The organism is Gammaproteobacteria bacterium, from assembly GCA_015709695.1.
Taxonomy (GTDB): Bacteria; Pseudomonadota; Gammaproteobacteria; order Steroidobacterales.
This window is the reverse complement of the sequence record CP054183.1, coordinates 2,389,047-2,504,389: the sequence shown is the minus strand read 5'-3', so window position 1 is coordinate 2,504,389 and position 115,343 is coordinate 2,389,047. Positions and strand designations below refer to the sequence as shown.

General features: G+C 69.0%; 96 protein-coding genes and 1 pseudogene (2 of these 97 cut by a window edge). 46 read left to right on the top strand and 51 right to left on the bottom strand.

The window, feature by feature from the left end; translation table 11 throughout:
- The 4 genes in view from HRU81_11575 to HRU81_11560 are tightly spaced (each overlapping or abutting the next) and all read left to right on the top strand, a layout consistent with a single transcriptional unit that may run on beyond the window.
- A protein-coding gene (locus HRU81_11575; GenBank protein ID QOJ32703.1) for a hypothetical protein crosses the window boundary here: on the top strand, window positions 1-386 show its 3' portion. The gene continues 511 nt to the left of window position 1, outside the view; 386 of the gene's 897 nt are visible here — the last part of the coding sequence; its start codon lies beyond the left edge, outside the window; it ends in the stop codon at window positions 384-386.
- The gene (locus HRU81_11570) at window positions 386-1,432 is read left to right on the top strand and encodes an HlyD family efflux transporter periplasmic adaptor subunit (protein QOJ32702.1); all 1,047 of its coding nucleotides are present in this window, start codon (window positions 386-388) and stop codon (window positions 1,430-1,432) included. The genes HRU81_11575 and HRU81_11570 overlap by 1 nt, the downstream gene beginning before the upstream one ends.
- Window positions 1,425-2,387 (top strand): ABC transporter ATP-binding protein, encoded by a 963-nt coding sequence (locus tag HRU81_11565; GenBank protein QOJ32701.1) that lies wholly within the window; start codon window positions 1,425-1,427, stop codon window positions 2,385-2,387. Before HRU81_11570 ends, HRU81_11565 begins: the two co-directional genes overlap by 8 nt.
- Window positions 2,384-3,493 carry an ABC transporter permease gene (locus HRU81_11560; protein ID QOJ32700.1) on the top strand — a complete coding sequence of 370 codons (1,110 nt, stop codon included), beginning with the start codon at window positions 2,384-2,386 and terminating at the stop codon, window positions 3,491-3,493. The genes HRU81_11565 and HRU81_11560 overlap by 4 nt, the downstream gene beginning before the upstream one ends.
- Window positions 3,494-3,507: 14 nt before the next feature.
- Here HRU81_11560 and HRU81_11555 read toward each other — a convergent pair whose 3' ends face one another.
- On the bottom strand, window positions 3,508-4,266 hold the full coding sequence (locus tag HRU81_11555) for a hypothetical protein (protein ID QOJ32699.1): 759 nt from the start codon (window positions 4,264-4,266) through the stop codon (window positions 3,508-3,510).
- The gene (locus HRU81_11550; protein QOJ32698.1) at window positions 4,256-4,855 is read right to left on the bottom strand and encodes a hypothetical protein; all 600 of its coding nucleotides are present in this window, start codon (window positions 4,853-4,855) and stop codon (window positions 4,256-4,258) included. Before HRU81_11550 ends, HRU81_11555 begins: the two co-directional genes overlap by 11 nt.
- A gap of 261 nt (window positions 4,856-5,116) precedes the next feature.
- Between HRU81_11550 and HRU81_11545 the strand changes: the two genes are divergently transcribed.
- Complete coding sequence (locus HRU81_11545; protein ID QOJ33383.1) at window positions 5,117-6,154, top strand: glycoside hydrolase family 5 protein; 1,038 nt, start codon at window positions 5,117-5,119, stop codon at window positions 6,152-6,154.
- Window positions 6,155-6,176: 22 nt separating this feature from the next.
- Here the strand turns inward: HRU81_11545 and HRU81_11540 are convergent, their stop codons facing one another.
- The 4 genes from HRU81_11540 to HRU81_11525 form a co-directional block, all read right to left on the bottom strand.
- Window positions 6,177-7,883, bottom strand: coding sequence for an ABC transporter ATP-binding protein/permease (locus HRU81_11540; GenBank protein QOJ32697.1), 1,707 nt, complete (start codon window positions 7,881-7,883; stop codon window positions 6,177-6,179).
- Between the two features lie 170 nt (window positions 7,884-8,053).
- Window positions 8,054-8,671 (bottom strand): hypothetical protein, encoded by a 618-nt coding sequence (locus HRU81_11535; GenBank protein QOJ32696.1) that lies wholly within the window; start codon window positions 8,669-8,671, stop codon window positions 8,054-8,056.
- A 201-nt stretch (window positions 8,672-8,872) separates the two neighbouring features.
- Window positions 8,873-9,274 carry a hypothetical protein gene (locus tag HRU81_11530; protein ID QOJ32695.1) on the bottom strand — a complete coding sequence of 134 codons (402 nt, stop codon included), beginning with the start codon at window positions 9,272-9,274 and terminating at the stop codon, window positions 8,873-8,875.
- Entirely contained in the window at window positions 9,271-11,001 is a 1,731-nt protein-coding gene (locus tag HRU81_11525; GenBank protein ID QOJ32694.1) for a hypothetical protein, read from the bottom strand. Before HRU81_11525 ends, HRU81_11530 begins: the two co-directional genes overlap by 4 nt.
- A 183-nt stretch (window positions 11,002-11,184) precedes the next feature.
- Here HRU81_11525 and HRU81_11520 point away from each other — a divergent pair, with 183 nt between their 5' ends.
- Both HRU81_11520 and HRU81_11515 read left to right on the top strand, forming a co-directional pair.
- Window positions 11,185-12,282, top strand: coding sequence for a hypothetical protein (locus tag HRU81_11520; protein ID QOJ32693.1), 1,098 nt, complete (start codon window positions 11,185-11,187; stop codon window positions 12,280-12,282).
- Window positions 12,279-13,313: a D-alanine--D-alanine ligase gene (locus tag HRU81_11515; GenBank protein QOJ32692.1), complete on the top strand. Its 1,035-nt coding sequence runs from the start codon at window positions 12,279-12,281 to the stop codon at window positions 13,311-13,313. The genes HRU81_11520 and HRU81_11515 overlap by 4 nt, the downstream gene beginning before the upstream one ends.
- 21 nt (window positions 13,314-13,334) lie before the next feature.
- Here the strand turns inward: HRU81_11515 and HRU81_11510 are convergent, their stop codons facing one another.
- Complete coding sequence (locus HRU81_11510; GenBank protein ID QOJ32691.1) at window positions 13,335-15,290, bottom strand: non-ribosomal peptide synthetase; 1,956 nt, start codon at window positions 15,288-15,290, stop codon at window positions 13,335-13,337.
- Window positions 15,287-16,612 (bottom strand): cytochrome P450, encoded by a 1,326-nt coding sequence (locus HRU81_11505; GenBank protein ID QOJ32690.1) that lies wholly within the window; start codon window positions 16,610-16,612, stop codon window positions 15,287-15,289. The genes HRU81_11510 and HRU81_11505 overlap by 4 nt, the downstream gene beginning before the upstream one ends.
- 235 nt (window positions 16,613-16,847) lie before the next feature.
- Here HRU81_11505 and HRU81_11500 point away from each other — a divergent pair, with 235 nt between their 5' ends.
- The 3 genes from HRU81_11500 (at window position 16,848) to HRU81_11490 (ending at window position 19,521) form a co-directional block, all read left to right on the top strand.
- Complete coding sequence (locus HRU81_11500; GenBank protein QOJ32689.1) at window positions 16,848-17,531, top strand: lysophospholipid acyltransferase family protein; 684 nt, start codon at window positions 16,848-16,850, stop codon at window positions 17,529-17,531.
- The gene (locus HRU81_11495; protein QOJ32688.1) at window positions 17,528-18,511 is read left to right on the top strand and encodes a class I SAM-dependent methyltransferase; all 984 of its coding nucleotides are present in this window, start codon (window positions 17,528-17,530) and stop codon (window positions 18,509-18,511) included. Before HRU81_11500 ends, HRU81_11495 begins: the two co-directional genes overlap by 4 nt.
- Window positions 18,512-18,792: 281 nt before the next feature.
- Entirely contained in the window at window positions 18,793-19,521 is a 729-nt protein-coding gene (locus tag HRU81_11490; protein QOJ32687.1) for an alpha/beta fold hydrolase, read from the top strand.
- Here HRU81_11490 and HRU81_11485 read toward each other — a convergent pair.
- From HRU81_11485 to HRU81_11475, 3 genes are all read right to left on the bottom strand, one after another.
- The gene (locus HRU81_11485) at window positions 19,518-20,600 is read right to left on the bottom strand and encodes a PD40 domain-containing protein (protein ID QOJ32686.1); all 1,083 of its coding nucleotides are present in this window, start codon (window positions 20,598-20,600) and stop codon (window positions 19,518-19,520) included. The two genes, HRU81_11490 and HRU81_11485, sit on opposite strands and share 4 nt — an antisense overlap.
- Window positions 20,601-20,714: 114 nt before the next feature.
- Window positions 20,715-21,854, bottom strand: a complete 1,140-nt coding sequence (locus HRU81_11480; protein ID QOJ32685.1) for an aromatic ring-hydroxylating dioxygenase subunit alpha — start codon at window positions 21,852-21,854, stop codon at window positions 20,715-20,717.
- Window positions 21,855-22,029: 175 nt separating this feature from the next.
- Window positions 22,030-22,752 (bottom strand): YebC/PmpR family DNA-binding transcriptional regulator, encoded by a 723-nt coding sequence (locus HRU81_11475; protein QOJ32684.1) that lies wholly within the window; start codon window positions 22,750-22,752, stop codon window positions 22,030-22,032.
- A 95-nt stretch (window positions 22,753-22,847) separates the two neighbouring features.
- On the opposite strand from HRU81_11475, the gene HRU81_11470 reads away from it, so the two are divergent.
- Window positions 22,848-23,687 carry a 23S rRNA (adenine(2030)-N(6))-methyltransferase RlmJ gene (locus HRU81_11470; protein ID QOJ32683.1) on the top strand — a complete coding sequence of 280 codons (840 nt, stop codon included), beginning with the start codon at window positions 22,848-22,850 and terminating at the stop codon, window positions 23,685-23,687.
- A gap of 70 nt (window positions 23,688-23,757) precedes the next feature.
- Here HRU81_11470 and HRU81_11465 read toward each other — a convergent pair whose 3' ends face one another.
- The 3 genes from HRU81_11465 to HRU81_11455 are packed head-to-tail and all read right to left on the bottom strand — an operon-like array spanning window position 23,758 to window position 26,948.
- Window positions 23,758-23,994, bottom strand: coding sequence for a hypothetical protein (locus HRU81_11465; GenBank protein ID QOJ32682.1), 237 nt, complete (start codon window positions 23,992-23,994; stop codon window positions 23,758-23,760).
- Window positions 23,984-24,769 carry a nucleotidyltransferase family protein gene (locus HRU81_11460; protein ID QOJ32681.1) on the bottom strand — a complete coding sequence of 262 codons (786 nt, stop codon included), beginning with the start codon at window positions 24,767-24,769 and terminating at the stop codon, window positions 23,984-23,986. Before HRU81_11460 ends, HRU81_11465 begins: the two co-directional genes overlap by 11 nt.
- Window positions 24,672-26,948, bottom strand: a complete 2,277-nt coding sequence (locus HRU81_11455; protein ID QOJ32680.1) for a TonB-dependent receptor — start codon at window positions 26,946-26,948, stop codon at window positions 24,672-24,674. The genes HRU81_11460 and HRU81_11455 overlap by 98 nt, the downstream gene beginning before the upstream one ends.
- Before the next feature lie 178 nt (window positions 26,949-27,126).
- Here HRU81_11455 and HRU81_11450 point away from each other — a divergent pair, with 178 nt between their 5' ends.
- Window positions 27,127-28,035, top strand: a complete 909-nt coding sequence (locus HRU81_11450) for a VOC family protein (protein QOJ32679.1) — start codon at window positions 27,127-27,129, stop codon at window positions 28,033-28,035.
- A gap of 6 nt (window positions 28,036-28,041) precedes the next feature.
- Here HRU81_11450 and HRU81_11445 read toward each other — a convergent pair whose 3' ends face one another.
- Window positions 28,042-29,589 carry a multicopper oxidase domain-containing protein gene (locus tag HRU81_11445; GenBank protein QOJ32678.1) on the bottom strand — a complete coding sequence of 516 codons (1,548 nt, stop codon included), beginning with the start codon at window positions 29,587-29,589 and terminating at the stop codon, window positions 28,042-28,044.
- A 225-nt stretch (window positions 29,590-29,814) separates the two neighbouring features.
- Here HRU81_11445 and HRU81_11440 point away from each other — a divergent pair, with 225 nt between their 5' ends.
- From HRU81_11440 to HRU81_11430, 3 genes are read left to right on the top strand one after another with little or no spacing between them, the layout of a single operon-like run.
- Entirely contained in the window at window positions 29,815-30,084 is a 270-nt protein-coding gene (locus HRU81_11440) for a hypothetical protein (GenBank protein QOJ32677.1), read from the top strand.
- 42 nt (window positions 30,085-30,126) lie between these two features.
- Entirely contained in the window at window positions 30,127-31,170 is a 1,044-nt protein-coding gene (locus HRU81_11435; protein QOJ32676.1) for an LLM class flavin-dependent oxidoreductase, read from the top strand.
- Entirely contained in the window at window positions 31,167-31,922 is a 756-nt protein-coding gene (locus HRU81_11430; GenBank protein QOJ32675.1) for a hypothetical protein, read from the top strand. Before HRU81_11435 ends, HRU81_11430 begins: the two co-directional genes overlap by 4 nt.
- Before the next feature lie 15 nt (window positions 31,923-31,937).
- On the opposite strand, the gene HRU81_11425 is transcribed toward HRU81_11430, so the two are convergent.
- From HRU81_11425 to HRU81_11390, 8 genes are all read right to left on the bottom strand, one after another.
- Window positions 31,938-32,804 (bottom strand): MerR family transcriptional regulator, encoded by an 867-nt coding sequence (locus HRU81_11425; protein QOJ32674.1) that lies wholly within the window; start codon window positions 32,802-32,804, stop codon window positions 31,938-31,940.
- Window positions 32,805-32,882: 78 nt separating this feature from the next.
- Entirely contained in the window at window positions 32,883-34,292 is a 1,410-nt protein-coding gene (locus HRU81_11420; GenBank protein ID QOJ32673.1) for a phenylacetate--CoA ligase family protein, read from the bottom strand.
- Window positions 34,293-34,311: 19 nt separating this feature from the next.
- On the bottom strand, window positions 34,312-35,286 hold the full coding sequence (gene fbp, locus HRU81_11415) for a class 1 fructose-bisphosphatase (GenBank protein QOJ33382.1): 975 nt from the start codon (window positions 35,284-35,286) through the stop codon (window positions 34,312-34,314).
- 100 nt (window positions 35,287-35,386) lie between these two features.
- Window positions 35,387-36,544: a hypothetical protein gene (locus HRU81_11410; protein ID QOJ32672.1), complete on the bottom strand. Its 1,158-nt coding sequence runs from the start codon at window positions 36,542-36,544 to the stop codon at window positions 35,387-35,389.
- Window positions 36,545-36,598: 54 nt separating this feature from the next.
- Window positions 36,599-37,261: a hypothetical protein gene (locus HRU81_11405; GenBank protein QOJ32671.1), complete on the bottom strand. Its 663-nt coding sequence runs from the start codon at window positions 37,259-37,261 to the stop codon at window positions 36,599-36,601.
- 4 nt (window positions 37,262-37,265) lie between these two features.
- Window positions 37,266-37,580, bottom strand: coding sequence for a YciI family protein (locus tag HRU81_11400; protein ID QOJ32670.1), 315 nt, complete (start codon window positions 37,578-37,580; stop codon window positions 37,266-37,268).
- Between the two features lie 6 nt (window positions 37,581-37,586).
- Window positions 37,587-38,018 (bottom strand): peptide-methionine (R)-S-oxide reductase MsrB, encoded by a 432-nt coding sequence (gene msrB / locus HRU81_11395; GenBank protein QOJ32669.1) that lies wholly within the window; start codon window positions 38,016-38,018, stop codon window positions 37,587-37,589.
- Window positions 38,019-38,038: 20 nt separating this feature from the next.
- Entirely contained in the window at window positions 38,039-38,692 is a 654-nt protein-coding gene (locus HRU81_11390; protein ID QOJ32668.1) for a DsbA family oxidoreductase, read from the bottom strand.
- 94 nt (window positions 38,693-38,786) lie between these two features.
- On the opposite strand from HRU81_11390, the gene HRU81_11385 reads away from it, so the two are divergent.
- From HRU81_11385 to HRU81_11375, 3 genes are all read left to right on the top strand, one after another.
- Window positions 38,787-39,548, top strand: a complete 762-nt coding sequence (locus HRU81_11385) for a rhomboid family intramembrane serine protease (GenBank protein QOJ32667.1) — start codon at window positions 38,787-38,789, stop codon at window positions 39,546-39,548.
- A 57-nt stretch (window positions 39,549-39,605) separates the two neighbouring features.
- Window positions 39,606-40,973: an amidohydrolase family protein gene (locus tag HRU81_11380; protein QOJ32666.1), complete on the top strand. Its 1,368-nt coding sequence runs from the start codon at window positions 39,606-39,608 to the stop codon at window positions 40,971-40,973.
- A 120-nt stretch (window positions 40,974-41,093) separates the two neighbouring features.
- Window positions 41,094-41,819 carry a PEP-CTERM sorting domain-containing protein gene (locus tag HRU81_11375; GenBank protein ID QOJ32665.1) on the top strand — a complete coding sequence of 242 codons (726 nt, stop codon included), beginning with the start codon at window positions 41,094-41,096 and terminating at the stop codon, window positions 41,817-41,819.
- On the opposite strand, the gene gstA is transcribed toward HRU81_11375, so the two are convergent.
- A complete protein-coding gene (gene gstA / locus HRU81_11370) occupies window positions 41,820-42,425 on the bottom strand; it encodes a glutathione transferase GstA (protein QOJ32664.1) in 606 nt (201 codons plus the stop codon). It lies immediately after the preceding gene.
- A 91-nt stretch (window positions 42,426-42,516) separates the two neighbouring features.
- On the bottom strand, window positions 42,517-42,936 hold the full coding sequence (locus HRU81_11365; GenBank protein QOJ32663.1) for a hypothetical protein: 420 nt from the start codon (window positions 42,934-42,936) through the stop codon (window positions 42,517-42,519).
- A 306-nt stretch (window positions 42,937-43,242) separates the two neighbouring features.
- Between HRU81_11365 and HRU81_11360 the strand changes: the two genes are divergently transcribed.
- Window positions 43,243-43,650, top strand: a complete 408-nt coding sequence (locus HRU81_11360; GenBank protein ID QOJ32662.1) for a hypothetical protein — start codon at window positions 43,243-43,245, stop codon at window positions 43,648-43,650.
- On the opposite strand, the gene HRU81_11355 is transcribed toward HRU81_11360, so the two are convergent.
- The 3 genes from HRU81_11355 to HRU81_11345 all read right to left on the bottom strand — a co-directional run bounded on the left by HRU81_11355 (window position 43,647) and on the right by HRU81_11345 (window position 49,011).
- Window positions 43,647-44,588, bottom strand: coding sequence for a hypothetical protein (locus HRU81_11355; GenBank protein ID QOJ32661.1), 942 nt, complete (start codon window positions 44,586-44,588; stop codon window positions 43,647-43,649). The two genes, HRU81_11360 and HRU81_11355, sit on opposite strands and share 4 nt — an antisense overlap.
- A gap of 196 nt (window positions 44,589-44,784) precedes the next feature.
- Complete coding sequence (locus HRU81_11350) at window positions 44,785-46,416, bottom strand: hypothetical protein (protein QOJ32660.1); 1,632 nt, start codon at window positions 46,414-46,416, stop codon at window positions 44,785-44,787.
- Window positions 46,417-46,455: 39 nt separating this feature from the next.
- A complete protein-coding gene (locus HRU81_11345; GenBank protein QOJ32659.1) occupies window positions 46,456-49,011 on the bottom strand; it encodes a cation-translocating P-type ATPase in 2,556 nt (851 codons plus the stop codon).
- 324 nt (window positions 49,012-49,335) lie between these two features.
- On the opposite strand from HRU81_11345, the gene HRU81_11340 reads away from it, so the two are divergent.
- Window positions 49,336-50,469 carry a class I SAM-dependent methyltransferase gene (locus HRU81_11340; protein QOJ32658.1) on the top strand — a complete coding sequence of 378 codons (1,134 nt, stop codon included), beginning with the start codon at window positions 49,336-49,338 and terminating at the stop codon, window positions 50,467-50,469.
- Window positions 50,466-50,828, top strand: a complete 363-nt coding sequence (locus HRU81_11335) for a hypothetical protein (GenBank protein QOJ32657.1) — start codon at window positions 50,466-50,468, stop codon at window positions 50,826-50,828. The genes HRU81_11340 and HRU81_11335 overlap by 4 nt, the downstream gene beginning before the upstream one ends.
- Window positions 50,829-51,066: 238 nt before the next feature.
- On the opposite strand, the gene HRU81_11330 is transcribed toward HRU81_11335, so the two are convergent.
- Both HRU81_11330 and HRU81_11325 read right to left on the bottom strand, forming a co-directional pair.
- On the bottom strand, window positions 51,067-52,683 hold the full coding sequence (locus HRU81_11330) for an amino acid permease (protein ID QOJ32656.1): 1,617 nt from the start codon (window positions 52,681-52,683) through the stop codon (window positions 51,067-51,069).
- 86 nt (window positions 52,684-52,769) lie between these two features.
- Entirely contained in the window at window positions 52,770-53,531 is a 762-nt protein-coding gene (locus tag HRU81_11325; protein QOJ32655.1) for a MerR family transcriptional regulator, read from the bottom strand.
- A gap of 103 nt (window positions 53,532-53,634) precedes the next feature.
- On the opposite strand from HRU81_11325, the gene HRU81_11320 reads away from it, so the two are divergent.
- Together HRU81_11320 and cydC are read left to right on the top strand one after the other, a co-directional pair.
- Window positions 53,635-55,413: an ABC transporter ATP-binding protein gene (locus tag HRU81_11320; GenBank protein ID QOJ32654.1), complete on the top strand. Its 1,779-nt coding sequence runs from the start codon at window positions 53,635-53,637 to the stop codon at window positions 55,411-55,413.
- Complete coding sequence (gene cydC, locus HRU81_11315) at window positions 55,410-57,185, top strand: thiol reductant ABC exporter subunit CydC (protein ID QOJ32653.1); 1,776 nt, start codon at window positions 55,410-55,412, stop codon at window positions 57,183-57,185. Before HRU81_11320 ends, cydC begins: the two co-directional genes overlap by 4 nt.
- A gap of 9 nt (window positions 57,186-57,194) precedes the next feature.
- Here the strand turns inward: cydC and HRU81_11310 are convergent, their stop codons facing one another.
- The 4 genes from HRU81_11310 to HRU81_11295 all read right to left on the bottom strand — a co-directional run bounded on the left by HRU81_11310 (window position 57,195) and on the right by HRU81_11295 (window position 61,826).
- Window positions 57,195-58,586 carry a L,D-transpeptidase family protein gene (locus HRU81_11310; GenBank protein QOJ32652.1) on the bottom strand — a complete coding sequence of 464 codons (1,392 nt, stop codon included), beginning with the start codon at window positions 58,584-58,586 and terminating at the stop codon, window positions 57,195-57,197.
- Entirely contained in the window at window positions 58,583-59,173 is a 591-nt protein-coding gene (locus HRU81_11305; GenBank protein QOJ32651.1) for a hypothetical protein, read from the bottom strand. The genes HRU81_11310 and HRU81_11305 overlap by 4 nt, the downstream gene beginning before the upstream one ends.
- Window positions 59,174-59,184: 11 nt before the next feature.
- Complete coding sequence (locus HRU81_11300) at window positions 59,185-60,366, bottom strand: hypothetical protein (protein QOJ32650.1); 1,182 nt, start codon at window positions 60,364-60,366, stop codon at window positions 59,185-59,187.
- A gap of 161 nt (window positions 60,367-60,527) precedes the next feature.
- The gene (locus tag HRU81_11295) at window positions 60,528-61,826 is read right to left on the bottom strand and encodes a DUF560 domain-containing protein (protein QOJ32649.1); all 1,299 of its coding nucleotides are present in this window, start codon (window positions 61,824-61,826) and stop codon (window positions 60,528-60,530) included.
- A gap of 68 nt (window positions 61,827-61,894) precedes the next feature.
- Here HRU81_11295 and HRU81_11290 point away from each other — a divergent pair, with 68 nt between their 5' ends.
- The 4 genes from HRU81_11290 (at window position 61,895) to HRU81_11275 (ending at window position 68,366) form a co-directional block, all read left to right on the top strand.
- On the top strand, window positions 61,895-62,554 hold the full coding sequence (locus HRU81_11290; protein QOJ32648.1) for a transglutaminase-like cysteine peptidase: 660 nt from the start codon (window positions 61,895-61,897) through the stop codon (window positions 62,552-62,554).
- Window positions 62,518-64,608: an HD domain-containing protein gene (locus HRU81_11285; protein QOJ32647.1), complete on the top strand. Its 2,091-nt coding sequence runs from the start codon at window positions 62,518-62,520 to the stop codon at window positions 64,606-64,608. The genes HRU81_11290 and HRU81_11285 overlap by 37 nt, the downstream gene beginning before the upstream one ends.
- A 151-nt stretch (window positions 64,609-64,759) precedes the next feature.
- Entirely contained in the window at window positions 64,760-67,441 is a 2,682-nt protein-coding gene (locus tag HRU81_11280; protein QOJ32646.1) for an SLBB domain-containing protein, read from the top strand.
- Between the two features lie 76 nt (window positions 67,442-67,517).
- A complete protein-coding gene (locus HRU81_11275; GenBank protein QOJ32645.1) occupies window positions 67,518-68,366 on the top strand; it encodes a hypothetical protein in 849 nt (282 codons plus the stop codon).
- Here the strand turns inward: HRU81_11275 and HRU81_11270 are convergent.
- Window positions 68,294-69,682 (bottom strand): hypothetical protein, encoded by a 1,389-nt coding sequence (locus HRU81_11270; protein QOJ32644.1) that lies wholly within the window; start codon window positions 69,680-69,682, stop codon window positions 68,294-68,296. The genes HRU81_11275 and HRU81_11270 overlap by 73 nt on opposite strands.
- Window positions 69,683-69,819: 137 nt before the next feature.
- On the opposite strand from HRU81_11270, the gene HRU81_11265 reads away from it, so the two are divergent.
- The 6 genes and pseudogenes from HRU81_11265 (at window position 69,820) to HRU81_11240 (ending at window position 76,286) form a co-directional block, all read left to right on the top strand.
- Window positions 69,820-71,115, top strand: coding sequence for a hypothetical protein (locus HRU81_11265; protein QOJ32643.1), 1,296 nt, complete (start codon window positions 69,820-69,822; stop codon window positions 71,113-71,115).
- Entirely contained in the window at window positions 71,078-72,220 is a 1,143-nt protein-coding gene (locus HRU81_11260) for a hypothetical protein (protein ID QOJ32642.1), read from the top strand. The genes HRU81_11265 and HRU81_11260 overlap by 38 nt, the downstream gene beginning before the upstream one ends.
- Before the next feature lie 20 nt (window positions 72,221-72,240).
- Window positions 72,241-74,115: an asparagine synthase (glutamine-hydrolyzing) gene (asnB, locus tag HRU81_11255; protein ID QOJ32641.1), complete on the top strand. Its 1,875-nt coding sequence runs from the start codon at window positions 72,241-72,243 to the stop codon at window positions 74,113-74,115.
- A complete protein-coding gene (locus HRU81_11250) occupies window positions 74,112-75,215 on the top strand; it encodes a hypothetical protein (GenBank protein ID QOJ32640.1) in 1,104 nt (367 codons plus the stop codon). The genes asnB and HRU81_11250 overlap by 4 nt, the downstream gene beginning before the upstream one ends.
- Before the next feature lie 347 nt (window positions 75,216-75,562).
- Entirely contained in the window at window positions 75,563-75,865 is a 303-nt protein-coding gene (locus HRU81_11245; protein ID QOJ32639.1) for a hypothetical protein, read from the top strand.
- Window positions 75,831-76,286, top strand: a pseudogene (locus HRU81_11240) (class I SAM-dependent methyltransferase). Before HRU81_11245 ends, HRU81_11240 begins: the two are co-directional and overlap by 35 nt.
- A gap of 15 nt (window positions 76,287-76,301) precedes the next feature.
- Here the strand turns inward: HRU81_11240 and HRU81_11235 are convergent.
- Window positions 76,302-77,546, bottom strand: coding sequence for a glycosyltransferase family 4 protein (locus HRU81_11235; protein ID QOJ32638.1), 1,245 nt, complete (start codon window positions 77,544-77,546; stop codon window positions 76,302-76,304).
- Between the two features lie 150 nt (window positions 77,547-77,696).
- Between HRU81_11235 and HRU81_11230 the strand changes: the two genes are divergently transcribed.
- Complete coding sequence (locus HRU81_11230; protein ID QOJ32637.1) at window positions 77,697-79,190, top strand: capsule assembly Wzi family protein; 1,494 nt, start codon at window positions 77,697-77,699, stop codon at window positions 79,188-79,190.
- A gap of 33 nt (window positions 79,191-79,223) precedes the next feature.
- On the opposite strand, the gene HRU81_11225 is transcribed toward HRU81_11230, so the two are convergent.
- The 15 genes from HRU81_11225 to HRU81_11155 form a co-directional block, all read right to left on the bottom strand.
- A complete protein-coding gene (locus tag HRU81_11225; GenBank protein ID QOJ32636.1) occupies window positions 79,224-81,194 on the bottom strand; it encodes a polysaccharide biosynthesis protein in 1,971 nt (656 codons plus the stop codon).
- An 11-nt stretch (window positions 81,195-81,205) separates the two neighbouring features.
- Window positions 81,206-81,946, bottom strand: a complete 741-nt coding sequence (locus tag HRU81_11220) for a sugar transferase (GenBank protein ID QOJ32635.1) — start codon at window positions 81,944-81,946, stop codon at window positions 81,206-81,208.
- Window positions 81,943-82,965, bottom strand: a complete 1,023-nt coding sequence (locus HRU81_11215) for an alpha-ketoacid dehydrogenase subunit beta (GenBank protein QOJ32634.1) — start codon at window positions 82,963-82,965, stop codon at window positions 81,943-81,945. The genes HRU81_11220 and HRU81_11215 overlap by 4 nt, the downstream gene beginning before the upstream one ends.
- On the bottom strand, window positions 82,962-84,017 hold the full coding sequence (locus HRU81_11210) for a thiamine pyrophosphate-dependent dehydrogenase E1 component subunit alpha (protein ID QOJ32633.1): 1,056 nt from the start codon (window positions 84,015-84,017) through the stop codon (window positions 82,962-82,964). The genes HRU81_11215 and HRU81_11210 overlap by 4 nt, the downstream gene beginning before the upstream one ends.
- Before the next feature lie 3 nt (window positions 84,018-84,020).
- Complete coding sequence (locus HRU81_11205; protein QOJ32632.1) at window positions 84,021-85,139, bottom strand: DegT/DnrJ/EryC1/StrS family aminotransferase; 1,119 nt, start codon at window positions 85,137-85,139, stop codon at window positions 84,021-84,023.
- Window positions 85,140-85,187: 48 nt separating this feature from the next.
- Window positions 85,188-86,009: a class I SAM-dependent methyltransferase gene (locus HRU81_11200; GenBank protein QOJ32631.1), complete on the bottom strand. Its 822-nt coding sequence runs from the start codon at window positions 86,007-86,009 to the stop codon at window positions 85,188-85,190.
- A gap of 144 nt (window positions 86,010-86,153) precedes the next feature.
- The gene (locus tag HRU81_11195) at window positions 86,154-86,375 is read right to left on the bottom strand and encodes a SlyX family protein (protein QOJ32630.1); all 222 of its coding nucleotides are present in this window, start codon (window positions 86,373-86,375) and stop codon (window positions 86,154-86,156) included.
- 42 nt (window positions 86,376-86,417) lie between these two features.
- Window positions 86,418-87,632 carry an HlyD family efflux transporter periplasmic adaptor subunit gene (locus tag HRU81_11190; protein ID QOJ32629.1) on the bottom strand — a complete coding sequence of 405 codons (1,215 nt, stop codon included), beginning with the start codon at window positions 87,630-87,632 and terminating at the stop codon, window positions 86,418-86,420.
- Between the two features lie 3 nt (window positions 87,633-87,635).
- Window positions 87,636-89,993, bottom strand: coding sequence for an FtsX-like permease family protein (locus HRU81_11185; protein QOJ32628.1), 2,358 nt, complete (start codon window positions 89,991-89,993; stop codon window positions 87,636-87,638).
- A 7-nt stretch (window positions 89,994-90,000) separates the two neighbouring features.
- A complete protein-coding gene (locus HRU81_11180) occupies window positions 90,001-90,705 on the bottom strand; it encodes an ABC transporter ATP-binding protein (protein ID QOJ32627.1) in 705 nt (234 codons plus the stop codon).
- Entirely contained in the window at window positions 90,702-92,156 is a 1,455-nt protein-coding gene (locus tag HRU81_11175; GenBank protein ID QOJ32626.1) for a virulence factor family protein, read from the bottom strand. Before HRU81_11175 ends, HRU81_11180 begins: the two co-directional genes overlap by 4 nt.
- The gene (gene mprF, locus HRU81_11170; GenBank protein QOJ32625.1) at window positions 92,149-94,740 is read right to left on the bottom strand and encodes a bifunctional lysylphosphatidylglycerol flippase/synthetase MprF; all 2,592 of its coding nucleotides are present in this window, start codon (window positions 94,738-94,740) and stop codon (window positions 92,149-92,151) included. The genes HRU81_11175 and mprF overlap by 8 nt, the downstream gene beginning before the upstream one ends.
- Before the next feature lie 101 nt (window positions 94,741-94,841).
- Window positions 94,842-96,356 carry a DegQ family serine endoprotease gene (locus tag HRU81_11165; protein QOJ32624.1) on the bottom strand — a complete coding sequence of 505 codons (1,515 nt, stop codon included), beginning with the start codon at window positions 96,354-96,356 and terminating at the stop codon, window positions 94,842-94,844.
- A 242-nt stretch (window positions 96,357-96,598) separates the two neighbouring features.
- On the bottom strand, window positions 96,599-97,921 hold the full coding sequence (locus HRU81_11160; GenBank protein ID QOJ32623.1) for a sensor histidine kinase N-terminal domain-containing protein: 1,323 nt from the start codon (window positions 97,919-97,921) through the stop codon (window positions 96,599-96,601).
- Window positions 97,918-98,580 carry a response regulator transcription factor gene (locus HRU81_11155; GenBank protein QOJ32622.1) on the bottom strand — a complete coding sequence of 221 codons (663 nt, stop codon included), beginning with the start codon at window positions 98,578-98,580 and terminating at the stop codon, window positions 97,918-97,920. Before HRU81_11155 ends, HRU81_11160 begins: the two co-directional genes overlap by 4 nt.
- Window positions 98,581-98,644: 64 nt before the next feature.
- On the opposite strand from HRU81_11155, the gene HRU81_11150 reads away from it, so the two are divergent.
- The 12 genes from HRU81_11150 to HRU81_11095 form a co-directional block, all read left to right on the top strand.
- A complete protein-coding gene (locus HRU81_11150; protein QOJ32621.1) occupies window positions 98,645-101,101 on the top strand; it encodes a YgiQ family radical SAM protein in 2,457 nt (818 codons plus the stop codon).
- A gap of 158 nt (window positions 101,102-101,259) precedes the next feature.
- Entirely contained in the window at window positions 101,260-101,607 is a 348-nt protein-coding gene (locus HRU81_11145; GenBank protein QOJ32620.1) for a hypothetical protein, read from the top strand.
- 84 nt (window positions 101,608-101,691) lie between these two features.
- Window positions 101,692-102,777 (top strand): efflux RND transporter periplasmic adaptor subunit, encoded by a 1,086-nt coding sequence (locus tag HRU81_11140; GenBank protein QOJ32619.1) that lies wholly within the window; start codon window positions 101,692-101,694, stop codon window positions 102,775-102,777.
- Window positions 102,778-105,846 carry an efflux RND transporter permease subunit gene (locus tag HRU81_11135; GenBank protein ID QOJ32618.1) on the top strand — a complete coding sequence of 1,023 codons (3,069 nt, stop codon included), beginning with the start codon at window positions 102,778-102,780 and terminating at the stop codon, window positions 105,844-105,846.
- Window positions 105,843-106,148: a DUF3240 family protein gene (locus HRU81_11130; protein QOJ32617.1), complete on the top strand. Its 306-nt coding sequence runs from the start codon at window positions 105,843-105,845 to the stop codon at window positions 106,146-106,148. The genes HRU81_11135 and HRU81_11130 overlap by 4 nt, the downstream gene beginning before the upstream one ends.
- Window positions 106,145-107,401 (top strand): TolC family protein, encoded by a 1,257-nt coding sequence (locus HRU81_11125; protein QOJ32616.1) that lies wholly within the window; start codon window positions 106,145-106,147, stop codon window positions 107,399-107,401. The genes HRU81_11130 and HRU81_11125 overlap by 4 nt, the downstream gene beginning before the upstream one ends.
- Window positions 107,391-109,286 carry a TonB-dependent receptor gene (locus HRU81_11120; protein ID QOJ32615.1) on the top strand — a complete coding sequence of 632 codons (1,896 nt, stop codon included), beginning with the start codon at window positions 107,391-107,393 and terminating at the stop codon, window positions 109,284-109,286. Before HRU81_11125 ends, HRU81_11120 begins: the two co-directional genes overlap by 11 nt.
- 128 nt (window positions 109,287-109,414) lie before the next feature.
- Window positions 109,415-111,145 (top strand): VCBS repeat-containing protein, encoded by a 1,731-nt coding sequence (locus HRU81_11115; GenBank protein QOJ32614.1) that lies wholly within the window; start codon window positions 109,415-109,417, stop codon window positions 111,143-111,145.
- 3 nt (window positions 111,146-111,148) lie between these two features.
- Window positions 111,149-111,958 (top strand): glucose 1-dehydrogenase, encoded by an 810-nt coding sequence (locus tag HRU81_11110; GenBank protein QOJ32613.1) that lies wholly within the window; start codon window positions 111,149-111,151, stop codon window positions 111,956-111,958.
- A gap of 14 nt (window positions 111,959-111,972) precedes the next feature.
- The gene (locus HRU81_11105; protein QOJ32612.1) at window positions 111,973-113,118 is read left to right on the top strand and encodes a hypothetical protein; all 1,146 of its coding nucleotides are present in this window, start codon (window positions 111,973-111,975) and stop codon (window positions 113,116-113,118) included.
- Window positions 113,111-114,313, top strand: coding sequence for a hydrolase (locus HRU81_11100; protein ID QOJ32611.1), 1,203 nt, complete (start codon window positions 113,111-113,113; stop codon window positions 114,311-114,313). Before HRU81_11105 ends, HRU81_11100 begins: the two co-directional genes overlap by 8 nt.
- A 29-nt stretch (window positions 114,314-114,342) precedes the next feature.
- Window positions 114,343-115,343 carry the 5' end (the start) of a TonB-dependent receptor gene (locus HRU81_11095; protein ID QOJ32610.1) on the top strand. Its footprint extends 1,369 nt past the window's final position, so only the first 1,001 of its 2,370 coding nucleotides appear in the window; its start codon is at window positions 114,343-114,345; the stop codon falls past the right edge of the window.

Sequence of the window (115,343 nt, the reverse complement as noted above, 5' to 3'; positions counted from 1 at the left end):
AGACGGTGTACGTGACCTGGTTCTGCTACATCGTGCTGCTGATCCTCTACAACCCGGCCTTCTTCGGCACCGACAGCCCGGTCACCTTCGCGGCCTGCGGCCTGTTCGCCATCTGGGCCGTGTACCTCGGCCAGCGGCTGTGGTGGTACCAGCGCGTCGCTCCGGCCATGCGCTATGCGATTCCCACGGCGATCATCGCCTACAACGTCGTGGAAATCCTCGAGAAGTGGGGCAAGATCGACGAAATCTGGGTGCAGCCGGGCAAGTACGCGGTGCAGATCGGCCTGGCGATCGGTGCGCTGGTGATCATGATCGTGCTGGCGATCGTCAGCCCGGCCCGGCGCATCGTCAACCGGCCACCGACCGAGCACGGCAGCAAGGCCTGATGGATGCGTGGCCGGCCTGCGTCGGGCCGGCCACGGACTCCCCTGCAAGACAAGCCAGCCTGATCCGCCACAGCAGCCCAGCCCGGTACCGCTACTGCCTGATGGCTGGCCTTGCCAGCCTCGCAGCGGGCTGCGGCGGTGGCGACAGCCCGCCACTGGTCGGCACGCTGGAACGCGACCGCATCGAGATCATCGCCGAGGCCAGCGAGCCGATCGTCGCGCTCGAGGTACGCGAGGGCGACCACGTTGCCGAGGGCACGCTGCTGATGCGCCTGGAGACGGCCACCGCCACCGCCAGGGCAGCGGCGGCGGCCTCCCGCTCCGCGCAGGCGCGCCACCACCTGACGGAACTGCTGAACGGCGAACGCCCCGAGGTCATCGACGAGGCGCGCGCCCGTGTCGCCGCGGCCCAGGCCACCGCGCAGCGTGACCAGATGGAGCTCCGGCGCGCCACGGCCTTGCTGGCGCGCGGCCTCACCAGCCAGGCGAGCGTGGACCAGGCCCGCGCGGCGAACGACGCCGCGGCGGCCGCGCTGCGCGAGGCGCAGGCCGCACTGGCCCTGGCCCTGCACGGCAGCCGCATCGAGGACATCGACCAGGCACGCGCCGCGCTGGCGGAGGCCGAGGCCGGCGAGCGCCAGCTCGCGGTGGGCGATGCCCGCCTCGACGTGAGGGCCACCCGTGCCGGTACCGTCGAGGCCGTTCCCTACAAGCTCGGCGAGCGTCCGCCCGCGGGCGCCCCGGTGGTGGTGCTGCTGGCCGACAGCCCGGCCTATGCGCGCATCTACGTGCCCGAGCCACTGCGCGCCAGCCTGCGCGCCGGCCAGGCGGCCGAAATCCGCGTGGACGGCCTGGAGAAGCCGCTGCCCGGCCGCTTCCGCTACCTGTCCGCCGAGGCCGCTTTCACCCCGTACTACGCGCTGACGCAGCGCGACCGCAGCCGCCTGTCCTACCTGGCGGAGGTCGAGGTCACCGGACCGGGGGCTGCTGGCCTGCCGGCGGGTGTGCCCGTGGAGGTGACGCCGGCCGCGCAGGCCCATGACTGAACCCGCCGCCATCCAGGCGCGCGGCATCACCCGCCGCTTCGGCGCCGTGCTGGCGGTGGACCAGGTATCGCTCGATATCCCGCGGGCGCAGATCTACGGCTTCCTCGGTCCCAACGGCTCGGGCAAGTCCACCACCATCCGCATGCTCTGCGGCCTGCTGCTGCCGCAGGCGGGCACGATCCGCGTGCTGGGCCACGAGGTGCCGCGCGAGGCCGAGGTGCTGCGCCGGCAGATCGGCTACATGACGCAGAAGTTCTCGCTCTGGGATGACCTGACGGTGCTGGAGAACCTGCGCTTCATGGCACGCGCCTACACCCTGGGCGCGGAGCGCTCCGCCCGGCGCATCGCCGCGGTGATCGAGGAGTACCGCCTCGGGGAGCTCCGCGACCGGCTCGCCGCCGAAATGAGCGGCGGGCAGCGCCAGCGCCTGGCACTGGCCGCGGCCACGCTGCACGAGCCGCCGCTGCTGATGCTCGACGAGCCCACCAGTGCCGTCGACCCGCAGAGCCGTCGCGATTTCTGGGAGAGCCTGTTCGCGCTGGTCGGGCGCGGCACCACCATCCTGGTCTCGACGCACTACATGGACGAGGCCGAGCGCTGCCACCGGCTGGCGATCCTCAGCGAGGGGCGGCTGGTGGCCGAGGGCGAGCCGGCCACGCTCATGGACGGCCTGCCGCTGCACGTGGTCGAGGTGAAGACCGGCGACATCGAGGGTGCGCGCCGCGAGCTGCACCGCCTGCCCGAGCTGCGCAGCCTGGCGCAACTCGGCCTGCGGCTGCACGTGCTGCTCGACCGGGGCGTGGAGGACCCGGCTGGCCTGGTGCGCGCGGCCCTGTCCGCCGCGGCGATCGACGGGGACGTGGCACTGGCAGCGGCCAGCCTCGAGGATGTTTTCGTCGCGGCGACGCTGCCGGGCAGCCCTGCCCATTCCGGCAATGCGCGGGTGCCCGCATGAGCGCGGCCGCGGAATTCTTCCAGCGGGTCGCCGCGGTGGCGGACAAGGAGATCCGCCAGCTGCGCCGCGACCGGCTGACCGCCGGCATGATCTTCGGCGTGCCGCTGCTGCTGATCCTGATCTTCGGCTACGGCATCAACTTCGACGTGCGCCACCTGCGCGCCGCCTGGGTGGACGACGCCAACACCACCGCCTCGCGCGCGCTGGTGGCCGACCTCGCCGCCAGCCAGGTGGTGGACTTCGTCGCCCGTGCCCGCGGGCCGGACGAGCTGCGCCGGCTGATCGCCGCGGGCGAGGTTTCCGTGGGGCTGTACGTGCCGCCGGATTTCGAGCGCCGGCGCCTGGGCGGGGAGCGCGCCCTGGCGCAGCTGTTCATCGACGGCGGCGAGCCGGGCGTGGAGGCGGCGGCGCGTGCGCTCGCCGCCATCCCGGTGCGCGTGCGGGTCACCGCGCCGTTGCGTGGCACGCCGACACTCGAGGTGCTGACCGAGTACAACCCCGAGCGGCGCACGGCGGTGCAGATCGTGCCGGCACTGATCGGCGTGATCCTCACCATGACCATGGTGGTGTTCACCGCCATCGCGCTGGTGCGCGAGCGCGAGCGCGGCAACCTCGAGCTGCTGATCACCACGCCGGTGCGCCCGGTGGAGCTGATGCTCGGCAAGCTGCTGCCCTACGTGGCGGTGGGCCTGGTGCAGACCAGCATCGTGCTCGGCGCGGGGGTGCTGCTGTTCCAGGTGCCGGTCAACGGCAGCGTGGTCGATCTCTATGCCGGGGCGATCCTGTTCATCGCCGCCACGCTGGCGCTGGGCCTGCTGGTGTCCACCGTCGCTCGCACGCAGTTCCAGGCCATGCAGCTCGGCTACTTCATCCTGCTGCCGTCGATCCTGCTCTCCGGGTTCATGTTCCCGTTCGAGGGCATGCCGCTGGCCGTGCAGTGGCTGGCGCAGCTGCTGCCGCTGACGCATTTCAACGAGATCCTGCGTGGCGTGATCCTGCGGGGAGCCTCGCTGCGGGAACTGGGCGGGCCGGTGCTGAAGCTCGGCGCCTGCTTCCTGGTGGCGGTGGCCCTGGCGGCCTCGCGATTCCGCAAGCGGCTGGGCTGAGCGGCGCCGGCGGTTCAGAAGGCGAACGATGCGCCGAGAAAGGGACCGGTGAGCTGCGCGTCGAACTGCAGGCTCTCGTCCCGGTAGTCGGACTGCAGGTGGCGCCAGCCACCAACCAGCGTGCCCCAGTCGAAGGTGTAGCCCAGCGAGGCAACGGCCTCCCAGGAGGGCTCGGAGCCACCAGCGCCGACATCCGCCTGGGCAAGCACCTGCCAGCGGCCGCCGAAGCGCTGCAGGTAGCGCAGGCCGGCGACCGCATCGAACCACTGGGCGCTGCCGCCAGCCTGCCGGTCGGCGAGCGTGGCGCCCTGGAGTTCGAGATCGACGTCGATGTCGTAGTAGCGGAGGCCGGCAAACAGGTCCAGGTGGCCAGTCCCGGTGGGCAGGCTGTCCCAGCCGGCAAACACCTGCATGACGTTGCCGCGTACCTCGGCCTCGGCATGCGAGTAGAGCCTGGAGGCCCCGGTGGGACTGTCGGATTCCACCCTCGCATAGGTCCAGTCGCCGAACACCGTCCAGCGATCCCGGCGCCAGCTGGCGTTGAGCATCGCGCCGGCGAGGCTCATGTTGTCCCAGATCTTGCCGAAATCCGCTGTCGCGCCCCCGCCCGGGTCCGTGGCGCCGGCGCCGAGCGTGCCATCCAGGCTGGCTGCCCAGAGGTATGGCGTGAGGTTGAAGGCGTCGTCGGCGATCGCGGGTGCGCAGTGCAGGAAACCAGCCAGCAGCAGGAGCAGTCCGGCGCGGCAGCTGGCAGGGAGGTGCTCAGCCCGCATCCGGTGCCCCGGCGACGGCCTCGGTGGCGGAGAAGATGCCGTCGGCCTGGTGCCGGTCGCGCTCCCTTTCGGCGATGCGCAGTTCGTTCTCCGCCGAGCGCAGGATGTCCTCGCCCTTGCGGATGGAGCTGATGCGGGTGCGCTCGCGGCCGCGCACCAGGAACGGCGCCCAGGCTGCGGTGATCACCGCCCCGGCGATGGCGCCGGCCCAGCGGAAGGCCCAGAAACCGCCGCCGACCAGGATCCAGAGGATGGTGAGGATGTCGTACCAGACGCCGCGGCGCCAGGCGGAGCGGGGCGATTCATCACGGAGATCATCGAGCTTGCGGCGGGTCTCGGTGACGACGGTGCCCCAGTAGGCGACCGCGGCCGCACCCTGCTGGCGGCGCTGCTCGTGGATCTCGCGCTCGAGGGCGATGAGGCCGCGGCGCTGGCCGTCGTCGGCGATGCCGAAGTAGCGCTCCCGGCGCAGGCCCTCGGCCACCGCCGCCCCCAGGGTGGCCTGCTCCAGCGCGCGGCGCTCGGCCTCGAGTGTATCGAGGCGGGCATCGATGGCGTCGAGCTTCTTGGCTGCCTTGAACCGGCTCATGGCTCGTTGCTGGGATTCCCCCGATCCTGCCGGCTACTTTACCCCAGCGGCCGGCATTTGGCCGATGGCTGATGATTGCGCCCGGCCTGCGGCCGGAGGACAGGCGTTTGGCGCGTCGCGAAACCAGCCGCTATTCTGACGGCTGGTTTCGTGGTTACCATTGACTGAAAGGATGAGTCCGTGGCGCCAGCAGGAAACGCGCCCTGGCCTGCCCGCCTGCGTGGTGTCAACCTCGGCGGCTGGCTGGTGCTGGAAAAGTGGATGACACCCAGTCTCTTCGCGGGATTGGCCGCCACCGATGAGACCAGCTGGTGCGTGGAACTCGGCGCCGCGGCACCGGCCCGGCTCCGCGCCCACTGGGATTCCTTCATCACCCGCGAGGACTTCGCCTGGCTGGCGGCGAGCGGCATCAATGCGCTGCGCATTCCGCTCGGGCACTGGTTGTTCGGACCGCCCTATCCCTATCACCCGAAGTACGGCGCCAGCCGGCAGCCGTTCGTCAGCGGTGGCATCGAGGTGCTGGACCGGGCCATGGGCTGGGCCGGGGAGATGGGGCTGAAGGTCCTGCTGGACCTGCACGCCGCCCCGGGCTGCCAGAACGGCTTCGACAATGGCGGCATCAAGGACGTCTGCGAGTGGCACACGAAGGATGAGTACATCGCACATTCGGTCGATATCGTCGGCCGGCTGGCGGCACGCTACCGCGCGCATCCAGCGCTGCTCGGCATCGAACTGCTGAACGAGCCACGCTGGGACGTGCCCACGCAGGTGCTCAAGGACTACTACCGGCGTGCCAACGCCGCGGTGCGCAGTCATTGCGGTCCCGGTGACGTTGCCGTGGTGGTGCATGACGGCTTTCGCCCGCACCGCGAATACCTCGGCTTCTTCCAGGAGCCCGGATTCGACAACGTGATCTTCGACCTGCACCGGTACCAGTGCTTCGAGCAGGCAGACAAGGATCTGGATATCGGTGGCCATCTGCACAAGGCAGCCATCCTCTGGCGCGACGAAGCCGACCTGGTGCAGCGGGAACTGCGGGTGCCGGCGATTGCGGGCGAATGGAGCCTGGGCCTCGACCTGAAAGCCGTTTCGCTCTGGGCCGAGGGCCCCTACAACCATGCCCTGGAGGCACTCGACGGCTTCCAGGTCGATGTCGCGAACCGTGGCTACGGTGCCGCCCAGATATGCGCTTTCGAGCACTATCGCGGCTGGTTCTTCTGGAGCTACCGGACGGAGACCACGCCGTCATGGTGCTTCCGCGAGTGCGTCGAGCGCGGCTGGTTGCCCGCCTCCTTCTGAAGGACCGGCGGCCGCTCGCGCTTCAGTCCGCGTGGAACAGGTGGCGGACCGGCACCAGCCGGTTGAGCACGATCTTGCGATCATGGAGATGCTCAAGCCCGGGATGGACGCTGATGGTAAGCATCCCGGCACCGGGCACCTCGCGCCGGAGCATCTCCAGCATCAGCTGTTCGCCCTTGGGATCAAAGGCGTCGGTGGCTTCCTCCATGAGAATCCAGGCCGGCCGCTGCATCACCGCGCGGGCCAGGCCCAGCTGTTGCTGGCCGCGCAACGGCAGAACGCGTGCCCAGTTGTCCTGTTCATCCAGGCGTGGCCTGAGCCAGGCCAGGCCGGCGCACTCCAGTGCATGGCGGATGCAGCTGTCGCTGTATGCATCCGGTGCCTGTGGGTAGCAGAGCGCCTCGCGAAGCGTCCCCTCCGGGAGGAACGGCCGCTGGGGCATGAACAGCACCGGCCCGTCGGCAGGCAACAGCACACGGCCGCGCCCCCAGGCCCAGAGGCCGCCGATGACCTGGAACAGGCTGGTGGTCACCGCCGGGTCACCCATGACCAGCACGCGTTCGCCGCGGCGGATCTCGCAGCTGAAGTCCTCGATAAGGATCCGGCCCGATGGCTCGGTGATGGTCAGCGCTTCGATCTTCAGGCGCGACGGTGCGCAGCAGCCGAGCTCGATGCGATACGCAGCGGGCAGCTGCTTCTCCAGGTCGAGGCGCTGCATACCCAGGTGCAGGGCCAGGGCACGGTCGGCCGAAGCGCGGCAGCGGGCGATTTCGCCGACATTGTCCACCGGCCAGGACAGCGCGGAGGTGACCTTCTGAAACGCCTGTGCCGCCTGCATCAGGACGCCGAGCGTCATCTCGCCCATGATGTACTGCGGTGCCGCGACCAGCAGCGGGAACACGGGGAGCAAGGCGCCGTAGCCGGTGGAGAACGAGACAATGCCCATGTAGGCCAGCGACTGCCGGTCCCAGTCGCGTACGACCTCGCGGAAGCGCACCCCGGACCTGGCCCGCTCCATGGCTTCGCCGTGCATGAGCGCGATGGACTCGGACTGCTCCCGCGCCCGCGCCAGGCCGAAGCGGAAGCTGGCCTCGGCGGTCTGCAGGGCGTTGGTGGTGCGCACCAGGGGCCGGCCGAACAGCCAGCCGACGATGGTGCCGGCGCCGGCATAGAGCACGGCCAGCGGCACCATGTAGCCGGGAACCTGCAGGGCGGTGCCGGGAACGGTAACGACGCCGGACACCTCCCAGAGGATGTCCACGAAGGTACCGAGGATCATCACCGAGAAGACGAGCGTGTGCGCCAGGGCAATGGCGCTCTCGGTGGCAATTCGCACGTCCTCGGCGATACGCCCGTCCGGATTGTCATGATCGCCCGCGCTGAACGTCAGGCGGTAATGCCTGCCGTCGGCCATCCAGCGGCCAACCAGGCGGTCGGTGAGCCAGGCACGCCAGTCGAGCTGCAACCAGCGCTTGACCATCAGATGTGCCGCGGTGACGACGATGGAGCCGGCGAAGATGAGCGCGAATACGCCCACCTGCACCAGAACCTCGGGCACCGAGCGCGCCTCCAGGGCGTCGAACAGTGCGCGGTTCCAGTAATTGCCCCAGACAGTGAGGCCAACCTGGCAAACGGTCAGAAGGAAGAGCGCCAGGGTGGCGCCGCGTACCCTGGCCTTGCGCTCGCAGTTCCAGTAGGGACTGGCAAGGCGCAGCATCTGGCCCAGCATGCGGACTCGTGAAGCTGGGCGCGGGGCCAGGGTGGTGGGGTCCGGCATCGAAGCGCAGTGTAGGCGTCGGCGCAGGGGTGGCCAAGGGACATGCGCCAAAAAAAGACGCCGGCCTTGCGGCCGGCGTCCGTTTACCTACCCACCACCGGTGGCGGTGGTCGCAATGCGGCCTAGAACAGGTCGCCGAACTGGTAGCGGACATCGAGCGTGGCGGCGCCACCGACGAAGAATGCCGTCTTGTCGGCATCGGTGTAGCTGACGCCCACGGAGAGGGCCGGCGTCGCCAGGTAGCGGCCGCCAACCGTCCAGGACACGACGGTGCCGTCGCCATTGCTGACGTGATCCACGCTGTAGCGATCCCAGTTGATCATGCCGTTGAGCTCGAACTGGTCCGTCAGCATGTGGCGCAGCCCGGCGCCGAGGCCCCAGCCGTCAATGTCCTCGTTCGTGTCGTCCAGGTCCATGTCCTGATAGCGGAGGTTGAACACGGCATCGGTGCCGGCGGCGATATGGGGGTGAACACCCGCGACGATCGAATAGCCGTCGTAATCCTGATCCGGACCACCGAAAACATCGCCGATGCTGCCATTGACGTATCCGACCTGGAAGTGGAACAGGTCGGCGATGCCGAGGCTGCCGTTGAGGCCAAAGGCATCGGTGGTGTCATCGCCGGAACTCGAGGACGTGTAGCCGATCTGGCCCCAGGTCCATGCCGGGTTCTCCCCTGCGAAAGCCGAGCCGGCGGCCAGGACGGCTGCCGCGCACACGGCGGTGCTCAGATATCTCATTCGGTTTCTCCTTCGTACGCACATAACAACAACGTTGCCGCCGGCCCCCCTGCCGGTGCCCTGTGGCATGTCCAGACCACGGGGAAAACCAGACGACGGCGTGATGTTACATGAGCTGTGTGAAAAAGCTACAGCAAAATGTGCTGTAACAGGCAACAAATATCATTGTGTTGCCGCTGCGCTACATGTACTGCCGGCTTCTCAGTGACCGGCTATGGGCGTGAAGGCAACGCGGTCCAGGCGCCAGTTGTCGACTGCGGGCTCGCCGGGGACCATGTGGACATCGACGATCTCGGTCGTCCGCCCGCGGATGTCGATGTCCAGGCTCGCGTAGTGCACGGCCCCGGGGCGACTGGTGCCGGAGAGCATCAGGTGCAGTACGCCCGGACCCTCGGCGCGTTCGATGCGCCCGCGCAGCCAGAGTTCGCGTGAGTTGCTGTCGTAGCTGAGCGTTCCCAGGAGGCAGACCTGGCCCGTGGCGTCGCAGAGCAGTTCCTCGCGCGCGAGGTAATGCCGTGCGCTGGCCAGTGCCACGAGCGAAGCCAGGAGGAGGGCCGCCGCGAGGGCGGCCTGCGCGAGTTTCAAGCCCTGCGCGGATTTCAAGCCCGGTCTTGCCACGGGGAATCAGACAGCGGCTGCGGGCTGCTGACTCCCGGGCTACGGCGTCGCCGCGACCACCCGCCGGCGGCGAGCAGGAAACCGAGCAGCCAGTCCAAGGCCCCACCGCCGCCACCACTACCGGTGGCTGCGGGCGGGTCACCGGCACTGCTGCCACTGCCACCGCTACCGCCACCCGAGCCGCCGCCGCCCGAGCCCCCGCCGGGAGCGGCGGCCACGGTGACGGTGACCGACCGGGCGGCCGTGCCACCCGCGCCGCTGCAGGTCAGGCTGAAGGTCGTGGTGGTGGTGAGCGCGCCGCTGCTGCTCGAGCCGGAGCTGGCCCTGGTGCCCGTCCAGCCGCCGGAGGCGGTGCAGGCGCTGGCATCGGTGCTCGACCAGGCCAGCGTGGTGCTGCCGCCGTTGGCGATCGACGCCGGCGTGGCGCTGAAGCTGAGCGTGGGCGCGGGCGTGACCGGCGCGGCGCTGTCCTTCATCGCCAGTGCCAGCTTCCAGCCGGGGTTGCTGCCCGCGCCGCTGTAGGCGCCGCGAAACGCCTGGTCACGGGCGCGACCGTTGAAATCCAGGCTCCAGTCCGTGTAGCCGGTGAAGGCGCTGGTATCGATGGCCGTCCCTTCGAGCATGCCGGCGAGCGGGTAGAGATCGAGCTGGCCGATCGCGCCCCAGGGATTCTTCAGATACAGGTTGGTGGAACCGTAGGCAGCGGTGATGTTGGAGGCCTGGTTCGGCCCGCTGATGGCCGGTGCGGCGAACACGGCGTTGCCGATGATCCGCTGCGTGAAACCGGCCTTGCCGCCGCTGACATAGATGCCGCGGCCATCCGCCACCACGGTGTTCTGGAAGACCGTCACCGAGCGCGGCTGGTCGTTGTGGGGGACGATGTTGAGCGCATCGCCCACGGAATTGACGAACAGGTTGCCGTACAGGCCGATGTTGCCCTCGCCCTGGAACAGTGCCTCGGTCGGGTTCTCGTAGAAGAAATTGCCGTAGATCTCGTAGCTGTCGTCCTGGCCCGTGCCGGACAGCGGCAGGTGGCCCACCAGCAGGTTGGGTCTGGCGCTGTCGCCGCCGTTGGCGCCGTTGGCCTTGGAAAACACGTTGTGGCGGATGATGGTGCGGTTCACCCCGGTGGGCATGCCGATGTTCGACGGCCGCGGGTTCTGGTGCTTGATCTGCGCGTTGTAGCCGAGCGTGTCCAGCACCACGTTGTACTCGATCAGGCCGGCGACGAAGGGCGCGCTGCCGTCGGAGCTGCCGAAGTACATGCCGGTGCCGGCACCGATGATGCGGTTGCGGCGCACGATCCAGTTCCAGGCCGGGCCCTTGGTGGAGATGCCATCCATCTGCTGGTCGGCGCCGTAGCCGATGATGGTGAGGTCGGAGATGGTCACGTGGTGGGTGACGTTGCGCGAGTCGACGCCGAAGGGGCCTTCGGTGCCGGTGCCGTCCAGCGTCAGGTGCGAGACCTCGAGCCAGGAGACGTCGTCGAGCTGCACGGTGTTGCAGCAGTTGTCGGCGAGGAACACGGCGGCGGCACCCGACTGCGGGCCGGTGATGGTGATGTAGGCGCCCGGTGCGCCGTGCAGGTCACTGATCTGCAGCTGGTCGCGGTAGGTGCCGGCAGCCAGCTGCAGGGTGTCGCCCGGCTGCAGCTGGTCGAGCAGGGCCAGATAATTGCCGGGGTTGCCCTGGTAAACCGTGGCGGACGCCATGGCAGGCAACAGCAAGGCAGCCAGGAACCCCCGGCCGGGACGCGACATACCCATGGACAACACCCGTGTAACCCGCCGGCACTATGCCGCAGGGGATGGGCGCGAAGTGTGACGCAGGTCGCCGGATGCGGCCAGCCGCAGCCAGCCTGCTAGACTCGCTGCAGCATCAGCGGCAATGGCGCCATGGCACGGGGCAAGAGCCGGGACAAGCGCGGGAACAGGGGCGGGCGACGGGGCCGCGGCAGCGCGCCCGCCGCGCGTCGCAGGCCACGGCTGTGGTGGACCGGCCTCGAGGACGAGGCGCTGCTCGACCTGCGTTTCCACGACCTCGGCCTGGTGCTGGAGAAGAGCCCGCTGGCGCCAGCGCTGCGGCGGCTCGACCAGGAGCTGGGCCGCCGCGGCTTCGTGTTCCGGCCGCACTTCTGGCTCTCGGAGGAGTGGTTCTGCCCGGACGGCGTGCCCGGCGTGGCCATTCCCTTCTACCTGGCGCACCCGCGGCTCGCCCGCCTCGAGCGGCGCATGATGCACGAGGTGGAGGGCGGCAACGCGCGCTGGATGGCGCGCATCCTGCGCCACGAGACCGGGCATGCGCTCGACAACGCCTACCGGCTGCGGCGGCGCAAGCGCTGGAGGCTTGCCTTCGGCCCGGCCACGCGCCCGTATCCGCGCAGCTACACGCCGCGCATCACCAGTCGCAACTACGTCATGCACCTCGGCCACTGGTATGCGCAGAGCCATCCCACCGAGGATTTCGCCGAGACCTTCGCCGTGTGGCTGGCGCCGAACTCCACCTGGCGCAGCGACTACCTGGCCTGGCATGCGCTGCGCAAGCTGCGCTACGTGGATGAGCTGATGCAGGAGATCCGCGGCGAGCCGCCGCCGGTGCGCTCGCGCGCGGTGATCGAGCCGCTCGCCGGCAACCGGCGCAGCCTGCGCCAGCACTACCGCGACAAGCTGGCGGGCGACGACCGCAGCGATGCCCGCCGCTACGACAGCCGCCTGCTGCGCGTGTTCGGCCTGCGCTACGAGAACCCGGGCCAGCAGCCGGCCGCGACCTTCATCCGCCAGGTGCGGCCGCAGCTGCACCGGCTGCTGGTGCGACGCTCGCAGCTGCACCCGTACCTGGTCCACCACGTGCTGCGCATGGTCATCCGCCGGGCACGGGACCTGGACCTGGTGGTGGTGGGGTCCCTGCGGGTGACGCAGCGCGAGCTGTTCGCGCTGCTCGAGCGCATCCTCTTCGACTTCGTGCGGCGGGGCCGCGAGCGGTACACCCTATGAAGAAACTGCGCGTCCTGGTGCTGACCCACGAGAGCCTGGTGCCGCCGGAGAGCCTCGATGGCTACACGGAGCAGCAGATCAACGAGTGGAGGACCGAGTACGACGTCATGACGCACCTGAAGGCCGCCGGCCACGAGGTGCGCATGCTGGGCCTGTACGACAACCTCGCTGACCTGCGCGCTGCGGTCTCCGGCTGGACGCCGGATGTGGCCTTCAACCTGCTGCAGGAATTCCAGGGGATCATCACCTACGACCAGCACATCGTCGCCTACCTCGAGCTGATGCGCCAGCCGTACACCGGCTGCAACCCGCGCGGCATGATGCTGTCGCGGGACAAGGTGCTGTCCAAGCAGATCCTCTCCTGGCACCGCATCCCGACGCCGCAGTTCGCCATCTTCCGCCACGGCCATCCCTACCGGTTGTCGGCGAAGCTGAAGTTCCCGCTGTTCGTCAAGTCCGCCACCGAGGACGCCTCGCTCGGCATCGCCCAGGCCTCCATCGTCGAGGACCGGGTACGGCTGAAGGAGCGCATCGACTTCATCCACGAGAGCACGCGCACCGATGCGCTGGTGGAGGAGTACATCGAGGGACGCGAGCTCTACGTCGGCGTCTGTGGCAACGACCGGCTCAGTACCTTCCCGGTCTGGGAGATGGATTTCGGCACGCTGCCCCAGGCCATGGCCGGCATCGCCACGCGCAAGGTGAAGTGGGACCTGAAGTACCAGAAGAAGCACGGCATCCGCACCGGCCGGGCCAACGGGCTGGCGGCGGCGGACCACGAGCGCATCGGGCGCCTCGCCAAGCGCATCTACCGCGCGCTGCACATGAGCGGCTATGCGCGCATGGACTTCCGCATGCGCGAGGATGGCAGCGTCTTCGTGCTCGAGGCCAACTGCAATCCCAACCTCGCGCAGGGGGAGGACTTCGCCGAGTCCGCCGGCAGCGATGGCCTGGACTACGCCGGCCTGCTGCAGCGGCTGGTGCGCCTGGGGCTCAACTACCGCGCCGAATGGCGGCTCAACGACGCCTGATGGCGGGGATCTCCCCCGGCCTCAGCGCTGCGCCAGCCGTTCCTCGAGGAAGGCGGCGATGGCGCGGATGGAGGTCCGGTCGAACAGGTCCTCGATGGCGAGCAGTCCCGGGTATTCCTCGTCGATACGCTCGAAGATCTGCGCCAGGGCGATGGAGCTGACGCCGATCTCGAAGAAGTCGTCGTCGACGCCGACGCGGCGGTCGGTGACCACGCTGGCGCAGATGCGCCGGAGCAGCTGCACGATGTCGGACTCGGTCTCCACCGACGGATCGTGGTGATCGAGCCGCATGGCGTCGAGTTCCTTCATCACCTCGTCGAACTGCCCTTCCTCGTAGGCGCGGACCAGCAGGCCGCGCTGGATCTTGCCGCTGGTGGTCTTGGGGATGTTCTTCACCGGCAGCACGTGGCCGACCTGCAGCGCGGTCTGTTCGGTGATGCGCCGGCGGACCCGGTTGGCGAGCGGGATGAAGTCCGCGAGCGAACCGCGGTGCAGCAGGAACACCAGCAGCTCGTCCTCGTCGGCATTGTCGCGGCGCGCCCCGGCAACGACCAGCTTGCCGAGCTCGACGCCGGTGCCACCCTCGGCGATGGCCTCGATGTCATGCGGATAGCAGTTCTCGCCATTGGCGAAAATCAGCTCCTTGTGACGGCCGGTCACCACCAGCTCGCCATCGACCTGGAAGCCGAGGTCGCCGGTGCGCAGCCAGCCGTCGGCGGTGAAGGCATCGGCATGGGCCCCACCGTGGTAGCCGCCGGTGACGTTCCCGCCGCGGATCTGGATGTGGCCCACATGGCGCTCGGCGACCGCCGCGTCGGCGTCGTCGACGATGCGAATGGCGCAATGGTCCACGGCGCTGCCGAGCTGCATCAGCTCCAGCGCGTCGCGGTGGCCCGCAGCAGCCGGCCGGAAGGCCTGGCCCACGCCCAGGCTGCGGCGGTCGACGCTCACCGTTCGGTACTCGCGCCCGGGCGGCGGGAACGACACGGCGAGGCTGGCCTCGGCGAGGCCGTAGACCGGGTACATCGCCTGGCGGCGCAGGCCGAAGGGCGCCATGGCCTGCAGGAAGCGCTCGCAGAGCGGCACGGAGATCGGCTCGGCACCGTTGAAGATGAGCCGCACCTTCGACAGGTCGATGCCGGTGAGCCCGCGGGACTCGAAGACCTTGAGGAAGTGCTTGTAGCCGAAGTTGGGCGAGCTCAGCAGGGTGGCGCCGCGCGCGCTCGCTTCCTTGAGCCAGAGCAGCGGGCGTCGGCTGAACAGCCGGGTGTCCATGATGGTGTGCTCGATGCCCGCGGCCAGCATGCACAGGTGGAAGCCGATCAGCCCCATGTCATGGGTCAGCGGCATCCAGGACAGGCTGACATCCTCTTCGGTGAATGCCGCCGCACGGACGATGCCCCGCAGGTTAGCCATGATGTTGGCATGGGTGAGGACCACGCCCTTGGGCTCGCTGGTGGATCCCGAGGAGAACTGGATGAAGGCCACGTCGCCGGGCCGGGGCTCGCGCAGGCTGCCGGCGCCGGCCAGCTCGCGCAGGGCCTCGACCGGCAGCGCCCGCGCGTTCAGGGCCTCGAACTCGGCAAGGAGCCCCGCGCCCTCGGCGAACTCCCGCAGGCGGCCAAGCTGGGCCTTCTCGGTGTACACCCAGGGGTTGCGCAGCTGGCGGAAGATCTTCAGCAGCTTCAGGCGGTGGTCGTCGCTGATGCCGACGGCGACCGGCACCGGCACGATGCCGCCGTACAGGCAGGCCCAGAAGCTGTCGATGAACTGCTCGTTGCTGCCGGTGAAGATGATGAGCTCGTCGCCGGGCTTCATGCCGAAGTCCTGGAAGTGCCGCAGCACGCCGAGGGCCGTGGACTTCAGGCCGGCGAAGCTGATCCGGCTCTTCTGTTCCTCGCCGGCAATGTAGTGGATGTGCCGGCGGCTGTCGGCGCGCGCGTCCAGCGCCAGGGTCAGGGTATCGGGCAGGGTCATGGGGCGGGATTTTCCCTCGGGCGGTGGCTGATGGTCATCATGATCCCGGAACGGCTCCGCAGGTTGATGGCCGGGTCGATGTCCATGGGCGCCGGGTCGACACAGGCGAGCCGGTAGCGGGGCATCAGCAGCGCGAGATGCATGTGCATCTCGACGAAGGCGAAGTATTCCCCTGCGCAGCGGCGGGAGCCGGCCGAGAACGGGATGAAGGCTTCCTTCTCGCGCGCCTCGCCTGCCGCGCCGGCGAAGCGCTCCGGATCGAAGCGCTCCGGGTCCTCCCAGAAGCGCGGATTGCGGTGCAGCAGGTAGGGCGAGATGAAGACGTGGCTGCCGGCGGGCACATCGTAGCCGCCGATGCGGTCGGCGCCGACGGCGCGGCGGGTGAAGAGCCAGACCGGCGGGTACAGCCGCAGGGTTTCCTTGAGCACCCGCGCCATGTAGTCGAGGCCCATCAGCTGCTCGAAGCCGAAGGCCTCGCCCTGCAGCTGGCTGCGGACTTCCTCCAGCAGGCGCTGCTCGATCTCCGGGTGGTGCGACAGCAGGTACCAGCACCAGTTGAGCGTGCCGGCCGAGGTCTCGTGGCCGGCGACGATGAGCGTCTTCAGCTCGTCGAGGATCTCGCCGTCCGTCATGGCCGCGCCGGTCTTGCGGTCGCGGGCATCGAGCATCAGCGAGAGGAAATCGTGGGGCCGCTCCCCGCCGGCGCGCCGGGCAACGATGCACTCGTGGATCACGCGGCCGAGCTCGCGCACCTTGAGCACGGTGCGGATGTCGCGGGTCGGGTCCTCCGCCAGGAAGGCGAAGGGATTGGCGCCCGCCACCAGCCGTGGCAGATCGACGCTGAATATGGCCCGCAGGATCACCTCCAGGCCGTAGTGGCTCATGGCGGTGGTGATGTTGATGGCCTCGCCCCGGTCGGCCAGGCCGCGCCAGGCCTCGACCAGCTCCAGGTTGTGCTCCAGCACCCGCCCGGACAGCCGCGCCACGCTGCCGCGGGTGAAGCCCGGCTGGATCATGGTGCGCTGCCGGCGCCAGTGTTCGCCGTCGCTGGTGATGATGCCGTTGCCCATCAGCATCCGCACCCGCTCGAATCCCACGCCCTTGACGTAGTTTCCGTGGTTGCCGACGAGCACGTGGCGGATGTGGGCGGGGTCGTTGAGGAACAGGCTAGGGTGCGGGCGGTCCGCCGACCACACGCAGGCCAGGTCGCCATGCTCCGCGGCAAGGCGGGTCATCACCGCCAGGCTCGCCGGGTCGGCATTCAGCGTGTGGCGCTCCGCCGGCCCGGGTGGCAGGCGGAGATCGGTGGCGGTGGCGGTCATGCGCTGGAACGGCTTCGCTGCGGCCGGCCATGGGTGAGACGCTGCCATTCTAGTCAGCCAATCGGCCTGCGGAAACCCGGCGTGCCCCGGCGCGGGGTGTGCGACAATTCCGCAGCCGCAGGACCTTCCCCTCCGCATGCCGAGCGAGCCCGAGCAGGAACGCCGAGAATACGCCCCGAGCCAGCGTGCCCGGCGCTTTCGCCCGTCCGGCATCCCGGTGCGGTCGCAACGACGCATGTCGGCCGGCCGGCGCCTCTGGTACGGCCTGCTGGTGGCGCTGATCCGCCTGTTCCTCGGCCTGCTCTGGTCGACCTGCCGCGTCACCGCCATTCGCGGCGCCGGGCATCTGGAGAAGCTGCGCCGGGAGGGCCAGCCGGCGATCATCGTCTATTGGCACCAGATGCACGTGTTCTGTGCCTGGCTGCTGCGGCGCGAGGCGCGCGCCGGAATGCCGATCGCCATCCTCACCAGCCCCTCGGTCAGCGGCGAGGTACCCGCGGCGATGATCCGCGCCTGGGGCATGGAGCCGCTGCGGGGTTCCTCGACCCGCGCCTCGGGGGAGGCGCTGCGCGACATGTACAACGTCGTGCACGGCCAGCGCCGCTCGCTGGTGCTGACCGCCGACGGCCCCAAGGGTCCCCGCCACGAGTTCAAGCCCGGCGCCGTGCTGCTGGCGAGGATGGCGAAGGTGCCGGTGATTCCGGTTGCCTACGCTGCCCGTCCCTGCAAGCGCTGGAACAGCTGGGACGAATTCTTGCTGCCGCTGCCGTTCAGCCGGGTGGCGATCGTCATCGGCGAGCCCTGGCAGGTGCCAGCCGGCTTCGCCATGGCGGACCTGCCGCAGGCCGCGCAGCAGCTCGGAGAGCGTCTCGCGGCGCTGGGGGCGGAGGCGCAGGCGCTGCTGCAGCCCGGGACATGAGCAGCCACGAGAAAAAGACGTTCTTCGCCACCTACGACTGGGCGAAGACCTGGCAGGAATTGCCCTGGGCACACCAGGAGCCGACGCTGTTCCTGGCCGAGGTCTGCCGTCGACGCCCGCCGGGCCGGGTGCTGGACATGGGCTGCGGCGCCGGCACCGATTCGCTGTTCCTGGCGACCATGGGCTGGCAGGTCACGGCACTGGATTTCATGCCGAGGGCGCTGGAATACGCGCAGGCACGCGCCGCGCAGCAGGGCGTGACCATCCACACCGTCGAGGCCGACATCACCGACTGGCAGCCGCCGGACCGGTTCGACCTGGTGCTGGACCATGGCCTGCTGCACAACATGGACCCGGTGCGCCATGCGGCCTACCGGGCGTGCCTCATGCAGGCGCTCGCCGATGACGGCGACTTCATCCTGCTGCACTGGCATCCGCTGGTGCCCGGCCAGGCCAATGGCCGGATGGGCCCGCGTCGCGTGGACCGCGAAACGCTCGAGGCGTTCTTCGCCCCCGAACTGCAGGAACGCTGCTTCGCCTGCGAGGAGTTCGAGGACCTGCCCGACGTGGTGGGCGGCGGCATGACCCAGGCCTGCTACTGGTTCCGCCGCAATCCCGCGCAGCTCCGGCCTCGTGAACTGCTGGAGCAGGTCCGCTCGACCCTGCAGCGGCATGACTACGATTTCCCGGCTGCACTGGCACGGGCCGGTGAGCAGCCGCTCGATCCGCCGCTGGCGGCGGAGCACCTTGCGCGCCTGCTGGGGCCCGGCCGGCTCGGCATCAGCCATCGCCCGCCGACGGCGGAGGCGGCCGCCGGCCTGCTCGAGGCCTGGTCGCGCCAGGCCGGTGCCGATGTGCGCGAGACCACCGCCCTGCTGACGGCATTCGCCAGTGCATCCCACGCCGGGGTATGCCTGGCGGGCGCGCCTCGCTGCGAGCAATGCAGTGTGACGGCTTGCAAGCGCCAGCGATATCGCTAGCCTGGCGGCCCGCAGAGTGTGACGCGCGCAGCTTGCAATTTGTCGCGGCTGTCCCCAATACTCAGGTCTCGTCCAACAGCGAAAAGGAGGTGATCCAATGTCTAGTGAGATTTCGACGGTGTCGCTGCAACCCTCGCGTCTCGGCCGGACAGCGGAGCTGCCTTCGGTGGCGGTCTGAGCGCGCGGATCGAGATACCGATCCAGGGGTTGGGCACACCCGATCTCACTGAAAGGCCGCAGCAATGCGGCCTTTCTTTTTGTGCACCCGCGGGGATATCCACATGCTGCAGAAAATAGGCATTGCCATGGTCGGGCTGATGGTGCTGGCCGGCACCGTGGTGCTGGCCCTGTACCAGCTCGAAGGCCGGCCGTTGCCCGAGGCGGACGCCTACCTGAAGGGCGAGGGCTACACGGCCACCGTCGAGGATGACGGCGCGCTGGTCTTCACGCCGGCGAGGCCGAATGGCCACGGCCTGCTCATCATGCAGGGCGCCCTCGTCGAACCGCTCGCCTACGCGAAGACGGCGGCCTACTTCGCCGCCATCGGCTACACCGTGTATGCGCCGGCCGGTGCCCTGCGACTGCCCATCAACGCGATCGAGGGCGCGGCGGCCCGCATGGCCCGCTTCGGCGTGGGCGACTGGGTGGTGATCGGCCATTCCATGGGCGGGTTTGCCGCGCTGGAGCTGATGGCCCGCCACGCGCCGCCGGTCAAGGCGCTGGCGCTCTGGGCCAGCGACGTGCCAGGCGATTTTCGCAACCTGCAGGTGCCGGTGTTGTTTATCCGCGGCGAGCGCGATGGCCTGCTGACGCCGGAGCGCTTCGAGGCCGTCAAGGCGAGGCTGCCGCCCACGGTGCGCTACCTCACCCTGCCGGGCGGCAACCACCAGGGCTTCGGGCTCTATTCGCACCAGCTTTTCGACAACCCGGCCAGCACCAGCGCCGACCGGCAGATCGATTTTGCCGACGATCGCAGCGCGCGCTTCTTCGTCGCCAACCTCGATCGCTAGCGCTTGCCCTTGTAGTTCTCGGGCCCGATGTTCAGCGACGAGATGTCCATGACGTGGGTATACAGGTCGCTCATGAAGCCCTTGCCCAGCGCCCGGGCGAACAGCATCTTCGAGCCATCCGGGGAGATCGAATCGAGGCCGTCGAAGCTGTCGTTCCATGTCAGCCGCTCGGGCTCGGCGTCCGGGTTCTCCATGTCGTAGAGGAAGATCTCCCAGTTGTTGTTGCCGATGACCTGCACGGCGATGAAGTGCCGCCCGTCGGGCGCCGGGTAGCTGCTCCAGTTCATGCCGGTGCCGGGACGGGTGCGCGCCTTGAGGCCGGTGCCGTCGTGGCGGATGGTGAACACCGTCATCGGTGTCGGGCGGATCCTGCCGTAGTCCTCGTGCCGCCAGGCGCGGAACATCACCGTCTCGCTGTCCGGCAGGTACATGGGGCGGCCCTCGTCCCAGTCCCGGGTGTCGGTGATGCGCTGTTCGCCGGTGCCATCGGCATGCATGCGCCAGAGGTCCATGTCGCCGTCGATCTGGCGGCCGAAGACGATCCACCGGCCGTCGGGTGACACCGAGATTTCCGCGTCATAGTCCAGGTTGTTCGTCAGGCGCTTGACGTTGCCACCCTTCAGGTCCGAGATGTAGAGCTCGCCGCCCTGCGGGTAGTTCTTCGGATCGGACCAGTTGCCGAGCGGCAGGTCCAGGTGGTCGCGCACCGAGGTCCAGGCGACCTGCTTCATGTCGGGGAAGAAATAGGAACAGGCGTCGTTGCCGATGGCGTTGATGCGGGTCAGTTCCGTGCCCTGGTCGGTGAAGGTCCAGGTGAGTGCGCCGCCGTCGGTGGGCTTGCTGCGCACCGCGTCGGGATCCTGGACCTGGGCGATGACATGCAGGTTGTCGGTCCCGTAGTAGGCTTCCGCGGCCTTGGGGATATTCGGGATCCGGTAGACCTTCAGCCGGCGCGGCCCTTCCTCGGAGACGGTGGCCCCGGCTGGCGGCGAGAAGCTGGACTTGCCGCCGGCCGTGGCCGGCAGCGGCGACAGGCCCATGGCGGTGACGAGGACGATGGCTGGAACGACGTTGCGCATGACGGTACCCCTCCGGGACATGAGGTGCGCGCCAGTATGGATCCGGCCACCGGCCTGTCAACGCAGCCAGTCAAGTGCAGCTTTCGCCTCGCGTCAGGGGCGCGGCAGCGTCGGTCAGGCGCGGCGCTCCGCGGCCGTTGCCGGCGCGGCCGCCGGCAGCAACGGCACCGTGTCGAGCACCCAGTTGCCGGATTCGCGACGCGCCGGGCAGGGGATGGTCATGGCGACATCGCCCTGCTTCGCCCGCAGTGCCTTCATGTCGATGCGCCAGCCCATGGCATCCCATTTCTTCAGCCACTCGCGGTAGCGCACCAGCGCGTAGTCACCCGGGACCAGCACCTCCTTGGTATTGGTGTCCGGTGTGCGCACCGGATTGAGCTTTTCGAGCACGAGGATGTCCTCGTGGACGATGCGCAGGGTGACATCCTCCATGCGCTGGTCGTGCTTGTCGTCGGTGAGCCAGTTGCGCATGTTGACGAAGAAGATGCGCGTGCTGCCTTCGTCGACCGGGGCCTCGAACAGGTACTGGTGGAAGGAGTTGGTGGCGGTGAGGTCGATCCAGGTGACCAGCTGGTTCGGTCCCTGGTGCCAGGAGCCGGCGGCACCGAGGCGATCGCCGGTCTTGATGCGGGAGAGGTCGGTGTCCTTGATCAGCTTGTCGCCGAAGGGCACGTAGAACTTGCTGCCCCAGGGGATGTCCTCCACCGGCACCGGCTGGCGCTGGCGCTCGGGCGACATCATGGGCGCGCCCTGCAGCGGGTGCACGAACTCGTTGTGGATCGGATCGAGCCCGTTCTCCATGGAGCGCTCGTAGTAGGCCTTGACGTCGAGCACGTAGAGCTGGGCCTTCCAGGGCGCCTGGCCGTACTCTTCGATGTCGTAGAGCGGCGGGCGCTCGGCTTCGGGCAGGTCGCCGAGGAAGGCGAAGACGATGCCGTACTTCTCCTGGACCGGGTAGCTGTCCACCTTGGCGCGTGCCGGCAGCTTGGCATCGTCGCCCAGCGAGGGGATGCGGGTGCACTTGCCGTCACCGGAGAATTCCCAGCCGTGGTAGGGGCAGACCACGCAGCCGTCCTTGATGCGACCGGCGCCGAGCGAGCCGCCGCGGTGCACGCAGGTATCCGCCAGCACATGCGCCTTGCCGGACTGGTCGCGGTAGGTGACGAAGGGCAGCCCCAGCAGCGTCACCTTCAGCGGCTTGTCGGCCGACACCTCGGTGCTGCGGGCAATCGGATACCAGAAATTGATGTACATGGCGGCGCTCCAGCCGGAAGGGCGAGGGCGGCAATTATCGACCCAGGCGGGGCTACGGGGCCAGCGTCACCCGACAATATGTCCACCGTCAGGACGGGCGGCCGGCTCCGCCGCTTGCGGGCTGCGGCGGCTTGCCGCAGCCGCGTGGCGCAGGCCTGGGCCTCAGGCCGGGGCCTCAGGCGAGGGTGTGGTAGACCTTCTGCACGTCCTCGTCCTGCTCGAGCTTGTCGATGAGCTCGAGCACTTCCCTGGCCTGGTCCTCGGGCAGCTCCGTGGCGCTGGTGCAAACGTACTCCTGCTCGGCGGACACCGGCGTGATGCCGCGATCCTCCAGCGCCTTCTGCAGGTGGCCGAACTCCGGGAACAGGCAGCGGATGACCAGCTGCGGCTCGCCCTTCTCTCCCGTGCTCTCGCCCATCTCCTCCAGGCCGTGGTCGATGAGGTAGAGCTCGAGGTCATCCTGGTCGATGCCCTCCGGGGCCAGGCGGAACACGCCCATGCGGCGGAACATGAAACTGACGCTGCCGGTGCTGGCGAGGTTGCCGCCGTGCTTGTTGAAGATGTTGCGCACGTTGCCGACGGTGCGGGTCGGGTTGTCGGTGGCGGTTTCCACCAGGATGGCCACGCCGTGCGGGGCGTAGCCCTCGTAGATCGCCACCTCGTAGTTGGCGACGTCCTTGCCGGCGGCGCGCTTGATGGCGGCCTCGACCTTGTCCTTCGGCATGTTGATGGCGCGGGCATTCTGGATGACGCGCCTCAGCGCCGGATTGTTCGACGGATCGGTGCCGCCGGCCTTCACGGCGATGGTGATGTCCTTGTTGATGCGCGTGAACTGCTTGGCCATGCGGTTCCAGCGCGCGAACATGGTGTGCTTGCGTACTTCGAATATGCGTCCCATCGGCGTCCCCGGCGGTGCCCGGTCGTGATCTGGCGGGGCGGTATTATCCCCGAATTCCGTATTGCCGCCCGCATGCTGATAACCTGCGCAGCGCCATGCTCAGCTACCAGCACGAATACCATGCCGGCAACCACGCCGACGTGCTCAAGCACGCCGTCCTGGCGCTGGTGCTGCGCGCCCTGCTGCGCAAGGAGAAGCCACTGCGGGTGCTCGACGCCCATGCGGGATCGGGGCTCTACGACCTCGGCAGCCGCGAGGCACGCCGGAATGCGGAGTTCGAAGGCGGCATCGGCCGGGTGCTGGCGGCGGGCGATGCCCCGGCGGAGATCGCCCCCTGCCTCGAGGCCGTACGCGGCTGCAATGGCGGCAGCGCCCTGCGGCGCTATCCCGGCTCACCCTGGCTCGCCCGCTCGCTGCTGCGGCCCGCCGATCACCTGGTGCTCATGGAGCTGCACCCGCAGGCGCTGGCAGCGCTGCACCGCCTGTTTGGCCATGACCCGCAGGTGCACCTGCACGCGCGCGACTGCTTCGAGGGCCTGCCGGCACTGCTGCCGCCACCCGAGCGCCGCGGCCTGGTGCTGATCGATCCCGCCTACGAGGACAAGGACGACTACCGCCGGGTGGTGGAGCTGCTGGCGGCCTGCCATCGGCGCTGGGCGACGGGCGTCTACCTGCTCTGGTACCCGCTGTTGCGCCATCGCCCGGGCGCGCGCCTTCCCGCCCGCATTGCCGCCCTGGGGCTGCGGCGTGTCTACCAGGTCGCCGTCGAGGTGGAGGGCGAGGGACACGACGGCCTGCGCGGTTCCGGCGTGGTGGCCGTGAACCTGCCCTGGGGAGTCGATGCGGAGATCGCCGCGCTGGCACCCTGGCTGTGGCGCACGCTGTCGATCCAGGGCCGTGGCCGCTGGAGCGCGGGCTGGCTGGTGCCGGAATAGGCCGGCAAAAAAGCGCCCGGGGAGCGAACTCCGGGCGGCTGCATCGATCCCGGCACGGACTTCGGGAACGCTATCCGCTCCTCCCTCTCGCAGAGTGGTCGGCTGGATGCCGAGCCTCACCCCCGCGGATCCCTGATTCCTTGAAGCGGCCCTCGACCCTCATCTGCCGAAAATGCCGAACGACGTCCGCCATGCCCTGAACGGCTTCCAGCCTGGCGCGCAGGCTCAGCGAGCGAAAATGGCGCAGCTGCGAGATGTTGTGCTCATGCCAGGCGGTGGCGGCATCCGGCGGGTTCTCATTCGCCATGATCGGGTTCCTGCTGCAACAGTCTCAGTTGCCTGACATCTTCCAGGTCCTTGGGCCGGCCGGCCATGGCCTTCATCTGAACCAGGGTCTCCAGGCACACGAAACGCACTGGCAGACCCGGCAGAATCTCGCCGACGAGAGCGGCGTCGTACTCCGAATCGAAGTCGAAAGGTTCGGACACGAACAGGTCGATCCGCGTTTCGGGGTGCTTGTCGCTGTGCATCTGGAAGACGACCATGTTCTTGTCGCGGATCCAGGCATCGCGGCTCTCGGCATCGGCGAATTGTCGCGTCTGGACCGGCAGCGTCGGGCGATAGCCCAGCGACTCCAGCGCCTGCATGGCCCGGCGCAGGTTATCGGGTTGCAATTGCACCACCAGGTCGAGATCGAACGTGACACGGCCGTAGCCGTGTGCGGCGACCGCCAGTCCGCCGACGATCAGGTAGCGGGCCCCGGCATCGCGCAGGGCGACGGCAATCGCCTCCAGGCTCGCCAGCTTCATGGAGACTCGAGGGTCGATCGAAGCATGACGTGATGATACCGCACCACGCCATGCCGGGATGTCGCCCGGTAGCGTCAATGGTAATGACGGCACCGACGCGGGCTGGCTGGTGCCATGGTAGCCAGGTGAAAAAACGCCCGGGGATCGCTCCCCGGGCGTATCGAGGCCAATCCCGTTACATCCGGTACGTGACCTGCAGCAGCCACTCGCGCGGCGGCATGGTGATGAAGCCGCCGAGACCGCCGCCACCGGGCGGGGCGATGATGGTGCCATCGGGCAGGCGCGCCAAGGTGGTCTTGCGGCTGCCCGAGGTGATCTCGTCTGAGTCGGCGATGTTCTTGACGTCGAGGCGCACACCCCAGTGCTCGTCGATGTCCAGTGCCAGGTAGCCGTTGAGCCGGTCGTATTCGCTGGCCTGGAAATCGTTGGTGGCGCTGGTGATGTAGTCGTCGGTGTTGAACCAGTCCATGCCGACGCGGAACTTGCTGCCGGAGCGGAGGAAGTCCAGCGGCAGGCCGTAGTCGAAGCCGAGCGTGTAGGCGTAGCTCGGCACCTGCGGCACCCGCGGATGCACCTGGAACTTGTAGACCGCCTGGGATGGTGCGGCCATCGGGTCCAGCGTGCCGTAGGAGCCGTGCTGGAACACCGCGTTCCAGTACACCGTCAGGTTCTCGGTGGGCGCCATGGTGAGGTCGAGTTCCAGGCCGTGGACCTGGGCATCGCCGACATTGTCCACCGGGAACGACAGGCCGACCGTGGCATTGGCGGTCAGGTCGTCGATGTCCGCCCAGAAGTACGCCATGTTCAGGCGCACCCGCCGGTCCAGCGCATCGAGCTTGATGCCGCCCTCGTAGGTCCAGTTCTCCTCGGGACCGTAGCTCTGCTTGGCGACGTTGGCATTGAGTATGGCGATGCCGTTGTAGCCGCCGGACTTGAAGCCCCTCGCGGCGGAGACATAGGCCATGAGGCTGTCGACTTCACCGAAGGGTTCGAAGGTGTAGTCGAGCGCGAAGCGTGGCGTGAATTCCGACCACTCGTCCTTCAGGTGCGCGCCGTCCGTCAGCGGGGTGACCGGCGGCAACAGCCCCTGGAACGCCATGTCGAACTTCTTCTCGTCCCGTACCCAGCGCGCGCCCACCGTGGCCTTGAGGGCATCGGTGATCAGGTAGTCGGCCTGGCCGAACACCGAGTACGAATCGGTGTCGATGTCGAGCTGGCTGCTGGACGCCGCAGGGCCGAGGGCGGACAGGGCCCAGCCGAAGTCCTGGTCGCCCTGCTCGTTGAGGTAATACAGGCCGAGCAGGTAGTTGAGGCGGTCGCCCATGGCCTTGCCGAAGAGATGGAACTCCTGGGTCCACTGGTCCACGTCCGCCGTCGAGGCGCCGGTGATGCCGCCCCGGCCGCTGAAGTCCGTGCTGAAGAAGTCATCGGTATTCACGTAGGCGGTGATGGACCGCAGCGTGATGCCACCGAAGTCGTACGACAGGTTCAGCGAGGCGATGGTCTGCTTCGTCTCGCCCTCGGGGTCGCTCGCGATCGGCGGCGGCTTCGGCGAGGGATTGGTCGGCGTGGCAACGTTGTAGTAGCCGTAGGTCGGCACCAGGTCGTCGGAGGTGTACTGGTTGACGTCCGACACGCCGGGGGTGGTGGCGTTCACCAGCTGCAGCGAGTCGTGCTTGCTCTCGAGGAACGAGGCCGAGAGGACCACGTCGAGATTGTCGATGCCGGTGTAGCGCAGCTTGCCGCGGACGGCGTTGTTCCGCTGCTCGTCGGTCTCCTCGTGGGTGACGACGTTGTCGAACTCGCCCTTCTTGTAGCTGTGCAGGCCGGCGATGGAGCCGGCCCAGTCATCGTTCAAGGCGCCACCGGCCGAGGCCTTCAGCACGTTCTGCTCGTGATTGCCCAGTCCGATGCTGGCATCGAACCAGCTCGAGTCCTGGCCCGGCGTGCGCGTGATGAACTTGAGGGCGCCCGCCAGCGTGTTGCGGCCGTAGAGCGTGCCCTGCGGCCCGCGCAGCACCTCGATCCGCTCGACGTCGTTCAGCGCGATGTTGTTGCCGTTCAGGCGCCCGATGTAGACATCGTCGATATACATGCCGAAGGGCGATTCGGCGACGATGATCGAGGCATCCTGCTGCAGGGAGCCGCGCAGGGACGGCGACAGGTTGGTCGGCGAGGCGATGTTGTTGGTCATCTTCAGGCTGGGCACCACCGACTGCAGATCCTGGTTGTCGGTGATCTGCCGGTTCTCCAGCGCGCGGGCATCGAAGGCGCTGACCGCCACCGGCACCGCCTGCAGGTTTTCCTCGCGGCGCTGGGTGGTGACGATGATCTCGGGAATGCCCGACTGGTCCTCGGCGGCAGCCAGCGCCGGGGCCAGGCCCGCGCCGATGCCGATGGCCAGCAGGCACGCGCGGCTGGCGCGTGACGGGACGAAAGACAACACATGCATGACGAAGCCCCCCCTGTGGTGATGGAATGGCCGGTCCGCTGGCTGCTCCCGTGCCAGGGCCCGGCAAGCCGTACCCGGACGGCCAGTCGGACTGGCGCCCGTTGCGAAATATATACGCCGAAGGTGCAGCCGCCGCCAGAGTGTTTGGTTTTATGATGCGGCCAGGGGGGACAGGACCATGTTGAAGAGCATCGCGATCGTCACGCTGGTGGTGCGCAGCCTCGCCGCGGTGGAGCCGGCCTGGCAGCAGGGGCTGCACTACACCACGGCCGTGCGCGGCGAGGTCTCCGGCGAACTCGCCCAGGCCTGGGATACCGCGGCCATGCGTGGCCAGCCCTACGTGCTGATGCGTCCGGCCAGCGGCGCCAGCGTCTTCGTGCGCATCATCGAGGCCCCGGCGGGCACGGTGGTGCCCGAGCCATTGCTCACCCATGGCTGGAATGCGACCGAACTGCTGGTCATGGATCCGGATGCGCTGGCGAAGAGCATCCCGGCTGCCGGATTCCGCATGGTGGGGCCGCCGGCCAACCTCGGTGCCGGCGAGCGCGCGCCGCGTGCGATGCAAGCCGTCGGACCAGGCGATGAACTGCTCTACCTCACGCGCATCATCCCGGGCGGCACACAGTACGACCTCGGCACGGCACAGAGCCCGGTGGATCGCGTGTTCATCACCGTGGTAGGCGGTGCCAGCATGGAGGAGCTGCGCGCCTTCTACGGCGATGCGCTCGGCCTGCAGGTCGGCGAGACCATGCAGTGGGCCATCGGCGTGCTCGGCCGCGCGCACGGCCTGCCGGCAGGCACGAAGTTCCCGCTGGCGGTCGCCAGCCTGCCGAAGAACTTCCTCGTCGAGCTCGACGACTATCCCGACAGCGCCCGGCCGCGCCCCCGCGCGGCGGGCGCCCTGCCCGGAGGACTGGCCATGGTGTCGTTCACCGGTGACAGCCTGGCGGCGATCCCGGCGCGCTGGCGCCGGCGCCCGGCGGTGATCTGGGAGTTCCCCTACGACGGGCGCAGGATGGCGGCCACCATCGGCCCGGCCGGGGAATGGATCGAGGTCCTCGAGACGCCTGCGCCCCGGCAGCGGTGAGCCGGCTCAGTGCACATCGAACATCCCTTCCGCGCCGAGCATCATGTTCCTCATGTTGTGGTCCATGAAGGGATACATGCCCGGCTCGGTGAAGCGGATGTCGAAGGTGCTGCCCTGGCCGGGACCGACCGAGTAGGCCGACACGTTGGTCAGCACGTGCTGCATGTCGCCGTGCGGATAGACACGATCGAAGATGCCGCCGATGACATGGAAGGAGCTCCAGCGATTGGGACCGGCGTTGACGAGGTGGATGCGTACCGTCTCGCCCACCTTCACGGGCAGCGGGTTATCGCGGTACTGGAAGGCGATGCCGTTGAACACCACGAGGTCCGCCTGGTCGGTCACCATCTTCCTGTAGTCGGCCATCATGCTCGAGCCGCTGACATGCTGCGTGTACCACTCGCTCTGCACCAGCACGTACTCGGCGTCCACCTTGGGCAGCGGCTCGATGGGGTCGATGATGATGGCGCCGTACATGCCGTTGGCCATGTGCAGCAGCACCGGGTTGGTGCTGCAGTGGTAGAGGAAGGCACCGGGCACCTCGGCCCTGAAGGAGAACTCCACCGTCTCGCCGTATCGGGCACTGGCAAAGGCGCGGGTGGGGGAGATCCTCGCCGAGTGGAGATCGATCGAGTGCGGCATCAGGGGGTCGCGGTTGGTGAAGCGGATCTTCACCGTCTGCCCCTGTCGGACGTGGATGACGGGCCCCGGTGTCGTGTCGTTGAAGGTGTTGCCGTTGTAGCTCACCCCGCTCGCTATGCGGATCCTGCTGACCAGCGCCTCGAGGTGGATCTCCACCGTGTCGCCCTCGCCCGCCAGCGGTGGCAGCGCAACGGGCCTGGGATCGGCCACCAGCCCGTGGTCGCCGACCTGGAACGGGCTCGGGGATTCGGGGTGCCCGAGGTGCAGCGAGTTGGCGACGCCGCTGATCAGCACCGCGAAGACCGCCGCCAGCAGCCAGGTGAGTGAGCGCTGGGCGAAGCCCGGCCGCCCGACTCCGGGGGAGGCTGCCGCATCCTGCCGCGGCCCGAAGCCGCAGAACCAGCGCCAGCCGCGCCACTGCCCGAGGATCAGGTCATCGATGCCCGGCCACTGCGGGATGGCGAGCCGGTCCGCATGCATCAGCACCATGAACAGCAGGAAGTAGATCAGCACCGAGCTCAGGCCGAAGGCGCTGAACGAATGGGGCAGCAGGAACCCGTCGGCCAGCGGCCACAGCGGGATGCTCAGCACGATCGCCAGGATGTAGACGGTGCGCCGGGCGAAGCCCAGCAGCAGACAGAGCGCGACGAGCGTGGCCGCCAGCCGACCGAAACCGGCGAAGAAATCCGCCGCGATCGACATGATGCCGACCCACATGCCGAACCAGGGCATCAGCATGCCCGGCTGGCTGCTCAGGGCCACGTCATGATAGTGGTGCAGATGGGAGTCGAAGCCCGGCGACCAGAAGCGGATCGCCATCCAGCCCCACAGCAGACCGAGCGCCAGGCGCAAGGCCGTGAAGACCACCGTCTTCCATGCCACAGTGCTCGAAGACCGCGATTCATTGCTCATCGTGGCGCCTTTCTGCTGGTCGTACTGGCGGGCGTCGGGACAACGGGAGATCACGCGGGGGAGATAAAGTGAGTATACGTTGCACCTTTCCCGCGGAACAGGCACCCCTGATCGGTGCCAGGCCGGGCTTTTCGGGCTTTTCGGGCTTTTCGATTCCGCCCGCCGCGGGCAAGGCCGGCTGATTTGCTACCATCGTCGCCATCATCGCCGGAGCGGGAGCCGATCATGAAACACGACAGACTGGCAAGACTCTTGGTGGCTTCGCTCGCCACGCTGACGCTCGTGGCGACAGTCGCCATGGCCGATCCGGCCAACCCGGCCAGTCGGGCTGCCTCGGCTGCCTCGCCGGGCGGCAAGCCGACCGTGCGCCAGGCGCGCGTCTCGGGAGGCGGCACGGTGACGCTGGTCAACTCCCGGTTCACGGCGACGCAGCTGTCGGCGCAGCGGCCGGGATACCGCGAGCTTCGCCCCAGGGTGCGCGGCAACGTCGAGTAAGCCGCCAGCCATCCGCTGCGGCAGGCGACACCGGCAAGCGCCATGACCGAGTTCGGCATCGTCATGGAGCCCTCGCCGGGCTACACCGCCGCGCTGGCCGCGGAGATCGAGGCCATGGGCTTCGACATCCTGCTCTGCCCGGACACCCAGTGCCTGGCGCCGGATCCCTGGGGCCAGCTCGGCCTGGCTTCGGCACGCACCGGGCGCCTTCGCCTCGGTACCGGCGTCACCAACCCGAACACACGCGACGCCTCGGTCACGGCCAGCGCGCTGGCCACGCTGCAACTGGAATCGGCGGCCCGCGCCGTCTGCGGCATCGGCCGCGGTGACTCCTCGGCGGCGCACATCGGCCGGCGCGGCGCCAGCACGGCGGAGCTGCGCCGCTACGTGGAGCAACTGCAGGCCTACCTGCGCGGCGAGGTGGTGATGCGCAACGGCACGCCGTCGCGGCTGCGCTGGCTGGAGGACGCCGGATTGCCGGCCGTGCCGATCGACGTGGCCTGCACCGGACCGGCCACGATCCGCATGGCGGCGGATGTCGCCGATCGCATCAGCTTCGCCGTAGGCAGCGCACCGGAGCGCATCGACTGGGCACTCGCCACTCTAAGCGCCCGGCTGGCCGAGACCGGCAGGGATCGCCGTTCCATCCGCGTCGGCGCCTACGTCAATCTCGTCTGCGATCCGGACCAGGGACGCGCCATCGAACTCGGGCGCATGATCTCGGGCATGGTCGCGCATTTCGCCGGCATGAAGCATTCGCCGCTCGAACACCTGCCGCCGCGCCTGCGACCGGTGGCCGAGGCCATGCAGGCCGGCTACGACATGGCCCGCCACGCACGCGACGACGGCAGTCACCTCGGGCTGATCGACGACGAGTTCGTCGACTGGTTCTCCATCTGCGGACCACCGGCGAAATGCGAGGCGCGCCTGGGCGCGCTGCTCGAACGCGGACTCGATCATGTCTACCTGCTCGGCGGCTCGCCGGTGCCCGCGCCACACGGCGCGCGCCAGGCGGCGATGGTGGAGCAGACACGGCTGTTTGCGGAAAGCGTGATGCCGCGTCTGCGCGCCCAGGAGGGATCATGACCCTGCTCAGGAGAATCCTGCTTGGCACGGCGGTGCTGCTGGTGGCAGCGCTTGCCGGACTCGAGGTCTATACCCGCGTGCCGGCCGGGTTCGCCGTGCCCGCGCTCGGCGCGCCGCCGGATGCAACCGGGCTGGTGATCCTCTTCCACGGCAGCCGCGGGCGCGAGGAGCCGACACTGATCGCGGTCGAGCAGCGCTTCAGGCAGCTCGCCACGCAGGCCCCGGGCACCGCGGTGATCCGCTACATCTGGTCGCCCTGGTCCGACAACCTGCTGCGGGCCCGCGCCGTGGGCCTGCATGTCGGCGCGGAACTCGGCCGCGAGGCCGCGCGCCTCGGTGGCCTGCGTTACATCCACCTTGTCGGCCACAGCGCCGGCGCCTACCCGATGGATGCCTTCTGCCGTGCCTATCGCGCGGCCGCGAAGCAGCCGGCGCGCATCGACATGACCTTCCTCGATCCGATCGGCATCGCCGGCCTGTTCGATGCCAGCTGGGGCGTGCGCCACCACGGCGCCTGCGCCGACCAGGCCGAGGCCTTCATCAACACCGACGATGGGGTGCGTGGCACCAACGAAGCCCTGCAACAGGCCTGGAGCATCGATGTGACGCATGCTGCCAGCCGTCGCGGCTATCGCTGGGGCGGGCATCGCTGGCCGGTGCAGTACTACCTCGACCAGCTCGGCCCCGCGGACCTCGACCCGGGCGCCGCGCAGCAGGCCGGCCGGCCGCGCGGCGGCATCGAGCAGCGCTGAACGACCGGGCGCCGGTCAGCGCCCGCGCAGGACCTTCTTCATTTCACGCGCCACGGCATCCGCCAGCGGTGCATCGTCCTGCGACAGCCCGCGCACAGAGAGGAACACGCGGCTGGTGATGGGAATCTCCGTCCACTGCTCGCTGGCGCCCGGTGCCAGGCGCCGGCCGCTCATGGCGGGGCGCAGTTCGAGCTCGCGCAGCAGCCGCCCCAGCTCCGCCATGATGTCGGCCGCCGTGGCGGGTGTCGTGGCTGCCGGTGAAGACGGCGTGGCCGGCGACGGCGGCGCCGCTTCCGTCGTCGCGGTCGTCGCCGCCGGAGACGTGGTGGCCGGCGGCGCCTCCGCGGAGGAGGCCGGCGCGCCGATGCGTTGGCGGATGCCTGCATCCGCGAGGCCGTAGCTGCGGCGCGGGCCGGAGGGACCGAGCAGGCCCGGTGCGGGGCGTGGTGGTGCCGCAGGTACTTCCGCCGTCTGCACGGCGACGCTGGCCGGCACGTCCGGGGGCGTCTGCGCCACGGCAGCGGGGGCTGCGGCAGCCGGCGGGGTGGCGGTGTCGCTGGCCAGACGCTCGAGCAGCGGTGCGAGATCCTCCATCGGCATGCCCCGCTCGACCAGCACGCCGACTTGGGCCGGCTCGAGCATGGCGAGCAGCGCGCCGATCTCCCGCAGCGTCACGGTACCGCAGCGGCCCTGGTCCTGGAGATCCTTGAAGCCGCGAATGAAGCGCAGCCGGAGCAGGGCGTCCTGCGAATAGCGGGTGTTGGGCCCGCGCCGTCCGGCGCGGGGTACGAGGCCCTGCTGCAGGTAGTAGACGATGGTCCGCCGGTCGAAGCCCGAAATCGCCTGCATTTCGGTAATGGAATAGGTACGCGCGGCCAACATGTTGATAACGTAGGCGCGTGTATAGAGTGTGTCAAGACATGATCATTAGTGAACTGTCTATAAACTGGCAAGACGTGGTCATACTGGAGCGGAGTCCTGGTCCGCGCTCCCGGGGGGGCGGGCCCCGGCCGCTGCCAGCAGCGAGAGGAACTCCTCGAATTTCCCGGTCGGCCCGCGGGGGATGGCCGGCACCGGGCAGATGAGCACCTCGTAGGGATGGCCGAGCAGGCTGCAGGTGAGGTCGCGCAGCCTGGCCTCGTCGGCCGCGTCGAGCGCCCGCCCGAGGACCAGCCGCAGTTCGATGGTGCCGGGCGCGGTCTGCACGTACTGGAACTGGCGGATGCCGGGCACCTCGCGGATCCTCGCCAGCGCCGAGGGCCAGAAGCGTCGCCCGTCGGGCGCCAGCGCGAGGTTGCGCACGCGACCGAGCACCCTGTCGAGCACCGGATGCGCCCGCCCGCAGGGGCAGGGCTCGCCGAATCGCGCGAAGTCGCCGATGTCGTAGCGGATCAGCGGCATGGCGAGGTTGTGCAGTGAAGTGAGCACCACGCGGCCCATCCCGCCCGGGGCGCAGGCACGCGCGGCGTCGTCGAGTATCTCGACCAGGATCGCTTCCGATTGCACGTGCAGGCGGTTCTCCTGGCAGCGGAAGGCGATGTTGCCCACCTCGTTGGCCGAGTAGACATCGGCAACGCGCACGCCCCAGTCATTCACGAGGCGCGCCTCGAGACCGGCGTCCAGCGGCTCGGACATCATGCGCACTTCTTCCAGCGCGGGCGGGCGCCCGCCCGGACCCAGTTCGTCGAGCAACGCGGCCACCAGGCTCGGGTAGGAGAGCAGGTAATGCGGGTCGAAGCGGCGCAGCCAGGCGATGTGCTCGTCCAGCGGGAAACCGATATGGATCACCGAGGCCTTTCCAGTGCGCCACAGGCTGCCCGCGGGCGGGCCCCAGTCCGGCTGGCTGCTGCCTCCTGGCACGGCCTGCGCCCGCATCAGGCTGCGGATGATGCCCAGGCGCTTGCCGAAGTCGCGCTGGCGCCAGAGGTGCTCGCGCACGGTGAGCGCGTCCCAGGCGAGGCGGGTCAGCGCCGTGGTCTTCACCTCGACGGGAATGCCGACCGAGCCGGAAGTCCGCGTGACGCCGAGTGGCAGCTGTGCGGCAGGCAGGCTGCGTGCGGCGAGCCGGGTGGCGTGATCGCGCAGCTCGGCCTTGCCGAGCAGCGGCACTGCAGACCAGAGTTCCTGGAATTCTCCGCTCCCGCTATCGATGGCTGCGAGCAGGGGCCGGATCCAGGCCGCGCCTTCGTACCAGGGGACATGCCGGGCGGCCGAGCGCAGCAGCTGCGCGAGCTGCCGGCGCTGGCCGGCGGCCAGCGCGGCGGTGTCCAGGTGTTGCGAGGTTCCCAGGCCTTCCACGGCCTGGCGCAGCGTCGCGCCTTTCGCGACGAGGAACTCGGGCCAGGGGCCGGTGCTGTCGTCCGCGGCCATGGCCGTCGCGCCGCCGGCCTCAGAGGTGGCCGATGACCTGGTCGACCTCGCCGGGGCTGCCGATGATCACCGCGGTGCGCTGGTGGATGCCGGCAGGCTGCTCGTCGAGGATGCGTTGCCCGGGCCCGCTCAGCGCCTTGCCGCCCGCCTGTTCCACCAGCATGGCCATGGGATTGGCCTCGTACATCAAGCGCAGCTTTCCCTTGGGCGCCTTGGTGGTCGGCGGATAAAGAAACACGCCGCCCTTGAGCAGGATGCGGTGCACGTCGGCAACCATCGCGCCCGCGTAGCGGCTGGAGTAGCCGTTGCGCTGCGCGTGGTCGAGGTAGGCCTGGTAGCCGGCCGGGAAGGCGAGCCGGTTGCCTTCGTTGACGGAGTAGCTCTTCGCGGTGGCGGGAATGCGCAGGCCCTGCTCGACACGCACGAAGGCACCGATGGCGGGGTCGAGCACGAACATGTCGACGCCCGTGCCGATGGTGAGCGTGAATATCGTCGAGGGCCCGTAGAGGATGTAGCCCGCCGCCACCTGCTGCCGCCCCGGCTGCAGCAGCGAGTCCTCGGCCCGGCTGGCGCGCCGGTCGTGGCGCAGGATGCTGAAGATGGTGCCCACCGATCCGCAGACATCGAGGTTGGACGAGCCGTCCAGCGGATCGAAGAGCACGCAGTACTTGCGCTCGCCTTCCGCGGCGCTGCGCAGGATCACCGGCTCCTCGTTCTCCTCCGAGGCGACGATCGCCACGCCCTCGCGCCCGCCGAGCGTGCGCAGCAGGATCTCGTTGGCGATGACATCGAGCTTCTGCTGCTGCTCACCCTGCACGTTGCCGGTGCCGACCGCGCCGAGCACGTCGGATAGCCGGGCGCGACGCACCTGGGCGGCGATCATCTTCGCCGATATCGACAACGCCGAGAGGATCCAGGACAGGGTTCCGGTCGCCTCGGGATGGCGTGACTGCTGGGCGAGGATGTGGCCCTGCAGGGTGACGATATCGCCTATGACGGGCGCCTGGCCCGGGCTGCTGGACATGGCTTGCTCACGATCGCCGGAGAAACGGGTCGCCTAGCTTGCCATGCCGCCGGCAGCTGCGCGAGGCCGCTCAGCGCCAGCGGTCCTCGGCATCCAGGAAGCGCTTGGCGTCCTTCAGGTCCTTCGGCAGGTACTTACTGAACAGCCCCGGCGCCTGGCGCGGCTGGTAGGCGGCGAAGGCCGCCGCATACAGCGCGAGGTGCACGTCCGGGATGCTGTGCGTGGCGCGGTACTGGGCCATGGGCAGCCTGGCGATGACATCCTGCTCGAACTTCGAGCCCGCGCTCGCCAGCGCCTCGCCGCGCGGGCCGTAGATGGCCGTGCCGCCGGAGCGGCCGTTGGCATCGTCCATGAAGTGCGGGTTGTCGGGCGAGACCGCGTTGTTGACGATCACCGAGAACACGCGGTTGTAGCGCGACACCATCTGGATATCCTCGGCCTCGAAGCCGCCGGAGGCGGTGCGCAGCAGCAGCTCCGCGCCCTTCAGCGCCATGACGCGGAAGATCTCCGGCTCGAGCTGCGTGGAGGAGGTGGCGAGGTTGCCGATGTCGGTGCGGTGCACCGGCACCAGCGCATCGACACCGTACATTTCCACGAAGCGGTCGAGCACGTTGTACACCGTGGTGGTGACCAGCTCGAAGTCCGGGAACACGCCGACGATGTTGCGCGCCTTCCAGTCACGCGCCACCAGCTTGCCGTCCGGGCCGATGATGGAGGTGATGGACAGCACGTGGCCGGGCCAGTCGCGGTCGCGGGCGTAGGCGCCGAACTGGATGTAGCAGCCGTATTCCTTTGCCTTGGCGCCCAGCGCCTCGGTCTCCTCGCCGGGCAGGTCGATGGACAACCGCTCGAGTTCCGCGCGGTCCCAGGGATCCCAGCCCTGCAGCGGAAACTCGTGGAAGCAGAGCAGGTCCTTGCGGCCGCCGTAGTACTGGGTCTTGTCGATGAGTTCGATCATGTGCGCGAGGTTCTCGCGGATGCCCCTGGCCGGCGCCTTGCCGTCCACCGCCCGGATCCGCGACTGCACCGCGGAGACCACCACGCTGTCCCGGCGCAGCGGCACCCGTTCGTACTTGCGGCCGTTGGCCGGCACCGAGACTGCTCCGCGTGCGCCGGCTGCGGCATTTCCTGCGGTGGCGGCGGCCGTCGCGGTGCTGGCGGCACCGGCGGCGCCGGCCGCTGCGGCGGCGAGGAAGAGGCGGCGGGAAAGCGGGTTGTCGTTGGTCATGGATGCTGTCCTTCGTGGTCGGTGGTGAATGCTGTTTCGTCGGGGTCCCTGCAGTCAGGCAGGCTTGAAGAGGCTGAGCGCCACCACGCCGGCGATGCCGGTCCAGAGCAGCACGAGGATGGCGGTGGCGCGTATGCAGGTGGCGCGCACGCGCTGCTCGGTATGCGGTGTGGAGCCCGCGGTGGCGAGGTTCTGCCACGCGGCGAAGAAGGCCATCAGCGCGTAGCGGATGCCGAGGCCGCAGGCGACGACGAGCGCCAGCAGGGCGAACTTCCACGCGAGCCAGCGCGGAAGGGACGCGCCTCCCCACGTGGTGGCGAGGGCGACGCCGGCGAGCGCCACGATCGCCAGGTAACGCAGGGCGCGGTCGATGCCGGCGAGCCGCTGGCCAGCCGGCCGCCGGCGCAGGCGGTGGGTCGCCTCGACCAGCGCGAGCCACGCCGCCGCGCCGCCCGCCGCGGCCCAGGCCGTGGCGGTGCCGCCCGGGGCGTAGCCGAGGAGCGCGAGCAGCGCGGTGCCCAGCCCCGCCTGCAGCACCAGCGCGTAGCGCACGTGCTGATCGACGTCCATCACGTGGTCCATGAGCCGGTCGCGCTCGGTGAACGCCGACCCGGCGGAGAACGCGACGTAGCGATAGGTGCTGTTGATGACCAGTTCGGCGCCGAGCCAGTAGCCGACCACGATGATGTGGGCGAGGAGCAGGGCGGGGACCAGCACGGCATCAGCCTGGCGCGCCGGCCGGGGCGTCGCGCCAGGCATTGACGAGGTCACGGAACGCGTGCACCTGCACGTCCTCCCACAGGCCCGCACGGAAATAGGGATCCTCCTCGACCATGTGGCGCACCGTGGCGGCATCGGTGGCCTCCACCAGCAGCAGCCCGCCCCCGGGCTTGCCGTCCGCGTCGCGCAGCCAGGGGCCCGCGAGGCGGATCGCGCCCAGATGCCGGCCGACGTGCGCCATGTGCTCGGCGAGCAGGCTGCTGCGGATCCCGGCGTTGTCCGGCACGTCGCGCAGGATGACGAGGAAGATTGCCATGCGCGCTCAGTCCCTCAGCGGCGGCAACGGCTGTCCCTCGGGCACGAACAGCAGCGACACGCCGTTGTTGCAGTAGCGCTGGCCGGTCGGCGCGGGGCCGTCGTTGAACACATGGCCCTGGTGGCCGCCGCAACGGGTGCAGTGGTACTCGGTGCGCGGCACGCCGAGCTTGAAATCGGTGCTGGTGGTGATGCGGGTGGGATCGATGGGCTGGAAGAAGCTGGGCCAGCCGGTGCCGCTGTCGAACTTTGCATCGGCCGCGAACAGCGGCAGGTGGCAGGCGGCGCAGATGAACGTGCCCTTGCCTTTGACCTCGTTGAGCGGGCTCGACCAGGGTGCCTCGGTGCCATCCTGGAACAGCACGCGGAACCGGGCCGGCTCGAGGATGCGTTGCCACTCGGCCTGTGGCTTGCTGACAGGCGTGAACGTTTCGCTCATGCAGGCCTCCCTGGCGGGCCTCAGTGCGCCGCCTCGCTGCGGGTGATCTCCTCCAGCACCTCGATGATGGCCTCCGGGGGCTGGGCCCCGGAGAGGGCGTGGCGGCCATCGAAGATGAAAAACGGTACGCCGCTGACCCCGGCCTGGCGCGCCTGGCCGATCAGGCCGCGCACGGTGTCCTCGTCGGTGCCGTCGCGCAGTGCGGTGAGCACCTCGGCGGCATTCATGCCGACCTCGCTGGCGATGCCGGCCAGCACCACCGGGTTGCCGATGTCCTCGCCGCGCACATGGTGCGCGTGGAAGAGCTTCTCGGCCAGCAGGTTCTGGTCGATGCCGGCGGAGCGCGACGCCCAGTACATCAGCACGTGGGCCGAGAGCGTGTTGGGCGCGCGGGCACCCGGCGGCATGTCGAAGGCGATGCCCTCGGCGGCGCCGAGCGTCTGCATCTTCTCGCGGATCTGCACGGCGCGTTCGGCGCCGAAGATGCTGGCGTGGTGCTCGGCCCGGTCGCGGCCTTCGCGCGGCATGTCGGGGCTGAGCTGGTACGGGAACCAGGTGACCTCCACCGCGAGGTCCGGGCGTCCGGCCAGTGCCTTCTCCAGTCGTCGCTTGCCGATGTAGCACCAGGGGCAGACGATGTCGGAGACGATCTGGATGGGAATGGGCCGGGTCATCGCGGTCTTCCTGCCGGAACGGGTGCGGATGTCGCCATGGTAACCCATGCTCCGGCAACGGGCCGTATGCTAGCGTCCGCCCCGGAGCGCGCCCTTGATCCCGATCCGCGACGACAACCCGCATTTCCTCACGCCCTGGGCCACCTGGGCCATCGTCGGCCTCAACGTGCTGGCCTGGATCTCCGTCGAGGGCTTCGGCCGCGAGCCGGCGCTGTCGCGCTCGGTGTGCACGCTGGGCCTGGTACCCGGCGAGTTGCTGCAGACGATTGCCGCGGGCACGCGCGTGCAGCTGGGTCCCGCCAGCTGGTGCGTGGTCACCGGCCAGGCGGACTGGCTGACGGTGTTCAGCCACATGTTCCTGCATGGCAGCTGGCTGCATATCATCGGCAACATGTGGTTCCTCTGGATCTTCGGCAACAACGTCGAGGACGCCATGGGCCACGGGCGCTTCGTGGCCTTCTACCTGCTATGCGGGCTGGCGGCGGCCGGCCTGCAGGTGCTGTCCAGCCCGGACTCGGCCATTCCCATGGTGGGTGCCTCGGGCGCCATCGGTGGCGTGATGGGCGCCTATGTCATGCTCTATCCGCGGGTGCGGGTGGAGATGCTGTTCTGGCTTGGCTTCTACGTGACCACCTTCAGCATTCCCGCCCTGTGGATGCTCGGCTACTGGTTCCTGGTGCAGCTGATTGGCGGCGTGGGCTCCATGGCGGGCAGCGGCGGTGGTGTCGCATTCTGGGCGCATGTCGGCGGTTTCGTCGCCGGCGCGCTGCTGGTGCTGCTGTTCCGCGACCCGGTGCTGCTTGCGCGCCACCCGCACTACGGCTGGCGCCAGCGTGCGGACAGGAACCGGCGCTGATTGCGCCGCAGGCCGGTGCTGGACGTAGACTGGCGCGGGCTTCGGGAGGACATCACCATGCATCGCTCATTGCTCACCGCAGTTGCCGCCGGCCTGTGCACGCTGCTGCCCGGCGCCGTCGCCGGCGCGCAGGGTCGCCCCGGCGGGCCGCCGCCCGCGGCCGCGGCCCCTGCGCCGGCGGTGTTGATCCGCCATGTCAGCGTCTGGGATGGCGTGGCCGACCGCGCCACGCCCGGCCAGAGCGTGCTGGTGGAGGGCCACCTCATCCGACGCATCGCCGCGCAGATCGAGGCGCCGGCCGGTGCCACCGTCATCGATGGTGGCGGCCGCCTGCTGATGCCCGGCATCATCGATGCGCACACGCACCTGGCGCTGCCCACGGACCAGCCCTTCCGCGAGGATCCCGGCTATGTCGATGCGCTGTCGCTGAAGGCGGCACGCATCGTGCTGATGCACGGCTGGACCTCCGTGCGTGATCTCGGTGGTCCCTCGCAGGGCCTGGCGCGCGCCATCGCCGAGGGCGTCGCCGACGGTCCCCGGGTCTACACCTCGGCGGCGTTCATCTCGCAGACCAGCGGGCATGGGGATTTCCGCGAACTCATGGAACGCCATCCCAATGGCGGCGGCGTGCCCGACGCCTTCGAGCAGCGCTACACGCTGCTCGCCGACGGGCCGGCCGAGGTGCGCCGCGCGGTGCGCGAGTCGCTGCGCCAGGGCGCCACCGCCATCAAGATGATGGCGGGAGGCGGCATCTCCTCGCAGTACGATCCCATCGATACCACGCAGTTCAGCCTCGAGGAGATGCGCGCGGCAGTGGAATCGGCCGCGGACTGGGGCACGTACGTGGCGGTGCACGCCTACACCGACGCCGCGGTCAACCGCGCGCTCGACGCCGGCGTGAAGGTCATCGAGCACGGGCACCTGATCTCCGAGGCCACGCTGCGGCGGATCAAGGCCGAAGGTGCCTACCTCTCCTCGCAGTCCTTCGGTGCCGCGCGTCGCTTCCTTGGGCCCGGCGCGGCAAACACCGAGCGCGGCCGCAAGGGTGCGCAGGTGATCGCCGGTGTCGACAATCTCATGGGCAACGCGAAGAAGCTCGGCATCCCGGTGGCCTTCGGTACCGATGCCTTCGGTTCGATGCGTGCCTACGAAGCCGGGCCTGCCGAGTTCGGCTACCGCCTGCGCTGGTTCACCTCGCTGGAAATCCTCAGGCAGGCGACCAGCGTCAACGCGAAGCTGCTGGCGCTGACCGGGCCGCGCAATCCCTGGCAGGAGGGGCCGCTGGGCGTCGTCAGGGAGGGGGCCTACGCCGACCTGCTGGTGGTCGACGGCGACCCGCTGGCCGATGTGCGACTGCTCGAGGACCCGGAGAAAAATGTCCGGCTGATCATGAAGGACGGGAAGATATATAAACAGACGCTCTAGCCGGCAACCCGGGGAGGGTGCCGTCGCGCTGCGCCCGCTATGTCATGCAGGGAAGGGGGAGGCCTTGCTGCCCGGGGGGTCGGGCGTATACTGGATTTGCAGTCGCGGAGGAGAATAACGATGAACAACCTCGCACGCGTGCTTGCAATCCTGTTGCCGATGCTGGCCTTTGCTCCAGCCCCGGCGGCGATCTACAACGGTGTCGAGTTCCCGCAGGGTGCCGCGTCCTTTGCGGACCAGGTGGTGAATTTCTCGCCGGGCGCGGGACCGGCGCCGGCGTTCCTCGACGCCAACAATGCCCTCGGCGTGCCCGACGTCAACACCACCAACGGTCTGGCCTGCTTCTCGGCGCCCAGCACCAGCAACTGCAAATTCACTTCGCTGGGCAATGCAGGTGTGCTGACGCTGCGCTTCACGGACAACGTCCTGTCCGGAAGCAGCGCATCGGGCAGCGCCATCGGTGTCGGCGACGGCTTCAACGACCTCTACCTGGTGGAGGTCGGCGTGTCGGAGGCGACCACGCTCGACATCAGCGCCGACGGCAACACCTGGTTCAATGTCGGCAGCATCAGCGGCGGTGCCGGCGGCAGCATCGGCGTCTTCACCTACGGCTTCGACATCGACAAGTTCGGCTTCGGCACGACCGACCTGTTCAGCTACGTGCGCATCACCGATCTGGTCACGGGTGACCCGGAGACCAGTCCGGAAGGCGCCGACATCGATGCCGTCGGCGCGATCCAGACCGCGGTGGTACCGGTGCCGGCGGGCATCTGGCTGTTGCCCGCCATGGCGGTGGTGCTGCGCCGGGCCCGGCGTCGGCCCTCGAGCACGGCGCAGTCCGCCTGACTACTTGACCAGGCCCTCCGCCTTCATCGCCGCCTGGACCTTCGGGCGCGCGCCGACGCGCGCGTGCAGCGCCTTGAGTCCCGGCCACTGGCCGATGTCGACACCGGCCGGCTGGCCCCAGCCGAGGATGACGAAGAGATAGGCGTCGGCGACGGTGAAGCGTTCGCCGAGGAGGTAGGGCCTGTCGCCCAGCGCCTGCTCGGCGAAGGACAGCCGGCGCTGCAGGTTCGCCTTCGCCATCTCCTTCATCTGCGCGGTGGCGGCCGGGTTGAAGAAGGGCGAGAAGTTCTTGTGGATCTCGGAGTTGATGTAGCCGAGCCACTCCAGCAGGCGGTAGCGCTGCAGGTCACCGGCGGGCGGCGCGAGGCCCGATGACGGATTGCGGTCGGCGATGTACTGCAGCACCGCCGTGCCCTCGGTGAGCACCTGGCCGTCGTCCAGGGCGAGGGCGGGCACGTAGCCCTTGGGGTTGATGGTGTTGAAGTCGCTGCCATCGGAAGTCTTCTTGTCGCGGCCGACCTTGATCGCCTCGAAGGAAAGACCCGCCTCGAGCAGCGCGATGTGCGAGGCCAGCGAGCAGGCGCCCGGGCTGTAATAGAGTTTCATGGTGTTCTCCTCTGGAATGCAGGCCATGGTAGTGCCTGCGCCGGGGATCGCAAGGTTTCGGGCAGCCCGCAACCATTCCCGTCACTGCAGGTCAGCATGACGTTGCCGATGTTCTGCCTGCCGGGCAGGCCAGCAGGGCGCCGAGGAACAGCAGCCAGGAGAGGCCTTCGTTGCGCAGCTCCGAGAGCTGGATCGGCGTGGTGCCCTCGATGCCGATGCCGAACAGCCGCACGGCGACGACGCAGGCATTGATGATCACCAGCAGGAGCAGGCATTCGCGCAGCCAGGCCGGGCGCAGCAGGCCGGCCACGGCGAACAGCGCCATCGACAGGAACAGCGCGCCGGGCCCGGCGCGCAGGAAGTTGATGGATTCCGGGCTGCCGCTGGCGCTGATGCCGAAGCGTGCGATGTGCTCGAGCGGTTCGGCGATGTAGAGCCAGCTGCCGAAGCTGAAGATCAGCAGGGCATAGGCCATGACCAGGCGGGCGAACCAGAGGCGGGTGCTTTCCATGAGAGTGCTTTCCGCGGCTCGATGGCTGCGCATTGTAGTGCGGACGGCCGCGGCGTTGCTTCGCTTCAGCGCTGCGGACCGCCCTTGCGGCAGGGGTCTCCGAAGTCGCTCCCCGATACTCGCTTGGTTCGGAGACCCCTGCCTCCGGGCGGTACCGGGCCGTGCGGGATGTGATCCTCCGGGCGGTACCGGGCCGTACAGGATGTGATCCTCCGGGCGGTACCGGGCCGTGCGGGATGTGATCCTCCGGGCGGTACCGGGCCGTGCGGGAGGCAACGCCGCTGCCGTCCGCACTACAATGCGGGCATGAGCAGCGAGCCCCGCCTTCAAGCATTTGCCTTGCTGCTGGGGCTGCTGGCGCTGGCGGCGGGAACGTACCTGGGATGGACCGCAAGGTTCATGGTGATCGAACCGCAGGCGCTGCACAGCTTGTGCGAGACGGCGATGCCACCGGCGCTGTGTGCACTCCGCGACACGCTGATCGCGCTGACCTTTCCGCCCCACTACGGCCAGGCTGGCCTGGCGCTCGCGGTGCTCGCCTGGTTCACGCGGCGCCGCGCGGCCGCGGGCTTCGCGGCGGCGGCGCTGTTCGCCGGTGGCCTCGGCCTGTACCTCTACGACCCCGGCTGGTCGACTCCGGCCGTGCTCGCTGGCCTGCTGCGCCTGCCACGGGTCGGCGAGGAGCCGCCGGACCCGCGGGAGTTCATGGCCTAGGCTGCCCGTCGTCGTCGCGATCGCTGGAGCAGCGCCAGCAGGCCCGGCCCGAACAGCCAGAGACCCGATGGCACCGGCACCACGGCCAGCGCGACGCCATCGGAGTTGGTGACGGTGAATCCCTCGAGCGGGGTCCCCTGGCCGTCGAACGCCTGGATGCCGGTGATCGTGAGTGTCGACAGGTAGTTGGCGTCGCCCTGGGTCTGGAAGTAGCCCGGATCGATGTCCATGTTCAGCGCCTTGCCATCGGTCGTGTCGCTGAACACCCGGGCCCTCAGCAGCAGGGTGTAGGCCTGGGAACTGCCGTTCGCGATGCTGAAGCTGTGAGTGAATGCCGAGCCGGGGGCGGGGTAATCGATGCGATACGTCGCCGATTCCCAGCCCGGGCCGATGGTGCTCTGCATTTCACCGTAGACCGCGCTCGCCGGAATCTCGCCTGGCCGGCCGAGGACGATGCAGCCGACCGGCGCGCAGGTGTAACCCATGCCCGACAGCTGGTAGACGAGGCTGACGCTGATGGAGGTGCCGGGCGCGACGCCGGGTGCCGTGAACGTGAGTTCATCCTGGATCTGGCTGATGGCCAGCACTTCGGCGGTGTTGCTGAACGCGCCGGTCGGCTGCATCAGGCTGGCCGGCACGTACCGGGCGTCCAGCTCCGCCCGCGCACCCATGGCGTACTGGCCATTCGCTGTCGAAACCCAGGCGCGTGCCCGGCTGGTGACGTCGACCTCACCCGGGTTGCCGTAGCCCTCGACACGGGTCTCGTCGGTCGAGGACCCGCCGGGGTTGCTGAAGTTTGTCCAGAAGATGCCCGGTGTGTAACCGTCGATATACATGTAGGTGCTGACGACCGGCGAGGCCAGCGCGGCCGTGGCGACCAGGCAGCCCAGGGTGCTGCCGGCGAGATGGGTGAGGGAACGGATTGCCGATGTGTTCATGACGGAACCTCCCGCATGCGCAGCTGAAGATGCCCGTGATGGCCCCCTCGTTATGGTTCTCGTGCACCGCGCGGTGCATGTTGCGAGGGCGTTGGCACTGCGTCCCGAAAGGACGCACCGGCCATGGGCAGAGCTTGCGCCCTTGCCCAGGCGTGTCAACGCGTCCGGTCAACTGCGCAGGGTTGCTGCCATGGCATCAGGCGCTGCGGGGTCCGGAACCGCGGGGGCCATGCCGCGCCAGGGTGCTGCACAGGCTGCCGCCCCAGGGCAGCGCCAGCAGCAGGCAGATGGCGAGCCAGGCGAGCGACTCGGGATTCTCCGGCTCGAGCTGCCACAGCCCGCAGCAGAGCAGCAGCACGGCCAGCAGCGCGGCTTCACGCTGGTCGCACCCCGCGCGCCCGGCCAGGCGGATGGCCAGCGCCACCGCCGGCAGTGCGAAGGCGGCGACCGGGATGTCGCTGTGGCGGGGCTCGACGGTGAGCATCAGGCTGATCCATGCGGCCGCGACCATCACCAGGCCGGCGAAGGCGCCGAGCCGCAGCGAGGCGTCCCGCCACAGTGCCACCGGGCGGCCCAGCGCAGCGGCCGCCGCCGCGAAGCTGGCGGGCGGCACGGCGGGCCGCGCATCGTGCGCGAGCAGGGTGCGCAACAGGCCGGCTGCGAACAGCGTTGCGGCTGCCGCGATGCCGGCACCGATCCAGCCCGCCATGCTGCGGCTCATGACCAGCGCGGTCTCCCACTGGAAAATCAGCGCGAAGGCGCAGGCCAGTGACACCGCCGTCCAGCCCAGCCAGCCCGCTGCGCGCAGCCGGGCGCCGAGGCCCGCGGCGAGCAGCAGGGCGAACAGCGCAGCGGTGGCGGCGGCGTCGCTCCGCCACTGCGGATGGTCGGAGACCGGGCCCTGCAGCGCGAACTTCGGCTGGCGGTATTCATCCAGCAGGCCCCAGTAGCCGCCCACGGTGCCCTCCGCAGTGCGCTTCCAAGGCTGGTCGATGGCTTCGATGAGGTTGTAGCGGATGCCGCGGGCAGCGGCGACGGCGGCGAACCCGCGCACGAACCGCGCCTCGTTGAGCAGCGTGGGTCGCCCGGGACCGCGCTGGCGGCCCGCCGATGGCCAGCCGGTCTCGCCGATCATCACCTCGTGGCCGGGCCAGCGCGCGACGAAGCGCTCGTACACCAGCATGACCTGCGCGACCGCGGCGGCGGCCGACGGCGGTTCCGGCTCGTCCCAGTAGGGCAGGATATGAATGAGCAGCAGGTCCGCGGCGTTGGCCACCTCGGGCGCCTCGTCGATGAAATGCGCCACGTCCGCATAGGCCACCGGCACCGGGCTCGCTTCCCGCACCTCGCGGATCAGCGCCGCGAGCTTGCCGGGGCTCATCTCCCGGCGCAGCAGCACCTCGTTGCCGACGACGATGGCGCTGATCGTCGCCGGGTGCCGGCGCGCGAGTTCCAGTGCGGCGGCGACCTCGCGGTCGTTCTGCTCGAGGTTCGAGCCGATCCAGGCGCCCAGCATCACCTGCATGCCGAGCTTCTCCGCGGCGCGGATCACCGCGGGCGTGCTGCCGATGGGCGTGTACACCCGCAGGCAGTTCGTGTACGCCCGCAGCTGCTGCAGGTCGGCGTCGATGCGCGCCGGCGACACCCAGCCGGGCGTTCTCGTGGTGCGCGAGCCGGGTTCGAAGGGTGTGTAGGACAGGCAGTCGAGCCGGCCGTCCGGCGCGTCCGGCAACGGCACCGGGGCGCCCAGCGAGCGCCAGGACAGCAGGATGACGAGGCCGCCCAGCGCCAGGGCGGGGAGGAAGAACAGGCCGGGGTGACGGATCACCCGCGCATTCTAGAAGGAAAGACGCGCCGTGATCGGGCCTCAGCTCTCGCGCAGCGCCCGCATGCCGTTCAGCGTCACCAGCATGGTGGCGCCCACGTCGGCCAGCACCGCCATCCACAGCGTGGTGATGCCGGGCACCGCGAGCAGCAGCACCGCGAGCTTCAGCCCCAGGCTGAGGGCGATGTTCTGCTTCACCAGCGTGCGGGAACGGCGGGCGATGCGCAGCGCCATCGGCACGTGGGAGAGGTCGTCCTGCATCAGCACCACGTCGGCGGTCTCCATCGCCTGGGCCGTGCCGGCGCCCATGGCGATGCCGATGTCGGCGCGGGCGAGCGCCGGGGCGTCGTTGATGCCGTCACCCACCATGGCGACGACGCCGTAGCGCTGGCGCAGCTCCTCGATGGCCCGCAACTTGTCCTCGGGGAGCAGGCCGGCGCGGACCTCGGCGATGTGGCCGACGCGCGCGGCGACACGGGCGGCGGCCTGGGGATTGTCGCCGGTGAGCATGGCGGCGGCGACCGGCGGGCTGGCGGCCTGCAGTTCGGCGAGCGCGATGCGGCTGGCATCGCGGACCTCGTCCTGCACGCCGATGAAACCGACGACCGCGTTGTCACGCGCCACGAACATGACCGTCTGGCCGGCATCGCGCGCGCCGGCGGCATGCTGCGACAGCGGTGCGTCGATGGCGCCGGGCGTGGTGAACAGGGCATCGCTGCCGACGGCGACCTTCATGCCGTTGCCGAGCTCGCCGCTGATGCCGCGGCCGGCGTGGGCGGTGACGGCCGATGCCTGATACCGGTGCTGGATCCGGCGGGAGGAGGCGGCTGCCATGATGGCGTGCGCCACCGGATGTTCCGAGGCGCGCTCGACACTCGCCGCCAGCGCCACGACATCCTCGCAGCGTTCGCAGTCGCTCGCGGTGTCGTCGCCGTGCTCGCAGTCCCCGCCGCGCACGGCGGTGACCTGCGGGCGGCCGTGCGTCAGCGTGCCGGTCTTGTCGAAGGCCACGGCACGCACGTCGGCGAGCCGGTCGAGCTGGGCCCCACCCTTCACCAGCACGCCGAGGTTGGCGAGCCGGGTCAGGCTGCTGACCACGGTGACCGGGATGCTGATCACCAGCGCGCAGGGGCAGGCGATGATCAGCAGCGCGAGCCCGCGGTAGAGCCAGCCGTGGCTGCCATCGGCGCCGTCGAGCAGCGGCTGGCCGAGCAGCAGCACGGGGATGGCGACTACCAGCGCCGCGAGCAGCACCACCGCCGGGGTGTAGTAGCGCGCGAAGCGGTCGATGAAGCGTTCCGCCGGGCTGCGCTGCGCCTGGGCCTGCTCCACCAGCCGCGCGATGCGCGCGATGGTGGCGTCGCCCGCCGCGCGGCTGACGCGGATTTCGAGCGCGGCTTCGCCATTGACCGTGCCGGCCATCACCTCGTCGCCTGCGCCGCGGAGCACCGGCATGCTCTCGCCGGTTACCGCGGCCTGGTTGACCGAGGAGGTACCGCGCAGGACCGTGCCGTCCACCGGGATGCGCTGGCCGGGCCGCACCAGGACCGTCTCGCCGATCCGCACCTCGCCCACCGGCACGACGAGCTGGTGGTAGTGCACCTCATCGTCGCCGGAGGCGGCAGCCGGCTTGCCATGGTCTTCGGCGTGAGCATGGCCATTGTCATGAGCATGATCGTGCTCGTGACCGTGCCCGCCCGCGCGGGAGTGATCATCGTCGTGATGGTCGTGGCCACAGGCGGCGTGATCGTGGTGCTCGTGTCCATGGTGGTCGTGCGCATGCTGGTCGGGCGAGTGCCCGGCGGCGTGGTCATGGCCATGACCATGGTCGTGATCATGATCATCGTGGCTGCAGCCGGCGTGGTGGTCCTGCGCGCCAGGATCCGCGTGCTCCCCGGGCCCATGGCCGCCGCGATGCTCGCGCAGTACGGTGGCCTCCTGGGGCTGCAGGGACATGAGGCTGCGCAGCGATCCCCGGGCCCTTTCGGCGCTGTAGGCCTCGAGTGCCTCGCCGAGCGTGTAGAGGAGGATTACCGTCACGGCTTCGCCGGTTTCACCGATGCCCAGCGCACCGACCGCCGCCACCGCCATGAGCAGGTCGATGGTCATGTGGCGGGCGAACAGCAGGGCGCGCAGGCCCTTGAGGAACACCGGGATACCCGTGATGAGGACGGCACAGGCGAACAGGACGTCCAGCGCCGCAAAGCCGAAGACCGGCGGAGCGTTCGCCAGGATCGGGATGCCAGCGAAGACGGCGGCGGTCACGACCAGCGCGATGCGCAGGTGGTGCTGGGACCAGAGGAAGCGGAGGAAACCCGCAGCACCGCGCGGTTGCTCCACCGGGGCAGCCTGTCGTTGCGGCGAGTCGCCCTGCAGGCGATAGCCGAGTTCCCGCAGCCGCTGCTCGACCTGCTGCAGGCTCACGGCGCCCTGCAGTTCCATGGATTCGGTGGTGAAGCTCACCGAGACGGACTTCACGCCCGGCAGCTGGCGCATGCTGTTCTCGATGGTCAGCGCACAGCTGCCGCAGTCCATGCCCGCGATTTTCACGCGCAGGTCCGGACCGGAAGGGGTGGTGGCGACGATGGCCTGGCTCATGACAAGCGGTTTCCCGTGACCCGAAAGGGCCCGACTGCCCGCCATGATCCACCTTGCACCCGACTTCAAGGTCAAGCAGCGGAAAAGGTGCCCGGAAAAGGTGCCTGACTTATTTTTCCCGGAAAAGGAAAAGGTGCCTGACTTATTTTTCCTGCGGAGCGAGCGACTGGAGAAGAGGTGCCTATTTCCCTTGTTGTCCTTCTGAAGGACAACAAGGGGTAGGCACCTCTTCCTTCGCCGCAGCGTCAACAGGAAAAATAAGTCAGGCACCTTTTCCTTTTCCGGGAAAAATAAGTCAGGCACCTTTTCCGCTAGGATGTGGCGATGGGACAGCGTTTCCATGATTTCCTGCCGCGGGCCGCCCACGATGACGTGGCGCGGCAGGAGTTCGTCAAGTCGCTGCGCGGCTACCTGTCCAGCCGGGTGATGCCGGGCAACCAGGCCATCTATTCGACGCGCGTGGCGCCGGCCTTCACCGCCATCCATGGCCGCCCGCCCGCCGACCGCAGCGAGGTGCGCGGGCTGATGCTCGGGCAGCCGTACTACCGCTTCTGGAGCGCCCTGCAGCGGCGCAGCCAGGAACTCATGTGGGAGTCCGTGATCCTGCCGACGGAGCGCGAACTGCCGGACCTCGTGCGGCGGGCCCGGGAAATGGCCGCGCAGAATGGGCCCGGATCGCTGCGCCTGGATCCGCAGCTGCCTCTTCCCCGCTACCACACCGAGCAGGACATCCACATCCAGCCCGGTGGCTATCACCACGAGTGGGTTGCCGACGACGTGGCCGGGGGGGTGCTATACGAGGCGGGCCTGCAGATGTACATGGCCGATGCCTGGGGCCCGGAAGGCGCATTCCTCGGCGAGCTGCTGGTGCGTTACCTGCGGCAGCGCTGGCCGGAGTTCCGGCCGAAGCGCATCCTCGACATGGGCTGCGCCGTCGGCAACAGCACGTTGCCCTGGGCTCGTGCGTTCCCGGGTGCCGAGGTCCACGCCATCGACGTCGCCGCGCCGGCGCTGCGCCACGCGCATGCGCGGGCGCGCTCGCTGGGTGTGGCGGTGCACTTCTCGCAGCAGAACGCCGAGACGACGGACTTCGAACCCGGAAGCTTCGACCTGGTGATCTCGCACATCATGCTGCACGAGACCTCGCTGGTGGCGCTGCCGCGGATCTTCGCCGAGACACGACGCCTGCTCCGCCCGGGCGGACTCATGCTGCACATGGACATCCCGCGTGGCGACAACCCGTTCCGTCAGTTCATGCACGACTGGGAGTCCTACAACAACAACGAGGGCTTCGCGCGTTTCATGACCGGGCTGGACCTGCGCGCCGTGGCTCTCGATGGCGGCTGGGAGCCAGAGAGCGTCGAGGTGGCGCGCACCGTCGCCGGACTCAACGCTGCGCAGAAGAACTACACGGATGCGGATTACGCCTTTGCCATCGTCGTCGGACAACACCCATGACCGATTCGCCGCCACGCATCCCGCGCGTCGCCAGGGGCGAACGCCCGCAGAGCTTCTCCGATCCGGCCATCGACACCCTGCTCGGCGTGGTGATGTCGCTGGTCGCCGAGCTCTCCGTGACCCGCGACCGCCTGGAGACCCTGGAGCGGCTGCTGGAGACGCGTGGCGTGCTGGCGCGCGAGGCTATCGAGGCCTACGAGATGACGGCAGACGAGAAGGCCGTCCGCGCCGCCAGCCGCGCGGAGTACCTCGACCGGGTGCTGCGGGCAGTGCGTGCCGAGTTCGAGGACCTCTCGGGCGGCAGGGCAGCCCGGCCGCTGGATGACATCATCGCCGACTTCGCGGCGAGGAAATTCTGACTCCTGCCGCCGAGAGCGGAAAAGGTGCCTGACTTATTTCTTCCTGGGAAGCGAGCAGATGGAGAAGAGGTGCCTGCCCCCCCTTTAGTCCTTCTGAAGGACTAAAGGAGGGGCAGGCACCTCTTCCTTTGCCGCTGCTTAAGCAGGAAGAAATAAGTCAGGCACCTTTTCCTTTTCCGCTGCGTAGGCAGGAAGAAATAAGTCAGGCACCTTTTCCCGGCACCTTTTCCCTCCCGGCTCAGACGTCGAGTTTCTTCGGCAGGTCCGGCGTGGGCTCGGCGCCCATGACGATCTCTCCCTTGCCGAGCTTCGAGTTCCACAGCCCGTAGAGGAAATAGACGACGATGCCGCCCAGCAGGTAGCTGGTGAAGAAGTGGCGCGTGTCCGACTTGGACATCAGCGACATCAGCAGGAACAGGCACATCAGCGCACCGAGGATCGGCGTCAGCGGGAACAGCGGCGTGCGGAACGGCCGCTTCAGGTCCGGTGCGGACCAGCGCAGGTAGAGCACCGTCAGGCAGACGATGGCGAAGGCCGCCAGCGAGCCGACATTGGTCAGGTCGGCGAGCGCATCCAGCGACATGAACCCGGCCGCGGAGGCGGCCAGCGCACCGACGATCAGCGTGTTGATCCAGGGGGTGCGGAAGCGCGCATGCACGGCTGCCAGCGGCGCGGGCAGCAGGCCGTCGCGCGCCATGGTGTAGAAGATCCGCGTCTGCCCGTACAACAGCACCAGCATCACCGAGGACAGGCCGGCGATGGCGCCGACCTTCACCAGGATGGCGAACCAGGGCAGGCCGATCTGGTTCACCGCCTTGGCGATGGGCGCCGGATCGTCGAGGTCGGCGTAGGGCACGATGCCGACGAGCACGCCGGCGGTGAGGATGTAGAGCACCGTGCAGATGATCAGCGAGCCGAGGATGCCGATGGGCATGTCGCGCGAGGGATTGCGCGACTCCGCGCCGGCCGTGGACACCGCCTCGAAGCCGATGTAGGCGAAGAAGATGGTGGCGGCGCCGGCGATGAGGCCGCCGATGCCGTAGCGCGAATCGTTGCGCGCGGTGAACACGTCGACCAGCGCCCGCCAGATGTCGGCCCACAGGCCGCGCGGCGTGCCGGGGGGAGGCGCCGGGGTCTCGGGCGGGATCAGCGGCGTCCAGTTCTGCGGATCCACGTAGAAGATGCCGATGACGATGAAGGCGATGATCACCGTCAGCTTGATGGCCACCACGATGTTGTTGGCGGTGGCCGATTCCGAGACGCCGACCACCAGCAGCGCGGTCACCGCCATGATCGCCAGCACCGCCGGCAGGTTCACCAGGCCATGCGCCATCACCACCCCGGACTCCTTGATCGGCACGCCCGGCGCGGCCGTCAGCTCGGGAGTCAGGTGCAGGCCGAGGTCATGCAGCAGGCTCACCAGGTAGCCGGACCAGCCCACCGCCACGGTCGCCGAGGCCAGGCCGTACTCCAGCACCAGCAGCAGGCCCATGACCCAGGCGACGATCTCGCCCATGGATGCATAGGAATAGGAGTAGGCCGAGCCCGAGACCGGCAGCACCGAGGCGAGCTCCGCGTAGCACAGGGCGACGAAGGTGCAGAGCGTGCCGGTGATGAGGAAGGAGATCATGATGCCGGGCCCGGCGAAATCGGCGGCTGCGCGTCCGGTCAGCACGAAGATGCCGGTGCCGATGATGCAGCCGATGCCCAGCAGCACCAGGTTGAGCGCGCCGAGGCTCCGCTTCAGGTCGCTCTGCTCGAAGTCGGCGTGCATCTGCGCCACCGACTTGCGGATGAACAGGCGGCGGATGCCGGTGACACGCGGGGCGCTGCCGGGTACGGGGGCGTTGGCCATGGGCACTCCTGAAACCGGCCCGCCGGGCCGTCCTGTGATGTGCGCGCAGCCTAGCGAGTCACGCTGCGGCGTGCAATTGCGCCGCCTCAGGCCTCGGCGGACTCCAGCGCCAGGAACAGCTGGGCGAACAGGAAGGCGTTGGGGCCGCGGGCCTGGAACAGGCAGCCTTCCTCCGCCTCGGTGACATGAGGCTCGACGTGGGCGTGGCAGTCCGCCTCGCTCGCGGCAAGTTGCCGCAGGGCCTGCTCCGCTTCCGGGTCCCGGCCGGTGAGCAGGATCGAGTAGCCGTCGTCCTCGCGCCAGATGTGCAGATGCCGGCCACGCAGGGCGGCGAACACCTTCTCGCGCTCCGCGCCCGCCAGCGAGCAGCCGAGCCGCTGCATCAGCCGGGTCAGCGAGGAGGGCGCCTTGTGCCGGGCATCATGGCCGCAGACGCGGTCGAGCAGGTCGCGGTACAGGCGGCCGGCCTGGCCGCCGGCCACGCGGCCGACCCGCGCCGTCAGGTCCTCGAGGAAGAACTCCAGCTCGTGGCGCAGCACCAGCATCTCCGTCAGCCGCCGCTCGATGTCGAGGAAACGCTGCTCGGCGATACCCATGACATCGTCGCCGCTGCCGGCCTCGCCGTCGCCCTGCAGCAGCAGGCGGATGTCGTTCAGCGCGAATCCCAGGCGCTGGGCGCGGCGGATGAAGCGCAGCGTCTGCTCGGCGCTCGGCGGATACAGGCGATAGCCCGAAGCGGAGCGGCGCTCCGGCACCAGCAGGCCCTCGCGCTCGTAGAAGCGCAGCGTCGAGGTCGAGACGTTCAGCCGGCGCGCGAGCGCGCCAATGGTCATGGATCGGGTGGTCATGGCCGCCTGCCGTTGACATTGAACTATAGTTGAAGGTGTAGGCTGTGTGCCAATGCGGGCCCGCCCCGGCGACGCGGGCGGCCCGGCTCCCAGGGAGAGAGGCATGGTTCTCGGCATCGACAAGCGGCTCATCGTCCGGTCCACCAGCCAGTGGATCGTCGCCGGCATCGGCGTGGGCATCCTCAGCCTGGTGGTCAGCCTGGCCCTCTATTGGCAGTTCGGCGTGTTGATAGACGGCATGGTGCGCGGCGAGGACCTGCTGCCGTCCCTCCTGCCGCTGCTCGCCTTCCTCGTCGGCAGCAAGTTCCTGCTGGGCTGGCTGTACCGCACCTCGCAGTACAAGGCGTCCTCGCTGACCAAGCTGGCCATCCGCGACAAGATCTACCAGCATGCCCTGCGGCTCGGGCCCGCCGTGCTCGACAAGAAGCGCACCGGCGAGCTGGTCAACATCGCCGTCGACGGCATGGACTGGATCGAGCTCTTCTACGGCATCTACTTCGTGCAGTTCGTCATCGGCATCGCCACGCCGGTACTGCTCTGCATCTTCATCGGCTGGGTGGACTGGGTGGTCGGCGTGGCGCTGATCCTCTCCATTCCCATGGTGCCGCTGTTCCTCGGGCTCATCTCCAAACAGTTCCGCAGCGTCAGCGAGCGCTATGCCGAGGTCAACAACGTGCAGAGCGCGCAGTTCCTCGACTCCATCCAGGGCATGTCCACCCTGAAGATGTTCAACCTCGGCAAGGTGCGTGGTGCGGAGATGCACGCCGCCAACGAGAATCAGCGCCGCGAGACCATGAAGCTGCTGCTGGTCAACCAGGTCATGATCCTGTTCGTCGACTTCGGCTTCGCGCTCGGCACCACCACGGTGCTGACCATCGTCGCGCTGCTGCGGCTCGATGCCGGCCTCCTCAGCGCCGGAGAAGTGGTGGCGCTGATCCTCGCCAGTGCCGAGTTCGCCACGCCGCTGACGCTGATAGGCGCCTTCTTCTTCGCTGGCGCCATCGGCCGCGAGTTCGCCCGCAAGATCGTCGCCTTCCTCTCCGAGGAGCCGGGCGTGCGGGATCCGCAGGACGCCACCGCGCCGCCGCTGCTGGCCAACCCGTCGCTGCGCCTGCGCGACCTGGTGTTCAGCTACGCCAATGCCGGCAAGCCCGCGGTCAACGGCTGCACGCTCGAGGTCCGCCCGGGGGAGACCGTGGCGCTGGTCGGCCACAGCGGTTCGGGCAAGACCACCGTCACCAACCTGGTGCTGCGTACCCTGGCGCCCACCTCGGGCAGCATCGAGCTGGATGGCACGCGGGTGGACCAGGTGCCGGCCGACTGGGTCCGCGCCCACCTGGCGCTGGTGCCGCAGGATCCGTACCTCTTCTACGGAACCATTGCCGAGAACCTGCGGGTGGCGAAGGCCGACGCCAGCGAGGCGGAGCTGGTGGCCGCCTGCAAGGCGGCGAACATCCACGACCACATCGCCTCGCTGCCACAGGGTTTCGACACCCTGGTGGGCGAACGCGGCCTGTCGCTGTCCGGCGGGCAGGTGCAGCGGCTGGCCATCGCCCGCGCGCTGCTCAAGGACGCGCCCATCATCATCCTCGACGAGCCCACCTCGCAGATCGACCTTGAGACCGAGACGGTCATCCACGAGGCGCTCGGCAAGCTCACGCACAACAAGACCGTGCTGCTGATCGCGCACCGGCTCTCCACCGTGGAGAAGGCCGACCGCATCATCGTCATGGGCGATGGCCGGGTGCTGGAGACCGGCAGCCATGCCGAGCTGCTGGCCCAGGGCGGTGTCTACGCGCGCATGGTCGGCGCGAACCAGCGGGGCCGGCAGGGAGACGCGGGCGGCGACGCCCGTCTGGCGACAGCGGGAGGCGCAGCATGAGTCACTGGGGAATCGTCGTCCGCCTGCTGAAGTTCATGAAGCCGCTGAACGGCATCATGGTGCTCTCGACCTTCGCCCGCGCGGTGAAGCTGCTGATGCAGGTGGCGCTGATCGCCTTCGCGGCCGCCGGCGTCTCGATGTACGTGGCCGAGCCCACGGCGGACACGCTGTGGCGCATCGGCGGGATGCTGGCGTTCTATGCCTTCCTGCTCGGCCTGTTCAACTACATCGAGACCTATACCGGTCACTATGTCGCCTTCCGCCTGCTGGCGATGCTGCGCAACGAGTTCTACGACCGCATGGAGCCGCTGGCCCCGGCCGGTACCGCGGAATTGCGCACGGGTGACGCCGTCTCGCGCGTCATCAACGATTGCGAGCGGGTGGAGCCGTTCTATGCCCACACCATCGCCCCGGCGGTGTGCGCGCTGGTGGTGCCGGGCATCCTGCTCTGGTACCTGGCGCACTTCCATCACCCGGTCTACGCCTGGACGCTGGCGCCCTTCCTCGCCTTCATGGTGTTCGTGCTGCCGCTGATCACCACCGTGCTCGGCTCCCAGGGCGGCGAGCAATGGCGTGCGAAGCAGGGACAGGTCAATGCCTTCCTCACCGACAGCCTGCAGGGCATCCGCGACACGGTGGCCTTCGGCTACGGCGAGCGCCGCCGCCAGCAGGCCTGGGTCATCGGCGAGGACCTCAAGCGCGGACAGGACCATCTCACCCGCGCCGACGCCTTCCAGCGCGGCTGCACCGAGATGGTGGTGGCCGCCGCCGCGGTGGCCATGGTCTGGGTCAGCTGGAGCCTGGTGCTGGACGGCAGCATCGATCCGCTGCGCACCGTGCCGGTGGTGGTGGCCGTCGCGCTCACCAGCTTCTACGCCACCATCGGCCTCAACAACGTGGTCAACGACTACCGCGTGGCCATCATCTCCGCGCGGCGGCTGTGGGAGCTGATGGACCAGAAGCCGGCGGTGACCGACCCGGCGGATCCCGCGCCGGCGGCCGTGCAGCCGGCGATCGCCCTGAGCAACGTCAGCTTCGCCTACAAGGCGGGCGCCAGGCCGGTGCTCGCCGACATCAGCCTCGAGATCCAGCCCGGCCAGCATGTGGCCATCGTCGGCACCAGCGGCGCCGGCAAGAGCACCATCGCCAACCTGCTGCTGCGCTTCTGGGATCCGCAGCAGGGCACGGTGACCATCGGCGGCACCGACCTGCGCCGCTTCGGCCTCGACGAGCTGCGCAACCTGATCGCCGTGGTCTCGCAGCGCAACTACATCTTCAACACCACCATCGGCGACAACATCCGCATGGGCCGGCCCGGCGCCAGCCAGGCCGAGGTGGAGCAGGCGGCCCGCCGCGCCAACCTCGCCGGGTGGATCGCCAGCTTGCCGCAGGGCTACGACACGCCGGTGGGCGAGATGGGTTCGAAGGTCTCCGGTGGCCAGCGCCAGCGCATCGCCATCGCGCGCGCCCTGCTCAAGGACGCGCCGATCCTCATCCTCGACGAAGCCACCTCGAACCTCGACGTGGAAACCGAGCGCGAGGTCAACGCCGCCATCCGCGAGCTCGCCAGGGGCCGCACGGTGCTCACCATCGCCCACCGCCTGTCCACGGTCAGGACGGCGAGCGAGATCCTGGTGCTGGAAGGCGGCCGCATCGCCGAGCGCGGAACCCACGCCGAGCTGCTCCGGCGCAATGGCGTCTACGCGCGCATCTTCGAGCTGCAGCAGGACGAGGTCGATGCCCGCCTGGACGAGGCGTCGGCACCGGCCTGAGGCGCGCGGTCACCGGGCGCCGCCTGCTTCCGCCAGCGAGGCCTGCAGGGCCGCCAGCACCCGCGCATCGCGCCCGTAGCTGTCGCGGCGGAACTGCACGCTGCCATCGGCTTCCACCCAGGCGGTGAGGTAGACCACGTAGACCGGCAGGCGATGCCTCAGGTTCAGCACCTGCGTGCTGCCGCGGTCGATGGCGGCCGCGGTCGCTGCGGCATCCCAGCGCCGATCCCGCGACAGCAGCAGCGTCGCCAGCGCCGCTGCGTCCTGCAGGCGGATGCAACCGGAACTCAGCGTGCGCCGGTTGAGGTCGAAGAGGCCCTTCGATGGCGTGTCGTGCAGGTAGATGTCGTAGGGGTTGTCCCAGGCGATCTTCACGCGCCCGAGGGCATTGCCCGGTCCCGGGTCCTGGCGCAGGCGGTAGGGAAAGTGTTCGGCGTCGAGGCGGGACCAGGGCACCGCGTCGACAGCCAGTTGCCGGCCGCTGCCCGCGGCGAACACGTGAAAGCCCCGCGCGGCGAGGAAGCCGGGCTCCTCCTGCTCGCGCGGCAGCAGGTCCTCCACGGCGATCGTCCGTGGCACCGACCAGGCCGGGTTGAAGCTGACCTGGCGCAGTTCGCCGCTCATGGCGGGTGTCGGGCGGCTGGGATGGCCGACGATCACGCGCATGGCGAGTTCCGGCCCGCCTGGCCCCACCACCTCGAGCGTGCCGGTGACGATATTGACCCACACATGCTCCTCGCCCGGCTGGCGTGGCAGCCAGCGCCAGCGCTCCAGCGCCACGGCGAGCTGGCCGATGCGTTCGTCGATGCCGACATTGGCCGCCGCGCGGGTTGCCTCGTCGAGGATGCCGCTGGCCGGCAGGCCGACGCGCTGCTGGAAGCGGCGCAGCGCGCCGTCGAGCGCGGCGTCGAAGAACCAGGGGTCGGCGCCGACCTCGCTGTCGAAGTCGCCGCTCCGCCGCAGCCGTTCGCGCAGCGTCGCCACCCGCGGATCACGCTGGCCGGCACGCAGCCCTTCGCCGGCCGGCAGTGTGGGCCAGCCGCCGCTGTCGCGGATCGCGCGGTAGCGGCGCAGCGCCTCGCGCAGGCGGGCGTAGTCGGCCGATGCGGGCCGCAGGGCTTCGGGCAGCAGGCCGCTGCCGAGGTCGATGGCCGGGGCGGGCCGCGGGATGTGCCAGTCGGGATCGGCGAGGCGCGGATCGAGCCGCCCGGCGCCGAGATCCTGCGCCAGGCTGGCGGCATCGTCGTAGGCGGCCGGATCGAGGCCATCGGCGGCGGCATCGGCAATCGCCGCCCGCCAGGCATCGGCGGCTGCGCCCGCGGGTGGTGTGTTGCCGGCGGCGAAGCCGGCGGCGGAGGAGGCGAGCAGTGCCGCGGCGAGCCAGGCCGGCGCCGGCCTCATCGAGTGGCGGGGCTTTCCTGCCGGCTGCGGCGTCGCAGGCGGGTGGCCGCCGCGCCGAGCGCGGTCAGGGCCATCCATGCGCCGGCGGGCAGCGGCACGGCCGCGATCTGCACCGAGGTGCCGGTGAAGCCGGGATAGAAGGCCTTGTAGGTCGGCAGGTAGCTGATGAAGGTGCCCATGAAGTCATCGGCATCCTGCACGCCGAGTGTCGCAATCTGCTGCGGGCTGCCGATGGCCTTGAAGCCGTAGCGGCCGACCAGGCCGTTGTCCGTGGCGTTGTCGAAACCGAACGTGACGGTCTTGCGCGTGCCCGACGTGCCCTCGGTGACCGGCTCGAACAGGTGCAGGCTGGTGTCGAAGCCGGTGAACTGCAGCAGCGCCGGGTCGTAGTCGATGACCACCTGGCCACCGAACATCCCGGGGTGGCTCCCGGGCGCATCGAGCGCATCGAGCAGCAGGTCCACGGTGAAGCTCGCGCCCTGCTGGACGATCGCCTGCGAGGGTTGCAGCGTGATGCTGGCGGCCCCGGCCGGGAGGGCGAGCAGGGCCAGCGTGGCGAGCAGGGTGATGCGGATTGGCGTGGTCATGGTCTGCTTCCTCAGGGCGAGATGGCGCCGGCGGCATCCGGGACGGGGCCGGTGGGACGCAGCAGGCCCACGTCCTTGATGTGGCCGCCGTCGGTGAGGCGCACGTCGATGATGTGGGCGAGCCCCTGCTGCCTGCCGGGCTCGCCGAGCAGCGCGCCCTGCACGACGCTGCCGGACTGCACATTGCTGGTGAACTGCGCGGGGCTGGACAGCAGGTTCGGGCCGCTGACGCTGCCGCCCGCGCCGAAGGACCAGGCCGGGTTGGTCCAGGTGCCCGTCCAGTTCGCCTGGCTGCCGAAATTCACGGTGACCGAGGCGTTGGTGGCGTTGTTGACCGACATCGGGCCGGTGAAGGTCAGCGAAATGCCGTTGCCGTTGAGCAGGCTCAGGCCGGAGGCGGAGGTGGCCGTGCCCCAGGCGAAGTAGCCGGAGTGGCCGGTGCGGGTCTCGCGGTTGCCATGCGCCCAGATGTCGGCGGCCAGCTCGATGCCGCTCTCCTCGTCGCCGAGGATGCGGGCGACCAGCCGCGACTGCTCGCTGCCCGCCGTGCCGTTCGCCCGCAGGTTCGACCACTCGTCGGGACGCGGCTGGACGTTGGTGCCCATGGTGACCGAATCCACCTGGTCGGGCCCGTCCGGGTCGACGGTGAAGCGCGTGCCATCACTGTCCATGTCGAAGCGCTTGAACGAGGTGTCCTCGACGTCGCCCGTGCTGGTGACGCCGCTGACGAAGGTGGCGAAGCCGCAGGGCGCACCGGCCGTGCAGGGCTCGACGAGGTATTCCGCCGGGGGTTCCGCTGCCGCCAGCTGCACGCGGCACTGTTCGGCGAGGCCCGAGCCGACGTCGCAGTCGCCGCGCTCCTCGGGGATGGCGAGCGATGCGAGCGGCGCCGCGGCCGCGGGTGCCAGCGCAGCCCAGGGGCCCCAGCAGAGCACATTGCCCGCAGCGCCGCCCTGGGCGCAGGGATCGATCGCGGCCGGGGCCGGCGCGGCAGCCACGGCGGCGACCGGTGCCGCCTGGGCCAGCTGCTCCTTGCAGGCGTCGACGAGCCCCTTGGGCACCGACTTCGGGTTCTCGGCCCAGCTCTCGAGGACCTTGGCGCAGTCCCGGTTCTGCAGCGCGAGATCGGCCGCGTGGGCGCCGAACGACCAGGAAGCGAGCAGGAAAAGGATGGCGAGCCTGATGGCATGCATTGTTGTTGTTCTCCAGCGGGCGGGATCTGCCGCCCCGGCGGTCTTGTTGGCTTGTGGTCCGCCTTGGCCTAGTTGTACCGGAAAATCGCGGCGGGTTCACGCCGTCATCGGCGTGGTGTGAAGCGTGTCCGGCAATATGTTAACGAAGCATCGCGTGGTTTTCAGAAACTCCGCGCGAGGCCGAGGCTGACGACGTTGCGGTCGTACTGGTAGATGTCCACGTCCGAGCGGTTGTCGGTGTAGATCCAGCTGCCCTGCAGCGCCCAGCCGCCGAGCAGACCCTCGCGGAAGTCGTGCTGGAACCCCAGCGTGTAGCGCCACTCGTCGTCGTCGCGGCCGGTGTTGAACAGCGGCTCGGTGCCGTCGAAGTCGTAGAGCGTGTAGCCGATGCGGCCATACACCATGCCGCCGTCCCAGGCCTGGGCGATGGCGCCCAGGTAGACCTCCGGGCCGTGGTAGCCGAAGCGGTCCTCGTCGGCGTCGAAATCGTGGTAGCCGACACCGCCCTGCAGCGCCCAGCGGCGGCCGTCGAAGTAGCGGGTGGCCGAGACGTTGGCCTTCTTGTCCCAGCCGTCGCGGCCGCTGTCGGCATGGTCATCGTAGTTGCGATGGGTGAGGCCGGCGTCGAGGCCGATCTCCCAGTCCTCCCCGAGCTGCCAGACGATGCCGGGGTACAGCGAGGTGAACAGCGCCAGGCTGTCGTCGCCGAGCCAGATCTGGTCGGCCTGCAGGCCCACCGTGGCGCGCCAGTGGCGCGGCACGATCCAGGCCGGGCCGGTACGCAGCGTCAGCACGCCGAGGTTGAAGTCGTGCTCATCGAAATAGCCGCGGTAGTAGGCACTGGCGTCGGTCTGCCAGATGAAGCTGCCGGTGTGCTCCCCGGACTGGAAATGGCGGTTGGGGTTGTAGATGTGGGAGAGGGCCGGGTTGACCACCCAGGCGAAGTCGTCGGTCTCCTGCGAGCCCGGCAGCACCGTGTAGCGGGTGCCGCCGATGTCGATGATGTCGCGGCTCGGCCCGATGTTGACGTTGGAGTCGTACATCAGCCCGGCGTAGATCGACGGCCGCCACTGGTGGCGCTGGGTGACGCGCTTCTCGTCGGCGTCGATCTGCGCGAGGAAGGCCAGCACCGTCGCCCGCACCTGCGGCGGCGTCGTCGGGTCGTCGAGGACACGCTGCGCCTCGGCCCGGGCCCTGGGGAAATCCTCGGTGAGGTAGTGGACGCGGGCCAGTTCCAGGCGCGCGCGGTTGAGGCTCGGGTTATCGGCCAGCAGGTCCTGCAGGGTCTGCCGCGCGGTCAGCAGGTGATCGTTGTCGATGGCTTGCAGGGCCGAGTCGAAGCGGGCCTGGATGTCGTCGGTGGTCGCGGCAGCGCCTGCCGGCAGCATGAACGGCAGCAGTGCCAGCAACGCCAGCAGCTGGTGATGACGGGGGAGCGGGCGGCTCGACTGGTTTTTCATAAAGTTGGTTGTTATGGAGTCGAAGACTACGTGATACTACGGTGTCACCCGCAGCGGCTCAATCGAACATGTCCCAGTTCCGCCGGGCAGCGGCCCGGACGCTCCCGGTCCTGGCACTGGTCCTGATCGCCGGCCCGGCCCGCGCCTTCGCGCCGGACCTCTTCGGCTACCACCAGGCGCCCCAGGAGGGCATCGCCGCCTTCCCGCAGTGGTTGCAGGCGCTGGAGCGCCAGCTGAAGGACAACCTGCGCGACGGCGACTGCGGCGAGCGGCGCATCAACCGCTGCCACATGGGCCGCTGGCTCGCCTTCCTCGGCGGCCTGCGCGGCCGGCCGGCCGCGGAGCAGCTGCGCGAGGTCAACCGCTACGCCAACGAGATGGACTACGTCCTCGACATCGACAACTACGGCATCGAGGACTACTGGGCCATTCCCCGGGAGTTCTTCGGCAACGGCGGCGATTGCGAGGACTACGCCATCACCAAGTACTTCTCCCTGCGCTGGCTCGGCTATCCGGATGGCGACCTGCGCATCGTCGTCGTCCAGGACACCAATCTGCGCGCGCCCCACGCGGTGCTGGCCGTGGGCCGCAGCGATGACATCCTGGTGCTGGACAACCAGGTGCGCGCCGTGCTGCCGCACCGGCAGGTGGTGCACTACGCGCCCGTGTACTCCATCAACGAGCACGGCTGGTGGATCCACACGCCGGCCGGCGGATCGCGCCGGTGATCAGCCCGCGCGCCTCGGTCGCCGCCGCCGCAGCCCTGCTGGCGCTGCTGCTCGGTGTCGGTGCCTTCCTCATCAATGCCTACATCGGCGAGGAGAAGCAGCGCGACCTCCTGCAGTGGGAGACCCGGCTCGGCCTGGTGGCCGACACCAAGGCGGATGCCATCGCGCGGCTGCTCGCCACCGACCGGCGCAACCTCGAGGAACTGGCCGCCAATGCCTCGTTGCGCTTCTACCTGTGGCAGGCCGCCGGTGCGGGCGAGCCCGCTGCAGGACCCGCGGCCGCGGAGGCCGGCTCGCTCGGCTACCTGCGCAACCTGCTGCTGGCGGCGGCGGACCGCGATGGGTTCGGATCCGGCAGCGCCGCGCGCGTGCCCGCCAACATGCCGCAGCCGCGCAGCGCCGGGCTGGCGCTCCTCGATGGCCGCCTCAGGCCGCTGGTGGCGACACCGGGGCTGTTCGAGCTGGCCGACACCTACGCGGCCGTGGCGCAGCAGGCGCTGGCCGGCCAGCGGGTGGTCGTGCTCATGACCGATGCCGAGGACCAGGCGGTGCTGGTGCAGGCCCTGCCGATCGCCACGGTATCCGGCGCGGGCGCCGACGCTGCCCGGCCGCTGGGCGTGCTGCTCGCCATCCGCGCCGCCGCCACCGACCTCTATCCGCTGCTGAGCCGCGGCCCCGACTTCGCCGAGGAGAGCGAATCGCTGCTGCTGGAGAAGCGCGGCGAGGACGTGGTGCTGCTGTCGCCGACCCGTGACGGTTCCCGGCCGCTGCGCCGGAGCCTGCCGCTGGCGCGCACCGAGCTGGCGGAGGTGGCGGCGGTGACCATGCCCGGCCGCCTCGTCAGCCTCGACAACTACCGCGGCGAGCGTGTCCTGCAGGTGAGCCGGCCGATCACCGGCCAGCCCTGGGTGCTGGCCCAGCAGGTCGACGCCAGCCAGGCGCTGAGCCTCGCCGACGAGCGCCGGCGTTTCCTGCTGGTGGCGTTGTCGCTGCTGTTGTTCTCGGTGGCGGCGGTGGCGGTGGCGGCCTGGCGCCACGGCAGCGGCGTGCGCGCCCGGCACCTCGCCGACGAGCTGGCCGACAAGGCCGGCCGGCTGCAGCGGCAGACCGACCGCCTGCACACCATCACCGACAGCCTCGACGTGCTGACACTGCTGGTGGCCGCGGACAACCGCGTGCTGTTCGCCAACCAGGCCGCCGCCAGCGCCGCCGGCACCACCATCAAGTCCATGCTTGGCGGCCTGCTGACGGCGGTGCTGCCCCAGCCGGTGCAGGCCGTGCTCCTCGACGGCATCGGCCAGGTGCGCCAGCAGGGCGGCGCCGCGCACCGGCTGCTGCACTGGCCGCTCGGCGAACGGCAGCGGAGCTTCCACGCCAGCTTCATCCCGGTGGACCGCATCGGCGAGGAGGGCGACCTGATACTGCTGGTGCTGGGCGACGTGACGGAGATGCAGCAGGCCAACGAGCGCAACACCGACATGCTGCGCCGGCTGGTGCTGACGCTGGTCAGCGTCGTCGACCGGCACGATCCCTATTCGGCGAACCACGCCCAGCGCATGACCGAGGTGGCCGATGCGCTGGCGCGGGAGCTGGGCTTCAGCGACCAGGAGCGCAGCACGCTCAACCTGGCGGCGAGTCTCGCCAACATCGGCAAGATCATGATCCCGGCGGAGCTGCTCAGCCGCGACGGACCGCTGACGGCGGAGGAGCAGCAGCTGCTCCACCGCCATGTCGAGTACGGGCTGGAGCTGCTGCGCGGCCTGCAGTTCGACGGGCCGGTCGTGGACATCATCGCGCAGAAGCAGGAGCGCCCAGACGGCCGCGGCTACCCGCGCGGCCTCGCCGGGGACCGCATCACGCTCGCCGGCCAGGTGCTCGCCGTCGCCAACGCCTTCGTCGCGCTCCTCAGCCCGCGCGCCTATCGCCAGCAGCTCTCGATACAGGGCGCGCTCGACGAACTCATGCGCGGCGCCGGCAGCCAGTTCGACCGGCGCGTCATCGCCGCGCTGTTCCACGTCGCCGAGAACCGGCGTGACTGGTCGCAGTGGATCTAGCGCAGCGCCTGGCAGTCGTTGCGGGCCGGACCAGCAGTGATTACCATCGCAGGCCGGGGCGCGCCGGTGGGCTAACGAACCTTTGCCCGGGTGCTCGACAGCTTCATGACCGGCCGTGCATGCGGGTCGGAAGTCGCAGCGGGGATGTAGCGTGAAGTCTGCAACGGGCTGGCTTGGGGTCATCGTCACACTGCTGGTCCTTGCCTCGTTCCGGGCCATGGCCCAGGTGCCCTCGCCGGAGCAGCTGCAGCTGCTCAACCAGCTGCCGCCGGAGCAGCAACGGGCCTTGCTGGAGCAGTACGGCCAGCGCGGCAGTGCCGACCAGCCGCTGACGACACCGGCAACCACCCGCCCCAGGACCGGCGAGGTGCGCGATGCCCTCCGCGCCGCTCCCGGCGACACCGTGTTGCTGTCCCTGGTGCCGGATGCCAAAGCCGAGGAGAGCGCGCGCGAGCTCGTCACGCGGGCGCTGGCCGCCAATCCCTACCGGCTGGAGCGCGACGGGCGCCTGCGGATACCCGGGCTGCCGGATCCGGTGGCGCTGGCCGGGCTGACCGCGGAGGAGGCCACGGCGCTGCTGCAGAGCGAACCCGCCTTCAGCCAGATCAAGGTCAGGCTGACCCTGCTCAAGCCCGAGCCGCTGGGCGTCGATGCCCTCAAGCCCTTCGGCTACGACGTCTTCCGCAATGCGCCGACGACCTTTGCCCAGGCCAGCGACGTGCCCGTGCCGCCGGACTACACCATCGGCCCGGGCGACTCCATCGAGCTGCAGTTCCTCGGCAACGTCAAGGGCCTGTACACGCTCACGGTCGGGCGCGACGGCCGCATCCGCCTGCCCGAGATCGGGCCGATGGCCGTTGCCGGCATGCGCTTCGCGGAGATGCAGGAAGCCATCGTCTCGAGCGTCGCCGAGCAGATGATCGGCACGCGCGTTTCCGTCGGCATGGGCCGGCTGCGCTCGCTGCAGGTCATGATCACCGGCGATGCGGAGCACCCCGGTGCGTACACCGTGGGGGGGCTGTCCACGGCCAGCAACGCCCTGATGGCGGCGGGCGGCATCAAGCCGATCGGTTCATTGCGCCGTGTGCGGGTGCTGCGCGCCGGCCAGGTGGTGAGCACGCTCGACCTCTATGACCTGCTGCTGCGCGGGAACTCCGCCAACGACGTCCGCCTGCAGTCCGGCGACGTGGTGTTCGTGCCGCCGCTGGGCGAGTCCGCAGCTGTCACCGGCGAGGTGCGCCGCCCCGCGCTCTACGAGCTGGCGGGTGCCGCCACGGCGGGTTCCCTCGTCGACCTCGGTGGCGGGCTCACCGAGTCGGCCGCACCGGGCGTGGCCACCATCGAGCGCATCGACCCGTCGCGCGGGCGCATGGTCCTCAACGTCAACCTCGGCACCCGCGAGGGGCGCGAGACACGCCTGCGCAACGGCGACGTCCTGCGCATCCCGACCGTGCGCGACACGCTCAACGAAAGCATCGTCGTCGCCGGTCAGGTGTACCAGCCCGGCGCGCGCCAGTACCAGAAGGGCATGTACCTCACCCAGGTGCTCAGCAGCGTCGAAGCCCTCAAGCCCAATGCCGATCTCGACTACGTGCTGGTCCGCCGCGAGCTGCTACCCGACCGGCGCATCGAACTGCATTCGGTCAGCCTGGCCCGGGCGCTGCGCAGTCCCCGGGGCGCCGATGACCTCCTGCTGGCGCCGCGCGACCAGATCCTGGTCTTCGACATGGAAGGCAGCCGCGAGCCGCTGCTGCGCCCGGTACTGGAGGAGTTCCGCCGCCAGAGCACGATGGCTGCGCCTGCGGGCATCGTGTCCATCGGCGGCAGCGTGCGCATGCCGGGCGAGTATCCCCTCGAGCCGGACATGACCGTGGGCGACCTGGTGCGCGCCGGCGGCAGCCTCTCGGAGGCGGCCTTCGGCGGTGAAGCGGAACTCGCGCGCTATCAGGTCGTCGATGGCCAGGTGCGCAAGGCCAGCGTGGTCACGCTCGACCTCGCCGCGGCGCTGGCCGGTGACCCGAAGGCCGACCTGCGCCTGCAGCCCTTCGACACCCTCACCATCCGGCGCGTGCCGCAGTGGGGCGACCAGGAGTTCGTGACGCTCGAGGGCGAGATCCGCTTCCCCGGCCGCTATCCCATCCGCCGTGGCGAGACCCTCGGCGCGCTCCTCGCCAGGGCAGGCGGGCTCACCGACCAGGCCTTCCCCTCGGGCGCGGTGTTCACGCGCCAGGCCCTCAAGGAACGCGAAGCCCAGCAGCTCGCCACGCTCGCCGACCGGCTCGAGCGCGACCTCGCCCTGCTCGCCGTACAATCCGCACAGGCCGGCAAGGAAGCCCCAGGCACCAGCTCGCTCGCCGCCGGCCAGTCCCTGCTCGCCGAGTTGCGGAACACCCGTCCCGTCGGCCGCCTCGCCATCGATCTGCCCGCGCTGCTGCGCGAAGCACCCGGTGCCGCCGACGACATCCTCCTGCGTGGCGAAGATCGCCTGCGCATCCCGCGGCGCATGCAGGAGGTCACCGTCATCGGCGAGGTCCAGACCAGCACCTCCCAGCTCTACCAGGACGGCCTGGCGCGCGATGACTACATCAACCTCAGCGGCGGCTTCACCCAGAAGGCCGACAAGGGCCGGGTCTACGTGATCCGTGCCAACGGCCAGGTCGCCGCCGCCTCCAGCAGCCGCTGGCTGCCGAGCGGCCGCATCAACATCCAGCCGGGCGACACCATCGTCGTTCCCGTGGACGCCGAGCGCCTGCCGCCGCTGCCGATGTGGACCTCGGTCACCAGCATCATCTACAACCTGGCGGTGGCGGTGGCGGCGGTGAATTCGTTCTGATGCAGTTTCTAGAGGCTGGCTTGTACAGTTCGTTGCAACGTGACTTTCGTATCCGCGGGAGGGCCGGCAGGCGCCCATGATGATTGACGATGACGTCATCAGGCTTGATGAAGTCCTGCGGCTATTGCTCCGCAGGCTGCACTGGGTTTTTGGCGCTGTCGTGCTGTTCAGCCTGCTTTTCGGCGCAGCCTCCTTTTTCGTGTCGCCGGTCTACCGTGCAACGGTGGTCCTGATTCCTGCGGAAAGTGGCGGGCGCCTCGATGGCGCGCTGATGCCCGCCCTTGGTGCGCTCTCGGGCCTTGCTGGATTTTCGCTTGACCGGGCGAACTCGACCACGGAAGAGTCGCTTGCGGTAATGCAGTCCAGGAGCTTTTCCGAGAAGTTCATCCAGGATGCCGGCCTTCTGCCGAAGCTCTTTTCCGAGCGGTGGGACAGCCAGCAGGCTCGCTGGAGGGCTGGGACATCTGAACCGCCGACACTGGCGTCCGGAGCGGTCAGATTTGACAGGCATGTTCGTACGCTCGTTCCAGACAAAAAGTCAGGGTTGTTCAGGCTGATGATCGACTGGAGTGACCCGACGGAGGCTGCGACGATCGCGAATGATTTCGTGGCCAGCTTCAACAGAACGATGCGCGACCGAGCCATCAAGAGCGCTGACGAGTCGGTGGCCTATCTCGAAGCCGAGTTGACCAGGACCACGCAGCTGGAAACCCGGGCCAACCTGGCCCGGCTTCTCGAGGCACAGGTGAACCGCCGGATGCTGGCTACGGTGACGGAAGAGTTTGCATTCCGCGTGGTCGACCGGGCCTTGCCGCCCGATCCCGACGACATTGCGCGACCAAAGCGCGGCTACTACCTGGCGGCCGGCGGGTTGATCGGCCTGGTTTTCGGCGTATCGCTCGCGCTGTCCAGGCCGGCGAAATAAAGCCGCAAGTAGCCTGCCCAGTACCAGAGGATGGCAGTGGCCAGGAGCAGGCCGTGTGTAACGTACACGCTCGGCAGATCCGATGAGTCAATCAGCCAGAATAAAGACGGGGCGCAGACGGCGAAGACGAAGCAATGATTGTTCATCCGTTTGCCGATGCCATCGAGTGCTCGCAGGGTGGCTGAAATCACAAGGACGTACAGCAACACACCAACTACGCCAGCCTGCTGATACCCCGAGCCGAGATAGCTCGAATTCGCGTGCGCCCCTGGCAGGCCAATCTGATAGCCGATGAGATAGGGGATCTGTTCCTGGTAGACCCTCGGCAGCAGGCCGAGCGAGAGCTTTGAATCGGAAAACAGTGTGAAGGGATTGTTGTTGAAGAAGCTGAAGTATTCGAAGTTCAGCGCGGCGGGAACGATGAAAGTCCGCCTGATGATGATGTCTCCGAACAGGACTGTCATGTCACTCAAGGTGAAGACCATGCCGATCGCCAGCACGACAGTGAGCATTGCGATTAGGTTTCCCCCGCCTGCACGCTTGCTGCGCCGCGTGGCCGCATAGCACAGCAGCGCCAGCAAGGGGAAGAACAGCGCCGCGCGATGCTGGGAAACAAGAAACACCCCAAGACTGCAGATGAGTGTCGCGAGAAACGGGAACCATCTGTTCCTTGCATAGTAGAAAACGAGCAGAAAGGGGAGCAGTCCCTTTGCAAGATTGGTATGCAGGTACTCGAAATAACCTGATTGCGATTCGGCAATCTGTGCCCTGTTGAGGTAGATGTTCTCTGGTGCAAAGTCGATCGAGGAATAGTCTCCGCCAGCAATGATCAGCACATACAGTATGAGAATACCGATCCAGACCGCTCTCTCCGGTGATGAGGTGCAGACGCCAGGAATCGCCAGGATCGTGCCTGGCAGGGTGAGCAATCGGATGCCGATGAACGCCCCGATAGCGAGGCCCAGGAAGGGCATGCTGCCGCCTGAAAAGGAAAAGAAGACGAGCGTTGGAACAATTGGTACGGCTGCATGCAGCCAGAGGAAGTAGTCGGATACTTTGTTCGTCCTCGACGGCAGCGCCAATGCAACAAGGCATAGAAAGGCAACGGCAAGGATGCATCGCTCGACATCAAACTGGAATGCATATATCTGCAGGTTGAAGAGCCCGCGCGATCCGACAAGGAAATACGCTGCTGAGAGGACCAGGAAATACCCGGTGATCACGAGAAATTTGGCGGCGTCCGACCAGTAAGCATGCGAAAGCGACGCCTGCGAACTGCTATGCCCGGAAACAGCAGACGATTCACATGTAGCCATTAGCTATGCGCCGTCCTGAAGCGTGACCAAGATACACAAGCAGAACCTGAAAGCGTTGGAGCCGGACCTGCCTGAATCCGTCAAGTGGCAACTGTACGGCATAACCGCAGAAGCCGCATCGGCCATGAATTGCTGACATGCCCGGTCTGGTAAAAAAGGCAGTAGTTCTTGCGGGCGGTACGGGGATCGCCCAGCTGATTTCAATTGCCGCACTACCCATTCTGGTCAGGATCTACAGCCCACGCGAGTTCGGCATTTTTGCCCTGTTCTCTGCTGTTTCCTGGATGGCAGCGGTCGTAGCCACATGGCAACTCGAGCATCGCGTCATCCTGCAGGGAGCAGACCGCCGGGCGGCACTTCTGGTTCAGCTCATCTGTACATGGGGCATTGCCTTTGCGGCAGCTCTCTCGGCCGTATTCATCGGTCTCCTGCTGTCGCATGCGCTCGTGTTGCCATCCGGCCTGTCCACGACCAGCCTGGCCTTCCTGCTTTTTCTGACCGTCTCCGGTATAAGCCTTACGCAGGCCATGCGGGCATGGCTCATTCGCCTGGGGGCCTTTTCGTGGATCGCCCGAGGGACAGTTGTCGCGTCGGTAGTCACGGCCACGGTAGCAATTCTCCCTGCGTTCATATTTGGGCCGGAATATCAGCGATACGGCCTGCTGATGGCACAGGCATCCGGCTTGCTGGTTACAGCGCTGGTCTGGCTGAAGCTGGGTCGTCCGCCCGTTCCGGGTGGCTTCTTCCGGGTGCGCTGGAAGCGGATCGGCGCCATCGCGCGTGCGGAGTGGTACGTCGGGCTTGTGCTGACACTGTCCAACGCGGCGAAAACTGGCTACGGCCGCATGCCCACGCCAGTGATTACATCAGTTGGGGGTGCCGTTGCCGCAGGGTATTTTGGCCTCGTCGAGCGGGTTATCGCAGCTCCCTCTTCGCTGCTGGCACAATCAGTATGCGCGGCATTTCGTAACCAGATCGGCGAATTCGCGGCGCGCCGGGAGCATGGTGCCATTGTCCGTCTGTACTGGCGGATCGTGATGGTGGCTTTCGGAATCGCATGTCCAGCCTATCTGCTTGGTGCGCTGCTTGCCCCGGAGGTGTTCAGTCTGATTTTCGGTGCGGATTGGCGTACTGCGGGCGAGTACGCTTCGATTCTGCTTTTTGGCGAGATATTTGTGTTTGTGCTGGCTACCGTCGAAGATGCCGCGGTTCTCCTGGATCTCAACCGATACCGGCTGTTCTGGCACGTAGGCCAATTGACGATGATCGCATGTTTATGGGGAGCAGTTTTTGCGGGGTGGATCACGCGAATTCATGAGGTATTGTGGATCCTTGTCGGGATAAGAATCGTCTTTGCGTTGATCGATTTTTCCGTGATTGCCGCAATCACCGTGCGTGTACGTCGTTCTGGCCTGGGCAAGACAAGTGACTAGACAGGAATTTGTCGCATTGGCGACCAGCACCTATCTTCAGTTTCTCGAAGAAGGTCTCCGGGGCCTTATTGAGACTGGGGACGATACGGCTTTCTGCGCCCCGGGCCACAACGGGCCCCATCTCGCCCTCGAGTCATCAGTCCGAAATTCCTGCCACTGGCTTCTGGCATTTGCAATAGGTCACCGGCTGTATGAAAGGCGTGATTTTCGCGAGGCCGCATCGGCATTGGCGAACTGGGTGCTGAACAGCTGTCCATATCTCGTGAATGGCGGCTTCATCCTGCGGCAAAAGGACGGTCACGACTGGTGCAATGGCGTAATTGGAGGCGCGTGGATCATCGAGGCCCTGGTTCGCGCAGGACAGGTGCTGGGAAGGGGAGATACACTTGAGTTCGCCGCCGACTTCTATAAGCGCCATCGGTTCAACGATACGCAGGGTGCATGGCACCGGTTCGACGTTCATTCTGGCAATTACAGAATCGATGCCACACTGGACCATCAGGCATGGTTTGCGGCTGCGGCAGCCGAACTGGGTGCCCTGGAGCACGTAGAGCGGTTCCTGGATGCGTGCCAGGCGGGCGCGTTCCACGTGCGTGCCGATGGAAGGATTCATCATCTCTTCTGCGGGCGCGGGCCGAGAGAGCGCCTGTTACGGGTTCTTTACACGGCCCGGGAGGCAAGATCACGAGAGGCGATAGAGGAGCTGGAGATCGGCTATCACCATTACACCTTACATCCGTTCTCCAGGATTCGACGCTGCCTGCCCGGCCACTCGTTCTGGCGCTCGGATGGCTTTCTGTCCTCGCTTGCCTACCTGTCAAACGAGTGGCTCAAGCGCCTGGAGGGAAACAGATTCGGATGGCCATACAATGCGCCTGGTTTCGAATTGCCGATTCTGATTGCCGAATTCGGGGGGCATGTCCCCTTGGGATGGTCCGACATGAGTCGCATATTTGATGACCAGCTACGCCGTGTCAGGAGCGGCAGCCGGGCGTTTTGCGGACAGTCAACGAAGGATCCGCTGACCCTGACTGCCCGAATCTACGAACTCGGGCTGTTTCTTGACGCGTCCAAGGCTGGAACGGCTGGGTCCACGGTCAATTAGGTGTGGTGTAGATAGCAGCTGTGTGTGGAGTACTTGGGGTTCTGAGCCCGACAGGGATCTGGCAGGCGCGCCTGGCAACCACCTTCAATGAAGGTCTCGGTGCGATCAAGCATCGCGGGCCAGACGACACGGGAACACGGATCATAGGCGGCTTGCCCGCTGGGCGCACGCTGGCCTTGGGCCATCAGCGCCTATCTGTACTTGACCTGTCGTCGGCGGGTCGACAGCCGATGCTCGATTCGAGGGGTCGAATCGCTGTCTACAATGGCGAGATCTTCAACTGGCTCGAGATTCGCCAGCAATTGCAGAGCGACGGGTACTCGTTTTCCACCCGTTCTGATACCGAGGTACTGCTTGCGGCATGGGACAGGTGGGGTACGGACTGCGTGCGTCACTTCAATGGCTTCTGGGCATTCGCAATTTTTGATCCGAGTCCGCGCGACGGTGGCCCAGTGCTGGCGCTGTGCAGGGACAGATTCGGCATCAAGCCACTGTACCTGTGTATTGACGACCAGGTCATGGGTTTCGGCTCGGAAATCCGACCGCTTCTGACTGCATGCGACAAGCCGATGCGGGTCGATCCAGATTCGCTCATGCAACAGCTGATCTATGAGATGCAGCCGAGTCCACCGCAGACCTTGTTCGAGAACGTCGAAGAGGTGGCACCGGCCACGTGGCGTATTTGTCACCTGAGCGAGCAGCGGTGGGTGACGAGGGAGTACTGGAGCGCAGGCGAAACGCCACTACGTCCGCGTTCGGACAGTCAGGCACTCGAGGAGTTCTCCTGGCTTTTGGAAGATGCTGTGTCGATGCGTCTGCGGGCAGACGTGGAGGTGGCGCTGACGCTATCGGGTGGCGTCGATAGCTCTGCCATTGCGGCCGCGATCCGCTCCATCAGATCCGAAGCGGTCAAGGCGTTTACATCCAGATTTCGGAACTCACCACAGCTCGACGAGACCAGGTGGGCAGCCGCGGTTTGCCGGCGAACCGGCATGGATCACATCCTGGTCGATGTCGAGGAGATCGATCTCGATCGGGAAGAGAGGCTGCTATCCCGTCACGTTGAGACGATCTATACCAGCTTCTCGCAGTTGGTCAACTGGCAGGTCATCAAGGCTATTCGGGAGCAATCGGCCATCAAGGTATTTCTCAATGGGCAGGGCGGTGATGAAGTATTCCTGGGCTACGAGCGATACTACGTCCCCCACATCCGCAGCTGTGGATTGTGGCGTCCCAGCGGGTGGTACGAACTGATCCAGTGCGCGAGACACTCCGGGCGTGGTTTTGCAGAGTTGCTAGGATTCCTGGCGTACTTCTCCGGAAAGGCGCTCCGGCAGTGGCGCTATCGGCGCAGTGCAAGCGCTCTGTTTCAGCCCTGGCTGCTGAAAGCACCAAGCAGGATTCAGGTGGACTCGCTGCCTGAAGACAAGCGCGACCTCACGATTCAGGAGACGTGTGGGCCTCAGTTGCAACGGCTGTTACGCTTTGATGATCGTATAAGCGCCGCATTCGGCATCGAGGGTCGACCTGTTTTCCTGGACCATAGAATCGTGGAATTCGGCATCTCCCTTGAAGGCCACCACAAGATTCGAAATGGCTGGACCAAGCACATTGTCAGGCGCTATCTGGATAGCAAGGGACTGCCAGAGGTGGCGTGGCGAAAGGCCAAGCTGGGCTTTCCGGCGCCATCCGCAGTCTGGGCCAATGACTTACTCAAGCAGCGGGTTGAGGCTATTCGAAACAGTGAGTTCATGCGGAGCGTGATCAGGGCCGGTACTGACCCGATTGAGCTGACGCATCGACAGGTAATGGCGCTTATTCTGCTCCACAGTGCATCGAGCGAGTTGAGCTGGCAGCCGTTGGCAGGGCAGCCCCAATCGCCGGCGCCGGCATGAGCCTGATCATTCAGGTCACCACGGTGCACCCGTGGTGGGACAACCGGATATTCGAGAAGATTGTTACCGGGCTGCGGCGCCGGCGGCATAACGTCCTGTACGTTTGCCAGGCCGGAACGGATGAAGTAGCGGCGATACCCGGCCCGGTCGTAGTCCTGCCCATGGGATCAGGCTTCGCCACCCGGATCAGCAGAAATGCGAGAGCCTTCATCGAGTGCGCCAGGAGGCCGGGAGCGATAGTGCACTTTCACGATCCCGAGTTTGTCCCTTTTGGTCTGCTGCTCCGTCTGATTGGTCACCGCGTTATCTACGATGTCCACGAGGACAACCTGCTCGCCATTCCACAGAAAGGTTCTCTGCCCCGGTGGATACGGGTCTTTGTTGCAAGAGCCGTCGCCGCCATGGAGGCGGTCGCAAGCCGCTTCCTCACCATTGTTATTGCGGAACACGCCTATCGCGGGAGATTTCCCAGCGGTGTCGCCGTTCTCAATTATCCGTCCGCGCTATCTGGTCCAGGCCTGACAGAGGGTGTGCAGGCCGTAGCAGCAGTAGCGGATCGACGGAAACTCCTTTATACGGGATGCCTGTCGGAAGATCGCGGCGCCCTGAACCATGTAAGGCTGCTTCGCCTGTTGCCGGACTACGAGCTGCATCTGGTAGGCAGATGTGATGCGGGTTTGCGCGACAAGATCCTGGCAGAAGCCGGTGAGTCGCGATCTCGCTTGCATTTGCGGGTTTCAGAGGAAGGCGTGCCATTCTCCGAAATTACAAAAGCGTACCTGGAGGGAGGGTGGTGCTGGGGCTTGGCGCTCTTTCCGGATACGCCGCATTATCGCGACAAGGAACTGACGAAGTTCTTCGAGTACATGTCGTTCAGGATTCCCATAATCTGCAGTGATTTTCCGGCCTGGCGACGGCTGATCGACGGCCGCTTTGGAATCGTGGTTGATGTTGAGAGTCTTGAGACGGTGGCCGAGACGATACGCGCTCACGATGAGCGGTTTCAGGAGTATCGTGAGCAGCCGATTGGCATCCCGGCAGAGTTCACCTGGGAGTCACAGCTTGACAGCCTGGAAAGGCTGTACTCCGATAGCGAATAGGCGCAGAGCCGCAGGCGGTTCGAGGCAAGTCATGCTGCTGATGCCGGGTGGCGGCCGGTGCGCGGTAACAAAAGGAGACCGGAATAGGTCTGATGCTTCATGCCTATGGGGTTACAAGCATGTCGTATCATTCCGAGGCCTCAAGAAAATCTGTGAGGGTGTAGACCCCCTTTTTCGATCGTTGCTGAATGGGGGTTCTCTGGTGCACTTGCAAGGTGACTGGGTCACCAAGATCGTTTTTGTCGGGGTACAGAAGGAATTGGAGAATTAAAGATGCGGGGAGGGATCGGCAGGTTAAGGGCGTTGCATTGGGGCCAGTTGTCACAAATTGATTTGGACGTTGCGCAATGAGCATCTCTTTCGACGCCCTGAGCCAGAGCCTGGACCGGCTTGCCGCAATCCCGGACGAGGAGTGGCTCAAATCGCTAGATGACAGGAAGCGAAAGGAGCGCGAGTTTCACGATCGGGACCGTGATCGCCAACTTATCCAGACGCTGGATGGCGACACTTACGAAAAGTTTTATGGAAACAAGAAGTACTACCGTGCAACCGAGCTGTCCAAGGCATACGTCGACTCGTGGATAGCACGGCATGCGCTAGGAATCCGAGGCGGCAGGGGTCGGCGATCGGTGCCGCTTTGTTCAGGCTGACGCCGAGAATACGCAACTCCCCGATGCCAGCATGGACGTCATTATCTGCAGCGGGATGCTGCACCACCTGGACCTCAGCTTCGCATTCCCCGAGTTGGCGAGGATCCTTGCAGCGGATGGCCGCCTCCTGGCGGTCGAGGCACTTGACTACAATCCGCTGATAAAGCTCTACCGGAACCTGACGCCCGACATGAGAACGGAGTGGGAAAAAGCCCATATTCTCAGCCTCAAGGATGTCCGCCTTGCGCAGGAATTCTTCAGGTTGGGTGAAGTACGGTACTGGCACATCCTGAGCATTGCGGGTGGCAAAGTTCCGGCGCTGCTGCCGATGCTGAACGCAATCGATCGAGTGGTTACACGGATCCCGGGGATTCAGCTTCTGGCCTGGATCTGCACCTTCGAGCTCAGAAGCAAGGCGTAATCTTGCTGGGGTGAATCAGGAGCTGGTTAGTGCTTCGCCTTCGAGGGTGTCGGCATATTGCCCATACACGACATCCGTCGAGTAACGTGAAGCAAACAGGGCCCGGGCGTTTCGCGAACAGGTTGCCCTCCACCCCACATCACCCGACCGCTCGCCAATCAGCTGCGCGAGATGCCGCGGATCACCGGCCCGGTAGATATCGCCGATCCCGTTGTCGGTCACCAGCCGTTCGGCCTCGCCGCCGAGGCTGAGCAGCACGGGCAGGCCCATGCTCATGTACTCGAAGAGTTTGTTCGGCAGGCTCATGGTGGCGTTGGGCCTGTATGCCGCCAGTCCCAGTGCGGCGGCGGTCGACAGCCAGGCGAGTTCCTCGCTGCCAACCCAGCCGGTGAAGATGACGTTGTCCAGGCCGCCGGCCTGGCTGCGCCAGGCGGCATCGCGTTCGCCGCTGCCGCTGAACACGAACTGGATGTCGTTGCGGTCGGCGAGCAGGCGGGCGGCTTCGATGACGGTACCGAGGTCGATGTTGCCGACGAAAGTGCCGGAGAACCAGCAGATCCGCTTCCCGGGATCGACGCCAAGCTCGCGCAACCGATGCTCGACGGCAGGCGACGGCACGATCTGCCCGATGTTCCCGGTATAGCCAAGCGGAATCACGTGGTCGCAGGCGGTGGCTGCACGGCCAGCGACCTGCAGTGCCCAGTCCAGGTACTCCCGGGAAATGGCGATGATGCCGGTGGCACCGCGCATGGCGCGGCGTGCGGCGCCATAGAGCGGTGCGAGTGCCAGACGTGCCGCGGGCCTCGCCAGGCCGGGAACCCGGGTGAGTATTTCATCGGGCCAGAGGTCGCGGATATCGAGCAGTACCGGGATGTTCTTCGTTGACCCGTACGCGACCGCGGCTTCGCTGAGTTCGATGGTCGGATATGAACAGAGGATAAGGTCCGGGCGTTCGCGTGCTGGGGCGATCCGCAAGAACTCGCGGGCGATCTGCCGGTGATTCCGGTAGCGCGCCAGGGAGATATTGCGGCGGTACAGGCAGCCATGGAGGAACTGGAGATCCAGGTTCTCCTGGACGGCCTGCGAACAGCTCTGCTTCAGCCAGTGAGTCTTGGAAAAGTGATCAACCGTCGACACCCACCACGTTACCTTGTGGCCGCGCCGGGCGAGCAGGTCGGCCAGGGCGCCACTGCGCCAGGGTCGCGACGTACCGGAGAATCCAGGCAACGGCTCGCCGACGGTGACAATCCAGAAGTTCACTGTTCCGCCGTCATCGGTGGCTGGCCTGGCAGGGGAAATTCGGCAAGAGTTTGCACGGCGGATTATAGATAATGCGTCGTCACGTTGAGGGGATCACCGGGCGCCCGGCCGGGTTGCCAGGATCCCGTCTGGCCCGGGGAGGAAGGGCTGATGCAGGGGCGGCAGGGAGCTTACGGGCGCGGCTGGCGGCTGTTGCCGCTGCTGCTGGTGCTGGGTCTTGCGGAGCCGGCGCATGCCGGCCCCTGGCTCGACCCAGGCGACACCGGCCTGCGCCACGACCTGCAGCTGCTTGCGGACAGCGGCGTCATCGGCACGCCGGTCACGGCCTGGCCGCTGTCCTGGGGCGACATTGCGGCGCAGATCAGTGGCCTGGAGCAGGTGCCGGATGCGGCGGCCGGGGCGCTGGCGCGCGTGCGGTCCCGCCTGCGTGATGAAGGGCTGTCTACCGGCCTGCGCCTGGGCGCAGAGGCGAGTATCGGCACCGAGCCGCGGTTGATCCGGGATTTCGAGGACCTGCCGCGCGGGAAGGGCGAGGTCGCCGGGAAGCTGGAGTGGACCGGCGATCGCACGGCGCTGCGGCTGGTAGCGCAGTATGTCGCCGATCCGGATGACGATCGCGAGCTGCGGGCCGACGGCAGCTACGCGGGCCTGGCGCTCGGCAACTGGATGCTGGCGGCGGCGATGACCGATCGCTGGTGGGGGCCGGGCTGGCAGGGGAGCATGATCCTCTCCAGCAACGCGCGCCCCATTCCCGCCTTCACCATCGACCGCAATTCCACGGCGCCTTTCGAATCGAAATGGCTGCGCTGGATCGGCCACTGGGACTTCACCGCGCTCTGGGGCTTCCTGGAAAGCGACCGTGCGGTGCCCGATGCGCGCTTCTTCGGCATGCGCTTCACGGCACGGCCGGCGCGCTGGCTGGAGGTGGGCATCTCGCGCACGGCATTGTGGTGTGGCGAGGGCCGTCCCTGCGGCTTCGACACCTTCGTCGACCTGCTCGCCGGCAAGGACAATGCCGGTGACAACATCAGCGCTGCCGATGAACCGGGCGACCAGCTCGGCGGCTACGACATCCGCCTGACCGGGGCGGGCTTCGGCCTGCCGGTGGCGCTGTACACCCAGCGCATCGGCGAGGACGAGCAGGACCTGCGCCCGGCCCTCTTCCTGACCCTGGCCGGCGTCGAGACCTGGGGCCGCCTGGGCCGCTTCGGCGACTACCGGCTCTATCTCGAGGTGGCCGATACGCTCTGCGGCGGCAACATCACCGGCGACGGTACGCCGGATTGCGCCTACGAGCATTCCATCTACCAGACCGGCATGCGCTATCGCGGCCGGTCGATCGGCCACAGCCTCGACAACGATGCCGAGGTGTGGACCTTCGGCGCCATGCTCAGCGAGAACGGCGGCAACAGCTGGACGGCCAGCCTGGCGGCGGGCGATCTCAACCGGGAAGGCAACCCGAGCACCACCAACACGGTGGCGGCGGTGAAGACGCGCTACCGCAGCGCCAGCCTCGTGCATCGCCATCGCCTGGCGATCGGCGAACTGCAGGGAGCAGTCGGCTTCGAGGAGTTCGACGATCGCGTCACCGGCGAGACCGACGAGGATTGGCGCATCAGCCTGGGCTGGCGGTACCCGCTCTGAGCGGAGGGCGGCGGTGCCCCCCGCGCAGCGGCTTCAGGCGACACCGATCCTCGATACCTCGATCGGGTGCTGGACCGGGGGAGGCATGGGCCGCAGGGGCAGGCCGGGATCCTCGGCCTGAGAGCCGGGGGCGGGCTCGTAGCCATTCACCAGATCCAGCAGCAGGCGCCGGACCTGGTCGCAATCGCAGCTGTTCGTGGCGGCAACCAGTGCCTCCAGCGCGTCCCGCACCTGCGGCCACGGCAGGCCCTGTTCCCGGGCACGCAGGATCTTCGGGTGTTCGGTGGCGCCGACCTCGCCGCCGATGAGCAGCTCCTCGTAGAGCTTCTCCCCGGGGCGCAGCCCGGTGAAGCGGATGGCGACATCGCCCTGCGGGCAGGCGTCATCCCTGACCGTCAGGCCCATGAGCTGGACCATGCGGCGCGCCAGGTCGACGATGCGCACGGGCTCGCCCATGTCGAGCACGAACACCTCGCCGCCGCGGCCCATGGCCCCGGCCTGCAGCACCAGCTGGGCCGCCTCGGGGATGGTCATGAAATAGCGGATGACCTCCGGGTCGGTGACCGTCACCGGGCCACCGCGGCGGATCTGCTCGCGGAACAGCGGTACCACGGAGCCGGATGACTCCAGCACGTTGCCGAAGCGCACCATGCAGAAGCGGGTGTGGCCGCCGCCGCGCGCCGCCATGCCCTGGAGCACCAGCTCGGCCATGCGTTTGGTGGCGCCCATGACGTTGGTGGGTCGCACGGCCTTGTCCGTCGACACCAGCACGAAGGTTTCCACGCCGGCCTCGGCGGCAGCCTCGGCCGTATGCCAGGTGCCGATGACGTTGTTGCGCGCCCCCTCGGTGATGTTGAACTCGACGATTGGCACGTGCTTGTAGGCGGCCGCGTGGTAGATGGTCTGCACGCCGAGGCCCTGCACCACCTGGCGCACCCGGTTGCGGTTGTGCACGGAGCCGAGCAGGGCGATGAGCTCCACCCGCAGGCCGCGCTCGCGGATGCGCTCCCGTAGCTCCCCGTCGATCCGGTAGAGGGCCAGTTCGGACAGTTCGAACAGCACCAGGCGCGTGGCGCCCAGCTCGATGATCTGCCGGCAGAGCTCGGAGCCGATCGAACCGCCGGCACCCGTGACCATGACGCACTTGCCGCGGATGCAGGCATCGAGCAGGCGGGTGTTGGGTGCCACCGGATCGCGGCCGAGGATGTCCTCCACGCCGACATCGCGGAGCTCTTCGAGGCGGGCCTTGCCGGTGACCAGGTCGCCGATGTCCGGCACCGTCTGCACCTGGATCGACAGCGATTCCAGGTTCCTCAGGATCTGCTGGCGCCGCTGGCGGCTGACAGAGGGCAATGCCAGCAGCACACGGCGGATCTCTTCGTCGCGGACCCGCTCCGGCAGCTCCGCCGGGCCGGCGACCGGGATGCCGGCCACGAGGCGACCGTGGAGCATCGGGTCGTCGTCCACGAACAGGACCGGCCGCAGCTCGTGGCTGTTGCCCGCGGCCGCCGCGAGCCGCCTGCCCGCCTCGCCGGCACCATAGATGGCGACCGGTTCGCTCTTGCCGTTGCGGACGTTGCGGCCGATGACCATCGCGCGCATCAGGATCCGGGCGCCACCGAGGAGGAACGAGGCAAAGGTCCAGAACACCAGGCCGATGCCGATGCACAGCCGCAGGTCGCCGATGTCCAGCGCGAAGGCCGCCACCGCCAGGGAGAGGGCGATGAGCGCCGCGCCGCGCAGCACCTTGGCGTGCATCTCCGCGCCGATGAAGCGGATGATGGCGTGGTAGAGGCGCTGCGCGCTGAGCACGGGAACCGTCAGCGCCGCGCAGATGACCAGGAGCGTGACGAGGCGTCCGTCGGCAGGCCAGAGGCGGAAGTTGAGCACCAGCAGGGTGCCGGCCAGCGCGAGGACGGCCAGGGCGACATCACAGGTGGCAACGATGGTGCGCTTGAGGCCGACCGGGATCCGGACCAGCATGAAACGCATCTGGTTGACCATGACTTCCTTCCCTATGCGGCCACGGCGTCGCGCGATTGCACCACTTCCGTGGCACCTGGCGGCGGATGCGGCACGAGGCGGCTCCGGCGCCCGGCAATCTCGACCAGCTCGGCCGGTGCTCCGCGGGCCTGCAGGTCGGCGGCGACCGCGCCGAGGGCCCGCTTCCGGGAGAGGATCGCCAGCGCCGTGAGACCCACCAGCTTGAGATCGAGCAGGATCGCGGAATGGTCGATGTAGAACAGCCCTAGCCGGCTCTTCCACGGACGGATGAGCTGGTTGTAGCCGAGGTCGGGGTCCGGGTGTCCTGCGAGGATCTCGCCTTCATCGGCAAAGACGATGGAGGCGTAGTCGGTAATCCCGGGTCTGACGGACAGCAGGAGCTTCTCGGCCGCGGTATAGAGCCGCGTTTCCCGCTCCACGTTCGGCCGCGGGCCGACCAGGCTCATGTCGCCACACAGCACGTTCCAGAGCTGGGTGATCTCGTCGAGCTTGTAGCGGCGGATGAAATGGCCGACCGGCGTGATGCGGCTGTCGGCGGCGGAGGTGGAGTCGACACCGGACTTGTCGGCGTTGATGCGCATCGAGCGCAGCTTGACCATGCGGAATGTGCGGCCGTCGAGGCCGACGCGCGGCGCGATGTAGAACGGCGAATGCCGGTCCTGCCACCAGACCAGGAACATGACCGGCAGCAGGACCGGGGAGGCGAGCAACAGCCCGGCCAGCGCCACGGTGATGTCGAGCAAGCGTTTCATGAGGCAATCCTGCGGGATGCGAGCATGGCACGGGCTGCCTCGGCGACATGCCGGGCCTCGGGATAGTAGCCCTGCTCCAGGGCCTTGCTGGTCGGGGCCGGGGCGTCGGGCAGGGTGATGCGCCGCGGCGCCGCCTTCAGCGCACCGGCATCGAGTGCCTCGGTCACGCTGGCGATGACCTCGGCCGCCCAGCCGGCGTTGCGCCAGCCGCCATCTACCACGCACAGCCTGCCGGTGCGGCTGACCGATGCCAGGATGGCCGCGGGTTCGAAGGGGTTGAGCACCCTGACGTCGATGACCTCGGCGTCGATGTCCTCGGCCGCAAGCATCTCCGCCGCCTGCTCGCACAGCCAGGTGCTGTAGCTGGCGCCGACGAGGGTGATGTCCTTGCCGGGCCGCAGCACCCGCGGTCCCTCGGCGGCGAGCGGGCGCTCGACCACGGGCGGCAGCACCGCCCGCCGCTCGTAGAGCCAGCGGTCGTCGATGTACATCACCGGATCATCACACAGCACGCTGGCGATCAGCAGGTCCCGGGCATCGGCGACGCTCGCCGGCATGACCACGCGCAGCCCGGGGATATGGGCGAACCAGCCATGCAGGGCCTGGGAGTGCTGGGCACCCTGTTCACCGCCGCGGTTGATGATGGCGCGGACCGTGACCGGGACCGTCGCCTGGCCACCGAGCATGTGATGCCACTTGGCCGCCTGGTTGACGATCTGGTCGGCCGCCAGGACCATGAAATCCATGCGTGGATGGATGACGACCGGCCGGTAGCCGCAGAGCGCGGCGCCAACCGCCGCCCCGGTGCAGGCCAGCTCCGAGACCGGGGTGTCGATGACCCGCTCCTTGCCGAAGAGCTTGTCGAGGTCGGTCATGGAATTGCCGACGTACCAGGGGCTCCACAGGCCCTGCCCGATGGTGAATACCTCGCGGTGCCTGGACAGCAGGTGGATGAAGCCCTCGCGGATGGCCTCGCCGTAGCTGATCTCGCGGCCTGCGGTAGCGGACGGCTTGTTCATCGCTGGCCTGCGTACACCAGCTGGTGCAGTGCGGAAGGGTCCGGGTACGCCGCGCGGCGGGCGTTGGCGACGGCCTCGGCAATCCCGGCGAGGACGTCCTTCTCCATGGATGCCAGGTCATCGGCGGAGAGGACGCCGGCCGCAACCAGTCCATCCTGCAGCCGCCGGATCGGGCAGCGGTGCCTCCAGGCCTCGACGTCCTCCATGCGCCGGTGCACGCCGACGTCGATGTCCTCGTTGGGGCCGACATGGCCGCGGAAGCGATAGGTCACGGCCTCGAGCAGCGCCGGGCCTTCGCCGCGCCGGGCTGCGTCGACGAGCGCGGTGGTCGCCGACTCCACCGCCAGCAGGTCGTTGCCATCGACCGTCAGGCTGCGCATGCGGTGGGCCTCGGCATAGCGGCCGATCCGGTCGCTGGGCTGGCGCAGATCGATGTCGAGATGGCTCGAAAACAGGTTGTTTTCGCAGACGAACAGCACCGGCAGGCCCTGGACCACCGCCAGGTTCATCGATTCATGGAACACCCCTTCCTCGGTGGCTCCATCGCCGAAGAAGGCCACGGCGACACTGTCGCCGCCATCGAGCTTCGCGGCCAGGCCGGCGCCGACGGCAATGGGAATGGTGGCGCCGACGATGGGCACCGAACCGTGGAAGCCGAATTCACGCCCGAACAGGTGCATCGAACCGCCCATGCCGCGGGAGGCACCGGTGGCCTTGCCGAGGACTTCGGCGATGAGGCTTGCGGGTGTGCCGCCCAGCGCCAGGAAATGGGAGTGCGAGCGGTGGTTGCCGAACACCCGGTCCGTTGCCCGCAGCCGGGTGGCGACACCGACCGCGACGGCCTCCTGGCCGATACCGAGGTGGCAGGGAGTCCGGGCCAGCCCTTCGACGACGAGGCGGCCGATCTGGTCTTCCGTGTGGCGGATGACCAGCATGGTCCGCAACAGGCCGCATAAGCGGGCACCATCGGCCTTCGCCACCTGCAGCGGCGCGGTGAAGCGGGCCGGATCGGCGAGTCCGCCGAGCTCGGACCAGGGTTGCCGCTTGGCCATGCTTCAGCCGCGACCGTAGAAGGCGCGGATGCAATCGATCACGTAGCCGACATCCTCGTCGCCCAGCGAGGTGTTCATGGGCAGCAGCAGCGCGCGACGGTAAAGCAGCTCGGTGCGCGGCAGGTGGTACTGCGTCAGGCCGAGGCCCTCGTACTGGTGCACGGCCTTGCCGCCGAACTGGATGATGGTCCTGACGCCCTGCTGCTCGAGGTGCTTCCTGAGGTCGTCGCGGCGATCGGCCTCGATCTCGTAGTTCTGGTAGACATCGTGGTGCCTCGGGTCGGCGCCCGGCGCCGGGGGCAGCAGCAGCTCCGGGACGTCCCTCAGGCCCTCGTCGTACTGCGCGGCGAGCCGGCGGCGCTTGTCGAGTTCGGCGCCGAAGGTCCTGAACTTGACGTTGAGGATGGCGGCCTGGAGATTGTCGAGGCGGGAGTTCGTGCCCCAGGCAACCACTTCGCCCCGCTCGTTGCGCCCATGGTCGCGCAACAGGGCGAGGCGCTCGCCCATGGCATCGTCGTTGGTCACCACGCCGCCGCCGTCGCCGAAGCAGCCGAGCAGCTTGGCGGGGTAGAAGCTGAAGGTGCCGGCGGCACCGAACGTGCCGGCGAACCGGCCGCGGAAGCGCGAGCCCAGCGCCTGGGCCGCGTCCTCGATGACCTTGAGGCCGTGCTCGCTGGCGATGCCCATGATCTCGTCCATGTCCGCGGTCCGGCCGTTGAGCTGCACCGGCATGATGGCCCGGGTACGCCCGGTGATGGCGGCGCGCACGCCCGCGGGGTCGATCATGTGGTCGTCGCGGCACTCCACGAGGACCGGCGTCGCACCAGCCAGGTGGATGGATGCCGCGCTCGCCACGTAGGTGTGCGACGGCACGATGACTTCATCGCCGCGGCCGATGCCGGCCGCCTGCAGCGCGATGATCAGCGCGTTGGTGCCGTCGGCCACCCCGAAAGCATATTTCACGCCGAGGAATTCCCGGAGTCGCTGCTCGAAGTCGGCCAGGTCCTGCTGGAGGATATAGGCTCCGCGACGCATGACGTCGACGACCGCCGCCGTCAGCTCCTGCTCCTGGGCTTCGAACAAGGCGCGGTAATTGAAGAACGGAACCTGTCGCTGGGTCATGGGAAGCAAAGTCCTCGCTGGGTGGTGGGTGCGGCTGCCGGCCACTGGTCAGGCGGGCAGGGTGGCCTCGCAGTAGATGACCTTGTGGCGCTGATCCGCCGCCCCTGGAGGCAGCGGCGTCAGGGTGCCGGCGATATCCGCCGGTTGCATGTTCTCGGTCAGTTCCGCCGGCATCGGCACCGGCTGTCCGAACACCAGACGTTTCAGCAGCTGCTTGCCGCGCATGGTCTTCGGCATCAGCCCGGATGCCACGGCCAGCTTCTTGATGGGACGGAGGATTTTCTGGCGGGGCGACAGGGTGCCGACGTCGAGATGGCCGAAGCAGCGGACGCGGAACCCCTCGCGGGCGAGCTCCTGGTGCAGCTCGCCCGCGCCCAGGTAGCGATGGCTGTGGGGGCTGGGGTTGAAGTCGGCCAGGTCCTTGTTGGCGGTCGCGATCAGCAACTGCCCGCCCGGTCGCAGCACCCGCCGGCACTCGCGGAAGAACGCCGCCACGTCGGGCAGGTAGTAGAGCGCCTCGAAGATGAGGATCAGGTCGCGGGAACGGTCGGGGTAGGGCATGTCCTGCGCGGCGAACTGCTGTACCCGGATCCGGTTGCCGTAGTGGCGGCGCACGCGCTCCACCATCTGCCCGCTGAAGTCCCCGGCGTCGAAGCTGCGCGCGGCCTGGGCCAGGATGCCCAGGCCGGGTCCGGTGCCGCAGGCGAGTTCCACGGCATCCCGGTTGCGGCAGTACTCCCGCGCCCAGAAGTAGCGGTGGCAGAGACGCTCGAGCTGCTCGGAGGAGATGGGCTCTCCGGCCACTTCGGTGACATCGAGGAAATCGCCGGAGGCCGTGGCGTCAGGGGACGCCGTTGCGGGATGAGCCATGTCCAGGAAGAGAAATGCCGGAAAGGAGTTTTTTCAATATTACTTGGCCACCGGCTGAAATACACCCGGGCCGGATCAACGGCGGTGAGCTGGGCATTCCGGTCGGGGAGGCGTTGCCGCGGGTCAGGCCCCGGGTCCGGCGATCTAGTAATGCGGCGGAACCTCCACCCGCGGACCCGTCGGCCCGCCGGCGCCTTCCATCGCCGCATCGAGCGCCTCGAGCTGCCGGGCGAGATCGTCGATGCGTGCCCGGGCCTGCTGCAGTTCCAGCTGCTGGCGGGCGAGCACGTCACTGAGTTCCTGGGTGCTGCGCTCGAGGAAGGCGCATTTGAATTCGAGTGCCTCGATGCGTGAGGAAGCGTCCATGCCGGCATTCTAGACCGGGTCGCGACCACCGCCGCTGGCCGATCAGCCCCTGGGCTTCACCCGGGTGCCGTCGGCGACGCGCTCGCCCGGCTGGAGGATGACCTCGTCGCCGGCGGCCAGGCCTTGGGTGATCTCGGCCTCGAGGCCGTTGGCGAGGCCGATGCGCACCTCGCGCAGTCGCGCCCGGCCGCCATCGTCGACGAACACGGCCCAGCTGTCGCCGTGGCGGAACAGCGCGGCCTGCGGCACCTTCAGCACCTTCTCCGCGGCGGCGAGGACGATGCGCGGTTCGACCCGGTAGCCGTGGCCGAGCCGTTGCCAGCGCTGCGGCGGGTCGGTGAAGTCGATGATGACATTGACCCGCTGTTCCTCGATGCCGAGCGCGGAGACCTTGGTGAAGCCATAGGGCTCCACGCGGCGCACCCGGCCGGCGAGCACGCCATCGCCGCCCCAGGCCTCGATCCTCACGGATTGTCCGGCGCGCACCTTCACGGCCGCGGTGGAGAGCAGGTCGGTGACGATCTCGAGGTCGGCGGTGTCGCCGACCTCGAGCAGCGGCGCGCCGGCGGACACCACGCCTTCGCTCTCCTTGATCACGCGCAGCACGCTGCCGCTCACCGGGGAGAAGACGTCGACGCAGTCGCAGTCCGCGCCGCGGCGGCGCTTGACCAGGCCCGGCGCCAGCAGCCGCGCCCGTGCCTGCGCCAGCTCGGAGTCGCGCGCGCGCCGGGCGGCGCGGGCCTCGTCGAGCGCGGCGGCGGCGGTGCGCGCGCGGCGTTCGGCGGCATCGAGGTCGTTGGCCGAGATGGTGTGGGCGGCCGCCAGGCCGCGGTAGCGCTGCAGCTCGGCGCTGGCGAAGTCGAGGTCGGCTTCGGCGCGCGCGACGGCGGCCACGGCCTGCTTCTGCGCGGCCTGCGCGGCCTCGGCACCGGCGCGGGCCTCGGCCTCGCTGCGCCGGTCGAGGAACACCGGGTCGCTGGGCTCGATGCGGGCCATCACCGTCTGGCCGGCCACCACCGCATCGCCGGCCTTGAGCGCGATGCGCTGCATGAGGCCGGGCAGGGGCGCGGAGACCACGTAGGCTTCCTTGACCCGGGTCTCGCCTTCGTCGCTGACCGTCTCCTCGATGGGTCCGGCGGCGACGCGGGCGAAATCCACCGCGACGGCCCGTGGCCAGGACAGCCAGAGGATGCCGAGCACGGTGGCCGCCGCGATCGGCAGCCACAGGGCCAGGCGGCGCTGGGTGGCGGTGGGCATCGCTTACTCCCGGGTCTTCAGCACGGCGATCAGGTCGAGGTGATCCACGCGGCGGCGGACGAGGAAGGCCGAGGCCAGCGTGGCGCCGAGGCCGACCAGCATGGCCACGGCATAGGTGGAGGCCTGGATGGCCAGCGGGATGCGGAAGAGCTCGGTGGTGAACGAGGAGACCATGAGGCTTGCGATCAGGTAACCCATGAGACAGCCAAGCGGCAGGGCCAGGAACGTCAGCAGGCCCACCTCGCCCAGCAGGATGTAGGAAATCTCCGCGCGGGTGAAACCCAGCACCCGCAGCGTCGCCAGCTCCCGCCCCCGTTCCGAGAGGGCGATGCGCGCGGAATTGTAGGTCACGCCGAAGGCCAGCGTGCAGGCGAAGACCACGAAGAAGGACACGTAGATCAGCAGGGTCCGCGCCAGGGTGTCGTGGAAGGTGCGCACCGCCGCGTCCTTCAGGGTGACGAAGCTGATGCGGGGCGTCTCCTTGAGCTGGCGGAACACCTCGAGGCGGCGGCTGGCATCCAGGCGCAGGTGCACGGCGGTGACGCTGTCCTGCTCCTGCATCAGGCGGTTGAGGGCGTCGATGTCGATGTAGGCCGGGCTGCCGATGTAGGTCTCGAAGGTGGCGACCACCGGTATCCGCAGCTGCGGCCGCCGGCCCTCCAGCACCTGGGCGGTGACCACGTCGCCGACCTTCACCGCCAGCATCTCCGCCAGCATGGTGGAGATGACCAGCCCGCCGGGCGGCAGGTCGAGCGCGTGGCCGGAGGCGTCGAAGACGTGCTGCAGCTGCTGGTGCGCGGGCACGCCCTGCAGGGCCTGGCGCTCCTCGCGCGGGCCGAAGCGCAGGCGCGCCGGCACCACCCGCAGCGGCTCGGTGGTGATCACGCCGTCGATGCGGCCGAGCCCGCGCTCGACCTGCCGCGAGCGCGGCTCGGCGAAGCCCACGGTGACGTCCTGGCCCTGGGCCTGGAGGAAGTACACGTCGGCGATGCGGTCGATGGCATCCATCCACATCATGGAGCTGACCAGCACCGCCACCGCCATGCCGATGCCGACGCTGGTGGTGAAGGAGCGGGCCGGCCAGCGGCCGATCTGCCGCAGCAGGATGCGGCTCGGCTGGTCCATGGCGCGGAACAGCCGCCAGCGCGCCAGGCCGGTGCGCCGGAACAGCGGCGGTGCCGGTGGCCGCATGGCCTCCGCGGGCGGCAGGGCCGCGGCCCGGCGCACCGTGCCGAGCGCGCCGATCAGCCCCGCGCCGAGGCTGGCGACGCTGGCCAGCACGAACGGGCCGGGGCCCGGCGCGTACAGCAGGAACGGGAAGCGGTAGAACTCCGCGTACAGGCGCGTATTGGTGAGCCCGAGCCACCAGCCGAGCGCGCAGCCGAGGACGATGCCGGCGACGCCGATGCCGAGCACCAGCTTGATGTAGTGCCAGGCGATCTCGCCGTCCGGGTAGCCGAAGGCCTTCAGCAGGCCGATCTCGCTGCGCTCCACGGCGATCAGCCGCGAGAGCACCATGTTGGTGAGGAAGGCGGCCACCGCCAGGAACACCGTCGGCAGGATGCTCGCCAGGGACTTGAGCTGCTCGATCTCGTTCATCAGGAACCAGTTGGAGATCTGGTCCTTGCGGGCGATGGCACCGACGCCGCCGTAGCGGGCCAGCAGCAGGTCCAGCTGCGCGATGACGCTGTCCGCGCTGGCGCCATGCAACAGCATCACCGAGACGTCGTTGAAGGCGCCGTCGAGGTCGTAGGCGGCCTGCATCGCCTTCTCGCCCAGCCAGATCACGCCGTAGCGCCTGTCGTCGGGCATCAGCGCGCCCGGGCCAATGGTGTAGACGTACTCCGGTGACAGCCCCAGGCCGACGACGCGCAGCTCCTGCCAGTGGCCGTTCATGATGGCGCGCAGCGTCGAGCCGGGACCGAGGCCATGCGCCTCGGCAAACGGTTCGGCCAGCACGCACTCGTTGCTGGCGGCGGGCATGCGTCCGCGGCTGAGCGCGACGCGGTTGAGCGCGGTGGCGGCATCCGCGGGCAGCGACACCAGCTGGCCGATCACCGGCTCGTCGAAGCCGCGCACGTCGAGCACCGCGCTCCTCACCACCCGGGTGCTGACCGATTCCACGCCGGGGATCAGCCGGATGCGCTCGGCCAGGTGTTCCGGGGCGCGCTCCACGCGGGCGAAGACATGGGCGAAGCGGTAGCGGTCGTAGTAGGCATCCGCCGTGTCGCTCAGCGCCTCGATGGAGGTCAGCGACATGCACATCAGGCCGACGCCCGAGGCCATCACCAGCGCGATGGCCAGCACTTGCGCGCGCAGCCGCCACAGGTCGCGCAGCAGCTTGCGGTTCAGCGGCCGCATGCCTCGCCTACCATGTCAGGTCCCGTGCGCGCAGCCGACGCTCCGGGCGGCGCTCCTGCTGGATGTGGCCGTCGCCCATCACCAGCACCCGGTCGGCCATGTCGGCGATGATGGCGTTGTGGGTGATCAGCACCGTGGTGGTGCCGAGCTCCGCGTGGATGCGCTCGATGGCCTCCAGCACCAGCACGCCGGTCTCGCTGTCGAGCGCGCCGGTCGGCTCGTCGCAGAGCAGGAGATCCGGCCGCTTGGCGATGGCGCGCGCAATGGCCACCCGCTGCTGCTCGCCGCCGGAGAGCTGCGCCGGGAAGTGGTGGAGGCGCGGGCCGAGGCCCACCAGCCCCAGCGCCTGCTCCGGCGGCATGGGATCGGTGGCGATCTCGGTCACCAGCGCCACGTTCTCCAGCGCCGTCAGGCTCGGGATCAGGTTGTAGAACTGGAACACGAAGCCGACGTGGCTGCGCCGGTAGCGGGTCAGCGCGCGGTCGTCCATGGCGGTGAGCGCCTGGTCGCGGAAGCAGGCGCTGCCGCCGCTGGCGGCATCGAGGCCGCCGAGGATGTTGAGCAGCGTGGACTTGCCGCTGCCGGAGGGGCCGAGCAGCACCACCAGCTCGCCGGTGGCGAGGTCGAGGTCCACGCCGCGCAGCGCCTGCACCTCCACCTCGCCGCTGTGGTAGACCTTGGTCAGGCCGCGGGCGCTGATCGCGACACTCATCGGGGTGGCGTTGCCGGCGGAAGCGCCGCCAGGATGGTCCGCCCGAGTTCGGCGTAGGCGCCATCGAAATGATGGCCGCCGGGCAGCTTCACCACGTGGATGCCGGGCCCCGCGAGATCGGGGCAGAGCGCGTCGGCTTCATCGGCCCCGTACAGGCAGAGCAGCGGTACGCCCTGCAGGCGCTGCGCTTCCGGTGCCAGCGGCATGCCCCGGCCGCTGTCGCCCATCCAGTCGCTGAAGTGGAACTCGAAGCCGGCGCTGCGGCCCGGGGCGAGGAGCGCGAGCAGGTCGACGCGGGCGCGTGTCGCGGCGGGCAGGCGGTTGAGCATCGGCAGCAGGGTGTTGGCGCCGAAGGAATAGCCGACGAGGATCACCCGCTCCCGGTGCCAGGTGGCGAGGTAGTGGCGGATGACCCGGTCGAGGTCCTGCGCCGCGCCGTCCGGTGTGCGCGCCTTCCAGAAATAGCGCAGCGAATCCCAGCCGGCCACCGGCACGCCCGCCGCCGCGAGCACCTTGCCGAGCTCGCGGTCGAGGCCGGCCCAGCCGCCGTCGCCGGAGAGCATGATGGCGAAATCGGCGCGCGGCGGGCCGCTGGCGGCGATTTCCACCAGTGGCAGGCCGGCGATCCCGGCGCCGGCCAGGCTGGATGCGGCGGCGGCCGGTGCCGGCGGCGCGGGCGGGGGCCGGGCGAGTTCGTCGTAGGCGGCGAGGAAGCGGTCGAGGTAGTTCTTTTCCACGCTGAAGCCATGGCCGACCTTCGGCAGGTCAACGAGGCGTGCTGCCGGAATCTTCGCGACGAAGGCGCGGGTGATGCCGATGTCGCTCACCTGGTCGAGCTCGCCATGCAGCGTGATCCAGGGCTCATGCAGCTGCGGTGCCGGACGGAAGGAAAATCCATGCGGCTTCGCCGGATCCGATTCCAGGCCCAGGCCGTCGCCGCGGCACATGGGCTTCGCCCAGGGCAGGTCCGGGCCGAAGCCCAGGGTCAGGGCGCCGCGGAACGTGCCCTGTGGCGACTGCACCAGCGAGGTGTAGGCCAGCGTCGCCCCGGAGGAATAACCCGCCAGCAGCGGCTTCACGTAGGCCGGGAAATGCTCGCGTTCCTCGATGGCATGCGCCAGTTCCTCGAGATCGCCGGCGGTGTAGATGCAGCGATCGCTGGTGTCGCGCAGCGCCTTGCCCCAGCGGGGCACGTCGATGCCGACGACCAGCGCGCCGCGATCGGCGAGGTGGCTGGCCATCTGCACCACGCCCTCGCCCCAGCCGCCGTCGCCGGACAGGAACAGAACCAGCGCACGCGGCTGCGCAGCGGGTGCGTACAGGTGCACGGTGCCGAAACGCCCGAACTCCAGTGTCGATCCGGCCGGGGGAGCGGCCGTGGCGGCGCAGGCCAGCGCCAGCAGCAGCGGAAGGAGCCGGGTTGTCCGGGTTGTCCTGGTTGTCCTAGGCATGCGGGTGGACCTCGTCGTGCTTGCCGGCGGCCGGTTTGCCGATGGTGCCGCCGATACCGCCGGATATCAGCGTGGTGACGTCGAGCAGGACCCGGGGCAGGGCCACGCCGCCTGGCGCGGCCAGGTATCGCGGGCGCCACTGCGGCAGGAACTTCTCCTTGTACTGCCGCAGGCCCTCGAAGTTGTAGAAGTTCTCGCCGTAGCGGTACACCAGCCGTCCGAGCCGGTGCCAGGGTGGCGCGAGGCGGTGTTCCTCCAGTCCCGCCAGCGGCGCCATGCCCAGGCTGAACCACTGGAAGCCCTGGGCCTTGCACCAGAGCATGATTTCCACGAACAGGTAATCCATGACGCCGCGGGGTGCCGCCTGCGAGTGGCGCATGAGGTCCACCGACACCTCGATCCCCTGCGATCCGGGCCAGAGGTTGGCGAAGGCGACGAGCTCGCCGCCGCGCTCGACCAGCGCGCAGGGGAAGCGGCGCAGGTAGTCCGCGGAGAAGAAGCCGAGCGAGAAGCCCTTCTCCGCCGCGGCCTTGGTCGCCAGCCAGTCATCCGAGACGCGGCGCATCTCCGGCAGCAGCGCCGCCACCTCGTCGACGCCGGCGACGCGGAAACTGGCCCCTTCGCGCTCGGCCTTGCGCTTCGCCTGGCGCAGGTGGGCGCGCGCACTGCCCTCGATGGTGAACTCCTCCAGGCGCACGCGCGCCTCCTCGCCGAGCTTGCTGAGCGAGAGGCCGGCATCCACGTAGCTTGGCAGGCTGTCACCGGAGACCTGGTAGAACACGCAGCGGCCGCCGCCGCGGTCGCAGAGCTCGCGGAAGCGCCAGACCAGTTCACCGCGCTCACCGGCGTCGGCTACGGGATCGCCCATGGCGATCCAGCTGTGGCCGGAGATCCCGTACATGATGAAGCCCTGGTCCGAGGCGCTGAAGAGCAGGCTCTTGTCGCCGAGCAGGGCGAGGTTGCCGTTGGCCGACTCCACCCTGGCCAGTACCGCCGCGGCGCGCTCGAGCTCCGACGGCGTGGCGGGCAGCGCGCTGCGACGCGCCGGCTGCAGCAGCCGGTAGCCGGCCGCGACACCCAGGCCGAGCACGGCCACCAGGCTGCCGCGAAGCATGCGCGGCGCATTGGCGTCGAAGGCGAACTGCCACCACAGCTCGTTCTGGTAGGGCACCTCGCGCTGCGCCACCAGGCCGACCCAGATCGAGGCGCCGACCGCCATGGCGACGGCTGCGAGCCAGCGCGGCGCCAGCGGCTCGGTGAGCAGCGACGCGCGCCGGTAGAACTGCCGGCGCGTGGTGTAGAGCGCCAGCAGCACCAGCAGCAGCGCCAGGCTCTCCTCGTAGTCCAGCCCCTTGAGCAGCGAGGCGAGGATGCCCGCGCCGAGCAGCCAGAGCATCAGGTGCCAGGCGGCATCGAGCCGGTAATACAGGCCTCGCGCCAGCACCAGCAGTGCGACGCCGATGGCGCTGCCGGCGAGCTGCGAGATCTCCACCACCGGCAGCGGCAGGAAGTCCTTGAGCAGCCGCAGGCGATCGGCCAGCGCGGGGGTCGCGCCCGACATCAGCAGCACCACGCCGGCGACGAAGGCGAGCATGGCCATCGCCGGCGGCACCACGAAGTCGAGCGAGCGGCGCGTCCACTCCCAGGCCACGCGCACGCGGCGCCGCTGTCGCCAGGCCTCGAAGAGGCAGAGCAGCGTGATCGCGAGCAGGAAGGGCAGCGCGAAATAGATGACCCGGTAGGCGAGCAGGGCGCCGAGCAGCGGCCCGGGAGCGGCCTGCGGCAGGAGCAGCAGCATCATCGACTCGAACACGCCGAGTCCGCCCGGAACGGTGCTCACCGCGCCGATCACCAGCGCCACCATGTAGAGGCCGGCGAAGGTGACGAAGGACGGCGATACCGCTTCGGGCAGCAGCACGTAGAGCACGCCGCAGGAGAGCAGCAGGTCCGAGGCCGAGATCGCCACCTGCAGCAGGGTGATCGGCCAGCTTGGCAGCGGCAGCGACCAGCCGGCCAGGTTCAGCGGCTTGCGCCGCCAGGCCGTCAACGCGATCCAGCCGGCCACCAGCGCCAGCACCAGCACGCCCAGCACCTGCGCCAGCAGCGGCGCGGCGTGCAGCAGCGATGCGGCGTTGCCTGCATCGACGATCAGCGAGATGCCGGTGAGCAGGCCGGCGCCGAGGTGGAAGGTCAGCGCGCAGAACACCACGATCCGGGTGATCTCCGCGGCGCCGAGGCCGGCGAGGGAATACAGGCGGTAACGGATGGCACCGGCGGAGAAGGTCACCAGGCCGACGTTGTGGCCGAAGGCCCATGCCGTGAACGAGATGGCGGTGGCGCGGCCATAGGGGAGGCTGCGGCCGAGCTGCTGCAGGGCCAGCACGTCGTAGAGGCTCAGCACCATGTAGCTTGCAGCGGTGAGCGCGAGCGCGATGGCGATGCTGCTCCAGCCGATGCCGGCGGTCGCCGCGAGGATGTCCTGCAGCCGCAGTTCACCGCTGAGGTGATGGAGCGCGACCAGCGCGATGCCGAAGGCAAGCGCCATCGTCACGGCCGGCAGCATCCTGACCCAGCGTCGTGGCATGTTGGAGCGCATTATCGGCCATCCGCGCGGACCGGCAGGCAAAAAAGAAGGCCGGAAGCGTCACTTCCGGCCCAAGTCGGGACCAACGGTCTACGGGGGGGTTACCCGTTTCGCGACAACGGCTCCAGCGCGAGGAAGAGCGTGCTCTCCCCGCGCCGGACCAGAATGGGGATCGGCTTGTCGGCCGGGGCCTTGGCCACCAGCTGCCTGAGCTGGCGGGTGTCCCTGATCTCGGTCTGGCCGAGGCGCAGCAGCACGTCGCCCGGGCGGATGCCGGCGTCGGCGGCCGGGCCGTCGCCCACCGCGGTGACCACCACGCCGCCGGCGTCGAGGCCGAGCCGCGCGCGCTGCTCCGGGCTGAGGTCGGCGACGGCCACGCCGAGGCTGGCATGGCTCTTGTCAGCCGCGTCCGGCTTGCCGGTGCCGGTGTCGGCATCGGCCAGCTGCTCGACGCGGGCGCTGAGGAGCTTCTCCTTGCCGTCGCGCAGGACCTTGAGCTTGGCGCTGCTGCCGACGGCGGTGGCGCCCACCAGCGGCGGCAGGTCCGAGGCTTCGCTGATGGCCTGGCCGTCGTACTCGACGATGACATCGCCGGTCTTCAGGCCGGCGCGCGCCGCCGGGCTGTCGGGCTGCACGCTGGCCACCAGGGCGCCGCGCGGCTGGTCGAGGCCGAAGCTGGCCGCCAGTTCCCGGCTCATGCCCTGGATGCCGACGCCGAGCCAGCCGCGGGAGACATGGCCATTGGCCACCAGCTCGCGCTGCACGCGCAGGGCGACGTCGATGGGAATGGCGAAGGACAGCCCTTCGTAGCCGCCGGTGCGGCTGAATATCTGCGAATTGATGCCGACCACCTGGCCCTGCAGGTTGAACAGCGGCCCACCGGAATTGCCGGGGTTGACGGCCACGTCCGTCTGGATGAACGGCACATAGGTGTCGTCGGGCAGCGCGCGGCCCTTGGCACTGACGATACCGGCAGTGACGGTGTTCTCGAAGCCGAAGGGCGAGCCGATGGCGAGCACCCACTGGCCGACCTTGAGGTCGGCAGAGTCGCCCATCACCACCGTGGGCAGGTCCTTCGCCTCGATCTTCAGCACCGCGACGTCGGTCTGCCTGTCCTTGCCGAGCACCTTCGCGGTGAACTCGCGCTTGTCGGTCAGCTTCACGGTCACGCGGTCGGCATCGTCGACCACGTGCGCATTGGTGAGGATCAGGCCGGAGGAGTCGATGATGAAGCCGGAGCCTTCGCCCATGACCGGCTGGCGGCGCGGCATCATCGGCAGGCCGCGGAAGAAGAACGGCAGGGCCTGCTGTTCGTCGTCATCCGGACCACCCATTCCGGGCGGGCCGCGCATGGCGGTCTTCACGTCCTGCTTGACGGTGATGTTGACCACCGCGGGGCCGTAGCGCTCGACGAGCGGGCTGAAGTCGGGCAGCCCGGTGATGGCGGGAGAGGATACCGGCGCCGCCGCCCTGGAGGATGTCGCGGGCGGCTCGGGGGGGGTCGCGGCGTTGGCGGGGGAGTGCCATGCCGTGGGGAGGAAAGCAGCCGCACCAGCGACGATGGCGGCGGCGGCGCCGGTAGTCAAAAGAATCCTGGTCTTCCTGGCGATGGTCATTGCTGACACCTGCACGACAACGAAACCCGATGTCGATGCAAGGTAGCGGCTGACCCTTAAGGCATGCTTACACTTTCATGCTGCGGGAAAACATTTTGCGAAGCGCAGCGCGAGGTCCGTCACGAAATGAAACAGGCCGGGGGGGAGCCGGCCTGTTTCTGTACCCAACCTACTTTCGCTTCTCGCTGGAGGAGTCAGGTGACTGTGCCTGAATCCATGGTGTGCAGCGTACGAGGCCTGTCTTAAGAGACCCTTAACACACCGGGCGGGGCCGGGAAACGCACCGTGACACGCAGGCCGGGGCCGTCCGGGTTATCCCCCAACTCGATGTTTGCGTGATGGTTTTTCACGATGCTCTGGGCGATGGCGAGGCCCAGTCCGGTGCCGGCGGCGCCGGCGCCGGCGACCCGGTAGAAGCGGTCGAAGACCCGCTCGCGATCCGCGGGCGCGATGCCGGGCCCGGTATCGGTGACCTGCAGGAACGGCGCGCCGGCCGCGCGTCCCACGGTGACATCGACTCGCCCGCCTTCCGGCGTGTAGCGCAGCGCGTTGTCCACCAGGTTGCGCAGGAGCATGCGCAGCGCATGCGCATCGCCGTGCACCGTGACCGGTTCGCTGCCGGCGATGCCGAGATCCTGCCTGCGCGCCTCGGCAAGCGTGGCGAGGTCGCCGACGACTTCGCGCGCCAGTTCGTCCAGCGCCACGCTGCCGGTGGCGGCTGCCGCGCCCTCGTGCCGCGCGAGGTTGAGCAGCTGCTCGACCAGTCGCGCGGCGCGCTCGATGCCAGCGCGCAGCTGCGTGAAGGCGGCTTGCTTCTCCGTCTCGTCACCGGCCTGCTCGGCCAGCTGCAGCTGCAGGCGCAGCGCCGTGAGCGGCGTGCGCAGCTCGTGGGCGGCATCGGCGACGAAGGCCTGCTGCGCACCGAGCGCGGCGCGCAGTCGCGCCAGCAGCTCGTTCAGCGCCACCACCAGCGGGCGGATCTCGTCGGGCAGAGCGGACTCGCCCAGCGGTTCCAGCGCGTCGGGCTGGCGCATGCGCACCGAGTCGGCGAGCCGGTCCAGCGGGCGCAGCTGCGCGCCGACGATGAGCCAGATGGCGGCGCCCAGCACCGGCAGCATCAGGCCGAGCGGGGCCAGCGTGCGCACGGCGAGCGCCGCCGCGCGCTGCTGGCGCACGGCCAGCGGCTGTGCCACCTGGATCACGTAACCGCGGCTCGGCAGCGAATACACCCGCCACGGCGCCTTGTTCACCTGCACGTTGGAGAAGCCCGGCCGCTGCAGGCCGGGCAGCTCGCGGTAGAGCTCGGAGAAGTAGACGCGCACCCCGGTGATGTTCCACACCTGCACCACCACGCTGTTGCGGGTCTCGGTGGCCGGCAGCTGCGGCGGCAGCGCGAACTCGAAGGACTGGTCGCGCAGCGACAGCGCCGTCTGCTGCAGCTGCTCGTCGAAGACCTGGTCGAGCCCGTCCCGGGCGTTCTCGTACAGCGTGAAGGCGCCGGAGAGTCCCGCCGCGACCACCGCCGACAGCAGCCACAGCAGCAGCCGCGCGCGGATGGTGGTCATGCGGCGGCGCGTACCCGGTAGCCGACGCCGCGCACGTTCTGGATGTACTCCGCGCCGAGCTTCTTGCGCAGGTTGTGGATGTGTACCTCGACGGCGTTGCTCTCCACTTCCTCGCCCCAGCCGTAGAGGCGTTCCTCGAGCTGGGTGCGCGACAGCACCTGGCCGGGCCGCTCCAGCAGCGCCTCCAGCAGCGCGAACTCGCGGTGGGAGAGGTTGACCGGCTCGCCATCGCGGGTAACCGCATGGCTGGCCGGGTCGAGGGTGATGCCGAGATGCTCGACCAGGTTCTCGGCGCGGCCGGAATGACGCCGCTGCACGGCGCGCACCCGCGCGGCGAGCTCGTCGAAATCGAAGGGCTTGACGATGTAGTCGTCGGCCCCGGCATCGAGGCCGCGGATGCGGTCGTTGACCGAGTCGCGCGCGGTGAGGATCAGCACCGGCACCTTGCTGCCGGTGCCGCGCAGCCACTTCAGGACCTGCAGGCCGTCCATCTTCGGCAGGCCGAGGTCGAGCAGCACCAGGTCGAAGCCCTCGGCGCCCAGCGCCGCCTTTGCTGCGGCGCCGTCCTGCACCCAGTCCACCGCCAGGCCCTGCTTGCGCAGCCCGAGGCGCACGGCCTCGCCGATCATGGCGTCGTCCTCGACCAGCAGCAGTCTCATGGCGGTATGTTAACCGACGGCTGCCGGTGGGGACGCTGGCCGCCTTCCCCGGTACCATGGGCGGATGCACGCGGCACGCAACATCTTCGCCTATCCCCGGCCGAATCCGGCACCGGCCGCGGCGCCGTTCCTGCCGATGTCGCGGCAGGAGATGGACGCGCTCGGCTGGGACAGCTGCGACATCGTGCTGGTGACGGGCGACGCCTATGTCGACCACCCGAGCTTCGGCATGGCGATCATCGGCCGCTTCCTCGAGGCCCACGGTTTTCGTGTCGGCATGATCGCCCAGCCGGACTGGCAGGGCGCGGCGGACTTCCGCCGGCTCGGCCGCCCGCGCCTGTTCTTCGGCATCACCGCGGGCAACATGGATTCGATGGTGAATCGCTACACGGCGGATCGGCGCATCCGCAGCGACGATGCCTACACCGCGGGCGGCGTCGGCGGCCGGCGGCCGGACCGCTCGGTGATCGTCTACTCGCAGCGGGCGCGCGAGGCCTACGGCGATGTGCCGATCGTCATCGGCGGCATCGAGGCGTCGTTGCGCCGCATCGCGCACTTCGACTACTGGTCGGAGAAGGTGCGCCGCTCGGTGCTGCTGGATTCGAAGGCGGACCTGCTGGTGTTCGGCAACGCTGAACGCCAGCTGGCGGAGATCGCCCACCGCCTGGATGCGGGCGAGCCGGTGGCGGCGCTGACCGACCTCCGCGGCACCGCCTTCGTGCGCCGGGATTTTCCCGAGGGCTGGGTGGAGATCGATTCCACCAGCATCGACGAGCCGGGGGCGCTCAATCCGCCGGTCGATCCTTACGCCACGGCGGAAACGGGCAGGGCCGACTCCTCAGCGGGGGTGTCAGCTGGCATGGGGAGCCCCACCTCCTCCTGCCTGAAGTCGTCGGCGGGGCTCCCCATGCCAGCTGACGCCACTCGCTCGGATCCCCTGCTTGTCGGAGCGGTGGCGCGCAGCAGTGCACGCACTGTCGTCGAAGCGGGCCCCGGGATGGCCGCCGACGACTTCAGGCAGGAGGAGGTGGCCATCCCGGGGCCCGCCCAGCCGGCGGCCCGATCGCCCGCGTCGGCGACTGCCGCCGACGACTTCAGGCAGGAGGAGGTGGCCATCCCGGGGCCCGCCCAGCCGGCGCCTCGATCGCCCGCGTCAGCCACTGCCGCCGACCACCGCATCGTGCAATCCCAGCGCGAGGTGAAGGCTGGCGAGCGCAGCCGCAGCGTCATCCGCATTCCCGGCTACCGCCAGGTCCTCGAAGACCCCGTCCTCTACGCCCACGCCTCGCGCATCCTCCACCTCGAATCCAATCCCGGCAACGCCCGCGCCCTCGTCCAGCGCCATGGCGACGTCGACCTGTGGCTCAACCCGCCGCCCATCCCGCTCACCACGCAGGAGATGGACGCCATCTACGAGCTCCCCTACCAGCGCCGCCCGCACCCGGCCTATGGCGAGGCGAAGATTCCCGCCTACGAGATGATCCGCTTCTCCATCGCCATCCAGCGCGGCTGCTTCGGCGGCTGCACCTTCTGCTCCATCACCGAGCACGAGGGGCGCATCATCCAGAGCCGCTCGGAGAAATCCGTGCTGCGCGAGATCGAGAAGGTGCGCGACAACGTGCCGGGCTTCACCGGCATCATCTCCGACCTCGGCGGGCCCACCGCCAACATGTACCGGCTGGCCTGTCGCAGCCGCTCGATCGAGGCCGCCTGCCGCAAGCCCTCCTGCGTGTATCCCGGCATCTGCCCCAACATGAGCACGGATCATTCGGCGCTGATCCGCCTCTACCGCAAGGCGCGCGAGCTGCCGGGCATCCGCAAGGTGCTGATCGCCTCGGGCGTGCGCTACGACCTGGCCACGCAGTCCCCGGAGTACGTGAAGGAACTCGCCCAGCACCATGTCGGCGGCTACCTGAAGATCGCCCCGGAGGCCGTCTCGGAGGGGCCGCTGACGAAGATGATGAAGCCGGGGATCGGCGCCTATTACCGCTTCCGCGAGCTGTTCGAGCAGTACTCGAAGGAGGCGGGCAAGGAGCAGTACCTCATTCCCTATTTCATCGCCGCGCACCCGGGCACCAGCGAGGAAGACATGCTGGAGCTGGCGCTGTGGCTGAAACAGAACGGCTACCGCGCCGACCAGGTGCAGGCCTTCCTGCCCTCGCCGATGGCCACCGCCACGGCGATGTACTACTCCGGGCGCAACCCGCTGCGGCGGGTCAGGCGCGACGGCGAGCAGGTGCGCATCCCCAGGGGCCTGAAGCTGCGCCGCCTGCACAAGGCGTTCCTGCGCTACCACGACCCGGAGAACTGGCCGGTGCTGCGCGATGCCCTGCGCCGCATGGGCCGCGCCGACCTGATCGGCAACGGCGCGCACCAGCTGGTGCCCGCCTACCAGCCCGCCGGCACGGGCCAGCAGGGCGAGGGCCGGCGCCAGGCCGTGCGCGGCCGCCCGTTCCGCACCCAGCACACCGGCTTGCCCGACCGGCCGCCGCGCGCCGGCGGCCGGCGACGCAAGCCCTGAGCAGCGGCTTGTCACGCGCGGCACCTCCTGGCGCCGGGGCATCCGGCAGGGGCGCGGCAATTGGCCGCACCACGGGTTCCGGACGCGGCTGGGCCGCGCGGGATGGTTGTGGCATCCTTCGCCACGCCGCCACAATCACCAGCAGAACCTCCCGGCCCATGCGTCGCGCCATCGCCCTGATGCTCATGGTTCTCGTGCCCCTGCAGTACAGCTGGGCCGCGGCGAGCCTGCACCTGCATCCGGGCGAAGTGACCGCGGGCGAGGTGCATCAGCCGGCCAGCCAGCTGGCCGGTGCCGACATGGCCGGCCCCGGCCCTGACGGCGACAGCAGCCCGGCCGATGGCGAACACGGTCATCACTGCAACCACGTGCCGTCCCTGATCATCCCGGACTGCACCCCGCTGGCCGGCATCCAGCCGTCCGGCAAGCCCGCGCCCGCCCTGGCTGGCATCCACGCCTCGCATATCCCCCCGGTCCGCGATCGCCCGCCACGCAGCGCGGGCTGAGCCGGACCCGGCCCCGACGCGGGCCCCTTTCGAGGCAGGCGTGCCAGCCGGGAGCTGGTGTCGTCGCCAACCCAGGAGCGTGTGATGCACCGTCTGTTTGTCATTCTCGTGCCGTTTCTTGTCCTGTCCGCCCAGGCAGAGGACAAGCCCATCGCCTTCAGCGCCGAACAGCGCGCGGCGCTGGGCGTCGTCACCGCGCCGCTGTCGGCCGATGCCGGCACCGCGGCCGCGGGCCTGCCGGCTACGGTGACCGTGCCGCCGGACCGCGAGCGCGTGGTGGCGGCGCCGGTGGCCGGGATGATCTCGCGGGTGATGGTCGCGCTCGGCGACAGCGTCAAGGCGGGCCAGCCGGTCGCCACGCTGAGCGGCGAGGCGCTGGCCACCGCGCAGCGCGATACCGCCGAGGCCGCGGTGCAGGCGCGGCTGGCCGGGGAATCGGCGAAGCGCGACGAGGCGCTGTTCCAGGAAGGCATCGTCGCCGAGTCGCGCGTGCAGGCGACCCGCGCCGCGCTGACCCAGGCACGGGCCCACCTCGCGGAGCGGCGCGCTTCGCTGAAGCTCATGGGCTTCTCGGCGGCGGAGATCGCCGCGGCCGAGCAGGGCGAGAAGCTCAGCGACAGCGTCAACCTCGTCGCGCCGATCGCCGGCACCGTGCTGGAGGTGCAGGCGGCGACCGGCGGGCGCGTCGAGGCCGCCACGCCGCTGTTGCGCATCGCCAGCCTCGGCACGCTCTGGCTGGAGATCCACGCGCCGGTGGACATCGCCTCGCTGGTGGCGCCCGGGCAGAAGGTGGTGGTGCCGGGCACCCGCGCCGAGGGCAGCGTGCTGGTGGTGGGCAGCAGCGTCAGCGCGGCGCAGGCGGTGCTGATCCGTGCCCAGGTCGCCAACCCCGGTGGCGAGCTGCGCCTCAACCAGCAGGTGACGGTGCGCATCGAGGGCAAGGCCGGCGCGCAGAAGTGGCGGGTGCCGGGCCGCGCCATCGTGCGCCAGGACGGCAAGGACTGGGTCTTCGTCGAGGCGGCCGGCGGCTTCGTGCCGATGGCGGTGCAGGTGCTGTCGCGCTCCGGGCAGTCGGCCGCGGTCGAGGCGCCGTTCACCGGCAAGGAGCGCGTGGTGGTGGAGGGCGTCGCCGCGGTCAAGGCGGCCTGGCAGGGCATGGGAGGCGAGTAGATGATCGATCGGCTGATCGAGTTCTCGCTCACCCAGCGGCTGCTGGTGCTGGGCCTGACGCTGCTGCTCATTGGTGCCGGCGTGCAGGCCTGGCTCTCGCTGCCCATCGATGCGTTTCCGGACATCTCCACCACGCAGGTGAAGATCATCCTCAAGGCGCCGGGCATGACGCCGGAGGAGATCGAGGCGCGCATCGCCGCGCCCATCGAGACCGAGATGCTCGGCATCCCGCGCCAGCGCATCCTGCGCTCGGTGTCGAAGTACGGGCTCACCGACATCACCGTGGATTTCGAGGACAGTGCCGACATCTACTGGGCGCGCAGCCAGGTGGCCGAGCGCCTGAACAACGTGCTGGCGGATCTGCCGGAGGGCGTCACCGGTGGCCTGGCTCCCATCACCACGCCGCTGTCCGACGTGTACATGTTCACCATCGAGGGCGAGACCCTGGGCCTCGCCGAGCGGCGCGCGCTGCTCGACTGGGTGATCCGCCCGCAGCTGCGCACGCTGCCGGGCGTGGCCGATGTCAACTCGCTCGGCGGCCTGGTGAAGACCTTCGAGGTGGCGCCGGACAACGCCGCCATGAGCGCGCGCGGCGTCACGCTCGGCGAGCTGGCTGACGCCATCCAGGCGAGTAACCGCAACGACGGCGCCGGCCGCCTCACCGACGGCGAGGAGGTCTGGCTGCTGCGCGTGGAGGGCGCCGTGCAGAGCCTCGAGCAGCTCGCCGGCATCGTCGTCAAGGACGTCAATGGCGTGCCGGTGCGCGTGGCCGACGTCGCCGAGGTGCGCCTCGGCGCGCTCACCCGCTATGGCGGCGTGACCCAGGATGGCCGCGGCGAGGCCGTGGAGGGCCTGGTGCTGGCGCTGCGGGGCGCCAATGCGCAACAGGTGACGGCCGCCGTCGAGGCCCGCCTTGCCGAATTGGCGCCCACGCTGCCGGAAGGCATCACCATCCGGCCGTTCTACGATCGCTCGGTACTGGTCGAGCACGCCGTGGGCACGGTGTCCACCGCGCTGCTCGAGGCGACGGTGCTGGTGCTGGCCCTGCTGTTCCTGTTCCTCGGCAACGTGCGCGCCGCGCTCACCGTGGCGCTGACGCTGCCGCTTGCGGCGCTGGCGACTTTCGTGCTGATGCGCCGGGTGGGCCTCTCGGCCAACCTCATGAGCCTCGGCGGCCTGGCCATCGCCATCGGCATGCTGGTGGATGGCGCGGTGGTGGTGGTGGAGAACATCGTCACGCACCTCGCCCATGACCACAGCCGCCAGAACAAGCTCCACCAGGTATTCCGCGCGGTGCGCGAGGTGGGCACGCCGGTGGTCTCGGGCGTGCTGATCATCATGATCGTGTTCATGCCGCTGCTGACCCTGGAGGGGATCGAGGGCAAGCTGTTCGTGCCGGTGGCGCTGACCATCGTCTTCGCGCTGGGCGCCGCCCTGCTGCTGTCGCTGACCGTGGTGCCGGTGCTTGCCTCGTGGCTGATGGAGGCGGGCGCGCACGAGGATCCCTGGCTGCTGCGCCAGGCGGTGCGCCTGTACACGCCCATCCTCGACTTCGCACTGGCACGCACGCGCCCGGTGATGATTGCAGCCGTCGCCGTGCTGGCCATGGCCGTCGTCCTGTTCCCCTTCATCGGCAAGTCGTTCATGCCGACGCTCGACGAGGGCGACTTGCTGATCCAGCTGGAGAAGCTGCCCTCGATCAGCCTCGAGGAGAGCCTGGACCTGGACCTCAAGGTGCAGCAAGCCATCATGCAGCAGGTGCCCGAGGTCGTGGGTGCCGTGGCGCGGGTGGGCTCCGACGAAATCGGCCTCGACCCCATGGGACTCAACGAGACCGACGGCTACCTGGTGCTGAAGCCCAGGGACCAGTGGCGGCAGCCCGACAAGGAGTGGCTGGCTGATCAGATCCGGCGGGTCATGGAGGGCTTTCCCGGCATCAGCTACGGCTTCACCCAGCCGATCGACATGCGCGTCTCCGAGATGCTGACCGGCAGTCGCGGTGACCTGGCGGTGAAGCTGTTCGGTACCGACATCGAGACACTCAACCATCTTGCCGACCAGGTGGAGGCCATCGTCGCCTCGGTGCCGGGCGCGCAGGACGTGCTCAGCAAGAAGAACGAAGGCGTGCAGTACCTGCAGGCCAGGGTGGACCGCCTCGCCGCCGGCCGCTACGGCCTGACGGTCGACGATGTCTCGGCCTTTCTCAAGGCCCAGCTCGAGGGCCTGCCCGTCGGCATCGTGCAGGAGGGCATCCGGCGCACGCCGCTGGTGCTGCGGGCCGGGGAGGAGGTACGCATGTCGCCGGCGCTGTTCGAGGTGCTGCGCATCCCGACACCGGGCGGGGTTGCCATCCCGCTGCGGGAGGTGGTGCGCCTGGAGCGCACCGACGGTCCCGTGGCCATCAACCGCGAGAACGCCGCGCGCTACGTGACGGTGCAGAGCAACGTCGCGGACCGGGATCTGGTCGGCTTCGTCGATGAGGTGCGTGCCCGCATGGGCGCGGAGCTGCAACTGCCGGATGGCTACCACGTTGTGTACTCCGGCCAGTTCGAGAACCAGCAGCGCGCCGCGGCGCGCCTGGCCCTTGTCGTGCCGGTCTCGCTGGCGCTGATCTTCGCCCTGCTGTTCACCACCTTCCACTCGGTGAAGCAGGCTGCGCTGGTGCTCGCCAACGTGCCCTTCGCGCTGGTGGGCGGCGTGGCGGCGCTGTTCATCAGCGGCGAGTACCTGTCGGTGCCGGCCTCGGTGGGCTTCATCGCCCTGCTCGGCATCGCCGTGCTCAACGGCGTGGTGATGGTGAGCTACTTCAACCAGCTCGCCGGGCAGGGCATGCCCGGGGACAGCGTGGTGCGCGAGGGCGCCCTGCGCCGGCTGCGGCCGGTGCTGATGACCGCGAGCATCACCGCCTTCGGCCTGGTGCCGCTGCTGCTCGCCAGCGGCCCGGGGTCGGAGATCCAGAAGCCGCTGGCCATCGTCGTCGTCGGCGGGCTGGTGTCCTCCACGGCACTGACGCTGGTGCTGCTGCCGGTGCTGTACCGGCGCTTCATCCTGGGAGGTGACCTGAAATGAGCCTGGTGCAGCTGACGCTGGTGGCGCCGAGCCAGCTGGAGGAAGCGCTGGTGGAGGGCCTGCTGGCGCACCCGGAACTGGCTACGGGTTTCACCGTGGCCCGCGCCGAGGGCCATGGCACGCGGGCCGACACGCTGAGCGTGCAGGAGCAGGTCCGCGGGCGGGCCGACCGCTGCGAGGTGCAGGTGGTGCTGGAGGCCGACCAGGCGCGGGCGCTGGTCGACGGCCTGAAGGCGGCGCTGCCGACGCGCGAGATCATGTACTGGATCGTGCCCGTGACTGAAATCGGGAGGCTGGCATGAGCCGGCACATTGCCTGGATTGCCTTGCTGGTCGCCGGCGCCGCGCCGGCGGCCGAATTCACGCCGCCGGCGGACCTGCCGCCCATCGAGGTGGTGGGGGCGGTGCTCGACGACCACCCGGTGGTGCGCGAGGCGGAGGCGCGGCTGCGGGTGGCGGGGGCCGAGCGCGACGCCCTCGATGCCGGCCCGCACGAGCTCGAGCTGCGCGTGGCCGGACAGCGGCGCGACATCGCCGGTGTCGCCGATCGCTCCGACGAATGGGCCGCGGGCATCGAGCGCGGCTTCCGGCTGTTCGGCAAGGCGGGGCTCGACGCCGACATCGGCGCCCGCGGCGTCGACGAGGCGCGCGAGAAGGTGGGCGACGCCCGCCACGAGACCGCGCGCCACCTGCTCGGCCTGTGGTACGAGGCGCTGCGCGCGCTGACGGAGACGCGATTGCGCACCAGCCAGGCCAGCCTGCTGGAGGAGGTGCGCGGCACCGTGGCGGCACGCAACCGGCGTGGCGATGCGGCCCGCCTCGAACTGCTCGAGGCCGATGCCGCGCTGGCCCAGGCGCGCTCGCAGAAGCAGCAGGCACTCGGACGGCAGCAGGCGGCGCTCGCCGGGCTGCGCGCCAGCTTCCCGAGCCTGCCGCCGGCCACGCCGCGGGCCGCCGAGCCGGTGCTGCCGGCCGGGACCGAGGCGGAGTGGACCGCCGCCACCCTCGAGCACAACCACGAACTGCTGGCGGTGCAGAGTGCCCTGGAGGGCAGCCGCCTCGCGGCGCGGCGGGCGAGCCGCGACCGCCTGCCCGACCCGACCCTCGGCCTGTTCTATGCCAACGAGCAGTTCGGCGACGAGAAGATCGTCGGCATGAGCCTCGCCGTGCCCATCGGTATCGGCGCGCGCAGCGCCGAGGCCGACCGGCGGCGCGGGCAGGCGGATGCGCTGGCGGAGCTGGAGACCGCGACCCGCAGGCGCCTCGAGGCCGAGGCCGTGGTCAACTGGGAGCGCGCCGCGACCGGCATCGAGACCTGGCGGCAACTGCGCGATGCCTCCGCGGCCATGACCCGGCATGCCGACCTGGCGCGCCGCGCCTACGAGCTCGGCGAGATGCCGCTGGCGGAATCGCTGCTGGCGCGTCGCAATGCCGCGGAGGCCGAGGTTGCCGCCGAGCAGGCGCGCCTGGATGCCAACGAGGCGATCGCCCGCCTGCTGCTGGATTCGCATCGCATGTGGTCCACGCACGACGACGACGAGCCGCATGGCGGCTGAGCCGGCATGGCGCGCCGTGTGCGCGCCGCTGCTGGCGCTGGGGCTGGTCGGCGCGCCCACCCCGGCCGCGGCGGTGGACGAGATGGTGGTGACGGGCACGCGCCTGGCGGCGACGCCGGCGGGCCTGCCCGGCACGGTGCTCGACCGGGAGCTGATCGACGCGCGTGGTGACAGCGGCGTGGCCGACCTGCTGCGCGCGGTGCCCGGCGTGCACCTGGTGCAGCCGGGCGCCGGGGGCGTCAGCCAGCTGTTCATGCGCGGCAGCGAGCCGAACTTCACCGTCTTCCTGGTCGATGGCATCAAGGTCAACGACCCCACCAACACCCGCGGCGGCTCCTTCGATTTCGCGTCGCTGAGCCTCGCTGACCTCGAGCGCATCGAGATCGTGCGCGGGCCGGAGTCTTCCATCTACGGTTCGGACGGCCTCGCCGGGGTCATCAACTTCATCAGCCCGGCGGGCGGCGGGCCGCTCGCCGCGGCCGTGGAGGGCGAGGCCGGTGGCGACGGCTACCGGCGCGCCAGCCTGCAGCTCGGCGGCGCGGCCGGCGATGGCGGCTTCTCGCTGCAGGCCACCAGCCGCGATGACGGCGAGGCGGTGCCCGGCAGCACCTACGAAGCCGACGGCGTCAGCGGCCGCCTGCGCCTGCTGCCTGCCGGGGGGCTGGTGGCCAACCTCTACGGGCGCTACGCCGATACCCGCAGCACGTCGTTTCCCGAGCAGAGCGGCGGGCCGGAGCAGGCGGTGCTGCGCAGCCTCGATCAGGCGAGCGCGCGGGACTACGCGCTCGGCGCTGATTTCGACTGGTCGCTCGGCCCGCGCTGGTCGATCCAGGGCCAGGCCAGCCACTACGACCGCGATGGCCGCTACGACTCCCCGGGCATCTACCCGGGAGACCAGGTGCCGCCCAACGGCGCGCGCAACGAATTGCAGCGCGACCACGCCGCACTGCGCACCACGCTGGCGGCCAGTGCCGGCCGCGCGACGCTGGCCGCCACGGCCGGCGCGGATTTCCAGCACGAGTCCGGCGAGTCCGACGGCTACGTCGATTTCGGCCCGGTGCGCATGCCGAATGCCTTCTCGCTGGAGCGCGACACCGTCGGCCTGTTCGTCGAGGGCCGGCTGCAGGCCGGGGAGACCTGGCTGCTGCAGGCGAGCCTGCGGCGTGACGACGCGGAGGGTTTCGCCGCCGAGACCACCGGCCGCCTCGGCGCCAGCTATTCGCCGAACGACGGGCGCACGCGCCTGCGCGCCGACTGGGGCACCGCCTTCAAGCTGCCGAGCTTCTTCGCGCTCGGCAGCCCGCTGGTGGGCGAACCGGGGCTGCGGCCGGAGAAGAGCCGCGGCGCGGAGGCGGGCATCGTCCAGCGCCTCGGCAGCGCCGGCGAACTCGCGCTGACGCTGTTCGACTACGAGTTCGAGGACCTCATCGATCTCGATCCCGCCACCTTCCGCAACGTCAACCGCGACCGCGTCACCAGCCACGGTGCCGAGCTCGGCGCGAGCCTGGCGCTGTCGCCGGCGCTGGTGCTGCGTGCCCATGTGACCTGGACCGACATCGACGTCGAGCAAAGCGACCGCGAGCTGCTGCAGCGGCCGGACTGGCGCGGCGGCTTGTCGGCCCGCTGGTCGCCGGCGCAGGGCTGGTCGCTCGACCTCGACTGGCTCTACGTGGGCGAGAGCCTCGATTACGCCATCCCCACCGGCGAGCAGACGCTCGGTGCCTGGAATCGCCTCGACCTCAACCTGGCCTGGTCGGTGACGGCGCGCCTGCGCCTGGCGCTGGCCATCGACAACCTGCTCGACGCCGGCTACCAGGAGGCGATCGGCTTTCCGGCGGCGGGTTTCCGGCCGCGCCTGTCGCTGCGCTACCGCTTCGGCGGCTGAGCAGGGCCGCCATTGCCCGCGGCCGCGCCGGCCGCTATCGTCGCGGCAAGGGGAGGAGAACCAGGCACATGCAATCCGGGCAGCAGACCAGAATCCGGTGGCGGGCGGCGTGCGTCGCCATTGTCGCCATGGCCGGCATCGCCGCGGCGCTCGGCGGCTGCGGCAGGTCCGCGGCGCCCACCGGCCCGGCCGCGACCGCGGCCGCCACCGGGCACGAGCTGGTGCAGCGCCACTGCCTGCGCTGCCATCTCGAACCCGATCCCGCCGACCTGCCGAAGGAGTACTGGCCCTACGCGCTGCACTACATGGGCAACTACGTCGGCATGAAGGGCGACGAGTTCCCCGACATGCGCGTGGAGCCGGCGCCGCCGGAGATGGAGCCGGTGAAGGACTACACCAAGCGCTACTTCCTCTTCGGGCCGGATGGCTACTACCGCGACCTCTACCCCTTCCGCGAGCACATTCCCGACAAGCCGGAGATGAGCGCGGAGGAGTTCCGCCGCATGCGCGAGTACTTCGTCGCCGCGGCGCGTCCCTCGGCGGAGATGGAACAGCAGGGGCCGAAGCCGCCGGTGACGACGCGCTTCAGGCCGGTGTTCCCGCAGCTGGAGCTCGAGCCCGATGCCCTGGTCATGTCCACGCTGGTGGACCCGCGGCGCCAGCGCCTCTATGTCGGCCGTTCGGTCATCGACGACTGGGTGGGCGGCGGCGAGCGCCGCGCCGGCTTCGACAAGTGGGACGACGTGGTGGCCCTGGACCTGCGCAGCGGCAAGCGCGTGGCGCGCATCCAGGTCACCAGCGATCCCATCGACATGGCGCTCGCGGACAACGGCATCCGCCTCGTCACCCACGGCCGCTTCCCCATGACCCAGGTCGGCATCGCCGCCATCACCGACGTCGATTTCGAGGCGAAGCCGCCCCGCTCGCGCATGCTGGTGACCGGCAAGCAGCGGCTGGTGCAGCACCACACCGCCGACATGAACGGCGACGGCCGGCCCGACATCATCGCCGACGCCTATGGCGACGGCTACGCGCAGGGCGCGCACAGCCTGCTGGCGATCTGGTACCAGCAGCCGGACTACGCCGCGCAGTGGCGCAGGGCGCCGGCGGAGATTCCCCCCGGCGTCATGCCCGGGCTGCGCGAGAAGGTCATCGCCGAGGATGCCGGGCTGATCGGCAATACCATCGCCGACTTCGACGGCGACGGGCGGCCCGATGTCGCCGCGCTCATCGCCCAGGGCCGGCAGGAGCTGGTGATCTTCACCAGCAACGGCGACGAGACCTTCACGCGCCACCTCATCGACCAGCACACGCCCTCCTGGGGCGGCAACAGCCTGCAGGCGGCGGACTTCGACGGCGACGGCGACGCGGACCTGGTGGTGCTCAACGGCGACAACGTCAACGGCAACCACTTCGGCAAGGTCATCCCGGCACCGCGGCCGCAGCACGGCATCCGCGTGTTCCGCAACGACGGCGGCATGAAGTTCACCATGGCCTGGTACTACCGCATGCACGGCGCCATCCGCCCGGTGGTGCACGATTTCGACGGTGACGGCGACCCGGACATCGCCGCCATCGCCCTGTTCCCCGAGTGGAACGAGGACGAGCCGGAGACCTTCGTGTACCTGGAGAACAAGGGCGGGCTGCAGTTCGTGCCACAGTCGATCCCGCGGGAGTTCTTCAGCGTCTGGTGCTCGATCGAGGCCGCGGACGTCAATGGCGACGGCCGCACCGACATCGTCCTCGGGCTCGGCAACTTCCCCGAGCTGGTGCCGCCGGACTGGCTGACCGCGCACCCGGCCATGCAGGGCCGGGGCGGCCACGCGCCGAGCGTCATCTTCCTGCTCAACCAGGGCTGAGCCTTGGAGCCGGCGGTCCACGTCCGCGGCAAGGTGGCGCTGGTCAGCGGCGCGGCCCAGGGCATCGGCGCGGCCTGCGCGCGCATGCTGGCGGCGCACGGTGCGCGGGTGCTGGTGGCCGATCTCGACCATGCCGGCGCCGGCACGGTCGCCGCGGAGATCCGCGGCGCGGGCGGCACCGCCGAGGCGATCGCGCTGGACGTGACCCGCGAGGCCGACTGGCGCCAGGCGGTGGCCGCGGCGACCGACCGCCACGGCGGTCTCGACGTGCTGGTCAACAATGCCGGCATCGCCCTGGTGCAGGCGCTGGTCGACACCAGCCTCGAGCAGTGGCACCGGGTCCATGCGGTGAACCTCGATGGCGTGTTCCTCGGTACCCGCGAGGCGGTCGCCGCCATGCGCCCCGGCGGCCGCGCGGGCCGGGGCGGCTCGATCATCAACATCTCCTCGGTGGGCGGCCTGATCGGCTCGGAGCGGCTCACCGCCTACTGTTCCACCAAGGGTGGCGTGCGCCTGTTCAGCAAGAGCGTCGCCATCGAGTGCGGCCGCGCCGGCTACGGCATCCGCGTCAATTCCGTGCACCCCGGCAACACCGACACGCCGATGTTCCGCCGCGAGCTGCAGGACATGCTCGACAAGGGCATGGCGGCGAGCCTCGACGAGGCGCGGCGCTTCTTCATGGACATGCAGGTGCTGCCGATGATCGGCGAGCCGGGCGACGTCGCCGCCATGGTGCTGTTCCTCGCCTCCGATGCGGCGCGCTTCGTCACCGGCGCGGAGTTCGTCGTCGATGGCGGGCTGACCGCGCAGTGACGCAGCGGGCCGGCATGGCGAGGACACTGCTGGTCTGCGCGGTCTACGCGCTGGGGCCGGCCGCCATGATCCTGATGCCGATGATCGTCGGCGGCCTGGTGGATGGCTACGGCTACAGCGAGCAGCAGGCCGGCAACATCGCCGCCATGGAGGGCTTCGGCCTGGTCGTCGCCTCGGTGCTCGCCGCGCTGTGGATCCGCGCCGTCTCCTGGACCCGCGCGCTGCTCGCGTCGTTCCTCGCCTATGCCGCGCTCAACGCGGTCAGCGCCGGTGTCGAAGGCTACGCGCCGCTGCTGGCGCTGCGCTTCCTCAGCGGCTTCGCCGGCGGCTGCGTGTTCGCGGTGACGGTGGCGGCGCTCGGCGACGAGCGCGAGCCGGATCGCGCCTTCGGCTTCGCCCAGGCGGTGCAGGGCGCGCTGATGCTGGCGGCCTTCTTCGCCGCGCCCCTGCTGCTGGCGCAGGGCGGGGTGGGTGCGCTCTACGCGCTGCTCGCCGCCGCGTCGCTGGTGATGCTGGCGACGCTGCGCCGCTTTCCCGCACACGGCCGCGACATCGGCGCCCCTGTCGCCGGCGCTGCTGCGGCCACCGGCGGTACCGCGCTGATCTGGCTCGGGCTGGTCGCCAGCGTGGCCTTCTTCGCCAACGTCTTCGGCTTCTGGGCCTTCGTCGAGCGCATCGGCCAGGCGGCGCAGCTGCCCGCCGCGACCATCGGCCTGGCGCTCGGCATCTCGCAGGTCACCGCCATCGCCGGGGCGCTGGCCGCCGCCTGGGCCAGCGACCGCTACGGGCGCGGCTGGCCGCTGCTGATGGTGCTCGTCGGCCAGTGCGCGGCGCTGTTCGCGCTCATGGGCGCCTTCGGCTCGGTCACCTATTTCCTCGCCACCGGCGTCTACCAGGCGCTGTTCATCGTCGCCGTGTCCTACCAGATGGGCGCGGTGGCGCAGCTCGATACCGGCGGGCGCTTCCTCGTGATGATGACCGGCGCCCAGGGGCTCGGCGGCGCCATCGGCCCGGCGCTCGCCGGGGCGCTGATTGGCGAGGGCAACGAATACGGCGGGGTGATGCGGATGGCCGCGCTGCTCTGCGCGCTCGGCACGCTGGCCTTCCTCTTTATTGTGTATCGCGGCAGCGCGCCTGTAACATCCCCCTCCGATGCCTGAGCCTGCGCCAAAGCCCGTCGCACCCTACCTCGCCGTCGGCCTCTCCACGGTCATCTACGGCATCTGCGAGCGCTCCCAGATCCGCCACAACCTCGACACCATCGAGGAGGCGATCCACGCCGCGGTCTCCATGGTCAACATCAACATGCCGGTGAAGATCATCGCGCTCGCCGAGGGCGCGCTCACCGGCTTCACCGACGAGATCTTCGACCTCTCCCACACCATGGCGGCGCGCGAGCTGTTCATCGAGGTGCCGGGCGAGGAGACCACGCGGCTCGGCCGCCTGGCCAGGCTCTACGGCACCTACATCATCGGCCAGTGCAAGGCGCGCTGGCCCGAGGTGATGCCGGACCGCTACTTCAACACGCTGTTCGTCATCGCGCCGAGCGGCGAGGTGGTGCACAAGGCGGCGAAGAACCACCTCTGGTGCCGCGAGCATTCCTGCACGCCGCACGATGTCTACGACCGCTGGGTCGAGCTCTTCGGCGACGGCATCGAGGCCTTCTACCCGGTGCTGAAGACGCAGGACATCGGCAACATCGGCACCATCTGCTGCAGCGACGGCGAGTACCCGGAGGCGGTTCGCGCGCTGGCCTTCAACGGTGCCGAGGTGGTCTACCGGCCGAGCGAGGCCACGCCGATGACCACCGCGGGCTATCCGGGCGGCGGCACCTGGATGATCCAGAACCAGGGCCATGCCGAGTTCAACTCGGTCTACATGCTCTGCCCGAACGCGGGCCCGGTGTACCTCGGCGCCAGCTCGAAGCACCCGGTGGACATCGCCGGCGGCAGCGCGCACATCGTCGACTACCGCGGCCAGGTGGTGTCCTACAGCGCCGGCACCAGCAACACCATCGTCGCCGCCACCGTGGACATCGAGGCGCTGCGCAACTTCCGCGCCATGAGCCTCAACAACAACTGGCTGAAGGACCTGCGGGTGGAGCTCTTCCGGCGCATGTACGAGCAGCCGATCCACCCGAAGAACCTCTGGCTGCACGATGACCCGAAGCCGCACGCCGTGGTCGACGAGATCTACCGCGCCAACATCCGCCGCCTCGTGGAGCGCGGCACCTGGACGCGGCCGGCCTACGTGCATCCGGGTTGCCGCTACCAGCCGGCGGGCGATGACACCGACACCTGGGAGGAAGTGAAGCAACGGCTCTGGGGGCCGTGGCTCACCGGCCCGGAAGACTGACACAGGCCAAACGAGCAGGGGGAAGGCAGATGGGGAACAGGACAGCAGCGCTCGCGCTGGGGGCCGCCGTCATGGCGGCGTGGACCGCGATGGCCGGCACGGCACGGGCGGCCGAGGGCGGTGGCATCGAGGAGATCATCGTCACCGCGCAGCGGCGCGAGCAGAACCTGCAGGATGTCGGCATCTCCGTCAGCGCCTTCGGTGCCGAGGAAGTCCGCAACCTCGGCTTCACCAACACGGTGGACGTCGCCAACATGACGCCCAACCTCAGCTACACCACGCCCCAGGCGGCCTCGAGCCAGATCAACTTCTTCCTGCGCGGCGTCGGCCTCAACGACTTCGCCGATGCCCAGGAGAACCCGGTCGCGGTCTACGTCGACGACGTCTACAAGCCGGCCATGGGCGGCCTGGCGCTGCAGCTCTTCGACATCGAGCGCATCGAGGTGCTGCGCGGCCCGCAGGGCGCGCTGTTCGGCCGCAACTCCACCGGCGGCGTGATCCACTACGTCACCAAACGGCCGAGCGAGGCCTTCGACGCCTACGCCGACCTGTCCTACGGCTCGCACGACGAGTTCAAGGGCGAGGGCGCCATCGGCGGCGCGCTGGGCGCGGGCGTCTCGGCCCGCTTCTCGGCCGGCTTCGACAACTACGACGGCTACACCAGGAACCGCACGCCGGACGTGCAGGACTACAACAGCTCGGATGCCGGCGCCGCGCGCCTGCAGCTGCTGTTCCAGCCCAGCGACGACCTCAGCGTCCTGCTCAGCGGCAACTACTCGCGCAACTCCGCGGCCGTGGGCGCCTGGCAGCACCAGTCGACCAAGCCCAGCGCCGATGGCAACAGCAGCCTGCCGCTGCCCGCGGACGAGGACTTCTGGGGCAGCTGCCCGGGCTGCGACGCCTTCGGCTATGTCGACAGCGATGGCGACCCCTGGCGCGGCGACTACGACCGCCCGGGCCGGGTGCGGGTGCAGAACAAGGGCCTGCAGGCCAACCTCGACTGGCGCATCGGCGGCATGGACTTCACCTC

Coding starts and splice junctions, on each gene's coding strand:
- HRU81_11450 (QOJ32679.1), top strand. CDS start 27,127: ATGTTGAAGAGCATCGCGATCGTCACGCTGGTGGTGCGCAGCCTCGCC.
- HRU81_11160 (QOJ32623.1), bottom strand. CDS start 97,921: ATGACCACCATCCGCGCGCGGCTGCTGCTGTGGCTGCTGTCGGCGGTG.
- HRU81_11445 (QOJ32678.1), bottom strand. CDS start 29,589: ATGAGCAATGAATCGCGGTCTTCGAGCACTGTGGCATGGAAGACGGTG.
- HRU81_11555 (QOJ32699.1), bottom strand. CDS start 4,266: ATGCGGGCTGAGCACCTCCCTGCCAGCTGCCGCGCCGGACTGCTCCTG.
- HRU81_11220 (QOJ32635.1), bottom strand. CDS start 81,946: ATGAAACGCTTGCTCGACATCACCGTGGCGCTGGCCGGGCTGTTGCTC.
- HRU81_11425 (QOJ32674.1), bottom strand. CDS start 32,804: ATGTTGGCCGCGCGTACCTATTCCATTACCGAAATGCAGGCGATTTCG.
- HRU81_11155 (QOJ32622.1), bottom strand. CDS start 98,580: ATGAGACTGCTGCTGGTCGAGGACGACGCCATGATCGGCGAGGCCGTG.
- HRU81_11400 (QOJ32670.1), bottom strand. CDS start 37,580: ATGGCAATCTTCCTCGTCATCCTGCGCGACGTGCCGGACAACGCCGGG.
- HRU81_11480 (QOJ32685.1), bottom strand. CDS start 21,854: ATGTACATCAATTTCTGGTATCCGATTGCCCGCAGCACCGAGGTGTCG.
- HRU81_11180 (QOJ32627.1), bottom strand. CDS start 90,705: ATGAGTGTCGCGATCAGCGCCCGCGGCCTGACCAAGGTCTACCACAGC.
- HRU81_11465 (QOJ32682.1), bottom strand. CDS start 23,994: ATGGCGAATGAGAACCCGCCGGATGCCGCCACCGCCTGGCATGAGCAC.
- HRU81_11355 (QOJ32661.1), bottom strand. CDS start 44,588: ATGAACACATCGGCAATCCGTTCCCTCACCCATCTCGCCGGCAGCACC.
- HRU81_11290 (QOJ32648.1), top strand. CDS start 61,895: ATGTCCCAGTTCCGCCGGGCAGCGGCCCGGACGCTCCCGGTCCTGGCA.
- HRU81_11205 (QOJ32632.1), bottom strand. CDS start 85,139: ATGACCCAGCGACAGGTTCCGTTCTTCAATTACCGCGCCTTGTTCGAA.
- HRU81_11150 (QOJ32621.1), top strand. CDS start 98,645: ATGCACGCGGCACGCAACATCTTCGCCTATCCCCGGCCGAATCCGGCA.
- HRU81_11265 (QOJ32643.1), top strand. CDS start 69,820: ATGCCCGGTCTGGTAAAAAAGGCAGTAGTTCTTGCGGGCGGTACGGGG.
- HRU81_11120 (QOJ32615.1), top strand. CDS start 107,391: ATGGCGGCTGAGCCGGCATGGCGCGCCGTGTGCGCGCCGCTGCTGGCG.
- HRU81_11550 (QOJ32698.1), bottom strand. CDS start 4,855: ATGAGCCGGTTCAAGGCAGCCAAGAAGCTCGACGCCATCGATGCCCGC.
- HRU81_11130 (QOJ32617.1), top strand. CDS start 105,843: ATGAGCCTGGTGCAGCTGACGCTGGTGGCGCCGAGCCAGCTGGAGGAA.
- HRU81_11565 (QOJ32701.1), top strand. CDS start 1,425: ATGACTGAACCCGCCGCCATCCAGGCGCGCGGCATCACCCGCCGCTTC.
- HRU81_11165 (QOJ32624.1), bottom strand. CDS start 96,356: ATGACCATCGCCAGGAAGACCAGGATTCTTTTGACTACCGGCGCCGCC.
- HRU81_11210 (QOJ32633.1), bottom strand. CDS start 84,017: ATGGCCAAGCGGCAACCCTGGTCCGAGCTCGGCGGACTCGCCGATCCG.
- HRU81_11505 (QOJ32690.1), bottom strand. CDS start 16,612: ATGACCGCCACCGCCACCGATCTCCGCCTGCCACCCGGGCCGGCGGAG.
- HRU81_11515 (QOJ32692.1), top strand. CDS start 12,279: ATGAAGAAACTGCGCGTCCTGGTGCTGACCCACGAGAGCCTGGTGCCG.
- HRU81_11340 (QOJ32658.1), top strand. CDS start 49,336: ATGGGACAGCGTTTCCATGATTTCCTGCCGCGGGCCGCCCACGATGAC.
- HRU81_11490 (QOJ32687.1), top strand. CDS start 18,793: ATGCTGCAGAAAATAGGCATTGCCATGGTCGGGCTGATGGTGCTGGCC.
- gstA (QOJ32664.1), bottom strand. CDS start 42,425: ATGAAACTCTATTACAGCCCGGGCGCCTGCTCGCTGGCCTCGCACATC.
- HRU81_11190 (QOJ32629.1), bottom strand. CDS start 87,632: ATGCCCACCGCCACCCAGCGCCGCCTGGCCCTGTGGCTGCCGATCGCG.
- HRU81_11540 (QOJ32697.1), bottom strand. CDS start 7,883: ATGCTGGGCCAGATGCTGCGCCTTGCCAGTCCCTACTGGAACTGCGAG.
- HRU81_11470 (QOJ32683.1), top strand. CDS start 22,848: ATGCTCAGCTACCAGCACGAATACCATGCCGGCAACCACGCCGACGTG.
- HRU81_11485 (QOJ32686.1), bottom strand. CDS start 20,600: ATGCGCAACGTCGTTCCAGCCATCGTCCTCGTCACCGCCATGGGCCTG.
- HRU81_11495 (QOJ32688.1), top strand. CDS start 17,528: ATGAGCAGCCACGAGAAAAAGACGTTCTTCGCCACCTACGACTGGGCG.
- HRU81_11185 (QOJ32628.1), bottom strand. CDS start 89,993: ATGCGGCCGCTGAACCGCAAGCTGCTGCGCGACCTGTGGCGGCTGCGC.
- HRU81_11275 (QOJ32645.1), top strand. CDS start 67,518: ATGATGATTGACGATGACGTCATCAGGCTTGATGAAGTCCTGCGGCTA.
- HRU81_11475 (QOJ32684.1), bottom strand. CDS start 22,752: ATGGGACGCATATTCGAAGTACGCAAGCACACCATGTTCGCGCGCTGG.
- HRU81_11135 (QOJ32618.1), top strand. CDS start 102,778: ATGATCGATCGGCTGATCGAGTTCTCGCTCACCCAGCGGCTGCTGGTG.
- HRU81_11145 (QOJ32620.1), top strand. CDS start 101,260: ATGCGTCGCGCCATCGCCCTGATGCTCATGGTTCTCGTGCCCCTGCAG.
- HRU81_11500 (QOJ32689.1), top strand. CDS start 16,848: ATGTCGGCCGGCCGGCGCCTCTGGTACGGCCTGCTGGTGGCGCTGATC.
- HRU81_11105 (QOJ32612.1), top strand. CDS start 111,973: ATGGCGAGGACACTGCTGGTCTGCGCGGTCTACGCGCTGGGGCCGGCC.
- HRU81_11270 (QOJ32644.1), bottom strand. CDS start 69,682: ATGGCTACATGTGAATCGTCTGCTGTTTCCGGGCATAGCAGTTCGCAG.
- HRU81_11325 (QOJ32655.1), bottom strand. CDS start 53,531: ATGACCACCCGATCCATGACCATTGGCGCGCTCGCGCGCCGGCTGAAC.
- HRU81_11520 (QOJ32693.1), top strand. CDS start 11,185: ATGGCACGGGGCAAGAGCCGGGACAAGCGCGGGAACAGGGGCGGGCGA.
- HRU81_11300 (QOJ32650.1), bottom strand. CDS start 60,366: ATGCATGCCATCAGGCTCGCCATCCTTTTCCTGCTCGCTTCCTGGTCG.
- HRU81_11455 (QOJ32680.1), bottom strand. CDS start 26,948: ATGCATGTGTTGTCTTTCGTCCCGTCACGCGCCAGCCGCGCGTGCCTG.
- HRU81_11310 (QOJ32652.1), bottom strand. CDS start 58,586: ATGAGGCCGGCGCCGGCCTGGCTCGCCGCGGCACTGCTCGCCTCCTCC.
- HRU81_11440 (QOJ32677.1), top strand. CDS start 29,815: ATGAAACACGACAGACTGGCAAGACTCTTGGTGGCTTCGCTCGCCACG.
- HRU81_11535 (QOJ32696.1), bottom strand. CDS start 8,671: ATGAGATATCTGAGCACCGCCGTGTGCGCGGCAGCCGTCCTGGCCGCC.
- HRU81_11330 (QOJ32656.1), bottom strand. CDS start 52,683: ATGGCCAACGCCCCCGTACCCGGCAGCGCCCCGCGTGTCACCGGCATC.
- HRU81_11510 (QOJ32691.1), bottom strand. CDS start 15,290: ATGACCCTGCCCGATACCCTGACCCTGGCGCTGGACGCGCGCGCCGAC.
- HRU81_11225 (QOJ32636.1), bottom strand. CDS start 81,194: ATGGTCAACCAGATGCGTTTCATGCTGGTCCGGATCCCGGTCGGCCTC.
- HRU81_11345 (QOJ32659.1), bottom strand. CDS start 49,011: ATGAGCCAGGCCATCGTCGCCACCACCCCTTCCGGTCCGGACCTGCGC.
- HRU81_11545 (QOJ33383.1), top strand. CDS start 5,117: ATGACACCCAGTCTCTTCGCGGGATTGGCCGCCACCGATGAGACCAGC.
- HRU81_11435 (QOJ32676.1), top strand. CDS start 30,127: ATGACCGAGTTCGGCATCGTCATGGAGCCCTCGCCGGGCTACACCGCC.
- HRU81_11380 (QOJ32666.1), top strand. CDS start 39,606: ATGCATCGCTCATTGCTCACCGCAGTTGCCGCCGGCCTGTGCACGCTG.
- HRU81_11460 (QOJ32681.1), bottom strand. CDS start 24,769: ATGGCACCATCATCGCCCCGCCCGGTGGCGGCGGTCTCGGCGGCTTCA.
- HRU81_11195 (QOJ32630.1), bottom strand. CDS start 86,375: ATGGACGCTTCCTCACGCATCGAGGCACTCGAATTCAAATGCGCCTTC.
- mprF (QOJ32625.1), bottom strand. CDS start 94,740: ATGCCACGACGCTGGGTCAGGATGCTGCCGGCCGTGACGATGGCGCTT.
- HRU81_11250 (QOJ32640.1), top strand. CDS start 74,112: ATGAGCCTGATCATTCAGGTCACCACGGTGCACCCGTGGTGGGACAAC.
- HRU81_11430 (QOJ32675.1), top strand. CDS start 31,167: ATGACCCTGCTCAGGAGAATCCTGCTTGGCACGGCGGTGCTGCTGGTG.
- cydC (QOJ32653.1), top strand. CDS start 55,410: ATGAGTCACTGGGGAATCGTCGTCCGCCTGCTGAAGTTCATGAAGCCG.
- msrB (QOJ32669.1), bottom strand. CDS start 38,018: ATGAGCGAAACGTTCACGCCTGTCAGCAAGCCACAGGCCGAGTGGCAA.
- HRU81_11140 (QOJ32619.1), top strand. CDS start 101,692: ATGCACCGTCTGTTTGTCATTCTCGTGCCGTTTCTTGTCCTGTCCGCC.
- HRU81_11175 (QOJ32626.1), bottom strand. CDS start 92,156: ATGCCTAGGACAACCAGGACAACCCGGACAACCCGGCTCCTTCCGCTG.
- HRU81_11245 (QOJ32639.1), top strand. CDS start 75,563: ATGAGCATCTCTTTCGACGCCCTGAGCCAGAGCCTGGACCGGCTTGCC.
- HRU81_11390 (QOJ32668.1), bottom strand. CDS start 38,692: ATGACCCGGCCCATTCCCATCCAGATCGTCTCCGACATCGTCTGCCCC.
- HRU81_11125 (QOJ32616.1), top strand. CDS start 106,145: ATGAGCCGGCACATTGCCTGGATTGCCTTGCTGGTCGCCGGCGCCGCG.
- HRU81_11100 (QOJ32611.1), top strand. CDS start 113,111: ATGCCTGAGCCTGCGCCAAAGCCCGTCGCACCCTACCTCGCCGTCGGC.
- HRU81_11560 (QOJ32700.1), top strand. CDS start 2,384: ATGAGCGCGGCCGCGGAATTCTTCCAGCGGGTCGCCGCGGTGGCGGAC.
- HRU81_11305 (QOJ32651.1), bottom strand. CDS start 59,173: ATGACCACGCCAATCCGCATCACCCTGCTCGCCACGCTGGCCCTGCTC.
- HRU81_11115 (QOJ32614.1), top strand. CDS start 109,415: ATGGCCGGCATCGCCGCGGCGCTCGGCGGCTGCGGCAGGTCCGCGGCG.
- HRU81_11360 (QOJ32662.1), top strand. CDS start 43,243: ATGAGCAGCGAGCCCCGCCTTCAAGCATTTGCCTTGCTGCTGGGGCTG.
- HRU81_11420 (QOJ32673.1), bottom strand. CDS start 34,292: ATGGCCGCGGACGACAGCACCGGCCCCTGGCCCGAGTTCCTCGTCGCG.
- HRU81_11215 (QOJ32634.1), bottom strand. CDS start 82,965: ATGAACAAGCCGTCCGCTACCGCAGGCCGCGAGATCAGCTACGGCGAG.
- HRU81_11230 (QOJ32637.1), top strand. CDS start 77,697: ATGCAGGGGCGGCAGGGAGCTTACGGGCGCGGCTGGCGGCTGTTGCCG.
- HRU81_11375 (QOJ32665.1), top strand. CDS start 41,094: ATGAACAACCTCGCACGCGTGCTTGCAATCCTGTTGCCGATGCTGGCC.
- HRU81_11410 (QOJ32672.1), bottom strand. CDS start 36,544: ATGACCAACGACAACCCGCTTTCCCGCCGCCTCTTCCTCGCCGCCGCA.
- HRU81_11295 (QOJ32649.1), bottom strand. CDS start 61,826: ATGAAAAACCAGTCGAGCCGCCCGCTCCCCCGTCATCACCAGCTGCTG.
- HRU81_11200 (QOJ32631.1), bottom strand. CDS start 86,009: ATGGCTCATCCCGCAACGGCGTCCCCTGACGCCACGGCCTCCGGCGAT.
- HRU81_11365 (QOJ32663.1), bottom strand. CDS start 42,936: ATGGAAAGCACCCGCCTCTGGTTCGCCCGCCTGGTCATGGCCTATGCC.
- HRU81_11570 (QOJ32702.1), top strand. CDS start 386: ATGGATGCGTGGCCGGCCTGCGTCGGGCCGGCCACGGACTCCCCTGCA.
- HRU81_11335 (QOJ32657.1), top strand. CDS start 50,466: ATGACCGATTCGCCGCCACGCATCCCGCGCGTCGCCAGGGGCGAACGC.
- HRU81_11525 (QOJ32694.1), bottom strand. CDS start 11,001: ATGGCGTCCGCCACGGTTTACCAGGGCAACCCCGGCAATTATCTGGCC.
- HRU81_11320 (QOJ32654.1), top strand. CDS start 53,635: ATGGTTCTCGGCATCGACAAGCGGCTCATCGTCCGGTCCACCAGCCAG.